Below are 113,794 nucleotides of genomic sequence, written 5' to 3' on the forward strand. Positions count from 1 at the left end.
GCCATTGATGCTGTATAGCGGCGCCCCGGCGGCGACGGCCATGCCTTCGCGCGCGGCCAGTTCCGTCACCACGCCGGCACGCGGCGCGACCAGCACCTGGCGCGCCAGCACGCGGCCGCCCGCCTCCACCTGTTGCACCTGCTGTTCGCTCATGCCCGCCAGGCGCATGCGCTGGCGCGCAGCATCCAGCAGCCCCGGCGCAGCGCCAGCCTGCATGCGGCGCACGGCCAGGAATTCTTCCTGCGCCGCCACCCAGTCCGGCATGGTGACCTCGGCCAGCGGCTGGCCGCGCCGCACCGCCTCCAGCGGCGCGCGTACCATCACGCGTTCCACAAAACCGTTCGAGCGGGACTGGACAACCGCCACTTCCCGCTCGTCAAAAGCCACGTTGCCGACCGCCGACACGGCCAGCGGCAACGGGGCGCTGGAAACCAGCGCCGTGCGTACGCCAAGGTTTTGCTGCACGCGCGGGCTGATGCTGACCGTGCCGGCGTCGCCGCCCTCGTCGGCGTAAACCGGCACCAGGGCCATGTCCATATACGGCGACTTGCCCGGCTTGTCGAATTTCTGTCCAGGCACCATTGGATCGTGCCAGTACAAGGGCTTGCGGCCCACCACAACTGGAGCCTGTGCCGGCGCCGCCTGTCGCTTGCCCAACTGGTAGCCGCCGATGGCACCCACGGCGCCCAGCGCGCCTGCCGCCACAATGGCGGCGATCATTGCGTTCTTCTTCATGGGTGGCCTTTCGCCGGCTGGATGTACGTCAGTTGCGCCCAGGTGCGCGCATTGTCGCGTTCGAGCTGCAATGCCTGCAGGCGCTGCTCGCTCTCCGAGCGGCGCGCCGCCATTACCTCCACCAGGCCAGCCTTGCCCCCACGGTAGGCGGCAAGGACCGCCTCCGTGCGCGCACTCGCCAACGGCAGTACCTCCTTCTCGTAGCGCGCGATGCGCTCGCGGCCAGTCTGCCAGTCGGCCAACTGGCTGCGTATCTCCGCCACGTGTTCGCGCAGCGCTTCGTCGCGCTCGGCCTGCGCCTGCCCAGCCATCGACAGCCGGGCCGACAGCTCGCGCTCCTGGCGTTGGTCGCGATCCCACTGCAGCGGTACCGACACGCCAAACGACACCATGCCCGGATAGCCGGGCCCGCGCTGCTGCAGCGCCACTTCAACGGTCCAGTCGGCACTGCGGTTGGCGCGCGCCAGTCCCGCTTCCGCCTGCGCCAGTTCGGCCTGGCGCGTCAGCACCGCCACCTGCGGGTGATGCTCGAGCGTCGCTTCCAGGTTCGCCGGATCAAGGGCAATGCTGCCGGTATCGACGCTGCCATCGAGCGCCACGTCCACCGGCTCGCCGGTCCAGCGCGCGAGCATGATGGCGGCATTGCGCGCCTGCTGCCCCAGCTCCGTTGCACGATCCTCCAGCACCAGCAAGGCCGCGCGCGCATCGAGCAGGCCGGACTGGGTGCCGCGGCCGCCACGATAAGCCGCTTCCGCCGCCGCGATTTCGTCGCGCGCCAGGGCGGCTTGCCGGGCCAGTTCCGCTTTCATGCGCTCGAGATGGTAGCGGTCGAGCCAGGCGATCGCGGTATCGCGCTGGATGTTCGCCGCCAGCGCCTCGGCCGCGGCCTTGCTGCGCGCCGCTTCGCTCTCGAAGCGGGCAGCCCGCCAGCGGCGCTTGTCGCGGCTGGTCAGCTCCTGCATGACGCCAATGCGGCGCATGGTCATCGAATCCGCGCCGATGCGGTAGCGATCCGCACCGCTGACGGGAAGGTTGTCGACGCCGGCTTTCAGCACCGGGTCGGGCAATTGCGCCGCTGCGACAGCCATGTCGCGTGCAGCATCGGCAGCATGGCCTTGCGCCGCCAGTTGGCGCGAACGCTCAACGGCGCGTTGCTGCGCCTGCGCCAGCGTCAGCGCAGGAGCCTCGGCGGCGAACGCCAGGGCGCAGCCAAACGCAAGGCAGCGCCAGATAAATGGGGAAAACATGAAACCTCCAGAGTGCAAAGGAAACCACGCGCAGGCCACGCAGGCAGGCGCGAGACGTCATCAGGCAATCTGGAAGGTCAATGTCGGAAGCAGCAATGCTCTATGGAGTGAGGCGGAGATAGACTGCGCGTCATATCTGGCGGCGCGGCAGCCCCTTCGCTGGACTCGAGGGCCCAAGCGTCGGCAACCACGGTCCCTGCCAGGTCGGCAGCGATGAATGGCAGCACGGGCGGCAAATCGGGCTTGTCCAGCGATTGCTTGGCGGCCAGGTTGCTCGCCTTCGCCTTGCACAGGCTGGGCTGCGCCGGGTCCATGCCGGCGCACTGGGCGCCGGTGGCGACCGGGTTTCCGGCGGTCGGACAGGCATAGGACGCCACGGCAAGCTGCATGAACAGCATGCTGAACAGCGCCACCACAGCGGCCACGATCCTGGAAGTCCGGCGGAATTTCATGGGGGCGATAATAGACCGTTTCTCTCAATCGATCAATGACTTCACCATTATTCTGCCGTCCGTCGCCCGCGGAAGCGCTGGTGCATGGGCGGATTGGCAGCGCTGCCATTTAATTACGCAGCGCGATTTTTCTTTTTCAAATCATCGCCTTAACGCGCAGCCCCGGTGCTTGTTAACAGGCTTTTCCACAGAAAGCGTTAACAAGTTCGTTCAGGAGCGGCGCTTCCGGGCGCGCGCCGAAGCGGCGGTGCCTGGCGCAGGCCCGGTCGACTCGCGCACCACGAACTCGCTCGGGAATTCGATGCGCTGGCGGCGCCCGGATTCGCCGCGGATGCGGCGCACCAGCTCCTGCACAGTGGCCTGTGCCATGGCTTCAAACGGATGCCGCAAGGTGGTCAGCGGCGGCTGCATCATCGATGCGGCGGGAATATCGTCGAAACCGATGATCGATATGTCTTCGGGAATCCGCAGGCCCTTTTCGCGGATGGCGTTCATCGCCCCCTGCGCCATCGCATCGTTGGCAGCGAAGATGGCAGTCGGCGGTTCGGCCAGTTCCAGCAACCGCCTGCCGCCTTCCAGCCCCGACTGCTCGTTGAAATCGCCTGGGTAGACCAGGGCCGGATCGGTCTTGATGTCGGCATCGGCCAACGCTGCGAGATAGCCGCGCTCACGCACATCGCTCTGTCCCGTGTATGAACTGCCGCGTATGAAGCCGATACGGCGGTGGCCCAGTTCAAGCAGGTGCGTTACCGCATCGTGCGCACCGTTGACGTTATCGCCGCGTACCACCGGCAAGCTGGTCTCATGCCGGAAATAGTTCACCAGGATGATAGGGCTGGCACTCTTCTCCAGCGTTTCCAGGTAATCGTCGGTCATGCGCGGCAGCACATAGACCAGGCCATCCCACAGGCCATGCAGCAACTGGCTGACGCGCTTGCCTTTGCCGCCCCCCATGTCGCCCAGCGAGTTATAAATGAAAAGATCCATGTCGAACTTGCGCACTTCCTCGCTGAGCGCCGTCACGAAGCAATTGACGACTGCCGACGACAAGTCGTTCACGACCACGCCAATGACATTGGTTTTCCCGCCCTTCATCATGCGCGCCAGGGCATTGGGCGTGTAGCCGAGCTGCCTTGCTGCCGCCTGCACCTTGGCCCTGGTTTCGTCCGAGGCATAACCATCGCCACTCAGTGCGCGCGAAGCAGTCATCACCGATACGCCGGCAACCTTGGCCACATCGGCCAGCGTCACACCCGCTTTTTTCATTTTCACCTGCCGTCCGTTAACGTTATCCGTATTGTAGCGAGAGATGTAGCAGGTAAGGCAACTTTATGCTAGCGTTACCAATTCTCAACGAGACAAGCTGATCCCATGACTTCAAAACGTTTGCTTGTTAGCCTCGCGCTGCTGCTGGCGCTCCCCGCCGCCATGGCGGAGCCACCCACCGCTAACGGCGAACGCCTGCAAGTACGCTGGGAACTGCAGGACGGAGGCAAAGGCGGCCGGCTTGAAGTCAGGAACCTGGACCACCATCCCCTGCCGGCGCAAGGCTGGGCGCTCTACTTCAACTGCATCGAATGCGCCGTGGCAGGGCCGCTGGCTGGCCAGTTGGCGATCGACGCACTGGATGGCACCCTGTACCGCCTGCGCCCGCAACCGGGCTTTCGCGGCCTCGCGCCGGGACAGTCGCTGAACGCGGTCTACCGCGCTCCCAGCGCCGACGCCAAGGCCTACCGCGCCCCTTCCGGCCTGTACCTGGTCTATGAGGCGGCGCCGGACAAGGCGCAAGCCGTTGCCGATTACCGCATGCTTCCGCTGCCGCGCCCGGACCAGCTGGGAACAGGCCAGGCGGTAACAGCCCAGGACCTGTACCAGCGCAACGCGGGAACCGATGTGCTGCCTGCCGGCGCCCTGCCGCCAGTCTTTCCCACTCCGCTGCACCTGCAGCAAGGTGCCGGCACGCTGCACCTGGCGGCGGCGCCCGCCCTCGTGGTCGCCGACGGACTCGCACCGGAAACCGCCCTTGCCGCCAGCCTGCTCAAGCAATACTGGCCCGCCGGCGCAGGCGCGCCATCCGGCGCCACCTTGCGGCTCTCAGTCGGCGCCGTCGCCGGCCAGTCGTCGCCGGAGGCCTATACCCTGGCCGTAACGTCCGATGGCATTGCCATCACCGGCAACAGCGCCGCCGGGGTGGCGCACGGCCTGCAATCGCTGCGCGACCTGTTGCCGCTGCCCGGCGCCGGCCGGCAGCAAGCAGTAGAGCTGCCGCTGCTGGCGGTGACCGACGCTCCGCGCTTCGGCTATCGTGGCCTGATGCTGGACGTCAGCCGCAATTTCCAGCCCCGGCAAACCGTCTTCCGCCTGCTCGACCTGATGGCGCGCTTCAAGCTCAACGCCTTCCACTTCCATCTGACGGACGACGAGGGCTGGCGCCTTGAAATCGCCGGCCTGCCGGAACTGACCGGCATCGGCGCGGTGCGTGGTCACAGCGCAAAACCTGGCGTGCGCCTGCAACCCGACTACGGTTCCGGCCCCAGCGCCAGCGATCCGCACGGCAGCGGCTACTACTCGCGCGCCGACTACATCGAGATCCTGCGCTATGCGGCAGCCCGTCACATCGAGGTCATCCCGGAAATTGAAATGCCCGGCCATGCGCGCGCCGCAGTCAAGGCCATGGAGGCGCGCTATCGGCGCATGAAGGCCGCCGGCCAGGCCGGTGCCGGCAAATACCTGCTGAACGACCTGGACGACCGTTCGCAATACAAATCAGCACAGAACTTCCATGACAACGTGATCAATCCGGGCCTGGAGTCCAGCTATGCCTTCATCGAGCACGTGGTGGGCCAGGTCGCAGCCATGCACCGCGAAGCAGGCGTCCCCTTGCGCACCCTGCACGTCGGCGGCGACGAACTCGCGGCGGGCGCCTGGGAAAAATCCCCTGCCAGCCGCAGCCTGATGACACGCCACAAAATGCAGGCCACCGCCGACCTGTGGGATTACTTCTACGACCGGGTCGACGCCATCGTGCGGCGGCAAGGCGTGGCGACCGCGGGGTGGGAAGAACTGGGCACGCGCAAGTTGATACCGAACCCGCATTTCGCCCAGCGCGGTTTCCGGCTGCACGTCTGGAACAACGTCGGCGCCGCGGCCGACCTGGGCTACCGGCTCGCCAATGCCGGCTACGACGTGATTCTCGCGCCCGCCACCAGGCAGTACCTGGACATGAGCCACAATCTCAATCCCGACGAGCCGGGCGTGAACTGGGCCGCCTATATCGAGCTCGATGACGTCTACAACTTCATCCCGCTCGACAAGAGCTTGAGCGACGCCGGCAGGCAGCGCATCCGCGGCCTGGAAGCTGCGCTGTGGACCGAAACCATCCGTGATCCCGCACTGATCGACTACCTGCTGGTGCCGCGCCTGCTGGCCATGGCCGAACGCGCCTGGGCCGCCGATCCTGCATGGGCCACCGAATCCGATTCCGCCCGGACCTCCGCCTTGCACCGCGCCGAATGGTCCCGCTTCGTCAATGCACTGGGCCAGCGCGTGCTGCCGCGCCTCGACCTGGAGCCTGCCCCGCTTGGGCCCGTCCATTACCGCATCGCACCGCCCGGGCTGTCGAGGGATGGCGGCATGGTCCACGCCAATCACGCCCTGCCCGGCCTGGCGCTGCGCTACACCAGCGACGGCACCGAACCGCATGCCGCCAGCCCGCTGGTAGCGGGGCCCATCGCCGATCGCGGCCTGATCCAGGTGGCCGCCTTCGACCGCAACGGCAGGCGCGGCGCCGTATCGCGCATCGACAATCCCTGATCGTTTCGTGCGCCGCGTGACGCGCAGGCCGAATTGCCGTATCCTCCCGGAGCAGTATTGCCTTAAATACAACATTGTGGAATTATTTATTCCGGGAGACTACATGAAGAGCATATTGGGCGCCCTGGCGCTGGCATTTTGCGCAGCGCAGGTTTCGGCAAACGCCAACACGATTTACCTGACCCGCCACGCCGAGAAATCGGCCACCGGCACCGACCCTGTGCTGACCGCGGAAGGCCAGGTCCGCGCCACCAACATCGCCGCCACGCTGAAGGACGCCCAGGTCAGGCACATCTACTCGACGGCATACCAGCGCACGCAGCAGACTGCGCAACCCCTGGCCGCCTACCTGAACCTGCCGGTCACCACGTACGATGGCGGCCAACTGGCGACGTTCGCGCAGCAATTGCGCGCCTTGCCCGACAACGCGCTGGTAGTCGGCCATTCCGACACCACGCCCGAGCTGATCCGGCAACTGGGCGGCGATCCGGGCAGCGCCATCGCGGAAACGGAGTTCGACCGCCTGTACCAGATGACGTTTGGCGCGGACGGATCGGTCACCACCACCCTGCTGCATTCGATGCCAAGCACCCTGAACCTGCCTTGCGCCAGCGTGACGCTGAACCAGTCCAACCTGTCCGCCACGGCCGGCAACTGGCTGTACTTCAGCATCAACGTGCCGGAATGCGCGAATACCCTGAACGTGAACATGAGCGGCGGCAGCGGCGACGGCGACCTGTACGTCCGCTTTGGCGCGCAGCCGACTGCCAACGATTATGCTTGCCGCCCCTACAAGACCGGCAATGCCGAATCCTGCGCGCTGGCCAACCCGCAAGCCGGGACCTGGTACGTTGGCATCCGCTCCTACGCCACTTTCAGCGGCGTCTCGCTGAACGCCAGCGCGGTCCAGTAAGCACGCGGTCAGGCGCGCTGCAAGGCCTGATCCCGGATCTCGGACAGGTATTTGCGCAGCACATTCAAATCCACCGGCTTGACCAGGTAATGCTGCATGCCGGCGTCGGATGCGTGGCGGCGCGCCTCGTCGTGTCCCCAGCCGGTCATGGCGATGAAGACAATGTCTTCGCCGCCTTCCATCTCATGGATGCGCCGCGCCGCTTCATGGCCCTGCATGTCGGGCAGGCCGATATCCATCAGAATGGCATGAGGACGAAATCGTCCAGCCAGGGCGATCGCGGCCTGCCCGTCGTTGGCTTTGGCGACCGTGCAGCCCTCCATTTCCAGCATCACCTGCAGCATGTCCGCGCCATCTTCATTGTCGTCCACAACCATGATACGCAGCGAGTCATCGGAATGCGCCGAGGATGGTCCCGTAGCAGAGCGCTCCTTGCTGCGGCGCTCAGGCACCACGATCGGCATGCGCAGTACGAACTCGCACCCCTTGCCGACGCCCGCGCTGGCGACCGAGACGCTGCCACCATGCATGTTCGTGAAGCGCTGGGTCAGGCTAAGCCCGATCCCCAGGCCGCCGAGTGAATGCGAGCGCCCAGCCCGTCCCTGGACGAACAGGTCGAAGATGCGCGAGCACGCCTCCGGTTCAAGCCCGGCGCCATGGTCACGCACAGTGAACACGATATCCTTGTCGTCCACGTCGGCGTACAGGTGGATGGTCGAGCGTGGCGGCGAGAACTTGGCGGCGTTGCCCAGCACATTGGCCAGGCTTTGCACCAGGCGCGCACGGTCGCCGAACAACAGCACGCTGCCCGCCGGCTGGCGCAGGTCCAGCGTATGGCCCGCCGCGTCGATCTGCTGGCGGCAAATTTCCACCGCATGTTGCAGCACTGTCGCCAGGCTGACGCGCTCGCGTTGCAGTGCAACTTTGTCGTTGGTGATGCGGGCCACGTCGAGCAGGTCGTCCACCAGGCGCGTCAGGTGGCGCACCTGTCGTTCAACCACCTGGCTGATGCTGCGCACTTTGGGATCGGTGCCCGGTATGGTATTCAGCACATCCATCGCCGTGCGGATCGGCGCCAGCGGATTGCGCAACTCATGGCCAAGGATAGCCAGGAATTCATCCTTGCGGCGGTCGACCTCGCGCATTTCATACTGGCGGCGGCGGGCACGCCCAGCCGAGAGCGCCGCGCTCACCAGCGTTGCCCTGCGCACCGGGCGCTCCAGCAGCGTAACGTTGCCGACTTGCTCAAAGATCCTCTGCACTCCAGGCGAATCGAGCCCCTCCTTGCTCAATACCAGCACCGGCAAGTCGGACCAGGCCGGCTGGACAGCGAGGAAGCCCGTGATCTCGCGCAGGAATGCATCGTTGAAGGCCTCTTCGACCACGAACAAGCCTGCCGCCCCCTGCTGCAGTTCTTTCACCACATCGCCCAGTTCAGTGCAAATATGGCAGGCCAGGCGCGCCTGGCCCAGCACCTGGCCGATCAGGCGAGCATCCTTGCCGACCGGGGCAAATATGACGATACGATGCTCCAGCTCACTCATGCCCTGCTTCCTTCTTCCCGTTGGATATGCTCACGGGCACCCCGGTCAGGATGCCGCGGAAGCCTTTCAGCACGAGTCCCACTTCGATCCCCTTTTCGCCGATCGAGAAGGCGCGCAAGGTGGTTTCATGCTTGCTGCCGCGTTTCTTGAAGACCGACACGGCCTTGTGGATTGTGCCGTCGGCTTCGTAGTAGCGCAGCAGCAGCACATTATCGGCGAGGTAGCTGACGTCCACATTGGTGCCCGTCGGGCCGATCACGCCCTGTTGCACGCCGACCAGCATGGTCGCCACCCCACGCCGCCCCAGGTAGGTCAGCACTTCGCGCAATTGAATGGTGAGGAAGCGTGCTTCCGGCATCGCATTCATATAGCCATTCAAGCTATCGATCACGATCACCTTTGCCCCGTCGTCGGCAGCTTTGCAGACCGTGTGCGCAAACTGTCCCGGCGACAGTTCAGCCGGATCGATCTGGTTGACGGTCAGCAATCCCGCAGCCAGCGGCGTGCGCAAATCCATGCCGATGCCATCTGCGCGGTTCAGCAAGGTACTAAAATCCTCCTCGAAGACGAACATGGCTGCCTTCTGCCGGCGGTCCGTGACGGCCTTGACGAATTGGGCCGCAAGGCTCGACTTGCCGGTGCCAGGCGGGCCCGAAATCAGGGTGCTGGAACCCTCTTCAATTCCGCCGCCAAGCAAGGCATCAAGGGACGGCAGCCCGCTTCTCACCTGGCCCCGCTGTACCAGCTCGCGTGAGTCTGCCGCCACAATGCGCGGATAGGCAACCGCGCCGCCGGAAATGATCACGTAGTCATGTGGCCCGCGCCGGAAGTCGATGCCGCGGTACTTCAGCACACGCAGCACGCGGCGTTCGGCCCCATAGCCCGATTCAAGCTGCTGCAGCGAAATCACGCCGTGCGCGATGCTGCGCACCTGTTGGTCGCCGCCCACGGCCGCTTTGTCGTCGAGGAACAGCGCGGTGCAGGCGCGCTTGGCGAAATACTGCTTCAGCGCCAGCACATGCCGCCGATAGCGCAAGGGATTGCCAGCCAGTAGCTGCAGTTCCGACAAGGAGTCGAGTACCACCCGGGTAGGACAGAGCCGCTCAATCTGCGCCAGGATCAAACGGTTGGTCTCGCCCAGCTCGATCTCAGAGGGATGAAACACGGTATATTGTTCGTCAGGATCAAGCACGCCTTCGGCTGGGATGATTTCGTGCACGGTGATGCCGTCCATCCGGAAGCCGTGCGATTGCGCCACCGCACGCAGTTCTACTTCGTTCTCCGCCAACGTAATGTATAGCACCGTTTCGCCGCGCTGGGCTCCCTCGATCAGGAACTGCAGCGCCATCGTGGTCTTGCCCGTTCCGGGATCGCCTTCCAGCAGGTACAGGCGCTCCTTGGTCAGCCCACCGGCCAGGATGGTGTCCAGGCCAGCAATGCCGGTCGAGATGAAGGCATCCGTCTGCTTGTTCTGCGGCTGGAGCATGGCTGTCCTGCACTAAGATTGTCGATAAAACACTATAGCAGGTGTTGCCGAACGGCTCGTTTCGATTGCCCTTTATTTGCGCACGATAACTTTCCTCAATTGAATCAATTACTTGCCTGGCCGTGCGCAGCCTTGTTAACAGGGTTTTCCACAGAAACCGTTAACAACTTCCGGTCGCCGAGCAACCATGGCAGGCAGCGGCAAGGCAAGAGAATTGTTGAATTCAAATCAAAAGTGTTTGGCAAATCCTGGGCTTAATCCGCAAATATTGCCCCGGTACACTGCGATCCATTGAAAAACTCCAGGAGTGTCTTCCAATGCGATCCTCTACCGCCCTGTTAGCCCTTGCCACTGGCGCCTTCGCCATCGGCACCACCGAATTTACCCCCATGGGCTTGCTGCCCGTGATCGCCGACGGCGTCAATGTCAGCATTCCCACCGCCGGCATGCTGGTTTCGGCCTATGCTGTCGGCGTCATGGCCGGCGCGCCGGTGATGACCTTGCTGTTCAGCCGCTTCGGCAAGCGTGCCGCCCTGATGGCGCTGATGCTGATCTTCACTGTCGGCAACGTGCTGTCGGCCTTTGCGCCGAGCTATACCACCCTGCTGCTGTCGCGCCTGATCACCAGCCTCAACCATGGCGCCTTCTTCGGCATCGGCGCCGTGGTGGCCGCCAGCGTCGTGCCGAAGGAGAAACAGGCCAGCGCCATCGCGGCCATGTTCATGGGCCTGACGGTCGCCAATATCGGCGGCGTGCCGGCCGCCACCTGGATCGGCCAGCAGGTCGGCTGGCGCGTCGCCTTTGGCGGCACCGCCGTGCTGGGGCTGGTCACCATCGCCGCGCTGTGGCTGGCCTTGCCCAAAGGAGAACCCGGGACGCCGCCCGACCTGCGCCGCGAACTGAAAGTGCTGGTGCGTCCCGAAGTGCTGCTGGCGATGGGCACGACCGTGATGGGTTCCGGCGCCATGTTTGCGCTCTATACCTATGTGGCGCCAATCCTGGCCGAGATCACCCACGCCGGCCCTGGCTTCGTCGCCTTTGCCCTGGTGCTGATCGGTGTCGGTTTCACGCTCGGCAACAGCCTGGGCGGCCGCCTGGCCGACTGGTCGCTCGATGGCGCCACCAAGCTGATTCTCGCTGCACTCGCCGTCACCATGGCGGTACTGCCGCTGGTCATGCAGACCGAGGCCGGCGCTGCCATCGGCCTCGTGATCTGGGGCGCTGCGGCTTTTGGCATCGTGCCGCCCGTGCAGATGCGCGTGATGCAGGCGGCGGCGCAGGCCCCTGGCCTGGCCTCCTCCGTGAACGTCGGCGCATTTAACCTGGGTAACGCGCTTGGCGCGGCGTTGGGCGGCGTGGTGATCAGCCAGGGCCTGGGCTATGGCGCGGTACCGCTGGTTGGCGCCGCGCTGGCTGCCGGCGGCCTGGCACTGGTCTGGCTTGGCAATGCCGGCCGCCGCGATGCGTCGGCCTCCGCCGCTTCCTCGGCTTGAACCTAGCCCGGCGCCTTGAACGGCATGTCTTTCATGGGTGGGCACTTCTTGCGAGGTGCCCAGTCCCACCAGCCATGGTTCTTAACGAGTTTCATCTTCCACTGACGCTTCTGGTCCGAAGCGCAAGTTGCGGTTGCAACCAGCTCGCCATTGGGCATCCAGGTCGGCATGCCCAGGTCGACGTAGCGGAACCTTTTATCGGGGTCCGAAATGAAGTTGTAGCCAGACCAGGACATCTCGCCGTTCACGGCATATACCGTCCACGCGTCGCCATCCAGCCCGCCCCCGTGCGAAGCGGCGAGATAGGCGCGGCGGTCTTCCGAGAACAGGACACTGGTCCCGCCGTCCGTGACAGCGCCGGTCTGTTCGTTAATCAGCTTGCCGGTGAATTCGTAGGCATCTTCGACATTGACCAGGACGAAGCCTTCCTTGCGGTCGCAAAAGTAGTAGTGGACGCCGTCCATCGGCTCGTCATAGGGCGGCTCGTCCTTGAACGATTGAACGCCTGCCTTGGTGCTGACCTTCAGCAGGTGCGCCCCTTTGCGCACCACCACGCCTGCGCCAAGCTTGCTGATGCGCGCTTGATCGCTTCCCGTACGGCTCGCGCATTCCAGTTCGAGGGGAGCTGCGTGCAGCGTGGTGCCGGCAAGCGCCAGGGAAGCGAGGAAGATCGATCGGGCGAGTCTTTTCATTGGTTTATTGATTCCGGAGCTGAACGTTCACCTGCATCAGGCGCTGGACAAACTGTGCAGGATTCCTGACCGGGTGGTACAGGTTAGGCGCCTTGATCATGGCAACCAGGCCCACGAATTCCTGCTCCGTAAGCCGGTCCAGTGGCTTGCCGTAGTAGCTGAGGGCCGCCGCACCGAAGCCGCGCACCTGCCTGCCCTCCTGGGTGCCCATATAGACCAGGGCCGAATAGGCGTCCAGTTGCTGGGGCTTGCCCAGCTTGCGGTCCAGCACCAGAGCCATCACGTCGCGCCCGATATCGATCTTTTTGCAGCAATCGAAGACGCCGCGGTAAAAGCGCTGGAACGCGCCTGTGGCGCCGTCAAACTGCGCCTCTCCGAGGTACACGCTGCGTGCGAGCGAAGACGTGATGGTCGCCAGTCCCTGCCCGCCAAAGACGCTCAAGCCCGAATGACGGTAAAAGTCCGGGTCTTCGACCTGCAGCAGGATCTCCACCTGGCGCGGCGACAGCGGCACGGCGGATGCCTGCGGCAGGTTCTGGACGGCCGCTGGAAAAGCCGTCCAGGCCCAGGCTGCGGCAACGGCGAGGTAGCCGGCCAGCGCAAGCAGCAATGCCAGCAAAGCCCTTTGTGCTAGTCGTGCTAATCGTGCCAGTTTCAATGCGTGTCCCGGTTCGTCTTTCGAATGGCCGCAGACTGTAGCCGAACTCGGGACCCGAAAGTCTATCGAATAGTCACAGTGCCGGGTTTCATGGCAAATGTCGTATCATGCTGGCATATTTCAGTTCCCGCCCAACGAGTGCATCGATACGACCTGATTAGCTGCCATGACTGCGGCGTGCTGCATCGCCGGCGCCCGGTGCGCCCGCGCGAAAAAGCGCGCTGCGTGCGCTGCCGCTCGATCATGTATCGGGGCATGCATTCCGACGCCAGCCGCATGGCGGCCATCATCCTGACCGCCCTGATCGTGTATGTCATCGCCCAGTGCTTCCCGATCGTTGAACTGGAGGTGAACGGCAATGTCTCGCGCGCCACGCTGCTGGGAGCCATCGTGGTGCTGTGGCAGGGGCATATGCCGCTGGTAGCCGCGGCGGTCTTCCTGTTTACCATCCTGCTGCCGGCGGTCGAACTGCTGTCGCTGCTGCACGTCACGCTGTCGCTGGCGGGCGGCCACAAGCCAAAACTGTTCAATGTCCTGCTGTATGCCGTCCACCTGGCGCGGCGCTGGGGCATGACGGAAGTGCTGATGATCGGCATCCTCATCACCATCGTCAAGATGACCAGCCTGGCCACGGTGGTGCTGGAGCCGGGCCTGTTCGCGTTTGCAGCGCTGACGCTGATGCTCGCCATCGTGGTGTCGTTCGACCCCAAGATGCTGTGGAACCTGGGCGACGCCCTGGCGCCGCAGCCGGACGTTCCTCCGCCCGTTCCCCAGGCAGCGTTGGCATGCCACGTGTGCGGGCTGGTGTCGGCAGACAGCGGGACACGGCGGCAGGACTGCCCGCGCTGCCACGCGCGCCTGCACCACCGCCATCCGGACAGCCTGGGCCGCACCTGGGCCCTGCTGATTGCCGCCGCCATCCTGTACGTTCCTGCCAACCTGCTGCCCGTGATGTACACCCATTCCCTGTTCGGCCTGGAGGACGACACCATCATCAGCGGCGTGCTGTATTTCTGGGACAGCGGTTCGCCCGCCCTGGCCTCGATCATCTTCGTCGCCAGCATCCTGGTACCGCTGCTGAAGCTGGCCGCCCTGTCGCTGCTGGCATGGACTGCACAGCGCCGTTCGCGCTGGCGGCCGTTACAGCGCACCAGGCTTTACCGCATGGTGGAATTCGTAGGACGCTGGTCGATGCTGGACATCTTCGTCATCACCCTGACCGTGGCCCTGGTACGCTTCCAGACGCTCGCCACCATCACCGCCGGCCCCGGGGCCCTGGCGTTTTGTGCCGTCGTGGTGCTGACCATGCTGGCATCGATGCAATTCGACCCGCGCCTGATCTGGGATCCCGTCCCGCCCAATGGAGAACAACATGCCTGAACACGACGGCGCCCCAGCCAATACCGCCGGTGCTCCCCTGCCCCAGCCCCAGGTCGACAGCGCCAGCCACTGGCTGCCTTCGCTGGTATGGCTGCTGCCCCTGCTTGCGGCGCTGGTCGGTATCGGCCTGGTGGCCAAGTCCTACTTCGACGAAGGGCCGACCGTGGTGGTCAGCTTCCGCAGCGGCGAAGGACTCGAAGCCGGCAAGACCAAGGTGAAATACAAGGACGTGGACGTCGGCCAGGTGCGCGCGATTTCCCTGTCGCCGGACCTGAGCAAGGTGCTGGTCACCATCGACATGAACAAGGATGCGCGCCGCTTCACCGCGGCCGATACCCGCTTCTGGGTGGTCAAGCCGCGCATCGGCGTGAGCGGCGTCTCGGGCCTCGGCACGCTGCTGTCAGGCGCCTATATCGGAGTCGACGCCGGCAAGTCGAAGGACAGCAGCCACGAATTCACGGGCCTGGAAAAAGTGCCGCAAGTGGCGGGCGACCAGAAAGGCACGCACTACACGCTGCACGGCGAGTCGCTCGGTTCGATCGACGCCGGCTCTCCAGTCTTTTATCGCCGCATCCCGGTCGGCCAGGTGATCAGCTATGAGCTGGAAAACAACGGCCAGGGGGTTGCCATCCGGGTCTTCGTCAACGCGCCTTACGACCAGTACGTGGGCAAGAGCACGCGCTGGTGGCATGCCAGCGGCGTCGACCTGCAGCTCGACTCGGGCGGGTTCAAGCTGAATACGCAATCGGTGGCGGCCATGCTGGTTGGCGGCATCGGCTTCGAATCGGTCACCGGCCGCAAGCCCGACACCGTGGCCGCCGCGGGCACCGAATTCCCGCTCGCGGCCGACCAGGCCCGCGCGATGCGCGAGCAGGATGGCGCACCGATCACCACCGTGTTCTACTTCAACCAGTCGCTGCGCGGGCTCTCGCCCGGCGCGCCGGTGGACTTCCGCGGCATCGTGCTGGGCGAGGTGCGTTCTGTAGGCGTGGAGTTCGACCCGGTCAAGAAGGACTTCCGCATGCCCGTCACGGTGGACATGTATCCGGGCCGCCTGGGCCGCCGCTTCCAGGAGACGGTCACCGACGAGAAGGACCGCAACGCCGGCCCGCTGGTGCTCGAGCGCATGGTCAGCCACGGCTTGCGCGGCCAACTGCGCACCGGCAACCTGCTGACCGGCCAGCTGTATATTGCGCTGGACTTCTTCCCCAACGCGGCGCAGGTCAAGCTGGACATGAACGCCTACCCGGTCGAAGTGCCGACCGTGCCGAACGCGCTGGACGAACTGCAGGCGCAGATCGCCAGCATCGCGCGCAAGCTGGACAAGGTGCCGTTCGACCAGATCGGCAACAACCTGCGCGACTCCCTGAAGAGCGCCGACAACCTGTTCAGGAAGGTCGATTCTCAGCTCGTGCCGGAACTGCAGTCCACGCTGGGCGAGGCGCGCCAGACCTTCGGCGCGGCGCAGCAGGTGCTGCAGCAGGATTCGCCGGTGCAGTCCGACCTGCGTTCAGCCTTGCAGCAACTGACGCAAACCCTGCAATCGCTCAATGAACTGTCGGATTACCTGCAGCGCCATCCGGAAGCGCTGATCCGCGCCAAACCCCAGCCTGCGAAGGAGAACAAATGATGCTCTGGCAATCTCTGTCAGGCGGCGTAGTGCTTGCCTTGTCGCTGGCCGGCTGCGCAAGCCCGCCGCCGGAACGCTTCTATAGCCTCAGCAACGGCATGGCCCCTGCCGCCAGCGTGCCCAATCCGGGCTACTACATCGAGGTGCAGAATGTGACTGTGCCGCAGCAGGTGTCGCGCAGCCAGCTGGTGGTGACTTCCGGCGAAGGGCGCGTCGACCTGCTGGAGCAGGAGCGCTGGTCCTCGCCGCCGGCAGCGGAGATCGGGCAGGCCCTGTCGCTGGCCATTTCAGGCGAACTTGGCGCCATCGACGTGTTCCGCACGCCGCAGCCCGAAAAGGCCACGGTCTACCGCATCAACACCAATGTGCAGCGCTTCGAATCGGCGCCAGGTCACTATGCGCTGCTGGACGCCGTCTGGAGCGTGCGCGTGGCGGGCAGCGCGCAAGTGCTGGCCTGCCGCAGCACCGCCCGTGAAGAAGTGGGCGCCGGCTATGACGCGCTGGTGATGGGCCACCGCCGCGCGATAGCCCGGGTGGCGGCGGATATCGCGAAAGCCGTGCGCAGCCAGGCGGCCGGCAAAGGCGTTTGCCCTTGACCGTTTTCTGCGCGTGGGAAATCCTGGCTCATGAACAAACCGGGCCGTGATGTTATGCTAGCCGCATGAAAACCCTGGCTGAAGCTGTCGCACAATGGACCGAGGACGCGGAAGACTACCAGTCCCCCATTGCCAACCTGTACCTGTACCGCCGCAATGAGCCGACTCCGCCGAACGTCTGCCTAGTAGAACCCAGCATCGTGATGGTCGCGCAAGGCGCCAAGCAACTGGTCATCGGCGAGCAATGCTACCGCTACGATGCACAGCGCTTCATGGTGACCGCGCTGAACCTCCCCGGCAGCTCGCAAGTACTGGAAGCGACTCCGGAGCAGCCTTGCCTTGGCCTGGTCTACAAGCTTGACCTGCGCACCATCACCGAATTGTCCACGCACAGCAGGCTGCCCCTGGCGGCCGACGTTTCCAGCCAGGGCGTGGCGGCCATCGGCAGCCTGACGCCCGCGCTGGCGGATCCTTTCCGGCGCCTGATCGCCTTGCTGGACGAGCCGGAGTCCCTGTCGGTGCTGGCGCCGCTGGTCGAGCGCGAGATCCACTACCGGCTGCTGCTCAGCGACCAGTCCGCACGCCTGCGCCAGATTGCCTCCACCGGCAGCCAGGGTTTCCGCATTGCGCGCGCACTCGACTGGCTGCGCGTGCATTACGCCCAGCCGCTGCGCCTGGACGAACTGGCGGCACACGTGAAAATGAGCACGTCCAACCTGCACCTGCATTTCCGCCAGCTGACTGCGATGAGCCCTTTGCAGTACCAGAAATGGCTGCGCCTGAACGAAGCGCGGCGCCTGATGCTGAACGAACACCTGGATGCCGCCAGCGCCGCGTTCAGGGTCGGCTACGAAAGCCCTTCGCAGTTCAGCCGCGAGTACAGCCGCCTGTTCGGCGCCCCGCCCAAGCGCGATATCGACAGCATGCGGCGCGAAGCCGCTGCTGCCTGAAGCGCCAAAGAGGATCAGGCAAGAAATCGGTGGGATTGTGCTATCAGTAGCGAAAATCCGCTCCCTAGAATGCAAGCTTGCATTTCCACATGAGCGGAGAGTACGGAATGATCACACTGAATATCAATGGCACGACGACACGCGTTGACGTCGCCGCCGACACCCCATTGCTATGGGTGCTGCGCGACAAGCTGCAGCTGACCGGCACCAAGTACGGCTGCGGCATGGGCCTGTGCGGCGCCTGCACGGCGCACCTGGACGGCACGCCGATCCGCTCCTGCAGCACGCCCGTTTCGGCCGCTGTCGGGAAAAAAATCGTCACCATCGAAGGCGTCGACCGCGCGCGCATCGGCAAGGTGGTGCAGGAAGCCTGGAAAAAGCTGGACGTGGTGCAGTGCGGCTACTGCCAGTCCGGCCAGATCATGAGCGCTGTCGCCCTGCTGGAAGGCAATCGCAAGCCATCGAACGCTGACATCGACGCAGCCATGGCCGGCAACATCTGCCGCTGCGCCACCTACGTGCGCATCCGCGCCGCCATCCACGAAGCCGCACAGGAGCTGGCATGAACATCACGTCCCCTCGCATTGAAAATGGCAGCCGCCGCGACTTCCTGCGCAGCGCAGTGCAGGCTGCCGCCGGCCTGACGCTGGCAATCTACCTGCCCGGCACGCAAGCCGCAACCGCTGCCGCCGCAGCACCGGAATTCGAACCAAACGCCTTTGTCCGCATTGGCACGGACGGCACGGTCACCGTCATCGCCAAGCACGTTGAAATGGGCCAGGGCGCCTACACCGGCCTTGCCACGCTGGTCGCGGAAGAACTTGACGCAGCCTGGTCGCAGGTTCGCGTGGAAGGCGCGCCTGCTGACGCGCGCCGCTACAACAACCTGGCATTCGGACCGGTCCAGGGCACGGGCGGCAGTACCGCCATGGCCAACTCCTGGGAACAGATGCGCAAAGCCGGCGCCAGCGCGCGAGCCATGCTGGTATCGGCCGCCGCCGCGCAATGGAAAGTCCCTGCCGGCGAGATCCGCGTCAGCGAAGGCATCGTCAGCCACGGCGCGCGCAAGGCCGGCTTCGGCGAATTGGCGCCCGCCGCGGCACTGTTGCCGGTGCCGGCCGACGTGCCGCTGAAATCACCGGAAAACTTCAAGCTGATCGGCAAGCATGCGCCGCGCAAGGACAGCGCGGACAAGGTCAATGGCCGCGCCCAATTCACCCAGGACGTGCACCTGCCCGGCATGTTGACCGCCGTAGTCGCCCGCCCGCCGCGCTTTGGCGCCACGGTCAGGTCATTTGACGCGCGCAAGGCAAAGGCCGTCAAGGGCGTGGTCGACGTGGTGCAGATCCCGACCGGCGTGGCAGTGCTGGCGCACGATACCTGGAGCGCAAAGAAAGGCCGCGACGCGCTCAGGATCGACTGGGATGAGTCCCGTGCCTTCAAATTGGACAGCGAGGAAATTCTCGCGCAGTTCCGCGCGCTGGCGCAGCAGCCTGGCCTGGTGGCCCACAGTTCCGGCGACGCCGAGGCTGCCCTCTCCCGCCCGGGCCGCGTGCTGCGCGCCGCCTATGACTTCCCCTATCTCGCACATGCGGCGATGGAGCCCTTGAACTGCGTCGTGCGCATCGGCGAAGGAGAGTGCGAGTTGTGGTACGGCGCCCAGTTCCAGTCCATCGACCAGCCTTCGGTCGCCGCCCTGCTTGGCCTGCCGCCGGAAAAAGTGAAGATCAACATGCTCTACGCCGGCGGCAGCTTCGGCCGCCGCGCCAGCAAGGACGCGGACTACGTGCTGGAGGCGGTGCAGATCGCCAAGGCCAGCAAGTCCCGCGCACCGATCAAGATGGTCTGGATGCGCGAAGACGATATGCGAGCCGGCTACTACCGCCCTGCCTTCCACCATGCACTGGAAGCATCGCTGGGTGAAGATGGCCGCCCGACGGCCTGGCGCCACCGCCTGGTCGGCCAGTCGATCATCGCCGGCACGGCATTCGCCGGCATGATGATCAAGGACGGCGTTGATGCGGTGTCCGTCGAGGGTGCGGCCAATCTTCCGTATGGCATCCCGGCCTTGCGCGTCGAGCTGCACACGCCGACCAATATTGGCGTGCCGGTGCTCTGGTGGCGCTCGGTCGGCTCGACCCACACCGCTTACTCCACCGAGACCTTTATCGACGAACTGGCCAGCAGCGCGGGGCAGGACCCGGTTGCCTACCGCCTGGCGCTGCTCGGCAAGCATCCTCGCCACGCGGGCGTGCTGAAACTCGCCGCGGAAAAGGCCGGCTGGGGCCAGCCGCTGCCGGCCGGTGCGGCCGGTACCCGGCGCGGGCGCGGCATCGCCGTTCATGAGTCCTTCGGCAGCTTCGTTGCCGAAGTGGCTGAAGTGACAGTGAATGCCGATGGCAGCTTCAGTGTCGACCGCGTGGTGTGCGCCGTGGACTGCGGCATGGTCGTCAATCCCGACGTGGTGCGCGCGCAGGCCGAAGGCGGCGTCGGCTTCGCGCTGTCGGGGGCGCTGCATGGCGCCATCACGCTGAAGGGCGGCGTGGTGGAACAGTCCAACTTCCACGACTACGCGCCAATCCGGATCAACGAAATGCCCAAGGTGGAAGTGCACATCGTCCCCTCGGCCGAGAAGCCGACCGGCATCGGTGAACCGGGCGTGCCGCCGCTGGCGCCTGCCCTGGCGAACGCGCTTGCCGCGGCAACCGGCAAACGGGTGCGCAGCCTGCCGATCCGTACAGAGGAGCTGAAGGCCTGATGGAGAGTGTTGACCTGCAGGTGCTGGAAGCCGCCCGCCGCTGGGCGGCTGAAGGGCGGCGCTACGCATTGATCACCGTGGCGCATACCTGGGGCTCGGCGCCCCGTCCCTCCGGCTCCTGGCTGGCGATACGCGACGACGGCATGGCCATCGGTTCGGTGTCGGGTGGCTGCGTCGAAGACGACATCATCGCCCGCATGCGCGAGGGCCGCCTTGGGGACCGCCTGCCGTTCAGCCTTGACTACGGCGTCACGCAGGACGAGGCAGCGCGCTTTGGCCTGCCTTGCGGCGGCGCGCTGCAGTTGGTGGTCGAACCGCAGCCGGATGCCGCGCAGCTGGACGAACTGGCCCGGCGCCTGGAGCGCGGCGAGCTGGCCGTGCGCGAAGTGGACCTGGCGCGCGGCGCCACCAGCCTGGCTGGCGCACAGCGCGGCGACGTGTTGAGCTGGGACGGCCAGCGCCTGCGCACCGTCCATGGCCCGCAATGGCGGCTGTTCATCGTCGGCGCCGGCCAGATTTCCTATTACCTTGCCCAGATGGCGCAGGCACTGGACTACGACATCACGATATGCGAACCGCGCGACGAGTACGGCGCCGAATGGCGTGTGGCCGGCACCAGGCTGCTCACCGCCATGCCCGATGACGCCTTCCTGTCCATGCAGGCGGACTCGCGCTGCGCTGTCGTCGCGCTGACGCACGACCCGAAGCTGGACGACATGCTGCTACTGGAAGCCCTGCGTTCGCCGGCCTTCTATGTCGGCGCGGTCGGCTCCCGCACGAATGACGCCAAACGGCGCGAACGGCTGTCGCGCCACTTCGACTTTTCGCAGGAGGAACTGGCAAGGCTGCACGGGCCTATCGGCCTGCCCATCGGCAGCCATACGCCGCCCGAAATCGCCGTCGCCATCGTGGCGGAGATGACCGCCGTGCGCCACGGCGCGCCGATTGCCTTATCGAAGGTGCCAAACCAGCCCAAGCTTCTCGAACCCGCGAATTAGCCATCCGCCAGCATCGAGATGCTTCGGCTCGTTCATCGCAGAAGCAGGACGCCAGTGATGGTGGCTGTGCAAGCCCTCGCCCAGCAGGAGCAAGGCAAAGAAAATATTGTCGCGCGCCTCGCTGTCGCTGCCGGCCACCTTCTGGCCAAACAGGTGGCCGAAGGAATTGACCGACCAGGTCAACTGGTGCAGCAAGGCGACCCTTGCAGCACCAGCCCAGAAGACGCACCTGGCCATCTCGCCTTCGCCGCCAAGCAAATATCCGAAGGCTCCAGGCAGGACCAGGCCCAGGGCGACGATCGGCCAGTAGTACCTGGACAGGACGGCGATGCTGCGGTCGGCAAGGCAGTCAGGGGCATAGCGCCCCGGCTGCGACACGCGCCCGTAAATCATCCATCCCATATGCGCATGAAACCAGCCGTGCAGGCGATTCGGAATCGGGCCGCGGTCGGAATACCATGGCGAATGGGGATCGAATTGTTTGTCGGCGAAACGATGGTGGCGCCGATGATCGGCTACCCAGCGCGTGATATCGCCCTGCATCGCCCAGGTCCCGAGCACGCCCAGGCAGACCTTGATGAAGCCACTGGTCTTGAAGGCATGGTGCGTGAAGTAGCGATGCATGCCGATGGCGACGCCTACCACGGTCATGGCAAAGAAGACGGCAAAGAGCAGCAATGTCGTGGCGGTTGGCGCCAACTGCTTTTCGCTGCCAGACGCAATCGCCGCCATCAACAGCCAGGGCAGGAAGATGGACGCCAGGTTCAGCACCCGGTTACCCCAGTTCTCTCTTGCGTCTTGCGAGATATACGGATCCTTCATCGCCGATGCTCGAATTATTTTAACAACAATATACTATTATCAATCTTCCTCTACCGCAACAATGGCTCACGCGGCTGCGCGCTGCAGGTCCGGCTCGGCCTCGAACAAGGCCTCCAGCCAGCGCGCGAATACCTGCAGCTTGGGCGACGCCATGCGGCCCTGGGGATAGACCAATGAAACAGGCATCGGAGTCGGCGGCGTGTCGTGCAACACCTGCACCAGCGCGCCGCTGGCGAGGTGGCTGCGGACAAGGTAGGTAGCCGTCTGCACCAGGCCAAGCCCCTGCAGGCCGAGCGTGACATAGCCTTCCGCATCGTTTGTCGCGAGGGCGCCGGCCATATCGATCTTGCGCACGCCGCCAGCATCGTTGAAGGCCCAGTCGAAGGCACGGCCGGTACGGCCTGAGTAGTGCAGGATCGCCGTGTGCTGCGCCAGTTCCTCCAGCGATCGCGGCACGCCGCGCGCGGCGAGATAAGAAGGAGCCGCGCAGGTCACGAAGCGCATGGTGCCGATCTGGCGCCCGATCAGGGCTGAGTCCTGCAGTTCGCCCACGCGCAGGGCGCAATCGACGCCTTCACGGACCAGGTCTGTCAGCCGGTCGCTGAGCGTGAGTACCAGCTCGACGCCGGGATAGGCACGACAGAATTCCCCCAGCTGCGGCAAGACCACATTGCGCCCTACCGCGCCGCCCAGCTCGACGCGCAGCCTGCCCTGCGGCGCGGCGCCATCGCTGGTTCGATATGGCGCTTCAGCTTCGTCCACCGCCGCGAGAATCGCCAGGCAATGCCGGAAGTAGGCCGCGCCGTCGCTGGTCAGCGAAAGCGTGCGTGTGGTTCGCTGCAGCAATTGCGTGCCGAGATAGGCTTCCAGCTTCTGGATGGTTGCCGTCAGCGCGGCGCGCGGCAAGTCGAGCGTTTCAGCCGCCTTGGTGTAGCTGTTTGATTCCACGATGCGGACGAAGGTTTGCATGGCTTTCAAGCGGTCCATGGCACTCCAATTGTTCATTTAATGTGAAAAGTATAGGCTATTTGTTGGCCAATTATCTTTGCGGCCGCATCCCGCAGAATGGCTTCAGTCTTTCCACTACTGGAGTTTCAACATGAAGAACGATATTTCACGCAGCATGGTGGCCCTGCTGGCCGGCGCCAGCGGACTGATAGTCGCCAGCCTGTATTACGCACAAACCCTGGTCGGCCCTATCAGCGCAGCGACCGGACTGCCGCCCGCAGCGGCGGGCCTGATCGTGACCCTGACCCAGGCCGGCTATGCGCTTGGCCTGCTGTTCGTGGTCCCCCTTGGCGACCTGCTGGAAAACCGCAAACTGGTGTTTTGCGCCCTGCTCTTCGCAGCTGCAGCTCTCGCCGCAGCGGCCGCGAGCCACAACGCCGCGCAGTTCCTTGCCGCCTCGCTGGCCATCGGTCTCGGTTCGGTGGCCGCCCAGGTGCTGCTCCCCTTCGCCGCCCATCTGTCGCAAGAATCGACGCGAGGGCAGACTGTGGGCAAGGTGGTAAGCGGACTGCTGCTGGGGATCATGCTGGCCCGGCCTGCGGCGAGCCTCATTGCCGATCACGCCAGCTGGCGCGCAGTGTTCGCCCTTGCATCCGTGCTGGTCGCGATGCTGGCCTTCGTACTGCGCGCCCGGCTGCCGCAACGCATTCCGGACGCAACGCTTTCCTACGGCCGCCTGATTGGATCGCTGTGGCACCTTTTCCGCGACACGCCCGTGCTGCGCCGCCGCGCCGCGTATCACGCTGGCCTGTTTGGCGCCTTCAGCATGTTCTGGACGGTCGTGCCGCTGGTGCTGGAAGGCGAACGCTTCCAACTGTCACAGACAGGCATTGCCTTGTTCGCGCTGGTCGGCATGGCAGGTGCAGTGGCATCGCCTGTCGCCGGGAAGCTGGCGGACCAGGGTTATACGCTGCCGGCGACAGCTGCGGCGCTCCTGCTCGGGATTCTCGGCTTTGCGCTGCCCCTGTGGATGCCCGATTCGCGCGCCATTGCGATCGGCGTGCTGGTCATCGCCTCCATCGTGCTCGACATGGGAGTGGCGGCCAACCTTGTGCTCGGGCAGCGCGCCTTGTTTGCCCTGGGCGCCGAAGTACGCAGCCGCTTGAATGGCATCTATTTCGCGCTATTCTTCGCAGGCGGCGCCCTGGGCTCGGCGACCGGCGCCTGGGTGCTGGCAAGCCACGGCTGGCGCGCCGCCCTGTTGACGGGCATCGCCTTCCCGGCCGCTGCACTGCTTTATTGGATTTCGGAAGCGCTGGCATCGCGCGCTGCGCCACGCCAGCCCTTGGCAGCTATCATTCGAAAGCCAGGAGGATCGCAAGGCTGATGAACAACACGGCAGTGCCGCGCTGCAGGATCGCCATCCGTGGACCGGACACGATCCGTGAGCCTGCCGTGGCAGCCAGCAGCACATAGCTCAGGTGCGCGACCAGGGTACACGCAACAAAGGTCAGGCTAAGCAACAGGAAGCGCGCCAACTCTATCTCGCCCGGCGGCATAAATTGCGGGAACACTGCGGCAAAGAACAGGATCGCCTTGGGGTTGCTGCAAGCGACCAGCATGCCGCGCCGGAATACCGCGCCGCGGCTGCTGCCTTCTGGCGCGCTTGCCAGGGCCGCCGCCCCAACCTGCCCCGCATTGCGCCATTGCTTGACGCCCAGCCAGGCGAGATAAGCGGCACCGCCCAGCTTCAGGGCGGAAAAAGCCGCAGGCCAGGCCTTGAACAAGACGCCCATGCCGCCGACGGCCACGCAAGCGACCAGGAATACCCCGACGGCGTTGCCGGCGGAGCTGTACGCGGTTCGGCGTGCGCCCAAGGTCAGTGTGGTGGAAACCGCCAACAGCACGGCAGGGCCTGGGCTGAAGGTGGCGGCAAGAGCCATGGCGAGGAACGCCAGCCAAAGGGAGAAAGTCATGGTTGTCATGCCGCCAGTATCCTTCCTGCAGCCGGGATTAAAAATACCGTAAAATTAACAACATCTTTAACTCATGATTAACAATGCATGGACAAGATGCGCAGCATGGAGGTTTTTGTCCGCGTGGTGGATGCCGGCAGCTTCAGTGCCGCAGCCCGAACCCTCGACATGTCGACCGTCATGGTCAGCAAGCACATTGCCGCCCTGGAACAACTGGTCGGTGCGCGCCTGCTGCACCGGACCACGCGCAGCCAAAGCCTTAGCGAGATCGGCCAGCAATACGCCGAGCAATGCCGGCATATCCTGCAGCTGGTGCACGCGGCGGAGAGCGGCGCCCTCGCCATGCGCACGGTCCCGCGCGGTACGCTGAAGATCAGCGCGCCGGCGGCGTTCGGCAGCCGCTGCCTGGCCCCGGCCATGGCGGAATACCTGGAAACCTATCCTGAGGTCAACCTCGAGCTCGACCTCTCCAACCGTTTGTCCGACCTGGTGGAAGAAGGCCTCGATGCCGCGATCCGCATCGGCCCCTTGAAGGACTCCACCCTGGTGGCCCGGCCGCTGACGTCTTTGCAGATGATGGTCTGCGCCGCACCAGCCTACCTGGCGCGCCATGGCACGCCCCGCACGCCCGGAGAACTGTCGCAGCACCGCTGCCTGGACTTCTCCCACTGGCGCCATGATGCGCGCTGGCGTCTCGGTCAGCTCGGTACGGAAGAAAGCACCTCACCCCATTGCCGCATGCGCTCGAACAATGGCGAAGCCTTGCGCCTGGCGGCAGTCGCAGGCCTGGGCCTGGTGATGCAGGCCGACGCCGTCCTGGCCGACGAAATTGCCGCCGGCCGGCTGGTGCCTATCCTGCGCGCTTACTGGCCGACGCCACGCCCGATGCACCTGATCTATCCGCGCGACCGGCAGTCGACGCCCAAGCTGGCCAGCTTTGTGGAGTTCGTGGTGCAGCGCTTTGGCGCGGCAGCGCCCCTCAGAGAAAAGGCCAGCTAAGGATGCCTTTGGCGTGCAGTACCGGGCGCAGCACCAGGTATCCCACCGCCAAGCCGATTGCCAGCACGCTGCGCGCATCGCCCATGGCAGCGAGGAACACACCGCCAACGGTAATGGCGGCCACCAGCACCATCAGCCAGACTTCAATACTGGCGAAGAAAGGCGCAGCCCGACGCCACGTGGCCATCATCAGCTTGAATGCTTCGCGGGGAGTCTTGACTGGCTTTTGCATGAAATTCCACCAACTGTGCCAATTGCACAAAAATCGAGGCCGCAAATGAAAAATCCCCGCCGAGGCGAGGATTCTTCATTCTTTTGGAGGCGAGGGCCGGAATCGAACCGGCGTACACGGCTTTGCAGGCCGTCGCACGCTTTTAAAATCAAGCACTTACAACGCTGCTACCCTACTGGCTACCGTACTGCCTATTTAAGCGGCAATTATAGCATCCCCTTCCCATCGATACCTTGCCGCCGGGCAACCTACTTCGATCCCACCACAGTGCCACCTGCGACCGGCTTAGTCTCGGTCCTTTGCTTAACTTTGCAATAGCCCGCGATAGAACTGGTGTTCCATGAGCGATCTCCATTGCATCGAATCCGGCCCAGGTTGAACCTAACCGCCGCGCGCGCGCAAACCGCGCCACAATGTCAGCGGCACTAATGCATTCTTCCCCAGGCAAGATTTTCCGCATCTTTTCCATTGTCATCGGTAGTAGTTGATTCAGTAGCGACGCTGGGCCACGAACCCGCCAGCAGTCCTCCAACATCGCGGAACCCCGGGGCCTCTGCGTGCCCCGCGCCACATTGAATAATCGCGCGCAGCGGTCTGGTCTTTCCAGCAGTCCGCCTCGATGCATTCGAGGCCCTGCACGATACGCAAGGGACTGCCGTAGAACGGACGCTCGTCGCGCATCAGTATCGCGATGAGGCTTTCGCCAGAGCCATGGACATCGCCCCGCCCGCAGCCATGCCGGAGAACATCACCGTGCCGCCATAGCTCACGCAGATGTTCCCCGCTGAGTCGGCGCGCCGAAGAGCGCATCGAAGGTCCAATTGAACAGGAATGTGTAGCCCGGGATAACAACCATTAGCGCAAAATCGAGCTGGACCGCCTGCCATAGCGTAATCGCCATCCACCAGGCAATCAACGGAATCAGGTAGAGCATCAGGGTAAGTTGGAATCCCACAGCATGTAGCACGCGACGCCATACCGTGCGCGCCAGTTGTGCCTGGCATGCCTCCCATCGCTCGAATAACAGGTTGTAGGCCATATTCCAAGCGACTGCAATCAAGCTGATCATCAGCGACAAAGGCCCTGTATGAATGGGTGCGCCCCCCGACAGCCAAGCCAGCCCCAGACCGGATATCAGCATGCCGAGCAATTCGTAAGAAGTCGCATAGACCAGTTTCCGTTTGATACCTTGCATTTTTACTCTCGCTTTCTGTAGTCATGTGAAGGCAGCACGGTCGCTCTGCCTTGCAGCAAAGATACGTCAGTCATACTGACACTCAAAGTCAGCATCTTTCAGTTTTTCTGATAAGCTGTCGGATATGAACCTGACGAGCGATCACGTTGAACTATTGCTGGCCGTCCTCGAGCACGGCTCGTTCTCTGCCGCGGCGCGGGCGCTTCGGCGTGTCCCCTCCGCGGTCAGCATGGCAGTCGGCAACCTGGAAGCCGAATTGGGATTCGAGCTGTTCCAGCGCGGCCAGCGCGAATTGCGTCCGACGGCCGCCGCCCTGGCGCTGGTGCCCCAGGCGAAGCTGGTGCACAACCAGCTGAGGCAGTTGCGCACGCACGCCGTCGCCTTGGCGCGCGGCCTCGAAAGCACGCTGTCGATCGGAGTCGCCGCCGATCTGGACAGCAATTCCCTGATGGCGGCCATGTCCGTGCTGGCGCGACGATATCCTTTGCTTGATATAGAAGTGATGCAAGCGCCGCAGGACGAGGTGCTCGCCTTGTTGCGCCGTGGCCGCGTCGCCGTCTGCCTTGCGTACGGTGGCCCCGACGTCAAAGCGGACGAGCAATTCCTGTGGGTGGGAAGCGAATCGCTGGTGGCGACCATCTCCCCCCATCACAGCTTGGCGGGCTCAGTCTTCTTGCAGGAGTTGGTCAACGTGCGGCAAATCATTGTCGCCGCCTGTGAGCAGCCGATGACCGACAAGCGCCCTTTGCTGGCAGCGGCATATTGGCGCACCGATAGCCTGCCCCTGGCCCTGCAAATGGTCGAGTTGGGGCTTGGCTGGGGCAACTTTCCTTTGTCCCGCATCACCCGTTTGCTGGAACAAGGCCGGCTGACGCGGCTGCACTTCAAAAATACCCGCAACGAATTGCTGCTGCCGGTGCATCTGGTCTGGCGCAGCGCCACGCCGCTGGGCAAAGCGGCGCGCGAATTGATTGAACTCATGGAGCGGCCGGTTCCCGAAATGCGAGATTAATTGGCAGGCCATTTCCTCGGGAACCGGCCATGGCAGCGCATCAGATGCCTAAAATACGGATCAACAGGAAGCTTACGACCCCAAGCGCGGCGAGCGAGACCACCACCACTCCAGCAACGCGCGGACCTGCGCGCATCACGGAGCGCACATCGACGCCAAGTCCCAGCGCTGCCATCGACATGATGGTCAGGAAGTTCGCGGTATGGTGAGCCGGGGCGAGCAGCAGTTGCGGCAGCAGGTCCAGCGAGCGCATCGTCAGCATCACCAGGAAACCCACGATAAACCATGGCACCAGGTGATTCAAGCTCGGGCGGCCTTTCGCCTGGCCGAGGCCAAACAGCGACAGGACCACGCAAACCGGACCAAGCATCAGCACGCGCACCAGTTTCACCAGCGTTCCGATGTGCACGCAAGCCGGGGAAATGCAGTTGGTAGCGGCCAGCACCTGGGGCACAGCGTAGACCGTGAGTCCAGCAAAAACCCCGTATTGGACTGCAGTGAAGGATAGCAGAGACACAAAGAGCGGCAAACCGAGTACCACCACCACGCCCAGGACCGCGGTGAATGCAATGGAAGCCGCGACATCATTGCTGTCGGCATCGATGACCGGCGCCACGGCCGCGATTGCCGAATTGCCGCAGATTGAATTGCCACACGCGATCAGCAGGGCCATCTTGTTTGGCAAGCCGGCGCAGCGGCCAATCCCATAACTGGCCACGATTGCGATCACGACCACCCCCGCGATGCCGGCGATCAGCCACGGGCCGTATTCCAGCAGATTGCTGGCGCTGACTGCCGCCCCGAGCAGGACGACGGCAATCTCCAGCAGCAATTTGGCGCCAACCCGGATGCCCGCTTCGTAGCGCTGGTGGAAGCGATGCAGCGAGCGCACCGCAGTGCCGATCACGATCGCCAGCACCAGGCTTTCCAGCCAGGCGCGCCCGAAGATCCTGGCCTCCATCCATTCGGTCAGATAGGCGGCTAACGTCACCGCGCCACATAGGCCAAGGCCAGGGATGGCCGACAATACTTTATTACGCATACATACCTCCGTTCGTGACAAAAACAATGAGGCGATTGTCAGCTTTCCCATTCATTCGATCCATCTTATAATTTCTCATATTTCATTCATCTAAATTAAACAATGACCCTTGAGCAGCTCCGTGTCTTTGTTGCCGTCGCAGAGCGCCAGCACCTGACCCACGCCGCATCGGCACTGTCCTTGACGCCGTCCGCCGTCAGTTCGTCCATCAAGGCGCTGGAGGAACGCTTCGGCGTTGCGCTCTTCCATCGGGTCGGCCGCGGCATCGAAATCAGCGACGCCGGCAAGACATTCCTGGACGAGGCGAGGCGCGTTCTGGCTAGCAGCCGCGCGGCGGAATCGGTGCTTGCGGAGCTGGGTGGCTTACGGCGCGGCTCATTGACCATCCATGCCAGCCAGACCATCGCCAATTACTGGCTGCCGCCGCTGCTGGTGCGCTTCCAGGACCTGCATCCTTCCATCGAGCTCCGGGTTGATCTGGGCAATACCGAACAGGTAACTCGTGCGGTCGTGCAAGGCAGCGCCGACATTGGCTTGATCGAAGGCGCCCTGCAAGAAGAAAACCTGCAATGCCGCGTGGTGGCCGAGGACCGGATGGTCGTCGTCGTGCGGCCCGACCATCCCTGGGCATCTGGTCAGAAGCTCACGGCTGCCGTCTTGCGCACCGGGCACTGGGTCTTGCGCGAGGCCGGTTCCGGCACGCGCTCCGAATTCGAGGCCGCACTGAAAGTTATCGGTGCCCGCCGTCTCGCCTTGCGCATTGCCCTTGAATTGCCGTCGAACGAAGCCGTGCGCAGCGCAGTACTTGCCGGTCCCTATGCCGCAGCCATGTCGGAACTGGTCGCCGCGCCGTACCTGCGCGCTGGCCTGCTGGCCAGTGCGAACCTGGATCTGCCGGTACGCAGCTTCTCCCTGTTGCGGCATCCGGCCCGGCTGCGGAATCCCGCCGCCACTGCCTTCGAAGAAATCCTGCTGCAAAAGCAGGACTGGTCCGGGAAGTAATGCCTTTACCCCGGACGGCTCAGCACGCTGGTTAGAGTGCGCCTTTTCACCCATGGAAAGGCAAAGCACAATGAAGAAATTTCTGGCAGGTTTCTCCCTGATCCTGCTGTCCACGACAGCAGGAGCTGCTGAATTACCGGGCTACGGTGACGTGGTTGAGGCCCTGATGCACGGGCGAAGCGTGGCGCTGACAATGGATCTTGCGCAATGCGTCGATAATCTCGGTGCCAAGGGCCCAGACCGCCGTGCAGGGCTGGCCATCGGCAGTTTCATGCTACCCGGCTCATATCTGGCCTTTTCCGACACGCACTTTACTTTGTCCCCCATCGGCAGCCCTGCCACCGAGTTCATGCGCTACCGCCTCAACAACGATGGCAGCCTGACTCTGGACGTAACCGTCTTGGGAATGCCGGACTACCACCCGGTAAGGCAAATGAACTATCGATGCACAATTGGCGCCGGCGCCCGTTTCTGGACGGCAGATAGCCCTGCGAAGCGATGACCGAAAAAAAGCCGGGATACCTCCCGGCTTTTTTGTGCGGCAACGCGGAAATCAGAAGCTTACGCGCACGCCCACCGACATCATGTCTGCTCGGACCTTGCCACCAAAGTGCTTCTTGTACGATGCCTTGCCGAAGTAATCATACTCCGCCAGCAGCGCGACATTCTTGGTCAGGTTATAGGAAGCGCCGACGCCAACCATTGGAGAGAGGCGAGTCGATTTCTCCTTGGTAATGCTGGTCTCCTTGGCCGGCTGTGGCTGACCTTCCGCAACCTCTGCCACCGGCTCGCTGATCCCCAGCACGGTGGTGTTGTGGCGGGTGACAGCGGCGCCGCCTTTGGCAAACACGGCGAAGTCGGCGCTCAGCGGCATGCGTGCGGTAGCGGCCGCATAGATAGCCGTATTATCCATCGTCAGCGAGCCATCGTTCGACTTCAGGAACTCGGCTTTGCCGAAGCTGACCACGCCTGCTTCAACACCCCAGTTCTGGTCCAGCTGGTAGCCACCGTGCAGGTTGAATGCACGATGCTTTTGCACGGTCTTGACGGAGTTGATAGACAACTGCTGGTGAGCATTGCCGATCGAACCGCCGATGTAGGCGTGGCCGGACTCATCATTCGTATCGGCGGCGTGGGCCAGGGAAGCGAGCGTGCCGACGGCACCGATCATTACAGCGATAACTTGTTTCTTCATGTTTAATCTCTTTGCGGTTTATTCGAGAAATGGATACTGCGGAAGCGCGTCTGCTTGAATGGCGACTTCGGGGAGAAGTGTATCCATCAGGAATCACGGCCGAGCACCCCCTGCACATTTCTAGGACGATGTTACGTCTAGGTTATTTTTAACTACGCCAATCCCGAAATTTCATGGGCATCGGGTCAGCCGCGGTGCGACTGCTGGCCTGGATATGGCTCGCCGATGTTTCGCTTGGGTGCAGGGCCGACGCCAAGGTCCGTACTGGCGTCGGCCAGGGAGCTTGCGCATCTGGCCGCCATGCGACCGCGCCAAGCTCGGATTGCGGCACTGCCGGCGCATTGTCATGCAAGTGCTGGGCAATCGCGCCCAGGTCGACCTGGTGTACCTCGGCCGGCGCCTGTGCCACCGTCGCGCCGGGTGTGGCGCTGTCGGGCGCCGTTGTCGAAGGCGGACGCATAAAGGCCGCAAATGGGGGGCCGTCGGTCGCAACCTGCTCGTGGTAAAAGGCGTGGCGTGCGAGCGGTGCAGGGCGCGTCGGCGCAGCTTGCGGCACTGCATCGGCACTGTTCGTTGCCGTTCCCGCCCGCGGCGCCTGCAGGCGGTCGGCATGGTTCCGATCAGCCGCTTCCAGCGCCCGGGTCACCAAGTCCGCTTGCTGCGCCGCCGCTGCCTTCTGCTGCACCTCGCGTTCACACGCATCGGCGTAGGCTTCCTCACGCCAAGCCTCTATCGCCGCAGCATCATATGCTAGCCGCTCGGCATTTTTCTGTTCGATCATCGCAGGCGCAGCGTCATTCATTTCTTGTACAAACGCGCCCAGTACGCCAAACATCGCGTCCGGCGGCTCTTCGCGCCTGCCCGGTTGCAGCGCTGCTGTCTCGGAGGCAATACACCACTGCTGTTGGGCAAGCCAATCCTGCAAGATATCGCGGCGCTTCGGAGCATTCAGTATCGCGCATTCCAGAGCACCGGCCACTTTTTGCCGCAACAGCAGCCGCGCCTCATTCGCAGTTGGCCTGACATCAAAGTCCACCGTCAACATGCCTAGGCGGGCCGCCAGTTCATCCACGTTGGCAGCATCGAATTCAGCCAGCACCCGCGGCGTCAACATGCGCTCCGACTCCAAGTTCTGGATGGTGGCAAAAACGCGCTGGCCAGATTCCCAAGACGCTTCCATCAGCAGCCTGATCGCTTCCACATCGGCCACATCGGGCCGCGGCAGGCTGGGCCCCGGCGCCAGCGGAGCCGGCCTGCGCGCAATCATCCCAGCGGGCTGAGGCGGTGGCGCTGCGCGCAGGCGCTTTGCCGCGAGCCAGCCCTCGATCCGCGCCGAATAAGGTGGTCTTCGACCGACTTCATCGTGACGCCGCAGAAGGCGGTTGCCAAAATCGGCACGGCTGGCGTCACCGAGTCTGCGGCTGTTGATCAGTTTGACAGCCACGATCTCCTGGTGCTCCGGGTGCATTTGAGCGACCAGCCGGTCCAGCAGGCTGCCCATGCGCGCAGCGGCGTTGTCCAGTTCCCGCCTGACGTCCCGATCCTTGTCCTTGAGTTCCTTCACGGCACTGTACAAGATGGGAGGCGCAAGGTCGTCGGCCGATAGGACGTCGCGCTCGCGCAGTGTTGCGATGGCGTCCGCCCGCGACAACACGTTCTCGGCCGATGGCTTGACATATTCTTGTGTCAGCTGGACAGCATAGCGCGCCGCCAATCGGCTCAGCTGTTTCCGGAACTCCGGCGCATCCGACAATTCGCGCAGACGCACCAATAGTGCGGTGTAGCCGGAGCGCAATGGCGCGTCTCCTTCACTATCGAGCACATCGAGAATGCCTTGCGCGGCTTGCGCTGAACTCACGCGGGCCGCCAGTTGGCCCAACAAGCGTGGCATCCCCTCGTAAAACGTGCCCGGGGCAACATTCTGCAAATACCCCAACAAATCCCCGGGCAGAACCTCGTTCCGCGCCATAGCTCGGCCCAGTGCATCGAAGATTCGGCCCGTCGCGTAGGAACCGCGTACCGTTTCGAGCAATCGGCTACGCTCCAGTATCTCCAGCAAGGCGCCGCCTTCCATACGCGCCAGACGGTCCAGGTAAAGCAACAGTGATCGCGGCATATCTTCCACGCCGCGCAGTGAACTGACCTGGCCTGCGGTCAGAGCGCGCATCGACCGTGCCAATCGCAGCGCATCCTTAACCCGGTCGCGCTGCAACTTGGCCGCATTTGATGCCGCACGGCTGGGTGCAGTGAAACGATCCATGAACTCAGCCAAATTCGTACTTGTGCCATCCGGGGATCGCCCCACCTCAAGGGCAGACAGCCTGGCCAACATTTCATCATCCAACGTCAGCACATCCACTACGGGGCCGTCATCCTTTCCGATTTCGACCGCATACGTGGACTGATTTCTGGCCAAATGCCTCGCGAGTCCATCACGAAGAGCTTCCTCGCCTGAGAATGCCACAGCACCCAGATTGGGGTCGAAGAGAAGATATTGCCGCTTTCCTCCCGCGCCGTCACGGCCCATCAGTGCCATCACATGCGTTCCCGTCATTAACAGGACGGCGGTAGATCCTGCTCCCACGCCCATATCTTCGACTACCTGGTCCAACGCCACCGCGCGCCCTTGAAATTCGCCGAATTCCACCGCACTAAACACTGTCTCGAGCGCCAATCTGAACCCGGAAAATTCAATATCCTGAATGGTTACAGCGAAGTTACGCTCAGTTCTTGCGGCAATGGCATGCGACAATGCTAGGACACCGCTTTCCTGACTTTCCTTGTAAGCCATTGCAAACATGGTTGATGTCGGCAAACAATTGCCCTGATCAAAGCCAGCAGAGCGCATGAATTGCGCTTGACACATACCAAACTCGCCGCGGGCGGGATCTGCCGCTCCTTCCAAAGCGAGGGTTTTGCGCCACTTTCCATACCTCCTCTCGACTCGTTTGGCAGTCCGATCAACTCGGTCCTGCAATAAGGCGGTCATGACGCCGATTTGACGCGCGTCATCCATACTCACGGCGAGGCGCGCCAGATCCCCAGTGGAGAGAGTCGCCAGCCACTCATCTTCCGCCCCATCCCATCTAAGACGCTCGGCAGGCTTTCCCGTACCCAATACGCCAAGCCAATACTCTCGCACTTCCTCTGGCGAAGCATTGGCGCTCTTCTGGAGTTCCCTATTGTCCCGGAAGTATCGCTGTGTAGAGTCATACAGCTCTGCCTGGGCGTAATCCAGATAGGGATTGCGTTCCAATAAGCTAATCCACTGCCGCATGAATGAACGGTCCCGGAGCCCGGCTTCGTCCAGCGTGTGGCCATCGAAATTCTCAAGATAATACTGTTGCAACCGTCTCACCGCCTCAGCCCTGCGTCTTAGCGCATCTCCCACTGCTTCTAAGGGTCGGTAGATTGCTTCGGTGGGCACTGCCCAGGCAATCGCATCTGCAGTCACTTGCGCAGCAGCACTCTGGTCGGCGGCCAAAACCCAGTCGCGCAGCTCTCGACGGCTCAGTTGCCTGTCACTGTCGTTAGCTTCGCTGACCGCACGCCGGTAGGCGTACGCTTCTTGTAATGCGCTCAGGTTCTCACCAATAGTCTCCCATCGGACCCTCCCCTGAGGTTCAGGCGTGATAACGGCGTCGCTGGTCCCGGCTTGCTGGGATAGCAGAATAAAGAGCGGTTCTCCCTCCGCTTGCCGCGCATCGTTCGGCACGCCGGCGTCCGCATCGCCTACCCTGCGATAAGAAGCGTAGCGCCAGCCAGGCGCTATCGTGTCGGAAATCGAACCGATTCCAGGACCGATGTTTGCAGTCGCCAAAGCCTCGTGGTTGACGAAATCTGCTACACGCTTCAGCCGGACCGCCGTGTATTCGGCCTCGTCAGGCGCTGGTCCAATTTGCAGCGTCAGCCGTGCGACGCCCTCATCCGGTTCGCCAAGCTGCCATTTCTCCACAGGACTGTCTTCCGCCAACAGCAAGGGGGCGACTGCGTCGAACGCCTCCGGCAGCTGGCGCGGGTCGATGCTGAAACGGATTTCCTCACCGAGATTGCCAACTCGCCCACCGCCGCGCGTCACCGTCAGGATCATTCCCGGCACGGCTTCGTCGAAACGGAAGCCGGCCGGCTCCTCCTTATAACCGCGGCGCGCCACGTCAAAACTCTGCACCTGGTTCTGCAAACGGAACTCGCTTTCTCGCAGAGTACGCATCTCCTTTTGCAACATGGACGACCGATCAGACAAGGATCGACTGGAAGCTTGCTGATCCGCGCGCTGCGCGAGAGGCCCGCTGGCGTCTGGCGGCCAAGCCGGCGGTGGGGTGTTGGGCGAATTCGATACTGAGCTAGGCATGGCGTGGTTTCTTGAGGCTCCGTATTTGTTAGTGCGGCCTGAGCGCCGTCCGGTTCGCGGCATGCCAACCTGCAGGCAGCGTCATAAACGCCGAACCAATTCCCACCGCCTTGGCACTTAGCGGGCATGAACCCCGATCGCAATACTCGATGCAACCGCGCGGCGGTCTGCCTTTCGCGCGCCGCCACGCAAGGAAACAACGTTTGAACGCCACGCCCCCATCCTGGAGCGACGCCAAGGCCCTCGGCAAAGAACTGCTGCCAAAGGGGGGCCGTGCCGAAGTCACCGCCGCCGCCATCCTGCTCGCCATCGTGCTGGCCATGCTGCTGCCGCTGCCCGCCTGGCTGCTGGATATTCTGATCGCCCTGAACATGTGCGCGGCCTGCCTGATGATCGTGCTGGTCATGCAGATCAAGGATTCGCTCGGCCTGAGCACTTTCCCCGCCCTGCTCCTGGTCACCACCCTGTTTCGCGTCTCGCTCAGCATCGCCAGTACCCGCCTGATCCTCCTCGAAGCGGAGGCCGGCCACATCATCGAGGCTTTCGGCGAGGTCGTGGTGGGCGGCAACTTGGTGGTCGGCCTGGTCGTCTTCCTGATTTTGACCGTGGTGCAATTCCTGGTGATTACCAAGGGCGCCGAGCGGGTGGCCGAAGTGGGCGCCCGTTTCACGCTTGACGCCCTGCCCGGCAAGCAGCTGGCGATCGACATGGAGTTCAAGGATGGCTCGCTGACCGCGAAGGAGGCACAGGCCAAGCGCTTGCAGCTGGGCCAGGAAAGCCAGTTCTTCGGCGCCATGGACGGCGCCATGAAGTTCGTCAAGGGCGACGCCATTGCCGGTATCGTCATCCTGCTCACCAATATGGTGGGAGGCCTTGCCATCGGCATGCTGCAACGAGGCATGTCCGGCGCTGACGCCATGCACCTGTATTCCATCCTGACCATCGGCGACGGTCTGGTGGCGCAGATCCCGGCCCTGCTGCTCTCGCTGGCGGCCGGCCTGCTGGTGACGCGCGTGGCCGGCGGCGAAGAAGGCGGACGCAACGTTGGTAAGGAAATTACCGCCCAATTGATGGCGCAGCCCAAGGCCTGGGTCATTGCCGGCTGTGCCATGCTGGTGTTTGGCATGCTGCCCGGCATGCCTAGCATGGTGTTCGCCGTGCTGGCGGGCAGCGCGCTCGCGCTTGGCCTGGGCATGATCTACCGCAAGCAGAAGCGCGCCCGAGACGATGCGGCCAGAGCAGCCGCCGAAGTGCCCGAGTTGCGCGAATTCCAGGTGCTGCGTCACTTCGTCGTGCGGACCGGGGCGCAAGTTGACCCGCTCATGGCGGCAAACGTGCTCAACCAAGCCCGCCTGGCACGCAATTCACTGGTGCTGCGCTACGGCCTGGTGCCGCCACCGGTGTGCGCCGACCCTGGCATCCATGTTGCCGACGCCGACTTCGAGTTCTGCCATGAAGAAGTGCGCGTCTTTGCCGGCTGGCTGCGGCAAGACATGCTGACCACCTTGTGCGCGCCGGATCAGGTACCGGCGCTGGAGCTGGCGCCCGACTGCATCGAGCCGATCGGACGCGACGGCCGCCAGCGGGTCTGGTTGACGCCGCAGCAAGCTGAGGTGCTGGAATGGGCGGCGGGCAAGCCGCAGCCATTCTGGGAATACCTGAACGGCCTGTTCACCAGCGCCCTGTTGAGGGCGGGGCCGCGCTATTTCGGCATCGAACAGGCACACAAGCTAAGCCGCTGGCTGACCGAAAAAACGCCGGAGCTGGCCAAGGAGCTCGAACGCAGTGTGCCTTTGGGCCGCCTGGCCGATGTCATGCAACGCTTGCTGGGCGAACAGGTCAGTATCCGCAATATGGATACGATCGCCGAGTCCCTGGTCGAATGGGGCCAGCGCGAGCGCGACCCGGCCGTGCTGTACGAATGCGTGCGCGGCGCGCTGGCACGGGAAATCTGCGGCGCCTACGCCAGCAAAGGTCCGTTGCACGCCCTGCTGCTGGCGCCCGAGCTGGAAGCGCTGGTGCGCTCGGCTGTGCGCCAGACTGCGTACGGCGACATGCTGGCGCTCGACGTGCGCACCAGCGAAGCCTTGACCGACGAGTTTGCCGTCCGGCTCGCGCTGCAGCCGCCGCGCCCACCGCCGGTGGTGCTGTGCGCGCCGGACCTGCGGCCACATGTGCGGCGCCTGTTGCGCGACCGTTTCAATGAACTGCCTGTCTTATCCACCCAGGAAGTGCCGCCGGAACAGCAGGTCCAGGTGCTCGATGTGGTGCCGTGTCCACCCGGCACGCAAGAAGCGGAAGACGAATTTGGAGTGTGACCATGGACGAAACCATTGAGGGCAACATCGCGGCGCCTGCCGGCCTGGAGCTGCGCGTGCTGTCCGGCTTGCATGCCGGCGCCGCCTTGCCGCTGACGGAGGAAGCCGTCGTCGTGGGCAGCGATACCGCATGCGACGTCATCCTGCTCGACCCCGACGTCGCACCGCAGCACCTGAGCTTGCGCTGGGTGGACGGCCAATGGCTGGCCGAGCCGGATTCCGGCGCCGATGTCGCCGACCTGGCAGGCCGGCCGCTGCATGCTGGCAGCGCGCTGGCGCCCGGTCTTCCGTTCCGCATCGGCCAGGCATGGCTCATGCTCAGTCCAGCCGACGCACCATGGGAAACGGCCGTGCTGCAGCCGTCCGCGCCGCCGGTGCCGGAGGCGGCAAGGCCCGGCCGGCGCTGGCCGCTGGCCCTGCCGGCCGTGACCGCGCTCGCGCTGTTGCTGCTGGTGCTGGCCTGGTGCGTGCTACGCAGTCCGTCCGCCCAGCCGCCCAGCGCGGCCGCGGCGCCAGCGGCGGCCGCGGTGCCAGCCGAAGCCGACGAGATCGCGCGCCAAACTGAACGGGTTCTGAGCGAGCGCGACTTGTCCAAACTGGTGGGCATTGTCTACGAAACCGGCCACCTGACGCTCTCGGCCGAGCTCGATGCCGACGAATCACGCCGCTTCGACAGCGCGCTGGCCAGCTTGCGGCAGCGCTTTGGTACACGGGTGCGCATCGACGTCGCCCTCACACCGCTGCAGCGCGCACTGCCCTTCGATGTGCGCGAAATCGTCACCGGCAGTGCGCCCCACATCACGCTTGCCGATGGCACCGTGATGTACGAAGGCACCAGCATGGCCGGCTACCGGCTGCAAGCGATCCGGCCCGGCAAGCTGCTGTTCGACGGCAAGCGCCAACTGGAACTGCCATGGTGAAACGGCATAGCCACTGGCGCCAGGCTGGCAACGGCCTGCTGGCCGCCGCGCAGCAGGCATTCGCCGGCGTCACCTTGGTTAGCGGCCTGGGCCGGGTACAGCGCGTGCTCGGCGCATTGGTCGAAGGCAGCGTGCCCAACGCCAGCATCGGCGAACAATGCGAACTGTTCCACCCATCGGCGCCCGGCCGCACGCGGCGCGCCGAAGTCGTCGGCTTCAATGAGCACGCCGCCTTGCTCTCGCTGCTCGATACGCTGGACGGACTGGGCCCGTCCTGGCTGATCCGGCCGCTGCGCCGCACGCACCGCGTGGCGGCCGGGCCGGATCTGCTGGGCCGGGTGCTCGACGGCTATGGCCTGCCACTTGACGGCCAGCAGCCGCCCGACGGCGACGCGCCCGGCATGGCCTGGCGCACCGTCATGGCCGAAGCGCCCGCGCCGACCGAAAGGCCGCGCATCCGCGAAGTGTTCGCCACTGGCGTGCGCAGCATCGACACCCTGCTGACCCTGGGCCGTGGCCAGCGCGTCGGCATCTTCGCGCCGCCCGGCTGCGGCAAGACCACGCTGATGGCGGCCATCGGCCGCGGCAGCGCGATCGATGTGCTGGTGCTGGCCCTGATCGGTGAGCGCGGGCGCGAAGTGCGCGAATTCACCGAGCACGAACTCGACCCAGAATTGCTGGCGCGCACCGTGATCGTGTGCGCCACGTCGGACCGTCCAGCGCTGGAGCGCGTGCGCGCGGCCTTCACCGCCACCGCCATCGCCGAAGGCATGCGCGCGCGCGGCATGAATGTGCTGCTGATGGTCGATTCGCTGACCCGCTTGGCCCGCGCCCAGCGCGAAATCGGTCTGGCGGCGGGCGAAGCGCCGGCCCGCGCCGGTTATCCGCCCTCGGTCTATGCCATGCTGCCGCGTCTGCTCGAACGGGCCGGCAACACCAGCCAGGGCGCGCTGACGGCGCTCTACACGGTACTGCTGGACGGCGAACTGAAGGCCGACCCGATCAGCGAGGAAGCCGTCTCGCTGCTCGATGGCCATATCCTGCTCTCGCGCAAGCTGGCCGAACAGGGTCACTATCCGGCGGTTGACGTCCTGCCCAGCCTGAGCCGCGTCATGTCGAATATTGTGGCGCCGGAGCAGCGCAAGGCTGCGGCTCGTTTGCGCCATGTGTTATCCAGCTACCGTGAAGTCGAACTGCTGATCCGGCTGGGCGAATACCGCAGCGGTGCCGATCCGGAGCTTGACAAGGTGGTACGCGCCCATCCGGAAGTGATCGCCTTCCTGCGCCAGGACACGCGCCAGGGTGCCACCTGGGACGCCAGCATCGAACAATTGCTGCGCCTGGCGAGCCTGTGAGCGCGCGCCGCTTTCCGCACGAGGTGGAGCCGGAGCCTCCCCCACCCAACCCCGACCTGGCCCGCGTGCAGGCCATGGAACACTTGCAGTTGCTGCGCCGCTTGGCGGCGGACGGCCTAGTCGGGCAGGCCCGGCAAGCGCTGGCGGCCGCCGAAACCGCACTGCTGGCACGGCAGCAAGCCCTGGCGCAGGCGGCCGACACGCTGCAGCTGCGGCGCGCAGCGCAGACGGCGGCCGCAGCTGCGCAGCCGCTCTCCATCGCTGCGCTGCAGTGCTGGCGGCAAGAGGAAGCGGCGCTGCTGGCCGGCCTGGCGCGGCGGCGCGATGCCGTGCACGCCCAGCACGCCGCCATCGACCAGGCGCGGCGCGAGCTGCAACTGGCACAACAGCAACGCCGGCAGTTGGAGGCTCGCCGCGAGAAGTTCACGCAACTGCTCGAACAGCTGCGTACGGCGGACTAACGGACTGGAACGAGAGTGGCGCGAGCGAAGCACGCGCGGATGCCTTGCAGGACAAGGCGCAAAGCGCAGCAGTTGCATGCTGTCGCGAGTATTGGCTACAGCACGCGGCGGCGCCTCCGATTCGCGCGCTGCGACCAACTAAGACCGAACGCTATGGAACCGGTCCGATAGATGGCCAAACGCTCAAGGCGGTCGAGATACCCATGCTCTAATTTTCTGCTGGTGCCCGTGGGGCGCCGCTCCTCTGGAAAAAGGCAGCAATGAATCCAACGCCTGACAGCAAACAACAACAGCAAATGCTGGCCTACCTTGGCCAACTCTCCCGCACCGCCACCAGCTCGTCCAGCCCGCTGCGCCGCTTCCTGTGGCGCTTCGAACGCTCACAGGACCAGCAGGACGACATCATCCAGCAAGCCCTGCTCGAGGCGCTACGCTGCAGCCATCACGACCTGCGCGGCGCGTCGGTGCAGACCTGGTTCTTCGGCGTGCTGGCCAACGTGGCGCGCCATCATGTGGCGCGCCAAGTGCGGCAGTCGGAACGTACCGAAAGCCTGGACATGTGGCAGGACGGCAGCGAGCGTAGCGCAACGCCCGACGACAGCACCCCCTCGCCCGAGGAAGTGACACATTTCCGTCAGCTGGCCAGGCGCCTGGAGGAAGCCACGCGCGAACTACCGCCGCGGCTGCGCCACACGCTGGAACTGGTGTGCCTGGACGAATGCAGCTATATCCAGGCTGCCGAACAGCTGCTTGTACCGATCGGTACCATCCGTTCTCGCGTCAATCGTGCCCGCATGCTGCTGCGCCGTCAGATGGAGTTCGGGGCACAGCAAGCCTGGAGCGAGTAATTCGGTCCTAAACTGCGCGGCAGCGGGCCGTGCCGCCGCGCCAGGTGCCTAAGATGCAGCGCTTATGGACATCAAACGCCCCACCACCACCCTGTGGCCCTTCCTGCTGGCCGGCGCCCTGTGCTCTGGCCACAGCGTTTTGCTGCATCGCTTGGCCCAGCCCTCGGCAGGCAGCGTTCCGCGCGCGAGCGCGGCCGCCGAAACGGCCGCGCTATGGTCGGCCCTGTATCCCGAGGCCAGCATCGCCCCCCACAGCGGCGGCGCCGACGCACGCGACTCCGGTGAGCTGCAGGCGCAGGCGCGCGCCTTGCGTTGCACGGTCCTGCTGTCGCGGCGCCCCAGCTTGGCCGCGGTGCAGGCGCGCAACGCCATCTCCGGCACGCAGCTGCCGGCGCTGCAATGAACGGCTGTCAACCGCGCCCCGCAGGACGGCACGCCTGCTGGGCCCTATTGTTGACCGCGTTGGCGCTGCTTGGCGCATTGGCCCATGCAGTCGCCGGCAACGCCGCCCTGCTGCACTGGGATCATCGCCTTTCGCATTGGTGCGCAAAGCACGCCACCGGTTGGCTGACCCACACCATGCACCTGATCAGCCTGCTGCACAGCGTGGCCGGGATTCTGGTCCTGGCTACGCTGCTGGCCTACTGCATGATCCGGGCGCGCGCCCGCCTTTGGCTGCTGATCCTGGCATGCGGCCTGCCAGGGCTGATGCTCCTGAACCTGTTGCTCAAGCAGGTCGTGGCGCGCCCCCGGCCGCTGTTCGACACGCTGCAGTCTGGTCAGCTCGCCACCGGCTTCAGCTTCCCAAGCGGGCACACCGCCCTCGCCACCATGCTGTACGCCCTGGGCGCCGCCTGGCTCCTGTCGCGCACCCGCGGCCAATGGCGCCGCGCGGCGATCGTACTGCTGGCCGCGCCGCCGGTGGTGCTGGTAGCAGCCAGCCGCGTCTACCTGGGCGCCCATTATCCCTCCGATGTACTGGCGGCAATGGCCGAAGGCCTGGGCTGGTTAGCAGCCTGTCTGCTGGCTGCGAACGCCCTGCACGGCCGGCGCGTGCCACCGCTGCTTGGCGCCGCGCCGCCGGCACGCCGGCACACCACGCTCGGCTTGCGCCTGCGCGCGCTGCCTGCGCCCCGCCTGGCACGCCGCTGGCTGGCACTGCTGAACAGCGACAGTGCGCTGCGCGACCTGCTGCACGCGCAACCGGCGCTGGCGCACAAGCCTTGCCTGCCCTGGTTCAGCCTGCGCTTGAGCCGCCCGCGACGGGTGGCGGCCCTGTGCAGCCACTACCGCTTCGTCCTGCAGCGAGGCTGGGGTGGTCAGCTGGCGGCGGCGGCGCGCCAGCCGCTGGAACTGGCGCACCTGCCCGGTCGCGGCGGCGCAACCTTTTGCGTCAAGCTGGGCGCCGCTGCGCCGCTGGCACCCCACGGAGAACAGCTGCTCTACCTGTATCGGGACGCGCAACCTTTGTACGCTATGGCCTTCTGCTTCGTACCCGACGATGGCCGCATCGAACTGGGGATCGGGGGGGTGCTGGATGCATGCGGCGAAAGCGCGCCGCTACTGGCGCATGAGCTGCATGGACTGCATCCCAGGGATTTGCTGTTGCGCCTGCTGCGCCAGCTCGGGCACGCCCTGGGTTGCAGCCGCCTGCTGCTGGTCAGCGACAGCAACCGCCCGCGGCGCTGGCGGGTTCCACACCGCCGCTGCGACCGGCTATGGCTGGCACTGGGCGCCGAACGGCGCCCAGACGGCGACTTCAGCCTTCCCTGCCTGACGTTAGCGCTGCATGGAACGCCAGACGGCACGCTCACGCAGTGCGGCCAGGATTTACTGCAGGCCGCCAGCCGCGCCGTGTTGGCCCGGCTCGGCCCGAACGCTAGCCGCGACGTGCGGTGACGCTCATTCGCCTTCGACCAGCCGGCGTAAATGCGGATCGCGCACCGTCAACACCTCCAGCACGCCAAGCGCGCGCAGCGCCGGTACGGCGGCCACAATGTCCTGCTCGGCAATCGCGCGATCGGCGGGCGCCGCATCCGCATCGAGCCAGGTCCTGGCACTGACAATAAACGCGCCGACCGTGCCTTTGCGCACGATGACGCCCTCGAAATCGCGCTCGTTCAAATGATCGGGCAGCATGTCTTTTGCTTGCATATGGGAGATCTCCGAAGTGATAGGAGCCATTACTGTAACCACCCGGCGCCCCCAGCGCTACGCCGCTGGCGCCAATTGCTAGCTCATTTCCGCCAATCATGACGAGCTTCTCCTTGCTTGGCGCCGACGCCGGGTCTGACACCGATCAACCGCCACTATTTGCCGTGGCGCACCGCCAACGCGAGCGCCGCTGGCACCGCCATGCACGCGGACAGCTGGTGGGTGCCGCCAGCGGCCCGCTGGCGGTGGAGGCTGGCGGCGGCCATTGGCTGGTGCCAGCCAACTGCGCGGTCTGGATACCGCCCGGAATAGCGCACGCGGTGCGTGCGCGGGACGCGGCCTGGAGTTTGTATGTGGCGCCCTCAGCTTGCGCCGCGCTGCCGCGCGAAACGCGCATCCTGGCCGTTTCTGGCCTGCTGCGCGAAGCGCTGGCGCGCGCCATGTGCTGGCGCGGCAACGTGCCCGATGCGGCCCAGGCGCGCCTGGGGGCCGTCATCATCGACGAAATCAGCGCCCCTCCAGCCGCGCCCGGCGGCCTGTCCATGCCGCGCGAACCGCGCCTGCTGAAGATTGCGCAGGCGTTGGCGGAAGATCCGGCCGATCCGCGCCGCATCGGAGAATGGGCGGCCTGGGCCGCCATCACGCCGCGCACGCTGACGCGCCGCTTCGTGGCCGAAACTGGGTTCAGTTTCAGTGCCTGGCGCCAGCGCGCCAGGCTGCTGCGCGCACTGGAGATGCTGGCGGCGCGCCAGTCCGTGACCGCCGTGGCGCTGGACCTTGGCTACGACAATGTCAGCGCCTTTATCGCCCTGTTCCGGCGCGTGTATGGCACGACGCCGGGGCAATATGCCGCCTTGGCGGCGATTGCCTGAGGGGCGCGCTCAGGCCGCCTGTTGCCGCTGCAGTTTGAGATAGTCCTCTTCCACCAGCACCGCCCGGCGTGCCTTGATCAATTCCGCCGTCACCTCCCGCTGCGACGCCAAATCGTTGGAGCGCGCGCGCACCGCCACCAATTGCGTGGGATTGTGATAGCCCGCCTCATGCAGGATCTCGTCGACCAGTTTCACCTTGCCGCCACGGCTCTTCAACGGCTGGGCCGGGGCTTCCATTTCAGTCATGGCATTGACGAAGGCAGTGGTGACCTTGCGTTCAAACTCGGTATCGCGCAAGCCCTGCTGTTCCAGGTACTGCGAATGATCGTCGAACACGTACAGCTTGCCGGTGGTGCGGTCGGCGGCGCCGGCCCAGGCCTGGCCGGCCGGCAAGTCCGCCTGGGCCGTCGCCTCGTCGAACACGAACTGCCATTTGCCCTCGGCGCGCTCGGGCATACGTTCCAGCAGGTTGCGGAAGGTCCGACTCTTCAGCAAACGCTTGCACACGCTCTCGAAGGCTCGCGGGGCGGCGCCGTCCGGCAGCTCGAAGCGTTCGCGCAACGCATCCAGGCGCCGGCCGGCGCGCAAGGTCGCGCTTGGCCTGGCCGGTGGCTGCCGCTGCGCCTGCTGCAACTGCTGCCATTGCGTGACGGTCGGGCGTTCGGCAAGGCGCTGTTCCAACACAACGGTGTCCGCAGTCGGTGGCAAGCGGTGGCGGTTCAGCATTTTGTCGATATGGTAGGAATCCAGTTGCGCATCGTTCGCCGCCACCGGCACGCGCGGGTCCGCCGCCCCCCGCCTGAAGTCGGCGTACGTCACCCGTTCCGGCACGTCCTTGCCCATTTCGAACAGAATGCGGTCGGCCAGGAACGATGGGCTGCCGGTGTCGGTGGGCACGACAGGCCGAGCGTTCACGGTCTGGTCCGGCAAATTGGGGTCTTTTCCCAACAACAGGGCGTGGATCAGTTCGTGCACCACCGCGTTCTCCTTGGTATAAGTCGGCACGTCATTCGCGGCCGTGTAGGCGTGCACCATCGTCGCCGGGATATCGATTGCGCGCGCTTGATGATCGGTTCTCGGATTAATCGCGTGCGTAGTTTGAACACGGCCGCCGAAATGGATTTTCCATAAGCGCCGGTCTACGCGGCGGCCATGGGCGTCAAAGTGATTCATGATGCGACGGAAAGTTTCGCTGCGGTCGTATAGTTGCTCCATGAACTGCCTGAAGCCTTGCATGCCGCTGCCGGGCTGGCCCGGCAGCTCCCAGCTCGTCATGCAGTTCCCGAGGTCGAACACAGCGAAATTCCGCTCGAACAAAGTGTTGAAATTCTGCCGGCTGCGGTCGTTGGCGGGTTTTAATAGCTCCTTCACGGCGACCACTGTCTCCCTGTTCGCGACCCGTGTGCCGTCGCTGGTCTTTTTCCGGCCGGAATGGCCCGGCAGGGGCATCCCGCCCGCCAGTTGCTGGTCGTTGCGGTAGCCGCGTGACGTCGGGTCCTGGTGGATCAGCTTGCCATTCTTGACCGGGTGTTCGGTCTGCCAGTCCAGCTCCTGATAGGCGCCGCCACGGTTTTTCACCGGCACCACCCGGTCCTCGTTCTCGATCAGGATCACTTCGTGTCCCTTCCAGGTCACACCGCGTTCGCCACTGCGCACACGCGCGGCTAGCGGCCGCAAGTCGCGCGGCACGTTCCCGTCGCGCACCTTGAAGTTGATGGTGCTGGCGATATGCGCCTCCGGCAGCAGGTCGCCTGGCGTCGGCGCCTTGAATTTAAATGGCACGTCGTCAATCCGCGGGACATCCTGCACGCCGAGCTTGCCCGTAATGCGCTTGAAATCGGACAAGGCTTGCCCCATCCCAGGCTTGAGCAGCTTCAGGCTGAGGCTGCGCAAGTCGCCGGCCGAGCCTTCGAGCAGATTTAGAAAGCCCATCAGCATCTCGATCTTGTCTCCATGCTGCCAGCCTTGGTAAATGCCCCATATCCCACCGACGATCGGAATACTGCCCAATTCGACGTTCAACATGGTTATTAACTGCTTGTGGTACTCGCTTTCAGCCTTATACGGCTCGGCCACGCTACGCATTTCCAGCTCAATGTCGACGTCGCGCATCGGCGCCCCGCGCAGACGCAGGTTTTCCTTGGCCTTGGCGCGCACCCAGGGATCGCTCAGCAAGCGTTCGTTGTATGCCGTGACGGCTGGCTGCAAAAAGTCAATGGGCTTGACAAATCGTGTACCGATCCACATTTTACTGCCGTCAAGCAGCGGCTGGTCGACGCACTGCATGAACTTCTCCAGCAAGCCGGTATTCCTGGCATACTCCGGATCCAGGCGGAACTCTTCTTGCAGTATCTTGAGGGCGGCGGCCTGGCGGTCGAAGCGCGGCGGATCACTCAGGGCTGCATACAGTCGTTCGGTGCCATACTCCACCACAGCGAAAGCCTTTTCCATCGGCGTATCGCCCACCACCACTTCGCTCAACAGGCCAGCTTGCTTAACCTTGGCTGCGAAGTCATAGACGACGTGCTTTGCGCGTACCCCAAATCCCGGTTCCTCGGAGCGCTCACACATGGCGCGCAAGCCGTTCAGCACCGCTTGGATGGCTTTGCGCTGCCTCTCAGCGGGTTGCTGGTCCCACCTCGCGCCTCCCCGGTTGTACCTGGCAGCTACGCTCGTCACCCAGGATTCCGGGTCCAGGGCGCTATTCGAGTTGCGCTCCTCGGGCGGATACGACAAGATGTGGCCTTGCGCCATCGCCAGGATCGCGTCGTAGCGCGCCTTCAGCTCCGCCGTGCTCATCACTTCAACGCCACTCGCGGCGGCCATGTGCTCCGAGAATTGCAGGCGCGGGTGCAAGGGAAAACTGCTGTTGTCGGCGGCCCACTGCTGCTCAGCTTCCACGTAAGCGCGCGCCAGTTCCTGGTTCGAGGCGAATGGGCCCGGTACCGGCTGGTCCCGATAGCGGGCCATACGGATCAGGGTACTGGCTACGGACTGCCGCGCCGTGCCGATTTCGAATTGCGTGCTTTCGCCCACGTCCGCGAACTTCGCCTCCAGCAGTTCGCGCTGGCGCGCCGCTGACAAAGCACGGAAGCCGGTGTCGATCGACACCCTGGGCGATTGCAGTACCTGGTCGAAAGTCTTGTTGTACGCGTCCGCGATCGCAAAGCCAGTGAAATATGGCGACGGCGCCGAAATATTGCGCGGCGATGCCAGCAACTGTTCCAGCGCATGCAAAACGACGTATTCTGTGCGCAGGTCGTCCAGCAGGCGCGTGCGCAATTGTTCGGAGCGCGGCATCGCGGCTTCGGCATCGGGACCGGGATTGCGCAACTGATGGTACAGTACGGCGGCTTCGTCCAGCCGCTCCTCATCCTCAAGCAGCGTGATGTCGAAAGTTCGCGTGAACTCTTCCGGCACCTCCTCGCCATAATGCTGAAACACACCGTGCAGCGCATGATAGGCGTTGACGCTCTGGTTGGCTTTGCTGTAGTCGACCCAGCCGCGCAGCGAACGGGCCAACGCACTGACGTAACGGCTGTCCTCCTGCACTTCCTCCGCCAGGTAGGCCGGCGTGGTGGTTTGCGGAATGGGGGTGGCAGCGGCGGCATTGCCCTGCAAAGTGACGGTGCGGATCAAGGTATCGAGCACGAAGTCCACCGCGCCCGCAGCGCTGCCAACTGCAGCCAGCATTGCCCCGGTACTCGTGTCCATGGGCTCCACATCCTGATTCTGGGGCATGGCAGGCGTCATCGCACCGGCCCCCTGCTGCGCGGCGGAGGGCACCGGTGGCGCGTCCTGCGCCGGCGGATCGAATTGTTTCGGCATCTGCTTTTGCAAACATCCGGCATATGCGGCGCTGTCCGAACCAGTCGCCCCCAGCAAGATCGCGGCAGTCTGGCCGGCGTCGCGGGCCGGATGCCGCGTACCGACGGGAACCGTCGCGTCGAACGCATTACGCAGCGCATTGAAGTTCTTCATGGCCTCTTTACTTGCCAGATCGGCCGCAGCCTGTTCGCGCCGCGAATTCGTACCGATTGCGCGCCTGCCCAGTTGGTCTCGACATAGCCTCTTGGCGGCCTCACTCGGGGCCACGTCGCAGATTTGCTCGTGCGCCCGCTTGGAGCCTTGAATGGCCGCCTTGCCACCGCAGGAGCCTGCATGGCCGATCACCTGATTGGCAAACTGCTCCGCGTCGTCGCCGCCGTTCAAGGTCGGATAGCCCGTGATTGGACGCCTGTAGGCGTCAAGCGGGCGCTGGTACTGCGCCAGCACCTGCCCCAAATACAGGACCACTGCCTTCAGACGGATACGCTTTGGGGTGGGCAAGTGCTGGTAGATGCCCTGATCGTTCAGAAAAGCCTGATTCTCCAGTTCCGACGTCGCGCCCAGCAGTAGGCGCGCCCCATCGGTGCGCAGTTCCCCCCGATTCACTTGGCCATGTATTTCGCGCCACAGGCCCTCGCGCTGGCGTAGTTGCTCCAGATGCCGGGCCGGAACGCCCTCTTCCGCCAGGTTTTGCAGCACCACGTCGGTGAATTCGCCGAGGTCGCGCGGATAATCGTTCGGGTTGACCGTGATCCAGCTGGAGGTCGCCCTCGCCTCGCCTGTGCGCAGGCGATGCAGGGGCACCGGATCGTCCATGGGCGATCGCAGCACGTCTGGCGCGCCAATAGCAGTGGCGCCGTTGATACCACCTTCGGTTGCGGAAGCGCCACCCGGCCCGCCGGCGTCGGGCACCTTGGCGTTGGCGCGCAGGGGTGCCCCGACCATAACAGCGGCCACCTGCTTGGCAGCGTGAAGATAACTGGCGATCGAGCCGATACCCTTCACGTAATTGACGCAACTGAATGCGCCAGCAGTCCGGCCGATTACCGAGTGGTTATTCATTGCGTGCCTCGCAGTCAATGCAGAGTTGTCGGAGGCAGTATGGTAGGGGCGCTCCGGCGCGGCGGCGGCGGCGGCGGAGAATCTCGGACCAAGGGAAAGGCCGTCCGGCTAGCGCCGCTCGCGTATCCACTCGGTGGCAATGCGGCTTGCGGCGGCCACCACATCGTCGCGCATGGTAGCGTCGCGCGCGTGACGCGTGGTGTACACCGCCAGGACCACCGGGGCGCCCTCGCTCGGCCACAGGACGGCGATATCGTTGCGCGTACCGAAGGCGGCACTGGCACCGGACTTGTCCCCCACCAGCCAGCCGGGCGGTACGCCGGCGCGTATCAACGAGGCGCCGGTGACGCTGCCGGTCAATCCAGCCCGTAATTGCATGCGTTGCGGCGACGGCAACTCTTCGCCCAGGACCAACTGCTGCAGGCAGTGCGCCATCGCTTCCGGCGTCGCCGTGTCGCGCGGGCCGTCCGGGGCGGCATTCAGGTTGGGTTCCCAGCTGTCAAGCCGGAACGATTGATTGCCGATGCCATGCGCATAGGCAGTCACGGCGGCCGGACCGCCGATCAGGCGCATCAGCAGGTTGGCCGCCACATTGTCGCTGTAGCGCAGCAACGCGTCGACCAGTTCGCCCACCGTCATGCCATCGGCCAGATGATGCTGCGTGATCGGCGCATAGGCCACCATGTCCGCCGCCCCGTAATGGATGCGGCGCGCCAGCAGAGCCGGAGCATGGATGTCGCGTTCAAGGACCGCCGCCGCCAGCAGCACTTTGAAGGTGCTGCACACGGGAAAAGGCTGGTGCGCGCGATAGGTCAAGCGCGCGCCGTCCGCCGTATCGATGGCGCAGAGGCCGAGGCGGCCATCGAAGGAGCGTTCCAGGTCAGCCAGGCGATAGCGCGCACGGGGCACGCCGGCATCGTGCGCCCAGGCCGGCAAGGACAGTAGCGGCGCCAGCGCAGCAGCTCTCAGCAAGGCTCGGCGGCCGCTGTCGACGGCATGGCGCGAACTGCGGCCCGCGCCAGGGGATATTGCGGTTCGGTTCATGGCAAGCCCCTTAGCGCGTCGCCACCAGCTGCGCCATGCGCCGACGCTTGACCAGGAAAGCGTTGATCTCATGCTCCAACTTTCCGACGGTGATGTGGTCGGACGGCAGCGCCACATGGTAGACAAATGCCGCCAGGCGATCCGATACCGACAGTACCCCGCCTTCCGAGCCCTCTTCAAGGCAATTGTTCTGTAAGAGGCTCAAGGCAATCTCAGGCCGACGGTTGGACGACAGGGGGGCCAGCACGGCATACACGTACAGCCGGTGCGCGGCCGGCGCATAGCGTAGATAGATTTCGCTGCCGTCGCGCAGCCGCAATCCCGAGGAACCATCGCCATCGAGATCCCACCCAGTGATGCCGTTCTTGGCGCCCAGCGCGCGGACGCATTGCCGCACATGGAAGTCTTCGTTCATTTCTGCCATCCTTATTCCTGTTGCAATTCGCCGAAGCGGCATTACTGATAAGAAATAATAGAAGCAGAGTGCCGCGCGCCGGCCGCCCGACGCGGGATTTCGGACCGAATTACCCTGGGCGGGGCTTACAGGGCATCGTGGTGCCCCTGATCGAATTTTTCCTTCAGATAGAGCGCCAGCGACAAGTCATCCGCCAGACCCAGCTTGGTCATCGCGCTACGCTTGTGCGTGCTGACCGTCTTCTTGCTGCGGCTCAGGCGCTCGGCCACCTGGGTCACCGACAGGCCATTGGCGATGTGGCGCAGGACTTCCACTTCGGAAGCGGTCAATTGCTCATCCGCGCTAAGCGGCTGGACTTTGTCGATGCGGCCGCCGCGCACGGCAAAGAACGAATGCGGCAGGGTGGCCGCCATGCGGATCGCTTCGCCTAGCAGTTCCAGCGGCGCCGATTTGGGCACGAAGGCGTTGGCGCCGGCGCGGAAGGCCGCATACTCAATCTCGCTCGCCTTGCCGGCGGAGAAGGTCACGATGATCAAGTCGGGAAACAGGCGACGGATGCGCTTCAGGAAGTGGAAGCCGTCTGTCGTGGCCTCGGGCAGGTAGAAATCCAGCACCGCCGCGTCGCATGGTTGTTTGGCCAGCATGGCAGCAAAGGCATCTCCCGACGTTTCCTCCACTTCCACCTTGAAATCGCTCTGGCTGCGCAGGTAGGCTGCCGTCCCCAGTGCGATCACCGGATGGTCGTCCAGCACGGCGATATGCATCGTATGCATGGGGCGGGAAGAAAGCAGATATTGCCTCGTTAACATAAAGTACTCCATTAATGATTAGCGACCGCAACGCTGGCGTAGGGCTGGCTCGGTCAATTTTACTGCCGGCAAACAGTCTGCCGACACATTCGAACGTTATTCTTGCTGCACGGGCGCGATGCCCCAGCGCAGCAGGCAGTCGGCCAGCATCTGCCGCGTCATCGGCTTGGGCAGGTAATCGTCCATGCCCGCCGCCAGGCAGTTGTCGCCGTCGCTCTTCGAAGCGCTGGCGCTGACGGCGATGATCAGCGTACGCGGCAGGCCGCGCTTCGCCTCCTCGGCACGGATCGCGCGCGCCAGGCCATAACCGTCCAGCCTGGGCATCTGGCAGTCGGCCAGCACGATGCGCGGCTGCCGCTGCCGCCACTGCCGCAGCCCGTCTTCGCCATCGATGGCGCTGCGCACCACAAAGCCGAGCTTGTCCAGCTGGCGGGCCATGATGTCGCGGTTGATGTCATGGTCCTCGCATAGCAGCACGTCGGCTGCCAGTGCGATGGGGGCCGGCGCCTTGGGTTTGGGCCGTGGCCTGGCCGGCAGGCCGCCCAGCAAGCGTTCAGCCTCGCGCACAAAGTCGCTGCGGGTGAATACCGTGGTGGGTGCCTGCCCAGGGACTGCCAGTAGCCAGCCCGCGCTGCCGGCATCGCTCACCTGCAGCGTCGCCGTCGCCGCCGGCGCGCCAGCCATGCCCATCTTGCGTGTCCAGGCCTGCACCGCGCGCCGCAGCGGCGGCGAATCCAGCGCCACATGCGCGCTGCGCCCTGCCAGGCTGGGCCACGGCGGTGCCGCTTCACCCCAGGTCAGCGGCAGCATGACCAGCACCGTGGTACCGGCACCGGGGGCGCTCTCGACCACCACCGTGCCACCCATCATGTCGGCCAGTTCCTTGACAATCGATAGCCCGAGCCCAGTCCCGCTGCGGCTGGCGGCGCCCGGACGCTCTTCCTGGTGGAAGGGGGTGAACAGGCGTTGCTGGAACTCAGGCGACATACCGCAGCCGCTATCGGATACCCGCAATTGCAAGTGCGGGCGGCCGTGGCGCAGCAGGTTGCGCATTTCAACCGTCACCGCGCCGTGTGCGGTGAAGCGGATTGCGTTGCTGACTAGATTGGCCGTCACCTGGGTCAGGCGTACCGCGTCGCCCAGCACCAAGCGGTCGAAGTGGGGCATGACGGCCACCCCGAAATCGAGTTCCTTCTCGATTGCCAGTGGCCGGAACAGCACCGCGATATGGTCGGCCACCATATACATATCGAACGGCGCCTGCTCCAGGGTCAGCGCGCCAGCTTCGATTTTCGAGTAATCGAGCACATCGTTCAGTACGCGCAGCAGCAGCCGCGCCGACTGCTCTGCCACGTTCAGGTAGCGGCGCTGTTGCGGGTCGAGTCCGCTGTCCTGCAACAGGTCGATGACGCCGATCACGCCATTCATCGGGGTACGGATTTCGTGGCTCATGGTGGCCAGGAATACCGACTTGGCACGGTCCGCCGCCTCCGCCTGCTGGCGCGCGGCAATGGCATCCTTGCGCGCCAGTTCGGCCGCACGTCCGGCGGCGCGGATGCGGTGAATGGTCCAGCCCAGGCCGGCCAGCACGACCAGCACCAGGCAGGCAATCAGTAGCGCCGTGCGCCACACGCTCTGTTTGTCGTAGCCCACCGACAGCACGGTCTGGCGGCTGCCGTGCGCCAGCCGTTCCAGTTCGCCCGGCCGGTAGCGGGCGATGGCGCGATTCAGCATATCGCGCAGCACGGCATTGCCAGCAGGCAGCCCAAAACTCAGGAATTCCGCGCCGGACTGCTCTGCCGCCACTTGCAAGCGCCCTTGGTAGTACTGGCTGATCAGGTCGTTTGCAACGAACAGGTTGACATAGGCGGCGTCGGCACGCCCCGCCACAATGGCCGCCAGCGCCTCGGCCGTGCTGGCCACCGGCACGATGTCATACTCCTGCAGGCCGGGCGCAGTCTTGATGCCGCGCAGGCGCCAAGTGACTGCTGCCACCCGCCGTACGGCAGCGGTATCGTCAAGTTTGCGCACCCAGCCCCACGGTTCATGGGTATACGGTTTCGTTTCCAGGATGGCACCGTCACCGGTGCCCACCGTATAGGACGGCGTGACGTCGATCACGCCGCGCTGCAGCGCCTCGTGTGGCGCTTCGTAGCGCGAGAGCAGGATCGGTTCCAGCCGGATCCCGGCGCTCAGGCTGAATCGGCGCAGCAATTCGGCGCCCGGGCCATGCCAATTTTGTTCGTCGTCCAGGTAGTCGTATGGGCTGGTAAAACCGGGAATGCCGACTTTCAGCACCGGGTGGGCTTCCAACCAAGCGCGCTCATCGGCGCTGAAAGCCAGCGCGTGCTGGCTGGCCGTTTGCAGAGCATCGAGCCAGCGCACGCGGATATCGTTGCGCTCCTGCGTGGTCATTGCGCTCAACCCACCGGCCAGCAGTGCAATGGTGGCCTTATCGTCGTGCCGCGCCATGAAGTGCACCGAGCGGTTGGCCAGGGCCAGCTGGTGCGCCTCCAAAGTGCCCATGCCGCCGCGCTGGACTTCGGTCAGGCCGGCGAAGTAGAACCCCAGATAGGCATCGGCGCGTCCCTCGTCCACCGCCAGCACCCCTTCTCGCGGAGTAGCAACCGCCACCGCCTGCGCTTGCGGCGCGGCCTGCAGCAGGTGGTCGCGCCAGGCATCGCCTATCACGGCTACCCGCAAGCCGTCCAGCGCGGACAGCTTGTCGATGGAGGCTGCCGAGCGCGCCTGCACCACCCCTACCGGCAAGTTGGCGTAGGCAGCGGACAGCCAGAAGTCGCGCTGGCGCTGCGGAGTCCACAACATGTCGAGCAGGACATTGATCTCGCCGCTGCGCAAGGCTTGCTCGGCGGCGGCATAGCTATCGTAGTGGTGGTAGCTGGGGACGATGCGCCGGCCAGCCAGTACTGCGCGCAGAGTATCCGGCGTCAAGCCCTGGTGCATGCCGGAGGCATCGGCATAGTTCAACAGGTAATGTCCGCCGGCGTTGAACCAGCCCACGTGCAGCACCGCCGCGGCAGGCTCGGCCTGGCGCGCCGCGTGGGCGCGCCCCCCGCCCAGCAGCAAGGTGGCGCACAACAGCAGGGCAAGGGTCAAGGCGGTGGAAACGGTGCGCATGTCTGGGGCTGTGTCAAGGATGAAAATAATCATACACGATAGACACACTTTTCCGGACTGCCAACATGTCCCCAGAGCCGTCCGGCACAGGTGAATCAGTCCGATTTTTACACGGCCGCGCAAATAACTTTACGACTGAACAATATCCTGCCGCCGCAACTAGGACCAATTAACCCCCCGCCCCCCGCCCGGTCACGCACCGGGTCCTTGCTTCACGGAGCCACATCTTGAAAAATTTCATCATTCCCGCCCTGTTCTATTGCCTCAGTCAGGTAGCCAGCGCCGCGCCCGACCCCGGCCTCGGCGCCTGCTATTCTCCAGACGGACCGCTGAGCGAAGAACAGCTGCTCGGCCGATCCCGCTCGGAATGCGAGACAGCGCCGGGCGCCACCACCCAGACCTATCTGCGCTGCTTCTTCCGGGTCGACGACGACGCCCGCCGCCCCGCCACCAGCTATGCCTGGGCGCGCGAGGCCGATGGCGAGTATTACCGGGTCGAGGGCTACTGGTGGTCGGCCAGTCCCCTTCAATGGCGCAATATGTTCTATAGCGACGCCACGCAGGAAGCGCTGGCGGAAACTTGCCGCAGCACCCTGGAGCACGCCGGCATCGACCGGCCGCTGGCGATGTTTGCGGCCGCCAACAACGCGCTGTCGTTCAACCACACCATCTGGAGCAACGACGTGCCTACGCCGGCCGGTGCGATCAACAAACTCATTGCCTTCGGCGACAGCCTGTCCGATACGCAGAATATGTACAACGCTTCGCTGTGGCGGCTGCCGAACAGCCAGAGCTGGTACCTGGGACGGTTCAGCAACGAGCAAGTCTGGACGGAGTATCTGGCCCGGCACCTCGGCCTGCCTCTGTATAACTGGGCCGTCGGTGGCGCCGCCGGCGATACCGCCCACCTGGTAGTGCCGGGGCTGCTGCAGCAGGTCCGTTCGTGGCGCCAATATATGCAGGAAGCCAGCGGCTATCGCGCAGAACATACCCTGTTTACGGTCTGGATCGGCGGCAACGACTTGCTCACTTATGGCCGCAGCGTCGACCAGGTGAGCGCCAACGTCACGCAAGCGCTGGCCGAAATGGTCGACGCGGGCGCCCGGCACATCTTGCTGCTCAACCTGCCCGACGTCTCGCGCGCACCGGTCTTCAAATACCGCGGCGATGCCACCCGTATCGCCGCCCAGGTCCGCGACTACAACGCCAGACTGGCGGCACTGGTCCAACGTCTGCGCAGCCGGCATACCGACCTCAATCTCCAGTTGTATGATGCCTACGCCTTGTTCAACGACGTCTTTGCCAATCCGGCACGCTACCAGTTCGCCAACGTCACGGACTCCTGTCTGGAGATCAACCGCAGCTCCTCGCTCGATTACATGCTGCGGCAGCGCACCCGCGCCAGCTGCCGCGACCCGCACACCTTCCTGTTCTGGGATACCCTGCACCCGACCACGCAGACTCACCGCCTGCTGGCCGAACGCTTGGGGCAACAGGTGAAGGCCATGCTGCCGGGACTGCGCTGAAGACCTGCGCCGGGGTGCATCGGTCCGAGAAAGCAGCACCATGCCGGCGGCACGCCCCTGCCGGGGCTAGCATCACGCCCACCTGCCTGGCGCCCGGCGCCGAACCCTTTCCCAAGCCGAATCCGACAATGCACGATTACCCGAGCTTCCCCCACCCTATGCTGCAGCACTTGCGGCCCTGCATGCTGGACGGCGTGCTGCAATTCCCTGTCTACGCCATGCGCGGCGGCACCTCCACCGGCGCCGTGCTGTGGCAGCCCCAGCTGCCGCCGGCCGGCCCCCTGCGCGACGAACTGATCCGCCTGATCATGGGCGTTCCCTTGCACCACGATGTCCCGGGCGACCGCCAACTGACCGGCCTGGGGCGCGGCACCCCGACCAGCAACAAAGTTTTCCTGGTCGAGGTCGACGCGCACTCACGCGAGATCACCAGCACCCTGGCGCAACTGGCCCCGGGCCGCAGCGCCATCGACTGGAGCGTCAATTGCGGCAATATGTCGGCCGCCCTGCCGCTGTTCGCGCTCGACAGCGGCCTGCTGCCGGCCGGCCCCGAGAACGGCGACCTGCGCATCGCGATCCAAAACCGCAATACGGACAGTGCACTGAGCGCCCAGTTGCAGCGCGTCGGCGGCCGACTTGCGCAGGTGGCAATTCCCGGCGTGATGGGTTACCACCCTGGCGTCGACCTGCACCTGCATCACCCCGCCGGGGCCAAGACCGGCGCCCTGCTGCCCACTGGCCGCGCGCGCGACACCATTTTCGGCGTCACCGTCAGCTGTGTCGACGTGGCGGTGCCAATGGTGATCGTGGCGGCCTCCGAACTGGGCAAACGCGGCGATGAAACGCCGGCCGAACTGGACGCAGACAGCGACTTCAAAGCCCGCCTACGCGTTCTGTGGACCGAGGCCGGCCTGCGCATGCGCCTGCGCGGCGACGACGGCGCGCTGCTGAGCGCAGCCCGTCTGGCCGCCAGCGAAACCATGCCGAAGGTCTGCCTGGTGTCGGCCCCGCGCGAAGGCGGCGACATCGCGGCCCGCTACTTTACGCCGCAGCGGGCGCACGCGGCGCTGGCGGTCTCTGGCGGCTGCTGCCTGGCCGCCGCCTGTCTGGTTCCTGGGACAGTGGCCCACGCTCTGGCCCTGCCGCGCGGCGTGCCAGTCGGCGACCCTGGCCTGCATAGCGTGCACATCGAGAATCCGGCCGGTATCTTGACGACCCTACTGGATACGCGTATGGTCGACGGCCAACTTGACATCGTGCGCGCCGCCTACCGCCGCAGCGCCCAGGTTCTGATGCGAGGCCACGTGCCGCTGCCGCAGGCATCGCCCGCGCTGCTCGCGTGCTATGGCGCTTAGGCGACTGCGCGGCGCAAAGCGGCGTGCTTCATGATGCGACAGTCCGGCTCGTGAAGTTCTCGGTCGCCGCATTGCGCGACAGGCCGCCAGCGAAATCGGCTGCGGCGGACGACAGGGAAGAACATGGATGATCGTCCCTTGCAGCCAGCCGCAGCGCCCCGACCGCTTTCCGTCGTGCCGCGCAGATGCCCAAGGTATGGCGGCCAACACCGGCGTTGGCGCCAACCATGCCGCAAGGCCAGCGCCGTCAGCGGTTCTTTTCTTACGCCGGTCCGCCGGCTGGGTGCGGCAGCGCGCCCGGCCCGGCCAGGAGTCCAGGCGCTTGCGGCGTGACAATGGCGCGCTGGCCGGCCGCCCCTTCACGCGCAAAACTGCTCATTTCCTGCTTCAGCAGCCCCGTGTCCATCATGCGCAGCGACGTATGCGCCGGCGCTGTACTGGTCTCTGTCCAAGGCAGATGTTCATCCGCCCCGTGTTGGTTGCGCGGGTGCACGCGCAACACCTCGCCTTTGCTCACATCGATGATGTCCACTTGCGTCAGACCATCGACGATGAGGCGCACCTGGGACGCGATCCTGTCGCTCTTGGCTTGGCCCGAATGTCGGATCACCAAGGTGCTGCCGACGCGCATGACGTCGTCCACCTCGTTCACGCCGCTGGAGAGGATGCCTATCACCGTGCCATCTCCGACGCCACGCATGAGACACTTGCCGGTGGCGGTACGTTCGAACACGACGATGCCGTTCGACATCTTGCCCAGCACCGTAAAGCTTGCCTGCCGGTCCTCCGGAAGATCCGCCGGGCGATACACCTTATATTCGTCGCCGTAGTGCTCGGGTTGCAGCCGCACCCATCCCTTGCCCGCGCCATCCTCGATCGGAACGAATGTGTCGTGTTCATAAATCCTGGCCAGGTCGTCCGAGTAACCGCCCTTTTGCCGAACCACCGAATCCGCCATCTCCCCCTTCAGGCCCAGCAAGCGCGGCTTGCCACCGCCGGGGCGCAACGACAGGATGCGGCCATCGCCAGTCTCGATGACGAAGCCGTCGCCGCTGATCGATGCCGACTTGACCCATCCTTTGATGTCGGGCGGGCCGCTCAACGGGTCGGCGATTTCAAAGCAATCGGGCGCGCTGTCGTAGCGGGCGTCCAGCTTGTGGCTGTAAAGCTTGCCCATCGAAGGGTCGAACAGCCAAACCTTGCCGCCCATGATCCCCAGGTAATCCGGCCGCTTGCCCGGGGTGTTGCCCGCCACCAGCAGGTGGCGGCCGACGTCGTACCAGCCCGGGCTGATGCCGCCGTCCGCGCTTTGGATGCCGGCCACGCTGAGAATGCCGGCGCTCGCCTCCATGCTCAGATTGGCCAAGTCCTGCGGCAGAGTGGCCCGGTGTGCCGCGCTCCAGCTGGCATCGACGCCGAGCACCCGCCGGCTCAGATCGCCTGCGACGCGGTACAGCACCCCGTCGGCCGCACGGCCCAGCAATTCACCGGAGACGCGGTCATAGCGCCCGCCGGGCAAAGTCATACCCTGCGCGGGAATGCCCAGTACTTCGACGGTGCTACAGCCGAAACTGCCGGCCAGCGCACCCAGCGCGCCCAGCAGATTGCCCTGGTGCGCCTTGACCCAGCTTGCATCGACCAGCAGAATTCCTGCGCCATTGTGCGCGTTGCGCACCAGACTGGCCCCCGGCTCCGCCCGGCATACCAGGTAGCCGCTCTTGGCGCTGAAGCAGCCTTCCAAGGCCTGCCCGCCAGGGCCCGGATAGCCGATCACCTCCAGCTTGTCCGCCCCCTGCTCCTTCGCCAACTGCGCCAATGAGGTCAGCAAGGTCTTGGCGTGCGCTTCGATCCACCCCGCGGCGACACCGCCCAGCTCGATCTTCCTGGCCTGCGCGTCGACCTTGTACAGCGTACTGTCCGCCTTTTGCACGCACACCTTGGTGTTCGCCGGGCGGTCGATCCAGACCTGCGCGCCGCCGATGGCCAGATGGTCGCCCTGGAACGCGATCGCATCGCCCAGGCCCTTGGCGCCGGCGTCCAGCAGCCAGGTCGACTTGCTGTCGCCATTTTCCTGCAGGGTGACGCTACCGTAAGCACTCAAGGCCAAGGCGTATTTTCCACCTTTGCCCCGCATGCGGTACTGCATGTCCCAGTTGGTGCCATGGCCATCCTTGATCTGGGAGCGTGCCATATTTGGCATCACCAGGGTCTTGCTGGCCTGGCCCAGGAGCACGTCGACCGTGGTCGATTCGAACGTGAGATCGATTCCGGTCAGCTCATCCTCGCTCTTGATATAGGTCTTGAAACTGATCGGGTTGCCCCTATCGTCGAGTTTGCCGTCCATGCCGCGTATCACGGGACCCAGCCCCACGGTTTGCACGCCATGCACCATCTTCGCTCTGGCCGCCGGCATGAAGGGCAACAGCACCAGGTCGCGCTGCTCCGGCAGCGCTATGGTGTGCTTCACGCCCAGCCCTGCGTGGATTTCGAAGGTGCGGCCATCGTCAAACGGTTCCAGCGTAGCCTCCCAGCCGCCCGCGGCCGAACCGCCCATCCCGCGCCGCCCCTCCTTGTACTGCAGCATGTCGAACTTGCCGAAGGAGACGGTGTTGTGCTCCAGGTCGAGCGTACCGATCGGCACCCCGTATTGCGGAATCAACGCCCTCCCCTCCTTGTCCAGCCCATAACCGGCGTGGTGGTAGCCTGCGTTCAGGATGTCGAAGTATTCCTTGGTCTTGCTGGCGCGTTCGTTGCCTTGCTCGATCGCTTCGACCAGCCCGGCGACATACCAGCCGACGGCCGCAGCGGCCAGCCCCACGCCACCGAGCGCGCCAGCCACGGCTTCCGCACCGGCGATCTCGGCGACCACGCTCGCCACTTCGAGCCCGGTGCCCAGCAGGTCATTGGTGAGCTTGGTGCCAGCCACCATCTGCGCGTCCGGCGACTGGGCTTTGGCCAGTTCGATGGCGTCTTCGAATGCCAGCCCCCCTTTCAGCACCACGCCGGCCGCACCGAGAATGCTTGACATGTTTTCGGTTATCAACGCGACTTTTTCGAACTTCATCGCTTCATTGAGCGCTCCAGCAAAGGCGTTCAGGCGCTGCAGGCCCACCACCGAGTAATCGACCTGTTCGGCGACCTTGACAAAGGTCTCCGCTTGTAGCGACTGGCGTACGACTTCGCCCAGCTCCGCCTGCTCGCCGACCTGCACCTGCGCCTCCAGCGCTTCGTCGAGCATCGCGGCGTACGCGCCGCCCAGCGCCAGCTCTTGCGACCCGGGCGCCGGCGCACCGCCGCTCTGCGGTTGCAGCTCGCCGTCCTCGACCTTGAACTTGCTTTGGATGGCATTGGTCAGCTCGCGCGTGTAGGCCAGCGCCTGCCGCAAGGGGACAGCCCCGACTTTACAGGTGAGCAACTTGCTCGGATCGTTGCGTTTCATGAAACTGACCTGACCGCTGGCCGTGTCGTAGCTGCCCAGCATCGGCACCCATTCACTTCGCTCCAGGCCCTGCTGTTTCATCAACACGGCCAGGCCCTGCCGCAAGGCACGCGCTTGCTTGCGTGCTTCCAGCACGGCCATCGCTTGTCGCTCTTCTGCGTTAAATGAACCCATTTATCTCTCCTTGACGTGACAACGTTCAACAGCCAACGGGGCCAGGCCGCTGCCTGACAGCAGTCCGAACCGGGTTGGGAACCGGCTTCAGGCTAGCCTTTCGCTAACGAGGCAGCGCATCGACGGTGCAATTTCGGACGGAATCACGCGACCCGCACTCAGAGGCGTGCGGTGGGCGTCGCGGCGCCGAGGACGGGCAGCATGCGGATGTAGAGCAGTTGGAAGACCAGTTCGACGCAGGTCTGGGCCACGATGACGGCCGGCAGGATGGGAACGGCGCCCGGCACGGCCAGCGCCAGCGGCAACACCACCAGCGAATTACGGGTCGCCGCACTGAATGCGACGGCGCGGCCCGCGGTCGGCGCCAGGCCCAGACAGCGGCCGGCACACCAGCCCAGCAGCGGCGCCGCCAACGCGAAGGCCAGGTACACCGGCAACACCTGCAGCACCGCCGCCGCCGCGGCGCCAAGTTGCGGCAGCATAGCCACCATCATCAGCCACAGCACCAGCGCCGTGGCGGGCACCGTCAGGCTGGTCAGGCCGCCGGCGACGTGCCGGCCTGCGCGCGACGATGCGGCCCAGTATTGCAGCAAAGCTGCCAGGGTCAGCGGCAGCAGGATCATGGTGCCGAACGCGTGCAGGAATGCGGTGGGCCGTACCAAGTCCGCTTCGGCCTGGCCTAGAAACAGCCGCAGGTATAACGGCAACAGCGCCATCTGCGCCAGCAGCAACAACGGGGTTGCCGCCAACAGCAGGCGCGCGTCGGCCCGGCCAAGGTGGGAAAAGGTCACAACGTAATCGATGCAGGGCGCCAGCAGCACCAGCAGCACGCCCAGGCGCAACAAGGGCACCTGCGGCAGCCAGTGCAGCAGGAACACCACCAGGAGCGGGATGCCGACGAAATTCACCGCCAGCAAGGCGGCCAGGAAACGCCCCTGTCGCAGCGCCCGCCCCAGCTGTCCCAGCGGAACTTGCAGGAAAGTGAGCGTCAGCATCAATGCCAGGCAAGGCTCGATCGCCTGCGCCCATGCCGCACTGTGCGGCAAACAGTAGGCCCCCAGTGCGCCCAACAGCATGGCGCCGAAGTAGCAGGCGATCTGGTGGCGCTCCAGCGCCGCGCGCAATACCTGGCAAGCCGACGCGGCGCTGTCCACCGCTTCAGTCCTTCATGCAGGCGCGCACTTCGTCCAGCGTGCGCACTTGCGCCACCTGCGACAGCGCACCGGACAAGGTGGCGCGGTGCTGGTCCAGGCTGCGCGCCGCGCAGCAATCGGACAACACGGTCACCCGCAGGTCGCGGTCATGCCCCTCGCGCGCAGTCAGGTCAATGGCGTGGCACGTCGAAACGCCGGCCAGCACCAGTTGCCTGATGTTCTTGGTGCGCAGCAGTGATTCGAGCGGCGTGCCGTAAAAGGCGCTGACGCGCGGCTTGACGATCACCAGCTCGTCCGGATGCACGTCGAGTTCCTGGTGGAAGGCGGTGCCCCATCCACCCAGCTGCAGCGCACCGATCTGGTCGGCCTTGCCGAACATCGACCACGAACCGAGCGTGGTGCTCGTGCCGGCTACCAGGGCAACCTTGACGTGGCCGATGTGAAAACCCTGCGCCCGCGCCCAATGCAGCGCTTCGTTGCTGCGCGCGATCACGCCGCACGCCATGACCATTGGCGCGCAGCCGGCCATCTTGCCGTCCGGGTGCACCAGGTCGTTAATGAAATCGACTGTCAGGAATAAGGGCTTGGAATCGTTCATGAGACTGTCCTTGGGCGAGAAATGTGGCTGCGATGCTAACGCTCGGGCGCCCCGCGGCAGAGGGACCGCCTCATTTCCCGGACCAATTCCGAGAGGCGGGGTGCAATCGTCCTAGAAATTGCCCTTGGGAAGTTATTAGTGCTGAGTAGCCACATACTGCGGACCGGATCGGCAAGGCCCTTGCCGAATAATTCGATCAGACCAGGAAACTGTTCCATGAACCATAAACTGAAAATTGCCGCCTTGCTGCCCCTGTGCGCCACCCTGCTCGCCTGCGGTGGCGGCGGCACTCATGCCGGCGCTAGCACGTCCAGCCTGACCCCGGCTCCCGCCTTCAAGCCGAGCGGTTCGCAACGCCTGGCCGACGGCATCTGGTTCGGCACCAATGCCGATGGCAAGCCGGCCTTTGCGCTGCTGCACGGCCAGAACAACGATGCCGAAACCGAGTTCTATTTCGCCGACGGCGTTGGCGAGGACAATTATCTTGGCACCTATAGCGGTTTCCTCAAGCTCAACGATGGCGACATCGGCGGCGCAAGCGTCGTCGCTCCGCTCCACTTCGTGCATGCCGTCATGAGCGGCCACGCCGACGCCGCGAACACCCTGTCCGCCACCTTCGACCTGGCGGACCGCTATGTCGCCGGCGCACCATACGGCAGTTATGCGATGACTTACAGTGCCGACAACAACCGTCCCGCCAGTCTCGCGGAGGTGCGAGGCAACTACTCGCCCACGGCGCGTACACTGCCCGGCTACCAAGGCTACGACACGGCCACCACACCGCGCCTGTCGATCGACGCCCAAGGCAAGGTGATCGGCAAGTTGTTGGGCTGCAACCTGGATGGCTACATCCGGGTGCTGGATCCGTCCAAGAACATCTACCGATTTTCGGTAACGGCCAAATCGGATACGCCCGGCATGGGCTGCGTGCAGGGCGACGCTTCCGAATCGCTCGACCTGAATGGCTTCGCCGCCCTGGTCACCCTGCCCCACGACAAGGTGCGCAGCCTGATCTTCGCCGCAAGCGGCGGCAGCAACCTGCGCATGTTGGCCGGTGCGGTGCCCAAGCAGTAAGCCATGCACCTGCTGCCCCGCCGCCTGGTTCTGCGCTGCGCCGCGTGCGCGACGCTGGCAGTCTCCACTGCCCTGATCGTGCACGCCGGCGTGCTGCAATGGGCCGGGCAGCTGAGCGGCGCCCTGGCCCAGGGCCACGTCTTCCCCGGCCCGCAGCAATACTCGGCTGGCATCATTGCCATGGCCTGGCTCACCGCGCTGGAACCGGTGATGGCGCTGATGGCCTTGAATTATGGCGCAGGCCACCGCCTGCCGGCGCGCCTCCTGCCGCGCGCCGGGCTTCTGGCCGTGGCCGTGCTCGCACTAAAAGGCGACTTGTTGCGCCAGGCCTGCATGACCAGCTTGGTCGCCAGCGCGGCCGGCCTGGCCGCGCCGTGGCGCTATGGCCTGTTATGCCAAGCCGATGTCTGGCTCGCCAACGGCGCGTTGGCATTGTGCGTGGCCTGGCTGGGCCCGCGCCGCGCTCCACCAAATGAACCCAACCTGGAGCATCGATGAATCCCATTCCCCTTTCGCGGCCAGCAATCGCCATCCTGCTATTGTTGCTGGCCTACCCGCAACTGAGCCAGACCATGTACGCGCCGGTGTTGCCCGACATTGCTGCCGCCTACGGCGTCAGTGCCGGCCAGGCGCAATGGACCATGAGCTTGTACTTCGCCGCCTTTGCCCTTGGCGTCCTGTTCTGGGGCCGCATTTCCGACCTGAAGGGACGCCGCCCCGCCCTGTTCGGCGGTTTGTGCTGCTACGTCGCCGCCGCCGCCCTGGCGCTGGTGGCGCGTAGCTTTACCGTCCTGTTGCTGGCGCGCGCCTGGCTGGCGTTCGGCATCAGCGTCGGCGCCGTCGTCATGCAAACCATGGTGCGCGACAGCTACCAGGGTCCTCAGCTGACCAAAATGTTTTCCGCCGTTGTCACGGTGCTGGCCTTCTCGCCGGCCATTGGCCCCGCCTTGGGCATGCTGGTGGCCAGCCATTACGGTTATCACGGCGTGTTCGCCTGCCTAGGGCTGCTGGCCGCGCTGGCACTGCTGTGCGCCGCCTTCATGCCGGAAACCCGGCCGCGGCATCAGCCGGCCCCGGTGCCCATGCTCCGCGTCGCGCGCCATATGCTGACCGACCGCCATATCTGGATCTCGGCCGCGCTGGTGGCCGGCTTCAACCTGATCCTGTTCGGCTATTACGTGCTGGCGCCGCACACGTTCGATGAATTGGGCATGCCGCACTGGCTGTCCGGCGCCAGCGGATTGTTGCTCGGCCTGGCGGCCGTCGGCGGCGCCCGCCTCAACAAGCTGGCGCTACGGCACTACCGGCCGCGCCAGCTGATCCGCCGCGCCTGCCACGCCGGGCTGGCGGCGGCCCTGCTGCAGTTGCTCGCCCTGGCCGCCGGCGCCCGTGCGCCGCTGCCGGCGGCGTGCGCCGTGCTGGCCACGCAGGTGGTCCTGATGCTGTGCTTCGCCTGCGCCATTCCCAGCATTTTCGCCGCCTCCCTGCAGCACTACCGCGCGGTGCAAGGCAGCGCCAGCGCCATGTACGGACTGACCTATTACCTGCTGATCGCCGCCGGCCTGGCCGCACTGGGCGCCCTGTACCACGCGCAAACACTGGCCCAGCCGGTGTTCATGCTGGTGGTCAGTGCCGTCCTGATGCCGGTGGCGCATTGCTGGGCACAGGACTGAAAGCTGCCACCGCATGGTCCTGGCCCGTGGGCGCGGCGGCGCGCCGCCCGCTCGGCAGGCCGGACCGGTCCTGCTTTTCGCTTCCCGCAAGCGCAACGCGCCTCATCGTGTGCATGATCCATGCCGGCGCCCGATGTCGGTCTCGCAGCCCGTTCGAGCCCTGGCACCAAGGAGAACGCATCATGCACACACAACAAAGAACCCTGCTCGACTATCTTCTCTTATTGGGCATCGGCACAATCTGGGGCGGACAATTCCTGTTCAATGCCTTCGCCGTCGAGAGTATTCCGCCCGCCACCACCGCGGCTCTGCGCGTGTTGATTGGCGCGGCGACGCTGACCATGCTGGCCGGCTTCACACGCCGACCTACGCGCCCGTTACCTGCAGCCGGCCGCAAGGCGCCACTTTCGCCCGCACTGCTGTATGCATTGATTGCTCTGTTCGAGGCAGTGCTCCCCTTTTTCCTGATCGTTTGGGGGCAGCAGCATGTCGACAGCGGTATCACGGCGGTGATGATGGGCAGCGTGCCGATCCTGACAATGCTCCTGTCTTTATGCATAAGCAAACACAGGCGCCCCGGCTGGCCGGCGATGCTCAGCGTTCTGCTCGGTTTCGCCGGCATTATCATCCTGGTAAGCCCTGCCACCAACCACGGCAGCGGCCACTTGGTCTATGAAGGCGCCATCTTCCTGGGCTGTGCCAGCTTCGCCTTAAGCCTCAATCTCTTGGAACACCTTCCGCATGACAACCCGATCCGCTCCGTACGGACCATCTTGTGGTATGCCGCCTTGCCGCTGGCGATAGCATCGTTGCTGATCGACCATCCCTGGCAACTGACATGGACGCCGGGCGCGCTGGGCGCCGTGGCCGTGCTGGGCACGGTCGAGTCCGGGCTGGCTTACCTGATGTACGCCGCACTGGTACAACGCCGCGGCCCGGTATTCACGTCGCTGTCCAATTTCATCGTTCCCGTGGTCGGCGTGCTGCTCGGCGTGGCGCTGCGCGGCGAGCACTTCGGCCTGCGCCAGGCGAGCGCGCTGGCGCTCACGATTGCCGCGCTGGCGGTCAACGGGATGCCATCCTGGCTTAGAAAAAAGGGGATCAACCATGTCTCACCGTAAACAATTCGTCCTGCTTCCGGGCTGGAGCAACCATGGCGACCGCATGTGGCGCGACTTGATCGAACACCTTACGCCACACTACGACGTGCACACCATCGTCGTGTCCAACCAGTCCAACGCGGCCGGCATGGCCAGGGAAGTGCTGCAGCTGGCACCGCCGGAATTCACTTTGCTCGGGCACTCCCTGGGCGGGCTGGTGGCCCAGCATCTGGCCCTGATGGCGCCGCAGCGCGTGCAGCGCATGGTCCTGGTGTGCACCTATCCGGGCAATGCCCCGGAGGCGCAGCGCGAGTTCTTCCGGCACGGCATGCTCACGCCCCTGCTCAACGGCACCATCGGCCAGCATTGGCCGCAGCTCAACCAGTCCTGCGTCGATCCGCGCCGCGCCGGGGAGCGCGACCTGCTTGACGCCCTGGCCGCCTGCCAGCAGTTGCCGCGCGCCGGCCTGGTCAACCAGACCCGGGTCCTGATCAACGCCTGGGATATTTCCGCGCGCCTGACTGCACTCAGCATGCCGACATTGATCCTGTACGGGCGGCAAGACCAGTTGTTCAGCATGGAGATGCAGCGGCTGATGCTCAGCAAGCTGCGCCGGGCCGAACTCAAAGTCATCGAGAATTGCGGGCATCTGCCTGCGCTTGAGCGGCCACAGGCGACGCGCGAGGCGATCCTCTCGTGGCTGGCGCAGTCCACGCCAGGCGAAGATCGGAGGAAGGACGGGCAGCCTGCCTGAGCGCGCCCCTTGCCACGCCGGCCGGCATGCGTCCGGCGTGCGGCCAGGCATGCTGCCGGACGGCACACCACCGTGGCCGCCGCAGCGCTGTCCCGCCGTTAGTGACGGTAGCGGCGCCGCCATTCGCGGTCTTGCCAGCGCTGCTGCTCCAGCCAGTCTTGCTGCTCGCGCTCCTTACGCGCATTCACTTCCGACCCGACGCACTGGGCATATGCGTCGGTGCCGGGACGGAAACCGTATTCACTGCAAACCCGGCGCGCATCCTCCTTCTCACTGCGCGCCATCCCCTTGGCGAGACCGTCAAGTTCGGCGCACGCCGTTGCCGCAAGCCCAAGCAGGCAGAGCAGCAACAGCTTGCATAGGCGGCGGAACCTGTCCATTTTTCCGCTGAATCATAACGCTCCTTTCCCCATAAACGTGGCGCCGTCCAGCGCGGGCGGCCAACCATGCAAGTTACCGGCGGAGTGAAGCACGTGTTCAAGGCCGGCCTGCGCACGCTCTGGACCGAGGCCGGTCCGCGGATGCGATTGCGCGGCGCGTACGGTGCCCTGTTGACCGCCGCCCAACTGGGCGCCAGCGAAACCGTGCCAAAAGTGTACCTGGTGTCGGCGCCGCCCCAGGGCGGCGACCTCTCCGCCCGCTATTTCAGGCCGCAGCAGGCGCACGCCGCGCTGGCGGTCTTCGGCGCCTGCTGCCTGGCGGCGGCCTGCCTGGTGTCCGGCACGGTGGCGCATGCGCTGGCCCTGCCGCGTGGCATGCCAGCCGGCGATCCCGGCCTGCAAGGCGTGCATATCGAGAACCCGGCCGGCATGCTGACCCAAGCGTCGCCGCGCCTCAAAGCATGCTACGGTGCCTGAGCCGGCGCTTGCGGCGGCCCAGGACGCCGTGACTCAATGGTGCCGCAGCAGCGGCGGCGCGGTCAGCGGCAGCGTCGCGCCATCGCCGGTCCAGGGCAGATGCTCGTCCGGCGCATGCAGGTAGCCCAGATGCATGCGCAACAGCGCGCTCTTGCTGACGTCGATGATATCGATCGCTTTCGCGCCATCGGTGAGCAGGCGCAACTGGGCATGGATCGCCTTGATACTGTCGGTTGCGGACGTCTTGATGCCTAGGGTCGTACCGACGCGCGCGGCATCGTCCACCTCAACGGCGCCCGATGAGAGCACCCCTTGGAAGCTGCCTTCGCCAATGCCGCGCAGGGCGCACTTGCCGTTGCCACTGCGCTCGCTGCAACAGGCCGGGGGCCACCTGGCGCAGATCTCGATTCAGGGCGTGCTGGGTGCTGGACGTACAAATAGCGGCAGGCGGCCCATGGGCCGCCTGTTGTCCCGCAATCGCCGCGCTCTGAATGCGCTGCCAGACGCGGCCCGAAGCGGTCTCCAGGCCGCATCGGCGGCATTCACGTCAGACGCGGATGGTCCCGCCCGCCGCCTTCGGCAAAGCGGCCGCCAGAAACTCGGCGCTCCCGGCAACCGGCGCAGCCGTCCTGCCGGCAACGCCGTCCTGCGCGAACGTGCTCATGGCCTGCTTGAGCAGGGCCAAGCCATCGGGCGCCTGCATGAGCGTGGCCGGCGGCTTGTTACCGGCTTGCCCGTCCGCGATGGTACTGGACTTGGTGTCGAACCACTGTACCTTGCCATCGGTTTGCTGCAGGCTGATCCCGTCCTCGCAACCGAGGCGTTTGGCCAACTCGGCCAAGGCCCCGGTCAGATTGTCGGCATGCGCGGCCAGCCAGGCCGGCCCAACCTGCAGCAGTGTCGCCTCGTGATGTACCGACACCTCGAACGTCAGGTCGTCCTTGGTGGTGGCTATGTAGTTGTCCACCTTGAACATCCGCGGCAGCTTGGCCAGATCGGTTTCGGCAATGCCGCTCAGGCCCAGGACGTTGCCTACACGTACCACGTGCTGCGCCTCGATCGCCACCGGCTCGTGCCGCATGCCGCCTTCACCGGCCGCCGACACCAGCTTGTGCGCGAGCGGGTCGAACATGTAGAAATCATCGCCGTAGCCGAGGTACTGCAGCTCGGCAGCTTGCGGCGCCGCGGTCATCGCGCGATGCTCGAAGTCATACCAGGCGCACGCGCCATCTGCCATGCGCACGCGGATCGCTTCGCCAAAGCTGAAGCCGTAGTGTTGTTCCCAGCTTTGCAAGCGCTCCCGGTCGCTGTTCGAAACCGTCTTGGCCGACTTGCCGCCGCCCAAATCGATCGTGCCGACCAGCGTCTCGCCATCGATCTCCAACGGCGTCAACACTCCCGGCAGCGCCAGGTCGGCCCCCAGCGTCAAACGGCCGTCTTCCATTGCCAGCACCAGCGTGCTGCCCACCATGGTCGCGGACTTGAGTTTGCCCAGCTGTCCGAACATGCGCCCGGCGGCCGGCGGCTGCTTGAGCGCGTCGAGCGAAGCGACCTGCTTCCGCGGCACGCTGCCCAGCACCTCGCCGCGCTCAGCATCGAACAGCCAGGCCATGCCGCCGAACGTGCCCAGGTAATTGAGGCCGCCACCGCCCGGGCGGCCGGCCACAATCCACTGTTCCGCCACCACGTCGTACCAGGCGCACAGCGCTTTGCCGGCGGTATCGGTCAGGCCGGAGACGGCCAGCACGGACGCGCGCCGCTCGGGCAGGCTCTTCAGCGAGTCCGGGCCATGCTGCCGGAAGAATGCCGCGCTCAACCCGACCAACGTGCCGTCCTGGTCCAGATGGGCCGCATCGTGCTGCCAGATCCTGCCCTCGCTATCGGTGCCGGCCAACGTCCAGGACTTGCCGTCGTAGTGGCCGGACACATCGTAGGACTTGCCTATCGGCAGGCCATAAATATCGAATTGTTCGGTTCCCCGGTACGCCTTGGCTTCCGCGACCAGCTCGGCCAGCAAGGCGCCTTGCTTGTGCTTGAGGTAGTACTCAGCGCCGAGTTTCTCCTGGCTGCGCCTGATGGCCTCCGCGCTGAATGCCACCAGCGTGCCGGATCCTTGCAGAAGCTCAGGCGCGCTCGCGAACTTCATCACCAGCCCGTCCTCGCGTTCGGAGATGATGCCGCTACCGACGATGTAACGACCGCTGCGCGGCTTGCCGTCGTTCCATTGCACGGTCAATCCGGTCAGATGCTGGTCCGCGGCCAGTTGCGCCAGATCCTGCATCAGCGTGGCCGCGTGCTCCTCGACCCAGGCGGCGTCCACCAGGCGATCGACGGCCGTCGCGGTCTGCTTGGCCAGATCCACCTCCATCAACTGACCGTCCGGTTGCTGCACGCGCAGATGCGTTTCCTGCGGCTTGTCCAGCCAGACCCAGGTCGAGCCCACCTTCACCCAGTTCGGCGCCTTCCATTCCACCACATTGCCGTCGCCGCGCAGTAGCCAGTTCGACGCTTTGCCGTCGTCTTCCTCGTAGAGCCAGACTTCGCTCTTGCCGTGCAGGTCCAGCGCCGCCTGGCTGCCGTTGCCGCGCACCAGGCAATGGCCTTCCCCATCGTCGGCAACCATGGCCTGGGTCTTGCCGTCGAAATGGCCGCTGATCACATGGCTGCGGAAAGGCATGCCTGCCACGTCGAAGCTGCTCCCTCCGATATCCCGCACCAGGTCGGCCAGCGTGGCGTTCGCGTGGTACTTGAAATACTCCTTGGTGAAGCCTTGCTTGTACGCAGCCGAGTCGAGCAAGCTCAAGCGCATCAAATTTCCATCCGGCTGCTGCACCCTCAGTTCCGTAGCCGCCGGCTTGTCCACCCAGATCCGGCTCGAACCAAGCGTCACCCAGTTGCGGGACCAGCCGCTTGGATCCTGGCCGTCCGTCTCCAACTGCCAGGTCGACGGATGATCGGCATCTTCCTCATAGAACCAGACCTCGTCTTTGCCTTGCACCTTGAACACCACGTGGCTGCCATTGCCGCTGACCAGCCAGTGGCCATCCTTATCCCGGCCGACCATGGTACGGGTCTTGGCATCGTAGTGGCCGCTGGCCAGGGTGTGGCCGTGGAAGGACAGGCCGGCCACGTCGAAACTCCCGCCGCCGGCAATCTTGACCAAGTCGGCCAGCGTGTCGTTCGGGTGCGTCGTGAAAAACTTCTCGCTGAACGCGCTCAGCCTGCCGGCGCCACCGAGATCCGGGTTGGCCCCCTCATACACATACACCTGTCCCTTCGGATCGACACGCGTCAGCACCCAGCTCTTGCCATCGTAGTGGCCAGAGACCACAAACGACGCATCGGCCGAGGCGACCAGCTGCTTCAGCGGAATGTCATACACATCGAACTCGGTCGCGTCGAAGTCCTCCGCATATTTCACCAGGTCGGCCAGACTCTTGACGTCCGGTTCCTGGAAGACCTCGGCGGTGAAGCCTGCAACCACCCCCTTGGCCGTATCCAGGCCGCCGTCGGCATTGGCATTGAACCTGTCGACAAATTCATCATGCGCTCCAATAATGTAGTTCTGACCCGCGGTATAGCGGAACGTCAGCACGCTGGACTTCTGGCCGGGCGGCTGCCAATTCAGCGTCAGGCCATTCAGATTCTTCTCCTTGGCCAGCTGCGCCAAATCGTGGAACAAGGTTGGGGCGTGTTCCTTCACCCACGCATCCTCGACCACATAGTCCACCAGCTCAATGGACTTCTTCGCAACATCCAGGCGATACACCCCCTCTCCGTTGCGCAACAGGACGTTGGTATTGAGATCGTCGAGCAGCACGACCTTCGGGTGGGTATCGGGGTGTTTCGACTCGTGGCCAGGCGCCCAGACCGGGGTCAGGATGATCGAGGTATATTTGTGGTCCCAGTACGTGCCATCGTAAAACTTGACATCGAACGTTTCATCTTTGCTCGCGCTTTGCAGCACCCACGTCGAGGGTGCTTTCGGATCCTGCTCGGACAACAGGACGCGGTCGCCGTTGGGGACCAGGCTGTAGTGTCCCCCGGCACCGGCAATGCGATACTCGATATTGCCATTATCGGCAGGGATAACCAGCTGCTTGGGTGCCTTGCCCAGGGTGACCTCGAGTTGCGTGAACTGCGGTTCGTATCCATAGCCGACAACGCCCACGCCCAGCGATCGGGTATCGAAGGTGATACGCTGGTCCTTCAAGTCCCCCGAAAGATGGTCGCCCTGATGATTAGGGCAATCCTCGCCACTATGGCCCGGATCATCTCGATGGGAATGTTTGGAGAAGTCATTGAGCGTTTCGCCGGACGCCTTCAATCCGTCCAGAGCCGTGGTGAACCAGCCCACCCGCTTGCTCGTGACCGGAAGTACGAATATGTCCGGGTTGTCGATGGTCGCTGTGTGGCCGACGCCAAACGCTTCGTGCACGTCGAATGATAATTTGGGATTACTCTGCAGCCCTGGCGCCAATGCCCCCGGCTCGACTTGCTCGCCATAAATCACGTTGGCGCCGAAGCTGATCTTCGCATTCTCGCCGGACAAATCGACTTTGTCGATCACCACGCCATCGATCGGCAGCATGGCGGAATGGTCGCCGTTCCATTCATAGCCCCCTCTTTGGTAGCCTTTTTTCAACTCGTCGAAATAGACAATGGTTTGATCCTTTGTCGCGGCGGTTTCCAGGAAATTGTCGACCAGGGCGCTGATGCCGATGCCGACCCCTGCCAGCGGCACGGCCATGCCTCCCATTACGATGCCCGCCGTCTCACCGGCCACCATCGCCGCCACACCCACGCCCATGGAGACCGAATCGAGCGCCAGCGAGGTGCCTGCGCTGACGCGCTGCTCGTAGCTTTGCGCCTGCGCCAGCTCCGCAATATCCAGGGCCACACCGGTCGCGTCCAGCGCGGTCGACAGGCCTTCAAACGCCTTGCCCACTTTACCGCCGATCTTGAGCAGCCCTTCACTCAGCTTGGCAGTGGCCTCTTCCAGCTTGCCCGAGTCCTCCAGCAGTTTGCCCACCATTTCGGCCAACTTGCTCAGGTCCTTGCCCGAGCTCGCGCCAACATTGCTGACATTGGCCCACATGTGCGCCTCGATGGTTTGCGCCAGCGACCCGGCCAGCTCTTCCTGCTCGCCCCCTTCGACCTTCTCTTGACGGTGCCGCGCGTGCAGCAGATCGACGATGGTCTGTAAGGTAAACGCGGCATTCAACCCTTCCGAGCCGTCCACCCCGCCCTCGCCCTCATGGTGGGCCTGCGTGAGGTGGTCGTTTTTCATCTGGAAGTTGTCGCCCACCTTTTTCAGCAGATCCGACATGCGCTGCAGGCTGGAGCGCAGACGGGCCGCTTCTGCCGGATCGGGCAGGCTCACCTGCACTTTTTTGGTCTGATGACCCGCTGCTCCGGTATCGAGAAATTCCATCGTCGTACTGCCGTCGGTTTCTATGCGGAAGGTATTGAACAGCGGCTTGTACCGTGCTTCGGGCAGGGCGCACTGGACCATCCATTTGCGCATATTGTCCACCAGCGCGTCGCCGATGGTTTGCGCCTGCACGGCGGCATGCGCAGATTCCTGCGCGCTATCCAACACCATCGCCGCATCCTGCGGGATCGTGAAGATCTCTCCCAGCTTGGCAATGCGCTGCCCGCCTACACTGTCCTTTATCTCCATATTCAAGAGACTGGCGGCCATTGCCTCATCAATTTTGGCCGCCGCCAGCATAAGCTCCCCGTCCCGCATAGGGATCCTATATGCCTCCTGTCCCGTCGACAGCAGCATGGAGACGTCGTTAATCGCCTGTTCCGCGCTATCGAAGGAATAATTGCCGAAATTGGGGTCGAAGAATTGATAATGGCGTTGACCATGTTCGTCGATGCTGACGCCGAGCTCCATTGAGTGATTAGGGGATTCGATAAGAAAACTAGTCCGGCCCGTGGTGCTGGCGAGCTCCTTGACCACCTCGCGCACGGTGCGCATCTGAAGCCTGGCAAGAAGCCCCCACGCTACATCATCCGAACCATTCAGATGCGATAAGGCAGCTCGCGTGGCCGATTTATCGCTCGGATAGCGCGCATGCATGCCATCGAACATCTCAAGTCTGAAGCTGCGGAACAATCGGGCGGCAGCGTCCACGTCATTGTTCACCAATGCCGTGGCATAGAGGATGGAATACGCCCGGCAATATCCTTCGTTACCGCCAAAGGCGTAGAAATGAGCCGTCTGATTGAAGGCGAATTCGCCCTTCTTCCGGTCGGGGATAAGACCGCCAAAGGCGCTCCGCCAGTGTGCGTCATTCGCCCCCATTGTCGCCCATGCCTCCTGCACTTTCCTGCCCATAAGCCCGATAACGGTCCCGAAGTCTCGCGGGCGGTCAGCCAGACTGAGCCCAAGACGATACAAATCCCGACCTTGGAATGTGCGCCAGCTCGGATCGGACGGCGGCTTCGCCACGCCATCCCAGAAATCAATCAATGCGGTTGCGCTGGCGGCGGAATCAGCGCTTTGGAACTGTCTTTGCGCATCTTTGAAGAGCCGTCCCTGCGCATCACGGAAGCCGGAAACGCCCTCAACATTGTGGATTCCGTCGGCAAGCACCGCCACAGCTTTCAACTGGTCCGGATTGGCAGGGTCAACGGTGGAAAAGTTCTTGTTAAAGCAAGCGTATAGGTTGTCCAACGCCGTCTGGTACATTTGTATCGCTCTTTCGACTTGGCCCGGCGAATCCAGCAATTTTTTGGCCTTGTTGGCAACATCAAACGCTGCCCGGTACTTTTCTTCCAATTCAGATCCTGCTGCCTTATCCAGCCACTCCGACCGATCTGAATTGGTAATAGCCGGAAGATCTTTAGCATATTTTCCGATGAGCCGTTCGAATTCTTGGCGAGATCTGATGCCCGACTCGGCTTGTGCTGTGGATTCCAACGCGTGTGTCATTTGAACAATCTCCTGATAACAGTTTCGATATGAGGCAGTTTCACGCCGTAAGCGCGAATGCCGACTCAGTTACTGTTCAGCATACCGGTGTACCCGGGCGCAATCTGGATCGGGGAGATTTATCGGACGGATTTCGCGATGCGGGTCGCTGCGCCACGTGCGGGTGCGGCCCGGCAAGCTTCCGCCCTTTCCGCCGCGGGGCTGTGCCGCGGCTTAGTGACGGTGGCGGTGCCGCCACTCGCGGTCTTGCCGGCGCTGCTGGTCCAGCCAGTCTTGCTGCTCGCGGTCCTTGCGCGCATTCACTTCCGAGCCAACACATTGTGCATACGCGTCGGTGCCGGGGCGGAATCCATAGTCGCCGCAAACCCGGCGCGCATCTTCCATCTCACTGCGCGCCATCCCCTCGGCCAAACCGTCAAGTTCGGCGCACGCCGTTGCGGCCAGCCCGGCCAGGCAGACCAGCAACAGTTTGCATAGGCGGCGGGACGCGTTCATTTTCCACTGAACCATCATTCTCCTTTCCTCATCAATGTGGCGCCGTCCGACACGGACGGCAAACCATGCAAGTTACCGCTGGAGCGAACCACGATTGGCCCTGGCGGCAATTATTCGGACCGGTCCGAGCGCCGCCGTCCATCATGCCGCGCACTACGCCGCGCCAGTCTGCAACCGCCACAGCCGCGCATACAGGCCATCGCGCGCCAGCAGCTCCTCGTGGGTCCCGTCCTCGGCCACGCGGCCGTCGTCCATCACCAGGATGCGGTCGGCGTGGCGGATCGTGTTGAGCCGGTGCGCGATGCTGATCACGGTTCGGCCGGCCACGATATCGGGCAGGCGCTGCATGATGGCCGCTTCCGACTCGTAATCGAGGGCGCTGGTGGCCTCGTCCAGGATCAGGATGCGCGGATCGGTGATCAGGGCGCGTGCCAGCGCCACCCGCTGGCGCTGGCCGCCGGACAAGGCGGCGCCGCGTTCGCCCACTTCGCTGTCGTAGCCCTCGGCCAGCGCATCGGCGAAGGCATCGACCCCGGCCAGGCTGGCGGCGACAAGCACCTGCGCTTCGCTGGCGCCGGGACAGCACAGGCGGATGTTGTCGGCGATGGTGCCGGCCAGCAGCACGCTGTCCTGCGGCACGATGCTCATTTGCCGGCGCAGTTCGACCGGGTCGGCCACTGCGATGTCGGCGCCGTCCAGCAGGATCTGTCCTTGCTGCGGGGTATACAGGCGCTGCAGCAGCCGCACCAGGGTCGACTTGCCCGAGCCGGATGGCCCGGTCACGCCGACGAAGCTGCCGGGCGCGATGTCCAGCTGCAAACCTTTCAACACCTCGGCACTGTCCTCGCCATAGCGGAAGCGCACCTGGCGGAACGCCACCGCACCGGCCAGCGCCGGCAAGGCGCCGGCGCCCTCGGCCGCCGCCTCGGCCGGTTCGTCGAGGATGTCGCCGACCCGGCGCAGGGCGATTTGCGTATGCTGGAAATCCTGCCAGACCTGGGCCAGGCGCAGGATCGGCTGCACCACGTGGCCGGACCACATATTGAAGGCCACCAGCTCGCCCACGCTCATCTGCCCGGCCAGCACCGCATGCACGCCAAACCACAGCAGCAGCGCAGCGCCCAGCTTCTGCGCCAGGCCTATGCCCTGGCCGGCGGCAATGCCCAGCGCCTTGCTGGCGAACTGGCTGCGCAGGTAGGCCGCCAGGCGCTGTTCCCATTGCGCCGCCAGCCGCTCCTCCACCGCATTGGACTTGATGGTTTCGATGCCATTGACCGCCTCGACCAGGAACGCGTTGGCGTCGGCATTGCGCTCATAGGCCGCCAGCGCGCGCTGGCGCAGCAGTGGCCCGAATACCATCCACAAGACGAAACACAGCGCCAGCGAGAGCGCCAGCACGCCGGTCAGCACCGCCGAATAACACAGCATGACAGCCAGGAACACCAGCACGAACAGCAAGTCCAGCACCAGCGTCAACGCCGAGCCGGTGAGGAACTGGCGCACCGAATCCAGCTCGCGCACCCGCGCAATGATGGCGCCGGCCTGGCGTGCGCGGAAATAGCGCAGCGGCAGCGCCAGCAAGTGGCCGAACACACGTCCTTCCAGTTCGGCCGTGATCTTGCTCGACAGGTTGCCGTACAGCCAGCTGCGCAGCCAGCCATACAGGGGCTCGAAGAGCGCCAGGCCCAGCATGCCAATCAGCAGCACCTGCAAGCTGCCGGCGCTGCGGCTGACCAGTACCTTATCGACCACGTTTTCGAAGAACAGCGGCGTCACCAGGGCGATGGCCTGCAGTGCCAGCGACACCGCCAACACCCAGGCGAATTGGCGCCAGTGGCGCCGCAGCGCGGGCAGGAACCAGCGCAGACCAAATGCCGGCGTGCGCAGGGGCGCGCGGCGCTCTCCCAGCAGCAGCACGGTGCCCTCGCACCAGTCCTGCAGTTCGCCATGCGTGAGGCGCAGTTCGGCCCCGGTAGCCGGCAGCCACAGCGTGGCGCCCGCGCTGCCGTTGGCCGCCAGCAGCACGAAGCCGTCCCCGGTCAGCAGCAAGGCCGGCGCCGGCAGCGTGGCCAGGTCGCCGGCGCGATAGTTGGCCACGCTGGCGCGCAGGCCGAGCCAGTGTGCCAGGCGGCACAGCTCGGCGGCGCTGACGGCCTCGCCGGCCCGCCCCAATTGATGGGCCAGGCGTTGCGGTGCAACGGCCAGGTCGAAGCTGGCGGCGGCACGCGCCAGCGCCAGCAGGCCGGTGTCGGACGCGGCCGTGAGTGCGGTGAGCCGGTCCATCTTAGCGCTCCCGCATGGCCGTGGCCTGGTAATCGCGGATCGGACTCAGCAAATAGTCGATCACGCGCCGGCGATCGGTCTTGATCTCGGCCACCACGCTCATGCCCGGCTGCAAGTCCACCTGCTGGCCGTCCACCAGCATGCTGCCGCGCGCCAAGTGCACGCGCGCCGGGAACACATAGCCCAGCCGTTCATCCTTCACCGCGTCGCGCGACACGAACGACAGCCGCGCCTGCACCGTGCCGTAACGGGTATAGGGGAAGGCGTCGACCTTGACATCCACCGGCTGGCCGGGCACCACGAAGCCGACATCCTTGTTCAGGATATTGACGTCGGCTTCCAGGCCGCTGGCGTCCGGCACCACCACCATCAGGGTCTGGGCCGGCGTCACCACGCCGCCCACCGTGTGCACCGCCAATTGCTGCACCACGCCGTCGGCCGGGGCCCGCAGGCTCTGCAGGTCCTTGCGCTCGACCGCCTTGGCCAGTTGCTGTTCGATTTCGGCCACGGCATTGTCGGCCTGGGTCAGCTTGTCGCTGAAATCGCGCCGCATATCGGCCAGGTAAGTGCGCTTGCGGGCCAGCAGGTTGGCATGCTGGGCTTGCAGGACCTGCAGCTGGGCCTGTTGTTGCGCCTGGCGTTCTTCGAGATCGAGCTGTTCACGGCTTTTCTCAAGCAGGGCCACGTGCGACACCATGCCTTGCTGCTCCAGCGTACGTAAAGCACGCAGGCGGCTCGCCACGTTGCGATGCAGTTTGTCGAGCGCCTCCAGTTCACGCGCCGCCGCTTGCTGGCTGGCCTGGTTGACAGCGCATTCCGCTGCCAGGTCGGCCACGCGCGCTGACAAGGCTTGCCACTCGCTGGCCAAGTGGGCGCGCGCCGCCGCCACCGGCGTGGGGCCGATACCGGCCGGTGGCGCAAAAGCGGCCGTCGGGTCCTCCGCCAGCAAGGCGCGAAAACGCGCCGCTTCCAGCTGGTTGGCGACCAGTTGTTCGCGCAAGCGCAAGGTGTCGGCACCTGCCCCCAGCAGCTTGAGGTCGATCAGCGGCTGGCCGGCCGTCACGCGCTGGCCGTCGCGCACCAGGATCGCCACCACTTCGGCCTGTTCCAGCGGCTGGATCAGCTTGGAGCGTGAGGAAGCCACCACCCGGCCGCTCGCGCTGGCATGGATGTCCAGCCGGCCGAACACCGACCAGAGCAGCGCCAGCAGGAGTAGCAGCGCCAGCGCCAGGGCGCTGCGGCGCGCCCAGGGCGACGCCGGCCGCTGCAGGATTTCCAGATAGGCGGGCAGGAATTCGTAAGAGGTGTCGGGCCGGCGGTCCGGCTGACCGCGCCGGCGCCAGGCACCAAGCAGGGATTTAAATGGCATGGGAAGACTCCGATAAGAAATTTTGTTGCAGGCGCCACAGGCGGGCATAGCGGCCGTCCTGCGCCAGCAACGCAGCGTGGCTGCCGCTTTCGACGATGCGGCCGCGCTCCAGCACCACGATGCGGTCGCAGCCGGCCACGGTGGACAGGCGGTGTGCCACGGTCAGCACGGTTCGGCCCTGGGCAATGCGCGGCATGTGCTCGCGCAGCACTTGCTGCGCCTCCTCGTCCAGGGCACTGGTGGCTTCGTCGAAAATCAGCACCGACGGATCGCTCAGCAACGCGCGCGCGATCGCCAGCCGTTGCCGCTGGCCGCCCGACAGCGAACTGCCACCCTCCGCCAGCACGGTGTCGTAGCCCAGCGGCAGGCGCAGGATGAAGTCGTGCGCCCCGGCCAGGCACGCGGCCGCCATCACCGCCTCCAGCGGCGCAGCCGGCTCGCGCAGCGCGATGTTGTCGCGCACCGAACGGTGGAACAGGAAGTTTTCCTGCAACACGACGCCTATGCGCCGCCGCAATGCACCCGCCTCCAGCGCGGCCAACGGCTGGCCATCGATGAACAGGGCACCGCCCTGCGGCAGGTAAAGTTTCTGGATCAATTTGGTCAGCGTCGATTTGCCGGAGCCGGAAGGGCCGACAATGCCGACGTGCTCGCCGGCCCGCACCGTCAGCGACAGCCCATCCAGCGCCGGCGGCAAGTCCGGCCGGTAGCGGAATTCCACCGCATCGAGAGTAATGTCGCCGCGCAGGCGGCCCGGCAGGCACGCGCTGCCACCCTCCTGTTCGACTGGCAGGTTGAGCATATCGCGCAGGCGGTCGACCGCGACCCGCGTCTGCACGAACTGCTGCCACAATTCGACCAGGCGGGTCAGCGGCTGGCTGGCCTGGCCGGCCAGCATATTGAAAGCGATCAACTGGCCCACGCTCAGGCGCAACTGCAGCACTTCGTGCGCCCCAACCCACAGGATCAGCACCGCCACGACTTTTTGCACCCACTGCACCGCCTGGTTGACCAGCACTTGCCGGCTCTGCACCGCGAAGCCGCTGGCGACCTGGTCGCGCGTGGTTTCTTCCCAGCGCCGGCGCAGGCGCGGCTCCAGCGCCAGGCCCTTGATGGTTTCCACCGCGCCCAGCGACTCGGCCAGCAGGGAGGCGCTGCGCGCGCCATGGTGGAACATGGTTTCGATACGCCCTTGCAGGCCGGGCGTGGCGCGCCAGGCCAGCAGCAGGTACAGCGGCAGCGAGGCGGCCAGCAGCGCCGTCAGCAGCGGCGACAAGCTGGCCATCACCCCCAGCAGCACCAGCGTGAAGACGGCATCGACGCACAAGCCCATCGCCGCCCCGGTCAGGAACTCGCGCACGGTATCGGCCTCGCGCACGCGCGCCACGATGGCGCCGGCCTGGCGGCTGCGGAAATAGGCCAGCGGCAGGCCCAGCAAGTGGCGTACCAGCTCGCCGCCCAGGCGCGCGTCGATGCGGGCCGCCGTGTGGCCCAGCAGGTATTCGCGCAAGCCCTTGAGCAGCACTTCGGCCAATGCCGCCAGCGCCAGGCCCAGCACCATCACGTCAAGCGTGGCCAGGGCCTGGTGCACCAGCACCTTGTCCAGCACCACCTGGAAACCCAGCGCGGGCAGCAAGGCCAGCAGTTGCAGCACAAAGGAAAACAGCAATAATTCGAGCAACAGGCTCCGGTGCGCGGCAAACGCCGGCACGAACCAGCGCAAGTCGAAACGCAGTGCCGGCCCGGCCAGTTGCAGGGCCTGGCCGCTCCAGTCCTCCTTCAGGTCGGCCAGCGCCAGCTGCATCGGCTGCGCCCGGTCCGGCACTTGCACCAGCGCGCGCGCCTCGTCCATGGCGGCCAGCACAGCGAAGCCGCCGCTGCGGCGCCGGTAAGCCAATGGCAGCTGGGCTGGCCGCAGCTTGCGCCAGCCCAGGCGGCCCAAGCGCAGCCGCACCCGGTGCCGGGTGCCGTATTCGGCCAGTGCCGCGCCCAGCGGCTGGCCGGGCTGCGGGTTCGGCGCCTGCGGTTCAATGCGCGCCAGCGCCAGCAGGCTGGCGGCGCAGGCCAGCGCCGAGCCGGTGTCGTCGGCGCTGTCGGTTGGATGGGATTGCATGGTAACTCCAGTGGGGCAACGCCGAAGCGTCGTCGGTTCGCATCAAAATGCGCAGCGCCGACGGCTTGGGCCAGTGCTGCGGTGATAGCTGGATGTTACCGATAGGAAATCATTTTGGCGCACCGGGAGCGAGATCTCGGACTGGATTACCAGAACCGGACGCCGGACTTATTTGCCGCGCGGATAGGCGCTGCCGTCGGTCAGCACCAGGGTGGCGTGTTGCGATGCCTCGACGCTCAGATGATCGCTGTCCATGGCGGCAAAAATCACGGCGACGCGCGGCCGCTTGGCCGGATTGGACAGGATCGGCCAGGCCGCCGCGAGCGCCAGCAGCAGCGGCTGTTCGAGCGCATCGAGGCGCGGCCGGGTCTCCTGCGCCAGATCGGGCACGGGACCGGCGGTAATGCATGGCAGCGAAGCAGTACAGGCGCGCTGTAGCATTTTGGCGGCGTCGATCTGGGCCCGGAAAAACAGCTCGCTCCAATCGCTGGGCAAGCCCAGCGCCGCGGCCTGCGCCGCGAAACGCTCGATAATGACGCGTTCGCGCGCGAGATCTTCGATGGCCCCGCCGTGGCGCCATTTGTAGCGCGCCACGTCCGGCATCAGCGCCAGGCGCTGCTCCATCAGCTTGCGCAATTGTTCGAGCAACGCATCTTCGTAGGGCGGTGCACCGGCAGATGCCGCCTGCTGCGCCTCTGCCAAGCCCACAGCGCTGGCGGAGCCCGCGCCGGTCAGCGGACCGTCCTCCCCCGCATTAGCCGCATAGGCTGCGCCGGCATACAGCATCGCCAGCCCGGAGGCCGTCAGTAAGGTAAATCGCTTCATGGCATTCCTTTCGTTTTTAATCGCTTGGTGGGGCGCTCCCCGGGCGCGCACGCTCAACGCCGGCGGCGCGACAGCGCGGCACGCAGCACGGTTATCGGGTCGGCCTGAGGCGACAGCCCGCCGACGCTGGCGCGCAAGGCAAGCTTGCCGTGCGCAACGCTGAACGCGTCGGCCGCCAGGAAGGATCCGGAACCGGCGCTGCGCATGATCACGATCAGGCTGTTCGCCTTGCCATCGAGCCTGTCCAGCATGATTTTTTCAACGCTGCCGTCGCGCGGCAAGACCAGACCGGCCTCGTAGAACACAGTGTCGTCGCCCGGCGCAGCGCCGGCGCTCGAATACAGGCGCACGCTGTAGCTGCCGATCGAGCGCGCTTCACAGTCGCCCTCCGCCACCACTGCCGTATACTGGCGCCCCACGGCTAGTTTTCGGACAACGCGCCCGGAATCGTCCGCGCGGCAGGCAGCGTTCGACAGGGCAAGGAGCCCGGCGAAAGCCAGCAGTTTGCAGGATCGCATAGGCCTCCTTGCTAAAAGCCACCCAGCATAGACGCCTTCCGCCCAAGACAGCGCGGGTCGCTGCATTTCTCGGACCGAATCACTGCAGCACTGCCGACGGTCCGGTAAACCCGCGCGCCAGCACCGCGCCGCACTTGACGTTTTAGCATGCATGATCCACGACATCTCGCTTCAGAGGATCATCCATGCCGGAACTGCTTATCTCCACTCCCGTCCAGCACGGCGACACCGCGCCCTGCCCCAGTGTCGCGAAAGCTGGCACAATAGCGGTTGGACACTGCTCCCGGGAAACCCTTATGTCAGACGACACGCCGCTGCTCGACCTCGACGAGCTGCAGGAACTCTACGATGCTGATGCTCTGCGCAACTTGCTGACGCAAGTGCGCCAGCACCTGTCGGCCGACCTTGCCATCATCCGCGGCGAGGCGGCCACTGGCCGCCACGAGGTTTGCCGCAGCGCCACCCATCGTCTGAAAAGCATGCTCATGTTCGTGACCGGCGAGCGCCTGCGCGCCGATTTTGAACACCTGGAAGAGGCCTTGCGTCAGAACGCGATCAACGTGGCGCCGGCGCTGGAGCAACTCCAGCAGCGCCTCGGCCAGTTCGACGCCGAACTGGCAACCGCCCTCGATCACCTGGCCTGACCATTCCTCCCCGCGAGCGCAGCCGCAACGCGGCGGCGTAATCTCGTCCGGTAATTGCAGCACACGCCTGTGGGCCATCTGACCCGCCGGGATAATTCTTCACGCCAATCCCGGCACCCTGATGATAACCACAGCCTGGCGCTGCTATCGATATGAACATGAAAACGCCCGAACATGCCGTCTACAACCCCGACATGCTGCTCGACACCGTCAAATTCTGGCTCGGTTTGCGCTACGACGCCGCCCTCGCCGACCGGTTGCAGGTCACTCGCACCACCATCAGCAAAATCCGCCACCGGCACTGCCCGGTATCCTCCGAGCTGCTGCTGCGCATCCATGAGATGACCGGACTGCCGCTCCGCGAGCTGCGCTTTCTCGGGGGGGATTTTCGTTGGCACACCGGAACTTCGACCTGGACCCTCCTCCCCAGCCAAGTGACATGCCAGCTGTCGGCGCCGCTGCGCGCCTGCGCGCACAGGGCACGCCAGGGCCGGCGCTTTTAAGCCAGCGCGGTAGTTTCCCGCCCCAACTAACCCCTGCGCGCGGGGCACGTGGGCGCCCCAGTGATACACCAGGGTGACCGTCTCAGCGCCCTTGGTGATACCGGGACTGATCTGGCGGCCGGTCGACTCATAGCGTACACGCAGAGGAACCTTCTCCTGTTAGTACACCAGGGCCTCTTCCTGGACTTTGCTGCCGCAGCACGTGACCTGCCAGTTGTCCAATCCGATACGTCATTGCGCGCGCCGGGCCCGCCAGTGCCGGCGCTTTTAACGTCCCGCCCAAGCGCGCTCGGCTAGCCGACTTAGTCGTCAGTCATAAGTTATGGTGAATGTGGCCATGCTGCGAATAATACCGGGCGTAACTTTGCCCGTCGCCACATAACGCACACTGAGCGGGATCTGCACTGGCCCCTGTGGATAGTGCCAAGTGTTGGCGATTCGGCCAAGTGACCACTTGTTGCCAGGCCCGCCCAGACGCACCGGCTTGCCATCGCGCGCAATGCGCAGCTGCACACCTTTGACTTCGGAGCCGGCAGCCGGCGTTAGCAGATCGCCATCCTTTCCGTTTCCATTCGCGTCCGATAGGTAGATAGACGGTTCGGCTCCAGCGTAGCAAAGCAGCCGGACCTGGAATGGCGTTTCGCCAGCTTCGCTCCCGATGGTGCTCAGGTCCGACGCTCGCACCTCGTTCAGCCTAACCTCGCTCTGGGAAACTTGCGCTGTGCAGGTCGGACGAACAAACTTCACCTTGAATTGCCACGCTCCCGCATCGTGTTCCTTCCACATCCATTTGTCCGTGAACCGCATCACTTCGCTGGACACATCCCCCACCACCGAGGTCGCCCCAAGAGCCCATCGGGTCAGCTGAATCGAAAACGTCTTATCGAAATTCTTGCCCCCCTCATCTATGATGGTGCTCGTGTCGAACAGCAAGCCTTTGCGCTCCCGAACGATATTGCCCTCGCTGTCACGCAATATCATGCCAATGCCCGGGATTCCCGTCTTCCATGCCCAGCCCCCATCCGTTGATTCAAAAGGAATCTGATAATAGACTTGTACGCCCAGCGTGGTTTTATCACAGTGAAAGCTAAGCTTCATGGGGTAAGTTGTCGAGCTACCAAATGAGTCGTCGTCGGTACCGAAAGCTGGCAACATCAGCTTATTGAGAGGCTGCATCGGGGGACTGATAAGCGTGCACGTCGCGTGCGCGGAAAAGCTGGCGACCACGAGGCCAAGACCAACGGCAAACCTGCGCCACATGGCAGGAAGTTTCACTAAAAACATTATGGCTCTCCTGAACTGATGAATATGTCTGGGTGGATGAACGTCAGCGCGACACGCCGATGGGAAGTCAGGTAGTGGTGGGCAGCAGGCCCAGTGCAAGTGCCTGCTTTACGTGCGCTGGCGCATAATCGGGCCAGACGAGAAACGCGGCCGCGATGCAGACAGATGGCGTTGAAATGGCTTCCACGCGACACCGGAAATTTCTTCATGGCGAACCCGATGCGGCATTTGAAGCAGATTCGGTCAGCGCGCCCGGCCCTGTCGGACCTTGCTTGACACTGGATTCATCCGCCGTCCGGTGCTGCGCCACACAGACTGCACTGCTACGGGAAAATGGGCTCGCCGCTCCCGCTTGCTGCTGCAAGTGATAGTCGAAGTCGCAACGCTGTGCTGCTCCATCACCCCAATCCGCGTAAAGGTGGCCTCTATCCTCGATTCCACGCACGTACAGCTGCCCCCCCTGTCCGACAACGCCAACCTCGACACCTTGAGCGTCGCGGACAGTCGAACCGAACGGCAATGGAGCACCATCGGCGCCGGTCAATGTGAGAAGCGCGGCACGTCCGGTCACGGTACCAAAGCGCACCATCACCACCGAATTGGCACGTGGCGCCACTTGTGCGCTGGTGCTCGTAAAGTCAACATTGCTTGCCGCGCCTTTGGGATCGATTTCGACATTGTTCATGCGATATGGCGTCATGTACGGCACCACCGCATAACCTCGTCCGTCGACCTTCACACCTGGCGCATTGAAGACGCTGGCCCCTTTGGCCGACTTCGCTTCCAATACGGCGACTGTATCGCCCAGATCGTTCGCCAGCGTCACGCCGCCAGGGTGCACCACCACGCCGCCGGATACTCCGCCCGACCATTGCGAATAGCCCTGGCTGCGGCTGCCGGTGGCACGCAGCGCTGCAAATTGCGTCCGGTAAGAGACATTGGCGCCGAAATCGGCATCCTGTCCGTGCCCAGCCCGCACGCCGTAACTGAGGGCATTGTCTTCACCATAGCTTCCGCTCAGCTCGGCAAGTTGGCTGGTGCCGCCGCGATCGTGGGTGGCGCTCAGCGACATCATCGGCGCCTGTGTGCCACGGCCGAACGGCACCGACAGGCGCAGGGCAATGCGATTATCCATCTGCCCGCTCAGCATGTCGCGCTGGCGGCCGGCTGAAATGTCGTAACTGACATTGGTGCCCAACGCGGTCAGAGAGTTGTTGTAGCGCAAAGTGAAATCGGTCCCCGCCCCTGGCCGGTTCCAATAGCGGCCAGCGACACCGGACAGCGACAGCACGCCGCCGCCTTCCCCGAACTCTTGACTCAGCATCAACTGCAATTGTTCACGTGGGCGATCGATGCTCAGCGATTCCCAGCCGCGAGCCTGGTAATCGCGCACCAGCGCCGTATCGCTCAAGTTCCAATAGCCGCGCGAGGAATAGCGCAGGGCCGCCAGGCTGAAGTTGGTACCGGTCGAGGCCATGCGCTTGCTGTAACGCAGACGCAGACTCTGCCCCGTGGCCGGCGCGGTATGCGCGAACTCCGCGCGCGCCTGGGTCAGGTCGGCGGACAAAGCGCCCAGCGAAGTATTGAAGGCGGCGCCCCCCGTCACAGCCCAATAGTGCTGGGTGGCGGTCACACCGCCATAGGCGGTTACCATATTGTTCAGGCCACGCTGCAAGGTACCCTGCAACAAGGCATCGCCATTGTTCAAGCGGCCATCCCGCAAGCGCCCAGCCGATACGCTGTAACGCATGGTGCCTGGCCGCAGCAGTTGCGCGACCGAGGCAAACGGCACCACCGAGCTATGCTGGCTGCCGTCTGCCTCCGTCACCGTCACCAGCAGATTGCCGCCATAACCGGTGGCGTACAGGTCACTGATCTTGAATGGGCCGGGGGCCACGGTGGTTTCCAGCAGCGTCATGCCGTTCTGGGTCACCGTGACGCGCGCATTCGTACGCGCCACCCCCTGGATCAGCGGTGCATAGCCGCGCAGCGAATCGGGCAGCATATTGTCGTCGGTCGCCACGGTCAGGCCTCGGATGCCAATGCTATCGAACACGGCGCCATCGGTGAAGGCGTCGCCCACGCGCAGCTGGCTCTGCAGCGACGGCAGATCACGCTGAACGTAAGTGGAGATATTGTCGAAACTGCGCCGCCCCTTGTTGTCGCGCATCATCGATGAGTTATGGCGCAGGTGCCAGTCGCCGATATTCAAGCCGGCGCGCAAGCCCAGGTAGTCGCTGGTGTCGCGGCCGCTGTGGAAGGTGTTGAAATCATATGCCAGCGTAGCCGACGTTACGCCGGCATCCCACAGCTCGGGGCTGACGTAACCGCGTGGCTGTTTCAGCAACGCCGCCTGCGGCAGGTTCAACTCCAGGCGCAGTTCGCCCGTGTCGAAGTGCTCGGTGGCAGCCGGGACGAGTCGGCCCAGCGCAGCGCACTGGCCCGCCTGCGCTTGCGCCAGCTCGGCGCGGCTCCTGCTGGACAGAATAGCGTAATCGAGACCAAGGCGGCCGATCAGCGCCTTGTCAAGACAAGCACTAGCATTCGCGACACCGGGGCTGGCAACAAAGCGTACTGAAGTGCGTCCGCGCCATTCGCCGTTGACGATAAGGTCAACCAGGTAATCTCCCGGGGTCACCGGGTTGCCGCGCGCAAAGCGCGACAGGTCGACGGCACCGCCGCCACCGCCCATCAGAAATTGCTCATTGAATTGCATCGACTCCGAACTGCTTTCGGCACTGGCTGGCAGGCACAGATGGACAGAAAAAACGCCCAGCATTGCCGCACAGATGCGGCGCAACACAAGACGGTCGCGTCCGCACCCGGAGGGTGGTTGGTGATAACTCATAGTGATGATTCGTTAAGTTAAGGGGGCGCGGAGCTGCCGCGCTACTGCAAGCGGGAAATGCTGTTCAGGGCGCGGCAACGTCGCCGTTAGAGCCGCCGCCGTAGTCGTTGAGGAAGGTGTACTTGACCTTGAGCGCACCGGCTGGCGCAGCGCTCAGGTGCCCGACCGGAAATTCCTGGGTCGCACCGGGCGCCACCATACCGCCCGCCTCGCTTTCATAGCTGGCATTGCCGGCGCTCGCAGTCAGCTTGCTGAACGTAACGTGGTAAGGAGTGGGATTGGTTGCGGTCAGGACGTAGTTCCCTGACTCGGCCTTTCTCCAGGCCCAGTGCACTTTGGCCGCGGCGTCACGCGGGTCTCCCGGCAGGCCCGCGGGACGGAAAAATACTTTGATACGGCTGCGAATAGCCAGCTGCAGCATATTCTGCGGACGTTCCCCTTTTTCGGCGCGCGGCGGCACTTCCAGAACGTTGAGCCAGAATAGGGATTCCTTATCCTTCGGCAGCGCGTCATGCGTGTACATCAGGCGCAGGTGCTGTCCCTTTCGCGGATCTATGCGGGACAAGGGTGGCGTCAGAGCAAAAGGCACTTTGGCCGAGCCCGGCGTAGCGGAGGCATCGCCGTCGTCCAGCCACACTTGGGCCAGCACCGGAGTCTTGCCTTCATTACTCAGCTTAACCGTGACTTCGCGCTCGTCGGCCGGATAGATAACACGGGTGCCGGAAATGATAATGTTGGCGTTGGCCGTGCCGGCACTGATCACCATACCCACCGCCAGCAGCATCGAAAAGAAAGAAGGTCGTACTAACATATCGCGATTCCGATCTTGGTCAAATTGAAATACGTGCTGAAAAAGGCGCCGATGCCCAGCCAAGCCATCGACGCCCTGCTTACTTAATGCATCACAGGTACTGGATGGTGTAAGTCGCAGTGGAAGTCACGGCACCGGGGGTCGCCGCGCCCAGCGCAGCGTACTCGGCGAAGTACTTCAGTTCGGCCTTCTTGCCGGACACGGTAGCAGCGCTCGAACCTTGGTCCGCCGGGGTAACGGCAGCCAGATTCATGTCCTTACCGTCACTGTTCAGCAGCGCAATGCCGACGTTGGTAGCGGCGTCCTTACCCGTCAGGTTGTTTTTCAGCTTGCCGGAATTGGCATCCAGCGCACCAGGCACGAAGAGCGCGCTTACCTTGCCCGCTTGGTCGTCACACTCGGTCAGGCTCAGCGTGAATGGAACACGGCCGGCGCGCTGGCCTGCCGTAGCCAGCGACCCAGCGACAGCAGATGGCAGCGCTACAGTGAGATCGCCCTTACCAGTGTTGACCTTGCAAGATTGAGCCAGCACCTTGCCGGTGAAGGTGATGGTGCCATCCGCTGCGTGCGATACAGCCGGCACGATGGAAGCAGCGGCCAGCAGTGCGCCAACGATCAGGTTTGCTTTGGAGTGTTTCATGTAATGCCTTTCAAATGAAAGTAGATTTAAAAACCGGACCGGTTAGTCCGGCTGCGTGATGCGAGGTGCATCCTAGCGGCGCGTAGTCCGAGAGCGAAACTGCGACGCCACTTTCTAAGACGGGTTCACACCGGCGCGATGGCGACTAGGACCAGCTCACCTTCGCTCCGGAGCCCCCGTCTCAATTCGATTGCTTGCGTACCAGCTGCTGCAGCACAAGCGGCTTGCTGTCGGGTGTCGTCCACACCAGGTCCGGCCAGCGCAGCGCTTGCCCGTACAAATAACTGAACAAGGCCTGGCGCCGTTTGCGCGGCGCCGATTGTCCCAGCACGGCGGCGGCCAGCTTGTCCAGCATGCCGGCCGGCACCGAAGAATTGGCGATGTCGATCATGGCCCGCGCATGTTTGAACGGCAGCACGGCATCGCCTGCCACGGCCCCCGGGTAGCGCTGTAGCGCCCTCCCGTGTTCGACCATGGTGCGCACCGCCCCTGCCAGGCGGCTGACAATGATGAACACGGCGATCTGCTCCAACCGTCCCACTTGCCCAGCCCAGGCACTTTGCATGGCGTTCAACGTCTTGGTCGCATCGGTGGTTCCGCCCACTTCGGCCAGCACATCGAGCACGGTGCGCACCGTCGGCTTGCTGGCCAGCAGCTCGCAGTAGTGGCGCTCCACGCCAGGCAATGGCGACGTTGGCGCGGGGGGCGGCGCGGCGCGCATCGCCGGCAAGGCGCGGAAAATACTGTTCAGCGGCGCCGGATACTGCATGGCCAGCGCATGGGCCTCGGCATTAAGCCGGTTGGCCGATTCGTCGGCCATGGCCCGGGTGGCAAGGCGCAGCACCGCCCAGCGGTGCTGCGGCTGCAGGCCATCGGTCAGGTAATCCATCGCCTCGCGCCGCCCTTCGCTGAAGGCCTTGGCGAACAGGCGCGCACGGCCGCGCAGCTGATCGAACAGGTCGCGTCCCTCCAACAGACGCAGCACGGCGCACACTTCCTCCACTGACGCCTCTTCTTCGTCATGCAGGGCGTGCATGTCCACATCGAAGCGCTGCTCCAGCGCGAGCTGGGTCGCTTCCACCACTTCGCTGACCTGGAAGGTCAGTTCTTCCATGGCGTTGACCAGGCCTTGCTGCGAATACCCTCCCTGGCTCGGGCCATCCGCCTTTGCTTGCTCGCGCGGGACGTAGGTGGGGAACGCACCACGTGAAATCGCTTCTGCCATCGCTTAGCCTTTGTCTGAATGGGAGGCGCTTGGTACAGGCAAGGTAGCGTCCGCTGCCGCGTCGTGTCCCACGACGCGCGCCGTTAGAATGAACAGGCGCTCCAGCTCATCCTTCTTATCGCTGTCGGCCGAGAACAAGCGCCCCAGCAGTGGAATCTTGCTCAACACGGGAACGCGCTCCTGTCCGTTTTGCGTTTGTTCGCGGCGGTAGCCCCCGACCACCAGGGCCTGGCCCGGGTGCACCAGGGCTTGGGTGCTGATACTATTGCGCTCGGTCGTCGCACTGCTGCTACCGTCGCCTGCCGTGATCAGCCTGCCGTCCTCGATGTCCACCAGCAGATGGATGGTGGGGTCGGCTGCATCGGCAATCACGCGCGGGGTCACCTTCAGCAAGGTGCCGGCGGTCAAGCTCTTCAAGTCGGCAGTGCGCTCGCCCAGCAGCTTGACGTAAGCCGACTGGCTCATGTCCAGCACAGCATCGACATTGTCGAGCGTGAGCAGCGAGGGACGCGACACCACGCGCAGCGCGCCTTCCGATTCCAGTGCACGCATTTCCAGATTCAGCTTGCCGAGCGACCACAACACAAGATTGGCGCCACCTTGCTCAGCATCGCCGCCAGCGTGAGAAAACCGGCCCCCCATCTTTCCGCCCTGCAGCGACAGGCCGGCCGACCAATCGCGCAGCGTGCCGCGCTTGGCGTCGACGATGGTCACCAGGATTTCCACCTGCTCGACCGGCACATCCAGTGCCATGATCAAGTCCTGGTACATGGCGCGCCGTTCGGGCAGGTCGCGTACCAGCACGGCATTCAAGGGCGCATAAGCTTCGACGGTCGCAGGTACCGGCGCGGCCGGAGGCGCGCCTGGCGGCACCGGTTCGTTGCGTTGCGCCGCACGTGCCAGGGCGATCGGTCCCGGCCCGCCAAAGGGCTCGGGACGTCGCCCCGCCACCATCTGGCTGAGCAGCGTTGCCACACCCGGCTGAATCAAGAGCTGCTCGCGTACAGTGGTTTGATGATCGGCCGCAAGTGCGTATTTCAGGCGGAACAGCATGGGCTGCGGCGTCTCCTTGTTCTCGTCCTTATGCTCCAGAACGCTCTTTAGCAGGCGGACATAGTCTGGCGGACCGGCGACAATTACCGTGCTGTTGCTATCGTCACCACCTCCCCATCCGAACTTGGACTCAAACAGACCGAGGCCCTCCAAGGCCTGGCGCGCGCCCGCGCTATCAAGGCCGGCCAAACTGACACGCTCGGTCACCTGTGCATCCGCAGCCGACACATACAGCACTCCGTGATAGACGAACCACTGGAAGCGCTGCGCCGCCGCCAGGCGGTCCAGGTAGACGCTGGCCTGAGCCGCATGTGGATCGAACGGCACCGGCGCGCGGGTCAGGGCGCCATCCCGCAGACTCAGACGCAAGCCCATGGTGCGGGCAAACGCTTGCAGGCGCTCGCCCAGGGTCGATGCTTCGCCGCGATAGCTGTACAGCGTATCGTTCCAGGAAGCGGGCATGGCAGCGGAACAAGGCGTGACGGACACGCCCAGCGCCAGCAGCAGTGCCGCGCCTGCAGCCAATTGGCCCAACGGTCTCAGCATGCTCGCCCTCCTGCTGGGGCCGATGTGAGCAAAAGCAGCCAGGCGTCGATCTGGTTCAGCATCGCCTCGATTTCGTCCAGCAGGGAAGCCCTGTCCCGTGCCGGCAGGCGACGCACGAAGCGCAATGCGGCAGCCGCATGGCTATAGCTGAGGCTGGCAGCATGATGCGCGCTGGCCGGCAGCGCCATGGCACATAAACGCGCAAACAGCACATCGTCCAGTGGCTGCGCCAGCGCCAGTTCACCTGTTAGCCATGCGGAGTCCTCGTGCAGCGAAAGCTGCAGCGTGCGTCCCGGCAGCGCGATTTCAGCCGATCCGGTTTGCTCCAGACTGGCCAGGCTGGCGACAGCCGCGGCGTGCAGCGCCTCCATCTCCATGCCAGCCGTCACTGGCGTCGGCAGGCCATCCGTCATCGGATCTCCGTCATGATTTTCGAGAGCAAGCTATGGCGCCGTTGGGTGGCGACTTTGGCAGCCCACACTGCCATTTGCACTTCCTGAAAGGCCGCGACGTAAGCTTTCTGTTGCGCCGGATCGCTAGGACTGAGGTCGTTCATGGCTTTGTCAAAATTCTGCAGGGTGTTGCCGAAGCCGCTGACAAAACGGCTCAAGGGATTGTTGTAACTCATTGCGCTTCCTCCGAAATATCGCCCGCATGCCGGCCCAGTGCTGCCACGAGACTGCTCACGCTGGCGGAAAAATTGGCTGACAGTTCACTCCCGCCAGCGGTCAGTACGCATGTCCCAGACGCCACCGAGGCATCGGCCACGGACTGCCAGGCGTCACCGCTGCGCAGTTCCGCCGGCAAGCTGTCATAGTCTTGCGCATGCACTCGCAGCACCGCCTGGCTTGTGCCAGCTGCCGCACGCCATTCGCGCAACACAAGGCGCACACTGGACACCGCCGGCCAGCCTGGCGGCACTTCAAGCAACAGGCGCCGCAATGCCGTCCGCGCCAGTCGTGCCAGCATACGTCCCGCCTCCGTTTGCAACGCCGCACGCTGGCCCCGCAACTCTTCCAGCAAAGCATGCGCTTCGCGCCACACCATCTGGCTGGCTTCCTGCTTCAGCGCCAGGGCATCGTCGGCTGCCGCGGCGCGCACGGCATCCGCATCGTCGTAGGCCGCCGCGCGGATTGCCTCGGCTTCGACCTGCGCCGCGAGGCGCATTGCCTCGACCTCTTCCTGCCCTGCCGCACGCATGGATTGCAGCAGCTCCATGCCTTCCTGCCAGGTGGCGAGCTGCTCGCGCGGCAGGACCACGTCGTCCGGCGTGCGCGGCATACCGGGAGCAAGCCGCAAACGACGCACAACCGGCATCAGTAAAGCTGGATTCAACTCATCATTCATGCCTGCTTAGTGCGCTGGCCCGCGGTGCCGGTTCAGTATTTTTTTTGGCGAACCGTTCGCTGGCGGCGTGCCACTACAGCCCAAGCCCTAGGGGCGCTATGCCGAAAGGTCGCCAATGCCAGCCAACACCACACCATCCAGCCACCCTGCCCGCCGCGTCTCGTTGCGCAGCATGCCCGCCGCGCAAGCGCAGCTGGCACGCAGGCTGGCAAGCGGGTTGATCTGGAAGGCAACGCAAGGACCATGGCAATGTTTCGAGTTGCGTCGTTCCGCGTTGCCCGCGGCAGGCGCAGTTGAGGCAGGCTTTGCGCTACGCAATGCACACGGTGAATTGCAGATAGAGGAATTCACCCTGCTGCAGATTGCGAGCGGAATTGCGCTCGATCCCGCTTGGCCGGCTGCGGTAATGCATGACATGCTGCAGCTTGCCTGGGGCATGGTCGATGACGACCTGCGTCAAGCGCTCGGCGGCGACGCTACGTGCAGTACACAGCCCGTTGCCGCAGCATCCGACGACGTCCACTTGCTGCTTACCCTTTGCGGTAGCAATGGTTTTCGCCATAGCGCTGCGCTGCGCTGCCCGGCAGCCAGTGCGCTGCCATGGCTGCACTGCGACGGCTGGCAAGCCGGCGCACCGCCGGCTTGCCCCGCCGTCGATGCCCTGCCGTGCCACGGGCGGCTGTGGCTGGGCACCTCACACCTTACGGCACGCACGCTACGTACCCTGCGGCCCGGCGATGCCGTGCGCATTGCGATGCAGTACTACGGTTCAGACAACCGCGTGCGCATCAAGCTCGGCCGGCACGCGCTGATCGCTTACACGGCAAGCGACGGCACCCTCTACTTTGACTCTTGGAGAAGCGCAAGCATGGAACACGACAGCACGGAATGGGAAAGCGAAATCGATGGCGCCGACGCGCCGGTTGCTCTGGACGACTTACCGATCCGGGTCGACTTCGTCGCTGGACATGCGAACTTCACTGTCAACGAGCTGCGCAGCCTGGCGTCCGGCGCCGTCATCGAGTTGTCAATGCCGGCGCGCCCGGCAGTCGACATCGTCGCTAACGGCCGCCGCATCGGCTCCGGCGAACTGATCGAGGTTGACGGCACGCTCGCGGTCGAAATCATCAAGCTGGAAGGCGGCGCGTGAGCATTAGCAACGTCGACCCGATCGGCATCGCCCTCTTCCTGGCGGCGCTGTCGCTGCTTCCGCTATTGTTAATTTGCACCACCTGCTTTCTCAAGGTTTCAATGGTGCTGGTCATTGTGCGTAACGCCATCGGCGTGCAACAGGTGCCGCCCAGCATCGCCATCTATGGTGTGGCGCTGGCGATCAGCCTGATGGTGATGGCGCCGGTGTTTCATGACGCGGCGGCACGCTTGCCCGGGCAAGGCGGCACTGTGACTGAACGGACCGCGGGCCTGTCGCTTGGCGAGATGGCGCGCGCGGGCGAGCCGCTGCGCAGCTTCATGATCCAGCACACCGCCCCCGAAACGCGCAGCCATTTCCTGGCGTTGGCGCAGCGCCAGTGGCGCGGCACCACCCTGGCCAACGAGGCCAGCGACCGCGATTACGCCGTTGTGATTCCGGCATTCGTCATCTCGGAGCTGACAGTGGCTTTCCAGGTTGGTTTTGTGCTGTATGTGCCTTTTGTGGTGATCGACCTGCTGCTGTCGAATGTCCTGCTGGCGCTTGGCATGCAGATGGTGTCGCCGATGGTGGTGTCTTTGCCGCTGAAGATGCTGCTGTTCGTCATGGTCGACGGCTGGAGCAAGCTGGCGGAAGGATTGATGCTGTCTTACACATAGGAGAAAGGATATGGTCGAAACAATTGCGTTATTCCAGCGCGGCATGCTGCTCGTACTTTGGCTATCCGGACCGCCCCTGGCGGTGGCGGTACTGGTCGGTGTAGTGCTGTCGCTGGTGCAGACGCTGTTGTCGATTCAAGACCAGGCCTTGCCGTTTTCATTCAAATTGCTTGCCGTGGGTTTAACTCTGGCAATCAGCGGGCGCTGGATGGGACTCGAACTGTTCACGCTCACCAACCAGGCAATGCAGGCGGTGGCCAGCTTGGGCTACCACGGCTTGCCTGGCTCATAGGCGGCTCACATCGCCATTTCAACCACGCCGGCATACGCCGGCATTTAAAGGAGAACTTTATGCAACTACTCGGCGGTATCCTTGGCATTATCCCAAAAGTCATCGGCGGCGTGCTTGGCGGCGGCGCCTCGTCCGGTGCAAAAAACGCTCCTGCGCAGTCTGGCAACCCGCTTGCCAACGTCGCACACCAGGTGCTCAACGCGGTCGGTCTGAATCTTGGCAACTCGTTCTGATCAGACCGAAAGAGCGAACCGTGCATTCTTCGCCTTGCACTAACGAGGAAGCGGCATACTGTGCCGCCCCCCCTTTAACAACAGGAGAATCAAATGCCTGACATTAGCGCCCCCGGCAGCAATCCTTTCGTGGATTACGAAAAGGATTTGACCAATAGCGAATCGATCAGCTCACAGATTCAAGCTTATCAATTGGCCCGGCAACAAATGCGGTACCAAACGGAAAACGCGCGTTTGAAGAACGGCCTCGAGCAGACTACCGCTGTCTACGGCTTTCTCACTTCAATCCGACTGTAGTTTCTAAATCAACCAAGGAAAGGAAAAGTATGGCTACTCCTATCGATACCCGGCCAGTCTATATTGACCGCAGCGTCCATATCAATGAAAACCCGGGTGGCGGCATGCCATTCGGCGGCGGCATGCCGTTCGGCGGCGGCCCCTTCGGCTTCGGCGGCCCCCAGTACAACATGGGTTACGGCATTGGCAATATGCTGCGCAATTTCGGTTCCATGTTCCAGGGCATGAGCGACGGCTTCCGCGGCGGCTTCCTGGGAGGCCTGGCCCAGTATGCCATGTGCGGTACCCAGCGCATGTTGCAAATGCCGTTCTAACATCTTTTGCCAGTGCGTTTGCGCCGACGCACTGGCTTTTTTTTCAAGGATAAGCAATGTCCGAAGCAATCAAACTTGATATCACTCCGCGCTTGGCACAACAACGCGCATGCATCGCACGGCTCATGGACGACTATCCCTGCACCTTTGCCGCGCCGCAAGATGGCGGCCGCTGGAGCGAGTTCATTCAGCACGGCACCGTAGCGCAGGGCGCAGATCGCCATACCGCCGACAAAGCGTTAGGCATGCTGTCCAGTACCATCCGTACTGCCCAGCTCTCACTGAATGTACAAACCAGCCTGGTCGACATGCTGGCGCGCGCACGCGAACTGGAGATCGCCGATTTTCCCGCCGACCCGGCAGCGATGGCCCAGGCAGGACCGAACGCCGATCAGGAAGAGGCCACTGCATACGGCCAGGCGATCACCGTCTACAAGCAGTGCGTGCTGGAGGGCTTGATGGAACGCCAGGACCTGCTGCGCTTCCTGGCCGAGGCGTTCGACGAATTGCCGGCCACTACCCCGCTGAGCCGCGCATTGATCGAAACGGCCAAGATGCTGGTCATGATCGATCTGGAGGAACTGCTGCCGGAACAGGAGCTGCTGGAGGCGCCACGATGAGCGCGCCGGCCATGCTTGGGCGCGTGGCTGCGGCACGTGCCGCCACGCTTCGCGCGGCGGGTGCTGACAGCGCAGCCGCACGCGACGTCGATGTGTTTCGCCAAGCCTTGCAGGCCCCTCTGCCTGGGTCCGTGCTCAAGCCGGGCCGCACCGGCAGCGCATTGCAAGAGCTGACAGACGCATTGGGCCGGAACCGGCGTAGCCTGGCGCGACAGATCGAGCAGGTTCAAACCACACGCGACCCCGCCAGCATCGTGAAAATCACCAATGAACTGGTCGATCAAGGTGTACAGAACGACCTGATTGCCAAGGTGGTGGGCAAGACTGTGAGCGCGGTGGACCAGCTGACCAAATTGAGTTAGGCCGCCGATGTCCGCTCCCCTGCGCCGCTGGCGCGCGGCATTGCTATGCGCTTGCCTGATGCTGGCCGCATGCTCACACCCGCTCCAGCTGTATACCGGCCTGCCCGAAGGCGACGCCAACGAGATCGTCGCCGTACTGCGCGACCATGGCATCAGCGCCGACAAAAGCAGTGCCAAGCAAGGTTTCGTCGTCAGTGTCGGCGAAGCCGAACTGGCCACGGCAGTCGCCCTGCTGCACGAGCGCGGCTTGCCGCGCGACAGCTTTGCCCGGATGGGCGAGGTGTTCAAGAAGGACGGCATGATCTCCACCCCGACCGAAGAGCGCGCGCGCTATCTGTCGGTGCTGGCGGCGGAGCTGGAAAATACCCTGTCGCAAATCGACGGTGTGGTGCTGGCCCGCGTCCACCCGGTGCTGCCTGAACGCATCGTAGCGGGAGAACCGGTGCTGCCGTCCTCATGCGCCGTGTTGATCAAATTCCGTCCGGGCTGGGACCCGGTCGCCTACGAGAGCCGCATCCGGCAACTGGTACTGGCCAGCATCCCCGGACTGGCGGACGCCCCGTCCCCAGCCCACAGCGTGTCAGTGGTATTTGTCGCGGCCGAACAGGCGACGCCGTCCCCCCCACCGCCGGACGATCACCGCTTCGTATGGCTGGGCGTTTGCGGTGCCGCGCTGCTGGCGCTCGGCAGCACGGCCGTCTGGGCCTGGCGCCGCCGGCAGGTCACGAACACGGTCGAGCATGATGACGACGGCCCGATGTGATTCCGAGGCGCTTGATGCCGCCTGGCGCACGCTGTGGTTCGCGCCCTGGCGTGGGGCCGATCCCAGCTGGCGCGAGCAGGCGACGGATGGCGCGCCCTGGATCGCCCTGGAACGCCAAGGCGGGGCCTCGGAACACCTGTCCTATCGGCTGTTTTGCCTGCACTATGATTTGCCGCTGCTGGCGCCGCCCGCCGCGCCCGCCCTGCGCTCCTTGCCTGCAGCCGCGTGGCAGGCTGCACAACTGCCGGCGGTGCAACTCTTCCTGGGCATGGCCGGGTGGGCTGGCACGCCCGGTTTTACACGGAGCGGCTTGACCGAGCCCCTGGCCCATGCCGGCAGTGCGCTGGAGTGGCGCACCGCATTGCGGCTGGCGCGCGTGCGGCCGCTGGCGCCGCTGGAACCGGATCTCGCGCCACCGGCTGACGCCGCGGCCCTGATGCACATTGGCGGGCAGCAGCTACAGCAGGCCTGCGAAGCCTTGGCGCCTGGCCTTTGGCAACGCCTGCGCCTGCGCCTGCCATGCGGCGTCAGCGCCGGCCAGACGCCGCGAGCGGCGCCGGCCGCGATCGACGTCGCCACCGCGCGCCATATCGTCCGCGCCTGGCATTGCGCAACGACTCTCCCTGTCACCGTTGAGGAACACAAGCTTGAAACAGAATAGATCATTCGTTTGGCGCACAGCGCTGCAAACGGACGCCGAAGCGATCGCTGCCATCTATAACGAAACCGTAAACGGCGGCGGACATTCGCCGACCTTGAACAAGAGCAATGCGGCCAACGTCGGCCATTTGTTGCGTGAATCGCGCCGCAACGGCTGGCTGAATTGGGTGATTGAGCACGATGGCCAGCCTGTCGCCTGGGCCTTGCTGCGCGCCATCGTCTGGGGCCGGGAAGTCTGCCACCGTACCGGCGACCTGTCGATCTATGTGCGGCACGACATGCAGGGACAATCCTTGCCGATGAAGATGATCGCCGAAGTCTACCGCGAAGCGCCGCGCCATGGCTACGAAGCCGTTTCTTGCTGGATCCTCGGCGGCAACCGCAAAAGCCTGATGGTCGCCCGCGCATTCCGCATGAGTTTATGGGGCTGCCTGCCGCGTGCAGCCTGCTATGGCGACCGCGTTGACGACGTGATGATCTATGGCGTACGCTTCGACGATCCAGAATGGCGTGCCTACATGGAACGGCGCATCGCGCGGGCCGAGCGGCGCGCAGGCGCCGTTTAACCCCACATGGCTGCCGCGCCGCTGCCGAACTTTCTGCTGCCGGTCAGCTGCCTGGCGCTGGCCATGCCGCGCATGCTGGGCTGCGCCCTGGTGCTGCCGGCGCTGGGACGGCAGCATATGGCCGGGCTCGAACGCAGCGCCTTCTGCCTGGCGCTCTCGCTGCCGCAGGCGCAACTGCTGTGGCCTTTGCTGCAGCATCAGCCGCTGACTTTTTTGCAGGGCGGCGCGCTGGCCCTGAAGGAAGTGCTACTGGGCGTGTTGCTAGGCTGCCTGCTCGCCGTACCGTTCTGGGCCATGCGCGCAGCCGGTACGCTGATCGACAACCAGCGCGGCACCAATGCGGCGCAACAGATCAACCCATCCCTGCAGGCCGATTCTTCGATCCTCGGCGAGCTGTGCGAACGGGCTTTGCTGGTCTATCTGATTGAAACAGGCCTGTTCCTGCGCCTGTTTGATGTGATGGCCGACAGTTACCAGCTGTGGCCGGCCCTCACGCTGGCGCCGCTGCATGCGCCGGCCGCGCATCAAGCAATGCTGGCGGCATTGACGCGCTTGATGGCCGACGCCATGTTGTACAGCGCACCGGTATTGCTGGTGACCATGCTGGCCGAATATGTGCTGGCGATCGGCAGCAGCGTGCTGCAGGGGCTGGATGTCTACCAGGTCGCCATGCCGGTCAAAGCCATGCTGGCGCTGTGGATGCTGATGATGTGCTTCCCGGCCCTGCTGCCCTTTATCGCCACCCACGCCGGCGAATGGTGGGGCGACGCCGTGCTGCAGGCCCTGCGCCCATGAGCGACAAAACCCACCCGCCCAGCGAACAGCGCAAGCGCCACGCACGCGAGCATGGCGAATTCGGCTTGAGCCAGGAACTGTCCAAGCTGCTGCTGTGGACCATCGGGACCGAGGCCGTGCTGGCCGCCGAGCCGGCATGGCGCACCCTGCTGCAGAACGATATGCTGCAGGCGCTGGCCGCCATTGCGCGCCCCGGCCGGGTGCCGCTCGACAGTGCCTGGTCCGCCTTCAGCGCCGCCGTACTGATCATGCTGTGCATGGCCGGCGTCGCGGCCCTAGTATCCGCGCTTTCCGTTCTATCGCAGACCGGTTTCAATATCGCACCCAAAGCGCTGGAGAAAGGCACGCAGCGCTTCGACATCGGCAGCAACCTGAAACAGCTGGTGGCGCCGAAGAAATTCCTGATGGCGCTGCTGGGGCCACTCAAGATGAGCGTGCTGCTCGCGACCGGCTACGGCTGCCTGCGCGACCAGTTGCCCGGCCTGGCCCAGTTGTACGTACTGACGCCGCAACAAGGCTGGCTGGCGGCAATGGCGGCCATGCGTACCGTCACTCACCATTGCCTGGGTGTGTTGCTGGTGCTGGTGCTGGCCGACCTGGCCCTGCAGCGTTATATGAACTACCGCAGCATGATGATGGATATCAGCGAGGTCAAGCGCGATCATAAAGAATCCGAGGGCGACCCGCATACCAAGGGCCAGCGCAAGGGGATTGCCAAACAGAACGTGATGGAAGAGCGGCGCAGCCCGCGCGCACCGGAGGCCGACGCCGTGGTGGTCAACCCCGAGCACATTGCGGTGGCGCTGGCCTACAGCGCCGAGCGCGACGGCTTGCCGCGCATCGTCGACAAGGGGCGCGACGGGGAAGCCGACCAGCTGCGCGCGCTGGCGCGCCAGCGACACGTCCCCATCATCAAATACCCCGGCTTGGCGCGCCAGCTGTACGCCACCGGCCGGGTGGGCAGCCACATTCCATCGCACACCTTGCGCGCTGTGGCCTTGCTGTACCGCGCCATCCAGGAACTGGAAGGCATGGCGGTCGACGAGCTGCACGAGATTGATGAGGAAATCGGCCACGCCATGCTGGCCGGCCCAGTGCCACCGCCGCCTCAGTCCTCGTCCACGTAGCGGGCGGCAATGCCGCGGAACTGGTCCTGGATCGCCAAGAAGGCGTCCAGCACGTCAGGGTCGAAGTGCCTGCCACGTCCCTCGCTCATGATGGCGACCGACTGCTCGTGGGAGAAAGCTGGTTTGTAGATCCGCTTGCTGATCAGCGCGTCATAGACGTCCGCCACCGCCATCAGGCGCGCCGAGACCGGAATCGCGTCGCCGCGCAAGCCTTGCGGGTAGCCCGTGCCATCCCATTTCTCCTGGTGGCCGTACGCAATCTCGCGGGCAAACAGCAGAAAGCCGTTGCTGCTGCCGAGATACTCTTCCACCGCCTGCACGGCATCGCGGCCGTAATCGGTATGTTTCTTCATGATCTCGAATTCATCCTCGGTCAGCTTGCCGGGTTTGAGCAGGATCTGGTCCGGCACGCCCACCTTGCCGATGTCATGCAGCGGCGCCGACTTGTAAAGCAGCTCGATGTTTTCCGCCGTCAGCACGCGGCGGAATCGCGGGTGCTCGCGCAGCGCATTGGCCAGCGCCGCCACATAGTGCTGGGTGCGCCTAATATGGTTGCCTGTTTCGTTGTCGCGCGTCTCGGCCAGGCAGGCCATGGCGAAGATCACGCCGTCGCGCATCTTTTCCACCTCCTGCGTGCGCGCTGCCACCTGCTCTTCCAGCCAATCGTTGTGGCGCTGCAGGGTACGGCGCGCCTGGCGCACCATCAGCTCCTTGCCCACCCGCGCCAGCACGATGGCCGGAGAAATCGGCTTGGTGATGTAATCAACCGCGCCCGCCCGGATGCCACGTTGCTCTTCTTCCGCCTCGCTCTTGGCGGTCAGGAAAATCACCGGAATCTCGGCCGTCAGCGGATTGGCCTTGATGCGCGACAGGACGGCGTAGCCATCCATCTCGGGCATCATGACATCGAGCAGAATCAAGGCCGGCAGCGGCGGAATTTCCAGTGCACGCAAGCCACGCGCCCCGCTATTGGCCAGCGTGACACGATACTGGTCCTTGAGCAGGTTGTTCAGCAGCGACAAATTGCTGGTGTTGTCTTCAATTACCAGGATGGCGGGCTTCGCCGCCACGAGCGTCGGGTTGCGCATCTTCTTCTCCAGTTAAACGAAGGCAGGCTTGCCGGCGACTGTCGGCAGCACCTTTCAGGTAGCGAAGCCGGAGTAACTACATAATTGCAAGTACGTTAATCCCCGTAAAGTTTCAGTATAGATTGTTAATTCGGGAAAAAACCATGCGTTGCAAAAAAAGATATACGGAATGCTCTCCCGTTGTCGAACTGCCTTGAGACAGGCAGGCACTCACTGTCATGGACCGAGACCTTCCCCTGGCCGCCCCGGTGTGCCACAGCCTGCTGACCAGCCTAAGGCTGGGCCAGCCCAGTCATGACTGCTATCGATGTGGCGAGCTGATTTTGTCGGCCTTGAGCGGCGGCCGGCTATGTGTCGCATTTGCGGAAAAGAAGATGACGCTGGCCGACGCGCAGCGGCTGATGCAGCGCCAGTTCGAGGCGCCAGAGCGGCATGGCGAAGCCCAGCTGGTGCTGGACCGCCTTGGCCGGTTCGGTTTGATTGTGCGCCTCACCGCCGACGGGGGCAGCGATGAAGCGCGCCTGCGCGCCACCCTCCGGCCTGCTTTGCGCCTGTTGGCCGGGTGAGGGCTGCAGACGCCCGGCAGTCAGGCGGGGCAGTCTGTGCCCTGTTCGGGCAGTTCGGAACGGTCCTGGCCGACAACCCGCGCGTACGTTTCGCGCGTCATGACGTGACCAGGTTGCCACACCGCCAGTTCATCGCCCTCATCGGTGAGCGACGTGGTGCGGATTGGGTCGAGGTAAATAGTCAAGCGATTCGCCCTCCTTCAGGTTGAAACAGTGGTCGCCCAGTGCACGCACAGCAAGGCTGCGGCGAACAGGCAATCCATCAATAGCATGCCGGCCACCATGCGCCTGTCATGCTGGTTCTCGTTTGTTTTGCTCATAACATTCTCCTTTCGGGCCCGCCTTTGGCGCGCCGACCGAAGACTATATGCCGTGCCCGGCATTGCCTGGCGGCCCCGCAAGAATTCCCGGACCAATCCCGGACAGCAAAGCCGGTCTGCCCGCTTGACCTGCATAAATCGTTACCCATTGGTAATTCAGTCCGACATTTGGCAACGTCCAGCGCGTCGCACGGCCACAGGCATACGATGGTTGCGCTTCTACTTCAAAAGGAGGTCAATGTGTTTATCGGATTTATCCCATTCATTTTCTTATGCGCAGCAACCGTGCTGTCGCTGCGCCCGAACGCGCGCACTGTGGCGCAGTGCATGTGGCTGCTGTCGATCCTGATGATCGTCATCTGGGGCGTCTACCATGGCAGCCATCATATGCCGCTATTCCGCACGCTCAGCTCGTGGTAAGGAGCCATCATGAAACTGAACCGTTTAATTGACTCGCTGACCCTAATGGGCGTGTGCCTGGTGCTGCTCATCGCTTTTTACTTTCAACTTTTCATGGATGAACTGCCCTGCTCGCTTTGCAATCTGGAGCGCGCCGGCTTCCTGTTGTTTGGCGGCGGACTGCTGCTCAATGTCAGGCAGGAGGAAGCAAGCAATGCCAACTATGTCCTAGCCGCGCTCGGAGCCCTGGTCGGCAGCGTCATTTCCTTGATGCATATGTTCGTCAAAGTCCTGCCTGGCACGCCACCGACCGGCACCACCTTCCTCGGCTTGCACATGTACACCGCCAGCTATCTCGCCCTGACCGCAGCCGTTCTGTATTGCGTTTGCATGCTGGCGCTCGCGCCCAGGCTGGGCAAGCGGACAGTGGCTTGCAGCGCATCCTGGACTCGCGTCGCGTCGACGCTGTTTGCGGTGCTGGTATTTGCCAACCTGGTATCCGCCTTCCTGGAGATTGGCTTTCATCCGTTCAAACCTGGCGGCCAGCAGCATTACCTGATGCTCTATGACGGCGATGTCATGAAGCCTTGACGAGGCCCACGGCCTCACTATCCGAAGCGCCAGCCACGCCTGGCGCTTCTTTTTTAATCCAATGGAGTGTTCAATGACCGACCACAACAGCGCGGCCCCCAAAGGCCGCCGGCAATTTGTCAAAGGCATGGGCGCCGTCGTCGGCGTGGCCGCAGCCAGTCCCTTGCTGGGCTTTGCCGCACAAACGGCGCAGGCTAACGACGATGTCGCGCTCGCGGCCGGGCCACGCCCGCTTGTCGCCTATCCCCAGAAACGGCCCCTGCTGCGCGTCACCACCCGTCCGCCGCACCTGGAGACGCCGTTCGAAGTCTTCAATCATGGCCCGATCACGCCAAATGACGCCTTCTACGTGCGTTACCACCTGGCCAATATTCCGCTCGCGGTCGACCCGCAAACCTACCGCCTGCAGATCAAGGGCAAGGTGAAGACGCCGCTCAGCCTTTCGCTGAACCAGCTGAAAGACCTCGGTGCGCACGCGGAAGTGATCGCGGTCAACCAATGCTCCGGCAACGGCCGCGGCTATCTTTCGCCACGCGTGGCGGGCGCACAGCTCGGCAACGGCGCCATGGGCAACGCGCGCTGGGTCGGCATCCCGCTCAAGACCGTGCTGGAAAAGGCGGGCCTGCAAGGCCGCGCCCGGCAAGTGGTCTTTAACGGACTGGATCAGCCGGTCCTGCCAAGCACGCCGGACTTCAGAAAAGCGCTCGATATCGACGTGGCGCTGCAGGAGGACGTGATGCTGGCCTGGGGCATGAACGGGGAAGACTTGCCATTCCTGAACGGCTATCCGCTCAAACTGATCGTGCCAGGCTATTTCGGCACCTATTGGGTCAAGCACTTGTCCGATATCGAAGTCATCGATACCGCGTTCGGCGGTCACGATGCCGCCTTCATGACTGAAGCTTACCGCCTGCCCGACAATGACTGCCATTGCGTCACCCCGGGCGCTCCCGCCGGGCACACCAAGCCGATCGGCCGGCTGCCGGTGCGCAGCTTCATCACCAGCCTCGCTTCCGGCGCCGTGCTGCCAGCCGGACGCCCCGTGGAACTGAAAGGGATTGCCTTCGACGACGGCAGTGGGCTGAAGACAGTGGAAGTGTCGACCGACGGCGGGCGCAGCTGGCGGGCTGCAAGCCTCGGCCAGAACCTTGGCCGCTACTCCTTCCGCGAGTGGCGCTTGGCCGTCAGCTTCGGCGCCCTCAAGGGCCCTGCGGTACTGATGGTACGCGCCAGCAACCGGCGCGGCGAAGTACAGCCCATGCAGGTCGACTGGAATCCCGGCGGTTACCGCCGCCACGCGATCGAGTCCTACCATATCACTCTTGCCTGATGAGGAATTCAATGAAGTTCAGCCACGCTTTCGGTGCCCTGGCCCTGCTGGCCAGCACCACCTTCGCCATGGCCGCGCCGCACGCCATCACCTTGCCGCCTGAGACGGCCAAGCTGAAGCCATCGGCCTTGCCCGGCTATCAGATCGCGCTGCAAAAATGCGCCACCTGCCATTCCGCCGATTACATGGAATACCAGGCGCCGCATATGACGCTGGCGCAATGGACCAAGGAGGCGGCCAAGATGCGCGACCTGTTCGGCGCGCCGCTCAGCGAAGACGATGTGCGCCAGGTCGGCGCCTACCTCGCCGTGACGTACGGCAGCGCCAAGGAAAGCGAACTTCCGGCCGCACTGCGCAGCGCGGCGCCGGTCCGCCCCGGCACGCCGGACGCCGGTGCCGGTAATGCCAAGGCGCCGGACGTGAAAGCCCTGCTCGCGGCAAATGCCTGCCTTAGCTGCCACGCCATCGACGCCAAGGTCGTAGGCCCAGCCTACAAAGACATCGCCAGGAAATACCGCGGCGATGCTTCCGCCCTGGACAAGGCTAGCGCGAGCATTCAAGGCGGCAGTGCCGGAAAATGGGGCCCGGTCGCAATGCCGCCGTTCGGCCAGTTGAAACCAGAGGAAGCGCGCGCCCTGGCTGCTTTCGTACTAAAGCAATGAGGTAAAGCGGGAGGTGCCCGGCGTGCGCCGGGCAGTGCAGATGCCGCGGGCGACGCAGCCTAAAGGCTCGCGTCGAAGCCAGCCATCAATGCCGGTGCCCGGGACCTGGGCAGATAAACGAAATTCCGATTGAACGCCTGGCCGGCCAATTGCGCATCATCCATATCCCTGTTCCATTGCAGCGAATACAGCTGTCCGGCAATGTACGGATCGGCCACGGCGCACAGCATGCGGCGTAAATCGGAAATTGTGCACGTGCGCCACCAATCCGCGCCACGGCCATGCAAACGGAATGGCTCGTCATATGGCCAGGCGTTGGCGCGCCGCGCCATTTCGTGGCGCCCGAAACGGCATATGCCCAGGGCGAACATCGTCGCGACAGGCCCATAGCGAAGACGTTGCAGCGCTTTGCGATAAGCGTGTACACGGGCGCGCCGCACAGCTGGAGCCTCGTCATAAACCTTGAATATTTCCTGCATCAGCCTCGCGTTCTGAACCGCCGCGGCGGAAGACGGGCGCGCGAAACAGTGTTGGTAATGTTCCAGAAAAGCCGTCAGGCAGTGTTCGTATGCCGCCAAGCTGTCCCCGTCGCCGGGTGAATCGCGCAAGTTGGACAACAAGTTGTCCATCGACCTGCACAGGCGGTTCACGACCCGCCGCGCATCGGTGGTCTTATCGTCCAGCCAAGCCGCCGTGTTGCCGTCATCGGGCCAGTTCCATTCAAACAGCGCCCTGGCATCACGCCGGCCATGCTCGTAATGCTCGTGTGTCAAGATCGATTTCATGACACGCTTTTCCATACTGTTTTCGCCAACCGGCATTGATCCCTCGTTAGAATTGAATTAGGCCCGTTTGGGCAACGAGCCATCCTAAAAGACCCGCGCACGCAGGACGCACCCGGCTAACTAGAATCAGACCAATTCACGGAAGGTGTGACTGGAAACGCAAGGATACGGAAGGCCAACTAGGGTTTACAGTCGTGCGCCCTGCGAAGTCGCGATCGCTCGCCATTCGCCGTTCGTGACTCGGTAGAGGGTAATTGACCCGTTCTTCACATCACCCTTGTCATCAAACTCAGTGGTTCCTGTAATGCCCTTGTAATGAATTTTGCGCAGGGCCGGCAGAAACTTTACAGGATCCGTCGAGTTAGCCTGCTTCATGGCCTCGACCAGGATCATGACCGCATCGTAGCTGTAAGGCGCGTATGCCTGCATCTCGCCGTACTTCTCGGTAAATGCCGAATTGAGCGCCGCGTAACCAGGCATACTCTCTTTTGGCATACCAATCGAAGAGGCCATGTGCCCTTCCGCGTCGGGACCTGCAAGCTTTGTAAAAATGGATGATTGCATGCCATCCGCTCCAAGCAACTTCGCCTTAATTCCCAGTCTGGCCATTTGCTTTACCATGAGACCAGCCTGCGAATCCATACCGCCGTAGTAAATAAGATCCGGATTCAAACCCTTAATTTTCGTGAGAATTGCCGTAAAATCAGATGCCGTGTAGGTGGTGTACTCGCGACCGATGACCTTCCCCCCACGCTGCGCAAATACTTTGGCAAATCGGTCCGCCTGTCCTTGCCCCGCTGCCGTTCGATCATCGATCACGGCCACTTTTCTGGCGCCTAATTTATCGTAGGCGAAATTGCCGAGAACTGAGCCTTGCTGGTCGTCATTGGCGATATTTCGGAATGCCGTATTCAACCCTTGATGGGTATAAACAGGGCTGGTCGACCCTGGTGAGATTTGCGGAATACCTGCGGCAGCGTAAATCCTCGAGGCGGGAATGGTCGTTCCGGAGTTATAGTGACCGATTACAGCAACGACCTTCTGGTCCACCAACCGATTTGCCACTTGCGTGGCGACGCGCGGATCCGATTGATCGTCTTCCACGACCATTTCGAACCGAACCTTCTCGCCCCCAATCACAGGCTGTTGGGCGTTGATCCGGTCGAGTGCCAAGCGCGCACCTGACTGAATATCTTTTCCCAGGTGCGAAATTGGCCCAGTCATTGGCGCGGCAAGTCCGATCTTGAGCAGGACTTCGCCAGCTGTCGCCATTGCAGGGAGACCGCTCGCAAAAATCGCGGTGCAGATCATTGCTCGAATTACTTTCATATGTCAGTCCTACGGAAACTAAGTTGAGATCTAATCCCACAGCGAGGCAGCTCCGACTGTGGCCCGAGCGTGGCTGCGCGCGACGCATCGCCTATGAGTGAAGAATGACAACTGGAGGGTTCGGGTAAATTAGTCCGACTATTTGACGTCGACCGCCGTGAATGAAATTAGCGGCGCGGCCAGGTTGTCATTATCTCGCCCCCGGTTCCCCGGCTGGTGGTGCCGGCCATGCCTTTGCCGGAGCCGACATCCAGTGCAAATCCAGACCAATTCACGCTTGTTATTCGGCGTAGTCCGAAACTTGCCCCCGCCTAGCCCAGGGGGAGACCAGCACCGTTATGCTCCTGCCCTCAGAATTGATTGCATACGGTGTAGCCTTTGAAGGAGGAATTTCAGATCCGCCAATACGTCGAGGCGTTGGGCATCAGATACCGGATCGCCGGCCTCACGCTCGATGCGGATGGCGGCGCCGGCTTGCGACTGGGTGACGGCAGTGAAATCCATCTGCGGTTCAGGCGCGCCACCAACCGGCTCTACATCCATGCCGTGCTGGCGCCGCTGCCGGCAAGGCCCATACCCGGACTGGCCCTGAAGCTGTTGAAGATGAACTGTCTGGAAGCGGGCAGCGGCGGCGGCGTGCTGTCCGTCTCCGCATTTCAGCGCGCTTTCGTCTATCACGTGTCGCTGCCGGCCGCCTGCATCGACAGCGAGCGCCTTGAGCGCGAAATCGAAGCATTCCTGTCCAAACGCGCGCGCGCCGCGCAATGCCTGGACGCCTGAACGGAAACCAATATGTGGCCCTTTGGAACCAACCAAACCTCGGCGGCGGAGCATCTCGGCCATACCCATTGCACAGCCGGCGCCTACTCTGAACAAGAGCTCTCCAATCTCTTCGACAGCACTTTCATTCCCGCGTTGAGACTGATCCAGGACGCCGGCGCTAGCCAGTCCACCAGCCACGATACCGGCGGTCCCGGCTTACACAATGCCACGCCCACGCCCAGCGCCGACCCGTTGGGTGGCGCCAGCGGCAGCCAGCCGAAAGCAAAGAAGGAACGGCGCGGAGAACACGTCGTGTATCACGTCAACCCTGACAACTACCCGCAAGTGATGGAGGAATTCAGGGACCTCGTGCTGGAAGGCCTGAAGGAAGAAGGCAAGTCTAGCGAACAGATCGCAGCGTTACGCCGCCAGCACGACATGTGGACAGCCCTGCACGCCGAGGCGCGCAGCGGACAGCTAAGATCGAGAAAGGCACAAAAGCTGCTGTTGGGCTCGACCAAGCGCAATACCCGTTTTGTCAAGGAAGGCGAGCAATACACCGAACTGCCGGATCCCACACATCTTGGCGCGAAGGCTGCCGTAGTCGGCTATCTGCGCTTGTCGCAGCCCCGCCTCCCGCCGCCTGAGGCCAGCCAGCAATTGGCGACTGGTTATCCTTCGGTCTTGAACGAAGCGGGCGACTTTGCGGTGAATTTGGCGACGCAGACTGCGCAGTTCGCCCTCGACGAATTCCAGGCGGCGCGGGAAGCTGCCTTGTTCGGCAATTGCGAAGACCGCGACAATCGCGAGTCCTGCGTTGGCGTCTTCAGTAAAATGGAAAACCGTACGGTGAACGCCCGCGGCCAGAAGATCCGCGACGATGCGCTGAAAGGCGCCCTAAACCATACCAGCTGGCTCGGACAACTGTTCCAGACCCCGATGAATATCACCATCGTGCATCTGACGCGAAATGCAACCGCGATGGCGACGCAGATGCTGGGCAGCCAGAGCACGAAGATCAAGGGTTTCAGTGACTATCTTACGCAGAAAATGCCGCATCAGTTTCCCGCGCAGCCGGTGGGCAACGCGACTGAGCCGGCCGCCAGCACGACCGAGCCGGCTGGCAGCGCGACGACCACGGAGGGCGGTCCCGCCACCACACTGCTTGACAGCATGGTTACCTTGGCCGGGAGCGCGCTCACGGCTACGCGGACGACACTGTCGAATGGCGCCTCGGCGGCGGCCAATGGCGCCGGCTCGGTGCTGAACGGAATGGCCAACATGTTTACGCTGCCCGGCGCGGACGCCAGCACCTTGACCACGCGGCCGCCGTCGAACACGACGGCCAGCCCAGCCGCCGGTCCCTCGGATACGGTCTACCTGCGGCTGCTGTCGAGCATCCTCGACGGCTGGATCGACTATGGCAAGGCCAGGGCCCAACGCGACAAGCCGCTGGCGCTGTTGCAGGGCGTGTTCCAGCACCATGGCCGCAACCTGCCGAAAGCCTTTGAAACCGGCTTCAACGTGACCCTGCTGGAAGACGAGGGCTGGTTCGACGAAGCCGCCCTCCTCCACCACAAGCTGCAAAACCAGGCTGCGGACGACGCCGAAGACACCGTTCCGCCGTCCCTTGCCTACCTGCAGCAGCGCTTCCAGAATGCACTACGAGCGGAGTCGCAAAGCAAGCAAGCCCACGCCAATCTGATGCGCCCATCCGCCGCTGCCGCCGGCGCCCCGCAATTCGACGGTTTTTCGATCCGCAACGCTTTCAACCAGACCTTCGATGAGGTGCTGGCCATGCCTGACCTGTGGCGCGATCCAGTGCATGCCAACGTCGGCATCGACAAGAAGCGCGAAATGCTGAAAGCCAGATTCGCCGAACTGGGGGAGAGTACACAGTACAAGATCGGCACTGCGCAGCAGTCGCTGGCCAGCACCCTCATCCGCATCGCCAAATACCGGGGGCAGCCTGTCCCCGCCGACTTTGAGAATGATGAAGCATTGCTGCTTGCCTTGAAGGAGGTGGAAGATGCCTGGGTGGCTGACCGCTCTACCTTCCCAATCCACCCGCGCCTGCTGTTCTCGATGCACTTGGCCAATGCCAGCGGAGTCGACATCATGAGCACCGCCCAGCGTTTCGAACAGTTCCGGTCGATCTTGCAACGCGGCTTCGAGGGAGCATCGCAGCATCCGCAGCGCGACTACAGGACCTTCGCCTGGATGGTCGATGTCGGCAAGAAATGGAATGATGGCCAAACTTGGTGGATGTTCCGCAACGACAGCATCAGGCGCCAGGCGCTCGCCGCCTGCTTCGAAGCCTTGCGCGCAGAAACCGGCCATCGCCGGCCACCGGAGGGGACGGGCCACGAACGGATCTGGCAGGTGGCCCAGTGGGCGAAGCAGAACAATTTGCTGGGCGAAGTGCTGCTGGGCGACACGACGAACGAAAAGCTGGCCGCTGCGCTGCAGTATGGCAGCGAGCGCCTGCAGGCCGCGATAGGGGGACCGCCTAAATTCGACCGGGAAACAGCAGCATTCGAAATCCTCAAACGCTATGGATTGAGCGATGAAGAGGCGTTACGCCTCGTGCCCGCTTTCATGGAGCGCCTCGGTGCGCCGGACTTCGTGGGAACTATGCTGCGGCTCAACCCGGGTCGCGTCATTAAACCGTACACGGAATTGTTGCACGCTGAACTGCTATTCAATGACGGCCTGCCGAACGATCCCCGGGTGCGCGCCGTGGCGCTCGAAAACCTACGGGTGCAGGGGGTCGTGCCGACCGAAGAGAAGGTGACGGCGGAAATCAATCGCATCGTGCCGGGCTTGAACACCGACCTCGAGAGCACACGTTCCCGGTCGCGGATGCTGGACAGAACCCTCGTCTTTATTCCCTTTGTCGGTAGTGTCCGCGAAGTCTATTCAGGCTGGTCGGACGGCGACCGCAGCCGGCTGGTGCTGGGCCTGCTGTCCGGCGCGATGGAAGGGGTCAACCTGCGCCAACTGAACATGATGCGGGTAGCAATGAATCAACGGCAGGGCCTGCAGGATTTCGTCAAGATCGCCAACAAGCTGGACCTGACATCCCCAGTGACGGTGAGCGACTTGCCGGCCGACCCGCTCGAAGTCGTCGGCGGCCCGCCCGCCGTCGCGGCCAGTGTTGCTGCCCGGGACGGCAATGTCCCGCCGGCTTTCCGCAGACTGGCGCAGCGGGTGCGCAACGGCGAACGCGGCGTGCTTTGGCAAGGGCACGAGCTGGTGATGTTGACTAATGAAGAAGACCGCGTCGTGCCGGTCAGGAACATTGGCGGCGCCTACCAAGAGATCGACTGGCAAACCGGCCACGCGGTGGGCACCGGACGCATCATCCATTACGACTCCGCCACGCAAAAATTCCATTCCGACTTGCAGCTGAATGGCGGCGTGCGGCCGACCGTTGAGGTGCCGGTCGACTATCACGGCACCCCCATCGCGGAACGCCAAACGGTGGTCGATGTCATGCGCTCGCTTGCACCCGCCACCGATGCCAGCGTGCGCGATATCGACGCCATCTTGAATCGCCGCTTTACTTTCCAGGAACAGAACAATGCCCTGCGCGAATGGGCCAGCGAAGGGATCAACGGCATGCAG

At 64.2% G+C, this 113,794-nt stretch carries 101 protein-coding genes (2 of these 101 cut by a window edge); 53 read left to right on the forward strand and 48 right to left on the reverse strand.

All coding sequences use genetic code 11. The annotated features are described in order from the left end of the window. From ACN9M3_RS20130 to ACN9M3_RS20145, 4 genes are all read right to left on the reverse strand, one after another. Positions 1–735, reverse strand: the 5' end (the start) of a protein-coding gene (locus tag ACN9M3_RS20130; RefSeq protein WP_426318441.1) for an efflux RND transporter periplasmic adaptor subunit. Its footprint begins 747 nt before the window's first position; 735 of the gene's 1,482 nt are visible here — the first part of the coding sequence; its start codon is at positions 733–735; its stop codon lies beyond the left edge, outside the window. Beyond that, positions 732–1,982 (reverse strand): TolC family protein, encoded by a 1,251-nt coding sequence (locus ACN9M3_RS20135; RefSeq protein WP_426318442.1) that lies wholly within the window; start codon positions 1,980–1,982, stop codon positions 732–734. The genes ACN9M3_RS20130 and ACN9M3_RS20135 overlap by 4 nt, the downstream gene beginning before the upstream one ends. A gap of 77 nt (positions 1,983–2,059) precedes the next feature. Then, positions 2,060–2,434: a hypothetical protein gene (locus tag ACN9M3_RS20140; RefSeq protein ID WP_426162300.1), complete on the reverse strand. Its 375-nt coding sequence runs from the start codon at positions 2,432–2,434 to the stop codon at positions 2,060–2,062. 210 nt (positions 2,435–2,644) lie between these two features. Next, on the reverse strand, positions 2,645–3,700 hold the full coding sequence (locus ACN9M3_RS20145; protein ID WP_426318443.1) for a LacI family DNA-binding transcriptional regulator: 1,056 nt from the start codon (positions 3,698–3,700) through the stop codon (positions 2,645–2,647). 105 nt (positions 3,701–3,805) lie between these two features. Here ACN9M3_RS20145 and ACN9M3_RS20150 point away from each other — a divergent pair, with 105 nt between their 5' ends. Both ACN9M3_RS20150 and ACN9M3_RS20155 read left to right on the forward strand, forming a co-directional pair. After that, complete coding sequence (locus ACN9M3_RS20150; protein WP_426318444.1) at positions 3,806–6,247, forward strand: family 20 glycosylhydrolase; 2,442 nt, start codon at positions 3,806–3,808, stop codon at positions 6,245–6,247. Positions 6,248–6,350: 103 nt separating this feature from the next. Then, positions 6,351–7,160 carry a pre-peptidase C-terminal domain-containing protein gene (locus ACN9M3_RS20155; protein ID WP_426318445.1) on the forward strand — a complete coding sequence of 270 codons (810 nt, stop codon included), beginning with the start codon at positions 6,351–6,353 and terminating at the stop codon, positions 7,158–7,160. Positions 7,161–7,168: 8 nt separating this feature from the next. On the opposite strand, the gene ACN9M3_RS20160 is transcribed toward ACN9M3_RS20155, so the two are convergent. Both ACN9M3_RS20160 and ACN9M3_RS20165 read right to left on the reverse strand, forming a co-directional pair. Continuing rightward, positions 7,169–8,704, reverse strand: a complete 1,536-nt coding sequence (locus ACN9M3_RS20160; RefSeq protein ID WP_426318446.1) for a hybrid sensor histidine kinase/response regulator — start codon at positions 8,702–8,704, stop codon at positions 7,169–7,171. Then, on the reverse strand, positions 8,697–10,190 hold the full coding sequence (locus ACN9M3_RS20165) for an ATPase domain-containing protein (protein WP_426162305.1): 1,494 nt from the start codon (positions 10,188–10,190) through the stop codon (positions 8,697–8,699). Before ACN9M3_RS20165 ends, ACN9M3_RS20160 begins: the two co-directional genes overlap by 8 nt. Positions 10,191–10,507: 317 nt before the next feature. Between ACN9M3_RS20165 and ACN9M3_RS20170 the strand changes: the two genes are divergently transcribed. Further along, a complete protein-coding gene (locus ACN9M3_RS20170) occupies positions 10,508–11,683 on the forward strand; it encodes an MFS transporter (protein WP_426318447.1) in 1,176 nt (391 codons plus the stop codon). 2 nt (positions 11,684–11,685) lie between these two features. Here ACN9M3_RS20170 and ACN9M3_RS20175 read toward each other — a convergent pair whose 3' ends face one another. Both ACN9M3_RS20175 and ACN9M3_RS20180 read right to left on the reverse strand, forming a co-directional pair. Continuing rightward, complete coding sequence (locus ACN9M3_RS20175; protein ID WP_426318448.1) at positions 11,686–12,375, reverse strand: hypothetical protein; 690 nt, start codon at positions 12,373–12,375, stop codon at positions 11,686–11,688. Between the two features lie 4 nt (positions 12,376–12,379). Continuing rightward, positions 12,380–12,994 (reverse strand): transglycosylase domain-containing protein, encoded by a 615-nt coding sequence (locus tag ACN9M3_RS20180; RefSeq protein ID WP_426318449.1) that lies wholly within the window; start codon positions 12,992–12,994, stop codon positions 12,380–12,382. A gap of 177 nt (positions 12,995–13,171) precedes the next feature. Here ACN9M3_RS20180 and ACN9M3_RS20185 point away from each other — a divergent pair, with 177 nt between their 5' ends. The 7 genes from ACN9M3_RS20185 (at position 13,172) to ACN9M3_RS20215 (ending at position 21,345) form a co-directional block, all read left to right on the forward strand. Further along, positions 13,172–14,413: a paraquat-inducible protein A gene (locus ACN9M3_RS20185; protein WP_426318450.1), complete on the forward strand. Its 1,242-nt coding sequence runs from the start codon at positions 13,172–13,174 to the stop codon at positions 14,411–14,413. Further along, complete coding sequence (locus ACN9M3_RS20190; RefSeq protein ID WP_426318451.1) at positions 14,406–16,043, forward strand: intermembrane transport protein PqiB; 1,638 nt, start codon at positions 14,406–14,408, stop codon at positions 16,041–16,043. The genes ACN9M3_RS20185 and ACN9M3_RS20190 overlap by 8 nt, the downstream gene beginning before the upstream one ends. After that, positions 16,040–16,639, forward strand: coding sequence for a PqiC family protein (locus ACN9M3_RS20195; protein ID WP_426318452.1), 600 nt, complete (start codon positions 16,040–16,042; stop codon positions 16,637–16,639). Before ACN9M3_RS20190 ends, ACN9M3_RS20195 begins: the two co-directional genes overlap by 4 nt. A 65-nt stretch (positions 16,640–16,704) precedes the next feature. Continuing rightward, a complete protein-coding gene (locus ACN9M3_RS20200) occupies positions 16,705–17,589 on the forward strand; it encodes an AraC family transcriptional regulator N-terminal domain-containing protein (protein ID WP_426318453.1) in 885 nt (294 codons plus the stop codon). 107 nt (positions 17,590–17,696) lie between these two features. Beyond that, complete coding sequence (locus ACN9M3_RS20205; RefSeq protein ID WP_426162314.1) at positions 17,697–18,155, forward strand: (2Fe-2S)-binding protein; 459 nt, start codon at positions 17,697–17,699, stop codon at positions 18,153–18,155. Further along, complete coding sequence (locus ACN9M3_RS20210; RefSeq protein ID WP_426318454.1) at positions 18,152–20,347, forward strand: molybdopterin cofactor-binding domain-containing protein; 2,196 nt, start codon at positions 18,152–18,154, stop codon at positions 20,345–20,347. The genes ACN9M3_RS20205 and ACN9M3_RS20210 overlap by 4 nt, the downstream gene beginning before the upstream one ends. Further along, positions 20,347–21,345, forward strand: coding sequence for an XdhC family protein (locus ACN9M3_RS20215; RefSeq protein ID WP_426318455.1), 999 nt, complete (start codon positions 20,347–20,349; stop codon positions 21,343–21,345). The genes ACN9M3_RS20210 and ACN9M3_RS20215 overlap by 1 nt, the downstream gene beginning before the upstream one ends. Here ACN9M3_RS20215 and ACN9M3_RS20220 read toward each other — a convergent pair. Both ACN9M3_RS20220 and ACN9M3_RS20225 read right to left on the reverse strand, forming a co-directional pair. Continuing rightward, positions 21,298–22,167: an acyl-CoA desaturase gene (locus ACN9M3_RS20220; protein WP_426162317.1), complete on the reverse strand. Its 870-nt coding sequence runs from the start codon at positions 22,165–22,167 to the stop codon at positions 21,298–21,300. The genes ACN9M3_RS20215 and ACN9M3_RS20220 overlap by 48 nt on opposite strands. A 66-nt stretch (positions 22,168–22,233) precedes the next feature. Beyond that, entirely contained in the window at positions 22,234–23,154 is a 921-nt protein-coding gene (locus tag ACN9M3_RS20225; RefSeq protein ID WP_426162318.1) for a LysR family transcriptional regulator, read from the reverse strand. A 112-nt stretch (positions 23,155–23,266) separates the two neighbouring features. On the opposite strand from ACN9M3_RS20225, the gene ACN9M3_RS20230 reads away from it, so the two are divergent. Continuing rightward, positions 23,267–24,502 carry an MFS transporter gene (locus ACN9M3_RS20230; protein WP_426318456.1) on the forward strand — a complete coding sequence of 412 codons (1,236 nt, stop codon included), beginning with the start codon at positions 23,267–23,269 and terminating at the stop codon, positions 24,500–24,502. Here the strand turns inward: ACN9M3_RS20230 and ACN9M3_RS20235 are convergent. Then, positions 24,471–25,100, reverse strand: coding sequence for a LysE family translocator (locus ACN9M3_RS20235; RefSeq protein WP_426162320.1), 630 nt, complete (start codon positions 25,098–25,100; stop codon positions 24,471–24,473). The genes ACN9M3_RS20230 and ACN9M3_RS20235 overlap by 32 nt on opposite strands. Positions 25,101–25,178: 78 nt before the next feature. Here ACN9M3_RS20235 and ACN9M3_RS20240 point away from each other — a divergent pair, with 78 nt between their 5' ends. Then, on the forward strand, positions 25,179–26,090 hold the full coding sequence (locus ACN9M3_RS20240; RefSeq protein ID WP_426162322.1) for a LysR family transcriptional regulator: 912 nt from the start codon (positions 25,179–25,181) through the stop codon (positions 26,088–26,090). Here the strand turns inward: ACN9M3_RS20240 and ACN9M3_RS20245 are convergent. Next, a complete protein-coding gene (locus ACN9M3_RS20245) occupies positions 26,071–26,322 on the reverse strand; it encodes a hypothetical protein (RefSeq protein WP_426162323.1) in 252 nt (83 codons plus the stop codon). The genes ACN9M3_RS20240 and ACN9M3_RS20245 overlap by 20 nt on opposite strands. Before the next feature lie 766 nt (positions 26,323–27,088). Further along, positions 27,089–27,517 carry a PACE efflux transporter gene (locus ACN9M3_RS20250; RefSeq protein ID WP_426162324.1) on the reverse strand — a complete coding sequence of 143 codons (429 nt, stop codon included), beginning with the start codon at positions 27,515–27,517 and terminating at the stop codon, positions 27,089–27,091. Between the two features lie 124 nt (positions 27,518–27,641). Here ACN9M3_RS20250 and ACN9M3_RS20255 point away from each other — a divergent pair, with 124 nt between their 5' ends. After that, positions 27,642–28,529, forward strand: a complete 888-nt coding sequence (locus ACN9M3_RS20255; protein ID WP_426318457.1) for a LysR family transcriptional regulator — start codon at positions 27,642–27,644, stop codon at positions 28,527–28,529. Positions 28,530–28,569: 40 nt separating this feature from the next. Here the strand turns inward: ACN9M3_RS20255 and ACN9M3_RS20260 are convergent, their stop codons facing one another. Beyond that, on the reverse strand, positions 28,570–29,571 hold the full coding sequence (locus ACN9M3_RS20260) for a YeiH family protein (protein ID WP_426162326.1): 1,002 nt from the start codon (positions 29,569–29,571) through the stop codon (positions 28,570–28,572). 102 nt (positions 29,572–29,673) lie between these two features. Here ACN9M3_RS20260 and ACN9M3_RS20265 point away from each other — a divergent pair, with 102 nt between their 5' ends. Together ACN9M3_RS20265 and ACN9M3_RS20270 are read left to right on the forward strand one after the other, a co-directional pair. Next, complete coding sequence (locus ACN9M3_RS20265; protein WP_426162327.1) at positions 29,674–30,573, forward strand: LysR substrate-binding domain-containing protein; 900 nt, start codon at positions 29,674–29,676, stop codon at positions 30,571–30,573. Between the two features lie 70 nt (positions 30,574–30,643). Further along, a complete protein-coding gene (locus ACN9M3_RS20270) occupies positions 30,644–31,075 on the forward strand; it encodes a VirK family protein (RefSeq protein WP_426318458.1) in 432 nt (143 codons plus the stop codon). 51 nt (positions 31,076–31,126) lie between these two features. On the opposite strand, the gene ACN9M3_RS20275 is transcribed toward ACN9M3_RS20270, so the two are convergent. Together ACN9M3_RS20275 and ACN9M3_RS20280 are read right to left on the reverse strand one after the other, a co-directional pair. Then, complete coding sequence (locus ACN9M3_RS20275; RefSeq protein ID WP_426318459.1) at positions 31,127–31,768, reverse strand: outer membrane beta-barrel protein; 642 nt, start codon at positions 31,766–31,768, stop codon at positions 31,127–31,129. Positions 31,769–31,916: 148 nt separating this feature from the next. Further along, positions 31,917–36,182, reverse strand: a complete 4,266-nt coding sequence (locus tag ACN9M3_RS20280; RefSeq protein ID WP_426318460.1) for a hypothetical protein — start codon at positions 36,180–36,182, stop codon at positions 31,917–31,919. A gap of 140 nt (positions 36,183–36,322) precedes the next feature. Here ACN9M3_RS20280 and sctV point away from each other — a divergent pair, with 140 nt between their 5' ends. The 7 genes from sctV to ACN9M3_RS20315 all read left to right on the forward strand — a co-directional run bounded on the left by sctV (position 36,323) and on the right by ACN9M3_RS20315 (position 43,920). After that, positions 36,323–38,437: a type III secretion system export apparatus subunit SctV gene (gene sctV, locus ACN9M3_RS20285; RefSeq protein WP_426162333.1), complete on the forward strand. Its 2,115-nt coding sequence runs from the start codon at positions 36,323–36,325 to the stop codon at positions 38,435–38,437. Positions 38,438–38,439: 2 nt separating this feature from the next. Next, the gene (locus ACN9M3_RS20290; protein ID WP_426318461.1) at positions 38,440–39,357 is read left to right on the forward strand and encodes an FHA domain-containing protein; all 918 of its coding nucleotides are present in this window, start codon (positions 38,440–38,442) and stop codon (positions 39,355–39,357) included. After that, positions 39,351–40,712 carry a FliI/YscN family ATPase gene (locus ACN9M3_RS20295; RefSeq protein ID WP_426162335.1) on the forward strand — a complete coding sequence of 454 codons (1,362 nt, stop codon included), beginning with the start codon at positions 39,351–39,353 and terminating at the stop codon, positions 40,710–40,712. The genes ACN9M3_RS20290 and ACN9M3_RS20295 overlap by 7 nt, the downstream gene beginning before the upstream one ends. Before the next feature lie 74 nt (positions 40,713–40,786). Continuing rightward, positions 40,787–41,173 (forward strand): hypothetical protein, encoded by a 387-nt coding sequence (locus ACN9M3_RS20300; RefSeq protein ID WP_426162336.1) that lies wholly within the window; start codon positions 40,787–40,789, stop codon positions 41,171–41,173. A gap of 260 nt (positions 41,174–41,433) precedes the next feature. Then, the gene (locus ACN9M3_RS20305; protein ID WP_426162337.1) at positions 41,434–42,021 is read left to right on the forward strand and encodes an RNA polymerase sigma factor; all 588 of its coding nucleotides are present in this window, start codon (positions 41,434–41,436) and stop codon (positions 42,019–42,021) included. A 64-nt stretch (positions 42,022–42,085) separates the two neighbouring features. Further along, on the forward strand, positions 42,086–42,424 hold the full coding sequence (locus ACN9M3_RS20310) for a hypothetical protein (RefSeq protein ID WP_426162338.1): 339 nt from the start codon (positions 42,086–42,088) through the stop codon (positions 42,422–42,424). Continuing rightward, the gene (locus ACN9M3_RS20315; protein ID WP_426318462.1) at positions 42,421–43,920 is read left to right on the forward strand and encodes a DUF535 family protein; all 1,500 of its coding nucleotides are present in this window, start codon (positions 42,421–42,423) and stop codon (positions 43,918–43,920) included. Before ACN9M3_RS20310 ends, ACN9M3_RS20315 begins: the two co-directional genes overlap by 4 nt. A 3-nt stretch (positions 43,921–43,923) precedes the next feature. Here the strand turns inward: ACN9M3_RS20315 and ACN9M3_RS20320 are convergent, their stop codons facing one another. Next, a complete protein-coding gene (locus ACN9M3_RS20320; RefSeq protein ID WP_426162340.1) occupies positions 43,924–44,175 on the reverse strand; it encodes a hypothetical protein in 252 nt (83 codons plus the stop codon). Positions 44,176–44,273: 98 nt separating this feature from the next. Here ACN9M3_RS20320 and ACN9M3_RS20325 point away from each other — a divergent pair, with 98 nt between their 5' ends. Further along, the gene (locus tag ACN9M3_RS20325; RefSeq protein WP_426318463.1) at positions 44,274–45,047 is read left to right on the forward strand and encodes an AraC family transcriptional regulator; all 774 of its coding nucleotides are present in this window, start codon (positions 44,274–44,276) and stop codon (positions 45,045–45,047) included. Positions 45,048–45,056: 9 nt separating this feature from the next. On the opposite strand, the gene ACN9M3_RS20330 is transcribed toward ACN9M3_RS20325, so the two are convergent. From ACN9M3_RS20330 to ACN9M3_RS20350, 5 genes are all read right to left on the reverse strand, one after another. After that, positions 45,057–49,937: a hypothetical protein gene (locus ACN9M3_RS20330; RefSeq protein ID WP_426318464.1), complete on the reverse strand. Its 4,881-nt coding sequence runs from the start codon at positions 49,935–49,937 to the stop codon at positions 45,057–45,059. Positions 49,938–50,045: 108 nt separating this feature from the next. Beyond that, positions 50,046–50,981: a class A beta-lactamase gene (gene bla / locus ACN9M3_RS20335; RefSeq protein ID WP_426162343.1), complete on the reverse strand. Its 936-nt coding sequence runs from the start codon at positions 50,979–50,981 to the stop codon at positions 50,046–50,048. Between the two features lie 10 nt (positions 50,982–50,991). Beyond that, the gene (locus ACN9M3_RS20340) at positions 50,992–51,396 is read right to left on the reverse strand and encodes a type III secretion system chaperone (RefSeq protein ID WP_426318465.1); all 405 of its coding nucleotides are present in this window, start codon (positions 51,394–51,396) and stop codon (positions 50,992–50,994) included. A gap of 125 nt (positions 51,397–51,521) precedes the next feature. Continuing rightward, a complete protein-coding gene (locus ACN9M3_RS20345) occupies positions 51,522–52,205 on the reverse strand; it encodes a response regulator (RefSeq protein WP_426162346.1) in 684 nt (227 codons plus the stop codon). Positions 52,206–52,301: 96 nt separating this feature from the next. Beyond that, positions 52,302–55,343 (reverse strand): ATP-binding protein, encoded by a 3,042-nt coding sequence (locus ACN9M3_RS20350; RefSeq protein WP_426318466.1) that lies wholly within the window; start codon positions 55,341–55,343, stop codon positions 52,302–52,304. Between the two features lie 227 nt (positions 55,344–55,570). Here ACN9M3_RS20350 and ACN9M3_RS20355 point away from each other — a divergent pair, with 227 nt between their 5' ends. Together ACN9M3_RS20355 and ACN9M3_RS20360 are read left to right on the forward strand one after the other, a co-directional pair. Further along, on the forward strand, positions 55,571–56,869 hold the full coding sequence (locus ACN9M3_RS20355; RefSeq protein WP_426162349.1) for an SGNH/GDSL hydrolase family protein: 1,299 nt from the start codon (positions 55,571–55,573) through the stop codon (positions 56,867–56,869). A gap of 128 nt (positions 56,870–56,997) precedes the next feature. Then, positions 56,998–58,224 (forward strand): PrpF domain-containing protein, encoded by a 1,227-nt coding sequence (locus ACN9M3_RS20360; RefSeq protein WP_426162350.1) that lies wholly within the window; start codon positions 56,998–57,000, stop codon positions 58,222–58,224. Positions 58,225–58,252: 28 nt separating this feature from the next. Here ACN9M3_RS20360 and ACN9M3_RS20365 read toward each other — a convergent pair whose 3' ends face one another. From ACN9M3_RS20365 to ACN9M3_RS20380, 4 genes are all read right to left on the reverse strand, one after another. Next, positions 58,253–58,453 carry a hypothetical protein gene (locus ACN9M3_RS20365; RefSeq protein WP_426318467.1) on the reverse strand — a complete coding sequence of 67 codons (201 nt, stop codon included), beginning with the start codon at positions 58,451–58,453 and terminating at the stop codon, positions 58,253–58,255. Between the two features lie 33 nt (positions 58,454–58,486). Further along, positions 58,487–61,837 carry a TcdA/TcdB pore-forming domain-containing protein gene (locus ACN9M3_RS20370; protein WP_426318468.1) on the reverse strand — a complete coding sequence of 1,117 codons (3,351 nt, stop codon included), beginning with the start codon at positions 61,835–61,837 and terminating at the stop codon, positions 58,487–58,489. 158 nt (positions 61,838–61,995) lie between these two features. Further along, the gene (locus ACN9M3_RS20375) at positions 61,996–62,913 is read right to left on the reverse strand and encodes an arsenic resistance protein (RefSeq protein WP_426323813.1); all 918 of its coding nucleotides are present in this window, start codon (positions 62,911–62,913) and stop codon (positions 61,996–61,998) included. A gap of 82 nt (positions 62,914–62,995) precedes the next feature. Then, positions 62,996–63,589: a cysteine hydrolase family protein gene (locus ACN9M3_RS20380; RefSeq protein ID WP_426318469.1), complete on the reverse strand. Its 594-nt coding sequence runs from the start codon at positions 63,587–63,589 to the stop codon at positions 62,996–62,998. A 216-nt stretch (positions 63,590–63,805) separates the two neighbouring features. On the opposite strand from ACN9M3_RS20380, the gene ACN9M3_RS20385 reads away from it, so the two are divergent. The 5 genes from ACN9M3_RS20385 to ACN9M3_RS20405 all read left to right on the forward strand — a co-directional run bounded on the left by ACN9M3_RS20385 (position 63,806) and on the right by ACN9M3_RS20405 (position 68,190). After that, complete coding sequence (locus ACN9M3_RS20385; protein ID WP_426162353.1) at positions 63,806–64,663, forward strand: hypothetical protein; 858 nt, start codon at positions 63,806–63,808, stop codon at positions 64,661–64,663. Between the two features lie 3 nt (positions 64,664–64,666). After that, positions 64,667–65,161, forward strand: coding sequence for a hypothetical protein (locus ACN9M3_RS20390; RefSeq protein WP_426162354.1), 495 nt, complete (start codon positions 64,667–64,669; stop codon positions 65,159–65,161). After that, a complete protein-coding gene (locus ACN9M3_RS20395; protein ID WP_426318470.1) occupies positions 65,158–66,336 on the forward strand; it encodes an MFS transporter in 1,179 nt (392 codons plus the stop codon). The genes ACN9M3_RS20390 and ACN9M3_RS20395 overlap by 4 nt, the downstream gene beginning before the upstream one ends. Before the next feature lie 182 nt (positions 66,337–66,518). Continuing rightward, the gene (locus tag ACN9M3_RS20400) at positions 66,519–67,457 is read left to right on the forward strand and encodes a DMT family transporter (RefSeq protein WP_426162357.1); all 939 of its coding nucleotides are present in this window, start codon (positions 66,519–66,521) and stop codon (positions 67,455–67,457) included. Further along, complete coding sequence (locus ACN9M3_RS20405) at positions 67,444–68,190, forward strand: alpha/beta fold hydrolase (protein WP_426162358.1); 747 nt, start codon at positions 67,444–67,446, stop codon at positions 68,188–68,190. Before ACN9M3_RS20400 ends, ACN9M3_RS20405 begins: the two co-directional genes overlap by 14 nt. A 98-nt stretch (positions 68,191–68,288) precedes the next feature. Here the strand turns inward: ACN9M3_RS20405 and ACN9M3_RS20410 are convergent, their stop codons facing one another. Next, positions 68,289–68,570, reverse strand: coding sequence for a hypothetical protein (locus tag ACN9M3_RS20410; RefSeq protein ID WP_426318471.1), 282 nt, complete (start codon positions 68,568–68,570; stop codon positions 68,289–68,291). A 66-nt stretch (positions 68,571–68,636) separates the two neighbouring features. On the opposite strand from ACN9M3_RS20410, the gene ACN9M3_RS20415 reads away from it, so the two are divergent. Further along, entirely contained in the window at positions 68,637–69,047 is a 411-nt protein-coding gene (locus ACN9M3_RS20415) for a hypothetical protein (RefSeq protein ID WP_426162360.1), read from the forward strand. 33 nt (positions 69,048–69,080) lie between these two features. On the opposite strand, the gene ACN9M3_RS20420 is transcribed toward ACN9M3_RS20415, so the two are convergent. The 8 genes from ACN9M3_RS20420 to ACN9M3_RS20455 all read right to left on the reverse strand — a co-directional run bounded on the left by ACN9M3_RS20420 (position 69,081) and on the right by ACN9M3_RS20455 (position 83,596). Then, complete coding sequence (locus ACN9M3_RS20420) at positions 69,081–69,332, reverse strand: hypothetical protein (RefSeq protein ID WP_426162361.1); 252 nt, start codon at positions 69,330–69,332, stop codon at positions 69,081–69,083. A gap of 262 nt (positions 69,333–69,594) precedes the next feature. Beyond that, the gene (locus tag ACN9M3_RS20425; RefSeq protein ID WP_426318472.1) at positions 69,595–75,993 is read right to left on the reverse strand and encodes a TcdA/TcdB pore-forming domain-containing protein; all 6,399 of its coding nucleotides are present in this window, start codon (positions 75,991–75,993) and stop codon (positions 69,595–69,597) included. Between the two features lie 213 nt (positions 75,994–76,206). After that, a complete protein-coding gene (locus ACN9M3_RS20430) occupies positions 76,207–76,506 on the reverse strand; it encodes a hypothetical protein (RefSeq protein ID WP_426162363.1) in 300 nt (99 codons plus the stop codon). A 135-nt stretch (positions 76,507–76,641) separates the two neighbouring features. Then, complete coding sequence (locus ACN9M3_RS20435) at positions 76,642–78,771, reverse strand: type I secretion system permease/ATPase (protein WP_426318473.1); 2,130 nt, start codon at positions 78,769–78,771, stop codon at positions 76,642–76,644. Position 78,772: 1 nt separating this feature from the next. Continuing rightward, positions 78,773–80,140, reverse strand: coding sequence for an HlyD family type I secretion periplasmic adaptor subunit (locus tag ACN9M3_RS20440; RefSeq protein WP_426318474.1), 1,368 nt, complete (start codon positions 80,138–80,140; stop codon positions 78,773–78,775). Continuing rightward, complete coding sequence (locus tag ACN9M3_RS20445) at positions 80,130–82,253, reverse strand: peptidase domain-containing ABC transporter (protein WP_426162366.1); 2,124 nt, start codon at positions 82,251–82,253, stop codon at positions 80,130–80,132. The genes ACN9M3_RS20440 and ACN9M3_RS20445 overlap by 11 nt, the downstream gene beginning before the upstream one ends. A 168-nt stretch (positions 82,254–82,421) precedes the next feature. Beyond that, complete coding sequence (aroQ, locus tag ACN9M3_RS20450; RefSeq protein WP_426162367.1) at positions 82,422–83,078, reverse strand: gamma subclass chorismate mutase AroQ; 657 nt, start codon at positions 83,076–83,078, stop codon at positions 82,422–82,424. 53 nt (positions 83,079–83,131) lie between these two features. After that, the gene (locus tag ACN9M3_RS20455) at positions 83,132–83,596 is read right to left on the reverse strand and encodes a PliI family lysozyme inhibitor of I-type lysozyme (protein ID WP_426318475.1); all 465 of its coding nucleotides are present in this window, start codon (positions 83,594–83,596) and stop codon (positions 83,132–83,134) included. Positions 83,597–83,892: 296 nt separating this feature from the next. Between ACN9M3_RS20455 and ACN9M3_RS20460 the strand changes: the two genes are divergently transcribed. Next, the gene (locus tag ACN9M3_RS20460; RefSeq protein ID WP_426162369.1) at positions 83,893–84,240 is read left to right on the forward strand and encodes a hypothetical protein; all 348 of its coding nucleotides are present in this window, start codon (positions 83,893–83,895) and stop codon (positions 84,238–84,240) included. Between the two features lie 158 nt (positions 84,241–84,398). Then, the gene (locus tag ACN9M3_RS20465; protein WP_426162370.1) at positions 84,399–84,743 is read left to right on the forward strand and encodes a helix-turn-helix domain-containing protein; all 345 of its coding nucleotides are present in this window, start codon (positions 84,399–84,401) and stop codon (positions 84,741–84,743) included. Between the two features lie 309 nt (positions 84,744–85,052). Here the strand turns inward: ACN9M3_RS20465 and ACN9M3_RS20470 are convergent, their stop codons facing one another. From ACN9M3_RS20470 to ACN9M3_RS20510, 9 genes are all read right to left on the reverse strand, one after another. Continuing rightward, on the reverse strand, positions 85,053–86,027 hold the full coding sequence (locus ACN9M3_RS20470; RefSeq protein WP_426162372.1) for a fimbrial protein: 975 nt from the start codon (positions 86,025–86,027) through the stop codon (positions 85,053–85,055). 205 nt (positions 86,028–86,232) lie between these two features. Beyond that, complete coding sequence (locus tag ACN9M3_RS20475; protein ID WP_426318476.1) at positions 86,233–88,743, reverse strand: fimbria/pilus outer membrane usher protein; 2,511 nt, start codon at positions 88,741–88,743, stop codon at positions 86,233–86,235. A 196-nt stretch (positions 88,744–88,939) separates the two neighbouring features. Continuing rightward, the gene (locus ACN9M3_RS20480; protein ID WP_426318477.1) at positions 88,940–89,686 is read right to left on the reverse strand and encodes a fimbria/pilus periplasmic chaperone; all 747 of its coding nucleotides are present in this window, start codon (positions 89,684–89,686) and stop codon (positions 88,940–88,942) included. 91 nt (positions 89,687–89,777) lie between these two features. Then, positions 89,778–90,326, reverse strand: a complete 549-nt coding sequence (locus ACN9M3_RS20485; RefSeq protein WP_426318478.1) for a fimbrial protein — start codon at positions 90,324–90,326, stop codon at positions 89,778–89,780. Between the two features lie 181 nt (positions 90,327–90,507). Then, positions 90,508–91,551, reverse strand: coding sequence for a hypothetical protein (locus ACN9M3_RS20490; RefSeq protein WP_426162377.1), 1,044 nt, complete (start codon positions 91,549–91,551; stop codon positions 90,508–90,510). Positions 91,552–91,554: 3 nt separating this feature from the next. Then, a complete protein-coding gene (gene sctC / locus ACN9M3_RS20495; RefSeq protein WP_426318479.1) occupies positions 91,555–93,150 on the reverse strand; it encodes a type III secretion system outer membrane ring subunit SctC in 1,596 nt (531 codons plus the stop codon). Continuing rightward, a complete protein-coding gene (locus ACN9M3_RS20500) occupies positions 93,144–93,563 on the reverse strand; it encodes a hypothetical protein (protein ID WP_426162379.1) in 420 nt (139 codons plus the stop codon). The genes sctC and ACN9M3_RS20500 overlap by 7 nt, the downstream gene beginning before the upstream one ends. Continuing rightward, positions 93,560–93,778, reverse strand: coding sequence for a hypothetical protein (locus ACN9M3_RS20505; RefSeq protein WP_426162380.1), 219 nt, complete (start codon positions 93,776–93,778; stop codon positions 93,560–93,562). Before ACN9M3_RS20505 ends, ACN9M3_RS20500 begins: the two co-directional genes overlap by 4 nt. After that, positions 93,775–94,497, reverse strand: coding sequence for an HrpE/YscL family type III secretion apparatus protein (locus tag ACN9M3_RS20510; protein ID WP_426162381.1), 723 nt, complete (start codon positions 94,495–94,497; stop codon positions 93,775–93,777). Before ACN9M3_RS20510 ends, ACN9M3_RS20505 begins: the two co-directional genes overlap by 4 nt. 115 nt (positions 94,498–94,612) lie before the next feature. Between ACN9M3_RS20510 and sctQ the strand changes: the two genes are divergently transcribed. The 13 genes from sctQ (at position 94,613) to ACN9M3_RS20575 (ending at position 102,335) form a co-directional block, all read left to right on the forward strand. Then, on the forward strand, positions 94,613–95,647 hold the full coding sequence (gene sctQ / locus ACN9M3_RS20515) for a type III secretion system cytoplasmic ring protein SctQ (protein ID WP_426318480.1): 1,035 nt from the start codon (positions 94,613–94,615) through the stop codon (positions 95,645–95,647). Beyond that, positions 95,644–96,306, forward strand: a complete 663-nt coding sequence (sctR, locus tag ACN9M3_RS20520; RefSeq protein WP_426318481.1) for a type III secretion system export apparatus subunit SctR — start codon at positions 95,644–95,646, stop codon at positions 96,304–96,306. Before sctQ ends, sctR begins: the two co-directional genes overlap by 4 nt. Positions 96,307–96,316: 10 nt before the next feature. After that, entirely contained in the window at positions 96,317–96,598 is a 282-nt protein-coding gene (gene sctS, locus ACN9M3_RS20525; protein ID WP_426162385.1) for a type III secretion system export apparatus subunit SctS, read from the forward strand. 59 nt (positions 96,599–96,657) lie between these two features. Continuing rightward, positions 96,658–96,831: a hypothetical protein gene (locus ACN9M3_RS20530; RefSeq protein WP_426318482.1), complete on the forward strand. Its 174-nt coding sequence runs from the start codon at positions 96,658–96,660 to the stop codon at positions 96,829–96,831. A 93-nt stretch (positions 96,832–96,924) separates the two neighbouring features. Then, positions 96,925–97,128 carry a hypothetical protein gene (locus tag ACN9M3_RS20535; protein WP_426162388.1) on the forward strand — a complete coding sequence of 68 codons (204 nt, stop codon included), beginning with the start codon at positions 96,925–96,927 and terminating at the stop codon, positions 97,126–97,128. A 29-nt stretch (positions 97,129–97,157) separates the two neighbouring features. Further along, positions 97,158–97,442: a hypothetical protein gene (locus ACN9M3_RS20540; RefSeq protein ID WP_426162390.1), complete on the forward strand. Its 285-nt coding sequence runs from the start codon at positions 97,158–97,160 to the stop codon at positions 97,440–97,442. 56 nt (positions 97,443–97,498) lie between these two features. Continuing rightward, entirely contained in the window at positions 97,499–98,062 is a 564-nt protein-coding gene (locus ACN9M3_RS20545) for a hypothetical protein (RefSeq protein WP_426318483.1), read from the forward strand. After that, positions 98,059–98,424 (forward strand): EscI/YscI/HrpB family type III secretion system inner rod protein, encoded by a 366-nt coding sequence (locus ACN9M3_RS20550; RefSeq protein WP_426318484.1) that lies wholly within the window; start codon positions 98,059–98,061, stop codon positions 98,422–98,424. Before ACN9M3_RS20545 ends, ACN9M3_RS20550 begins: the two co-directional genes overlap by 4 nt. 7 nt (positions 98,425–98,431) lie before the next feature. Beyond that, positions 98,432–99,187: a type III secretion system inner membrane ring lipoprotein SctJ gene (gene sctJ / locus ACN9M3_RS20555; RefSeq protein ID WP_426318485.1), complete on the forward strand. Its 756-nt coding sequence runs from the start codon at positions 98,432–98,434 to the stop codon at positions 99,185–99,187. After that, entirely contained in the window at positions 99,165–99,848 is a 684-nt protein-coding gene (locus ACN9M3_RS20560; protein WP_426318486.1) for a hypothetical protein, read from the forward strand. The genes sctJ and ACN9M3_RS20560 overlap by 23 nt, the downstream gene beginning before the upstream one ends. Further along, entirely contained in the window at positions 99,835–100,413 is a 579-nt protein-coding gene (locus tag ACN9M3_RS20565; RefSeq protein ID WP_426162397.1) for a GNAT family N-acetyltransferase, read from the forward strand. Before ACN9M3_RS20560 ends, ACN9M3_RS20565 begins: the two co-directional genes overlap by 14 nt. Positions 100,414–100,419: 6 nt before the next feature. Then, the gene (sctT, locus tag ACN9M3_RS20570; RefSeq protein ID WP_426162398.1) at positions 100,420–101,208 is read left to right on the forward strand and encodes a type III secretion system export apparatus subunit SctT; all 789 of its coding nucleotides are present in this window, start codon (positions 100,420–100,422) and stop codon (positions 101,206–101,208) included. After that, positions 101,205–102,335 carry an EscU/YscU/HrcU family type III secretion system export apparatus switch protein gene (locus tag ACN9M3_RS20575; protein ID WP_426318487.1) on the forward strand — a complete coding sequence of 377 codons (1,131 nt, stop codon included), beginning with the start codon at positions 101,205–101,207 and terminating at the stop codon, positions 102,333–102,335. Before sctT ends, ACN9M3_RS20575 begins: the two co-directional genes overlap by 4 nt. On the opposite strand, the gene ACN9M3_RS20580 is transcribed toward ACN9M3_RS20575, so the two are convergent. Then, the gene (locus ACN9M3_RS20580; protein ID WP_426318488.1) at positions 102,317–103,423 is read right to left on the reverse strand and encodes an HD-GYP domain-containing protein; all 1,107 of its coding nucleotides are present in this window, start codon (positions 103,421–103,423) and stop codon (positions 102,317–102,319) included. The genes ACN9M3_RS20575 and ACN9M3_RS20580 overlap by 19 nt on opposite strands. A 218-nt stretch (positions 103,424–103,641) precedes the next feature. On the opposite strand from ACN9M3_RS20580, the gene ACN9M3_RS20585 reads away from it, so the two are divergent. Then, positions 103,642–103,989: a hypothetical protein gene (locus ACN9M3_RS20585; protein WP_426162401.1), complete on the forward strand. Its 348-nt coding sequence runs from the start codon at positions 103,642–103,644 to the stop codon at positions 103,987–103,989. Positions 103,990–104,009: 20 nt separating this feature from the next. Here the strand turns inward: ACN9M3_RS20585 and ACN9M3_RS20590 are convergent, their stop codons facing one another. After that, positions 104,010–104,174, reverse strand: a complete 165-nt coding sequence (locus ACN9M3_RS20590; RefSeq protein WP_426162402.1) for a hypothetical protein — start codon at positions 104,172–104,174, stop codon at positions 104,010–104,012. A gap of 375 nt (positions 104,175–104,549) precedes the next feature. Between ACN9M3_RS20590 and ACN9M3_RS20595 the strand changes: the two genes are divergently transcribed. The 4 genes from ACN9M3_RS20595 to ACN9M3_RS20610 all read left to right on the forward strand — a co-directional run bounded on the left by ACN9M3_RS20595 (position 104,550) and on the right by ACN9M3_RS20610 (position 107,291). Further along, positions 104,550–104,729: a hypothetical protein gene (locus ACN9M3_RS20595; protein WP_426162403.1), complete on the forward strand. Its 180-nt coding sequence runs from the start codon at positions 104,550–104,552 to the stop codon at positions 104,727–104,729. Positions 104,730–104,738: 9 nt separating this feature from the next. Continuing rightward, positions 104,739–105,299: a disulfide bond formation protein B gene (locus tag ACN9M3_RS20600; protein ID WP_426162405.1), complete on the forward strand. Its 561-nt coding sequence runs from the start codon at positions 104,739–104,741 to the stop codon at positions 105,297–105,299. Positions 105,300–105,372: 73 nt separating this feature from the next. Further along, a complete protein-coding gene (locus tag ACN9M3_RS20605) occupies positions 105,373–106,629 on the forward strand; it encodes a molybdopterin-dependent oxidoreductase (RefSeq protein WP_426162406.1) in 1,257 nt (418 codons plus the stop codon). Between the two features lie 11 nt (positions 106,630–106,640). Continuing rightward, complete coding sequence (locus ACN9M3_RS20610) at positions 106,641–107,291, forward strand: c-type cytochrome (RefSeq protein WP_426162407.1); 651 nt, start codon at positions 106,641–106,643, stop codon at positions 107,289–107,291. 59 nt (positions 107,292–107,350) lie between these two features. Here the strand turns inward: ACN9M3_RS20610 and ACN9M3_RS20615 are convergent, their stop codons facing one another. Then, positions 107,351–108,076 (reverse strand): hypothetical protein, encoded by a 726-nt coding sequence (locus tag ACN9M3_RS20615; RefSeq protein ID WP_426162408.1) that lies wholly within the window; start codon positions 108,074–108,076, stop codon positions 107,351–107,353. 186 nt (positions 108,077–108,262) lie between these two features. Then, a complete protein-coding gene (locus ACN9M3_RS20620; RefSeq protein ID WP_426162410.1) occupies positions 108,263–109,405 on the reverse strand; it encodes a branched-chain amino acid ABC transporter substrate-binding protein in 1,143 nt (380 codons plus the stop codon). 378 nt (positions 109,406–109,783) lie between these two features. Here ACN9M3_RS20620 and ACN9M3_RS20625 point away from each other — a divergent pair, with 378 nt between their 5' ends. Both ACN9M3_RS20625 and ACN9M3_RS20630 read left to right on the forward strand, forming a co-directional pair. After that, positions 109,784–110,185, forward strand: coding sequence for a CesT family type III secretion system chaperone (locus ACN9M3_RS20625; protein ID WP_426162412.1), 402 nt, complete (start codon positions 109,784–109,786; stop codon positions 110,183–110,185). Between the two features lie 12 nt (positions 110,186–110,197). Continuing rightward, positions 110,198–113,794, forward strand: partial view of a hypothetical protein gene (locus ACN9M3_RS20630; RefSeq protein WP_426318489.1) — the 5' portion only. It continues 1,176 nt past the right edge of the window; 3,597 of the gene's 4,773 nt are visible here — the first part of the coding sequence; it begins with the start codon at positions 110,198–110,200; the stop codon falls past the right edge of the window.

The organism is Pseudoduganella sp. R-43 (assembly GCF_049913255.1).
In the GTDB taxonomy this organism is placed as follows: Bacteria; Pseudomonadota; Gammaproteobacteria; order Burkholderiales; family Burkholderiaceae_D; genus Rugamonas.

Coding starts and splice junctions, on each gene's coding strand:
- ACN9M3_RS20135 (WP_426318442.1), bottom strand. CDS start 1,982: ATGTTTTCCCCATTTATCTGGCGCTGCCTTGCGTTTGGCTGCGCCCTG.
- ACN9M3_RS20140 (WP_426162300.1), bottom strand. CDS start 2,434: ATGAAATTCCGCCGGACTTCCAGGATCGTGGCCGCTGTGGTGGCGCTG.
- ACN9M3_RS20145 (WP_426318443.1), bottom strand. CDS start 3,700: ATGAAAAAAGCGGGTGTGACGCTGGCCGATGTGGCCAAGGTTGCCGGC.
- ACN9M3_RS20150 (WP_426318444.1), top strand. CDS start 3,806: ATGACTTCAAAACGTTTGCTTGTTAGCCTCGCGCTGCTGCTGGCGCTC.
- ACN9M3_RS20155 (WP_426318445.1), top strand. CDS start 6,351: ATGAAGAGCATATTGGGCGCCCTGGCGCTGGCATTTTGCGCAGCGCAG.
- ACN9M3_RS20160 (WP_426318446.1), bottom strand. CDS start 8,704: ATGAGTGAGCTGGAGCATCGTATCGTCATATTTGCCCCGGTCGGCAAG.
- ACN9M3_RS20165 (WP_426162305.1), bottom strand. CDS start 10,190: ATGCTCCAGCCGCAGAACAAGCAGACGGATGCCTTCATCTCGACCGGC.
- ACN9M3_RS20170 (WP_426318447.1), top strand. CDS start 10,508: ATGCGATCCTCTACCGCCCTGTTAGCCCTTGCCACTGGCGCCTTCGCC.
- ACN9M3_RS20175 (WP_426318448.1), bottom strand. CDS start 12,375: ATGAAAAGACTCGCCCGATCGATCTTCCTCGCTTCCCTGGCGCTTGCC.
- ACN9M3_RS20190 (WP_426318451.1), top strand. CDS start 14,406: ATGCCTGAACACGACGGCGCCCCAGCCAATACCGCCGGTGCTCCCCTG.
- ACN9M3_RS20195 (WP_426318452.1), top strand. CDS start 16,040: ATGATGCTCTGGCAATCTCTGTCAGGCGGCGTAGTGCTTGCCTTGTCG.
- ACN9M3_RS20200 (WP_426318453.1), top strand. CDS start 16,705: ATGAAAACCCTGGCTGAAGCTGTCGCACAATGGACCGAGGACGCGGAA.
- ACN9M3_RS20205 (WP_426162314.1), top strand. CDS start 17,697: ATGATCACACTGAATATCAATGGCACGACGACACGCGTTGACGTCGCC.
- ACN9M3_RS20210 (WP_426318454.1), top strand. CDS start 18,152: ATGAACATCACGTCCCCTCGCATTGAAAATGGCAGCCGCCGCGACTTC.
- ACN9M3_RS20215 (WP_426318455.1), top strand. CDS start 20,347: ATGGAGAGTGTTGACCTGCAGGTGCTGGAAGCCGCCCGCCGCTGGGCG.
- ACN9M3_RS20220 (WP_426162317.1), bottom strand. CDS start 22,167: ATGAAGGATCCGTATATCTCGCAAGACGCAAGAGAGAACTGGGGTAAC.
- ACN9M3_RS20225 (WP_426162318.1), bottom strand. CDS start 23,154: ATGGACCGCTTGAAAGCCATGCAAACCTTCGTCCGCATCGTGGAATCA.
- ACN9M3_RS20230 (WP_426318456.1), top strand. CDS start 23,267: ATGAAGAACGATATTTCACGCAGCATGGTGGCCCTGCTGGCCGGCGCC.
- ACN9M3_RS20235 (WP_426162320.1), bottom strand. CDS start 25,100: ATGACAACCATGACTTTCTCCCTTTGGCTGGCGTTCCTCGCCATGGCT.
- ACN9M3_RS20240 (WP_426162322.1), top strand. CDS start 25,179: ATGGACAAGATGCGCAGCATGGAGGTTTTTGTCCGCGTGGTGGATGCC.
- ACN9M3_RS20245 (WP_426162323.1), bottom strand. CDS start 26,322: ATGCAAAAGCCAGTCAAGACTCCCCGCGAAGCATTCAAGCTGATGATG.
- ACN9M3_RS20250 (WP_426162324.1), bottom strand. CDS start 27,517: ATGCAAGGTATCAAACGGAAACTGGTCTATGCGACTTCTTACGAATTG.
- ACN9M3_RS20255 (WP_426318457.1), top strand. CDS start 27,642: ATGAACCTGACGAGCGATCACGTTGAACTATTGCTGGCCGTCCTCGAG.
- ACN9M3_RS20260 (WP_426162326.1), bottom strand. CDS start 29,571: ATGCGTAATAAAGTATTGTCGGCCATCCCTGGCCTTGGCCTATGTGGC.
- ACN9M3_RS20265 (WP_426162327.1), top strand. CDS start 29,674: ATGACCCTTGAGCAGCTCCGTGTCTTTGTTGCCGTCGCAGAGCGCCAG.
- ACN9M3_RS20270 (WP_426318458.1), top strand. CDS start 30,644: ATGAAGAAATTTCTGGCAGGTTTCTCCCTGATCCTGCTGTCCACGACA.
- ACN9M3_RS20275 (WP_426318459.1), bottom strand. CDS start 31,768: ATGAAGAAACAAGTTATCGCTGTAATGATCGGTGCCGTCGGCACGCTC.
- ACN9M3_RS20280 (WP_426318460.1), bottom strand. CDS start 36,182: ATGCCGCGAACCGGACGGCGCTCAGGCCGCACTAACAAATACGGAGCC.
- ACN9M3_RS20290 (WP_426318461.1), top strand. CDS start 38,440: ATGGACGAAACCATTGAGGGCAACATCGCGGCGCCTGCCGGCCTGGAG.
- ACN9M3_RS20295 (WP_426162335.1), top strand. CDS start 39,351: ATGGTGAAACGGCATAGCCACTGGCGCCAGGCTGGCAACGGCCTGCTG.
- ACN9M3_RS20300 (WP_426162336.1), top strand. CDS start 40,787: ATGGAACACTTGCAGTTGCTGCGCCGCTTGGCGGCGGACGGCCTAGTC.
- ACN9M3_RS20305 (WP_426162337.1), top strand. CDS start 41,434: ATGAATCCAACGCCTGACAGCAAACAACAACAGCAAATGCTGGCCTAC.
- ACN9M3_RS20310 (WP_426162338.1), top strand. CDS start 42,086: ATGGACATCAAACGCCCCACCACCACCCTGTGGCCCTTCCTGCTGGCC.
- ACN9M3_RS20315 (WP_426318462.1), top strand. CDS start 42,421: ATGAACGGCTGTCAACCGCGCCCCGCAGGACGGCACGCCTGCTGGGCC.
- ACN9M3_RS20320 (WP_426162340.1), bottom strand. CDS start 44,175: ATGCAAGCAAAAGACATGCTGCCCGATCATTTGAACGAGCGCGATTTC.
- ACN9M3_RS20325 (WP_426318463.1), top strand. CDS start 44,274: ATGACGAGCTTCTCCTTGCTTGGCGCCGACGCCGGGTCTGACACCGAT.
- ACN9M3_RS20330 (WP_426318464.1), bottom strand. CDS start 49,937: ATGAATAACCACTCGGTAATCGGCCGGACTGCTGGCGCATTCAGTTGC.
- bla (WP_426162343.1), bottom strand. CDS start 50,981: ATGAACCGAACCGCAATATCCCCTGGCGCGGGCCGCAGTTCGCGCCAT.
- ACN9M3_RS20340 (WP_426318465.1), bottom strand. CDS start 51,396: ATGAACGAAGACTTCCATGTGCGGCAATGCGTCCGCGCGCTGGGCGCC.
- ACN9M3_RS20345 (WP_426162346.1), bottom strand. CDS start 52,205: ATGTTAACGAGGCAATATCTGCTTTCTTCCCGCCCCATGCATACGATG.
- ACN9M3_RS20350 (WP_426318466.1), bottom strand. CDS start 55,343: ATGCGCACCGTTTCCACCGCCTTGACCCTTGCCCTGCTGTTGTGCGCC.
- ACN9M3_RS20360 (WP_426162350.1), top strand. CDS start 56,998: ATGCACGATTACCCGAGCTTCCCCCACCCTATGCTGCAGCACTTGCGG.
- ACN9M3_RS20365 (WP_426318467.1), bottom strand. CDS start 58,453: ATGGTTGGCGCCAACGCCGGTGTTGGCCGCCATACCTTGGGCATCTGC.
- ACN9M3_RS20370 (WP_426318468.1), bottom strand. CDS start 61,837: ATGGGTTCATTTAACGCAGAAGAGCGACAAGCGATGGCCGTGCTGGAA.
- ACN9M3_RS20375 (WP_426323813.1), bottom strand. CDS start 62,913: ATGCTGTTGGGCGCACTGGGGGCCTACTGTTTGCCGCACAGTGCGGCA.
- ACN9M3_RS20380 (WP_426318469.1), bottom strand. CDS start 63,589: ATGAACGATTCCAAGCCCTTATTCCTGACAGTCGATTTCATTAACGAC.
- ACN9M3_RS20385 (WP_426162353.1), top strand. CDS start 63,806: ATGAACCATAAACTGAAAATTGCCGCCTTGCTGCCCCTGTGCGCCACC.
- ACN9M3_RS20390 (WP_426162354.1), top strand. CDS start 64,667: ATGCACCTGCTGCCCCGCCGCCTGGTTCTGCGCTGCGCCGCGTGCGCG.
- ACN9M3_RS20395 (WP_426318470.1), top strand. CDS start 65,158: ATGAATCCCATTCCCCTTTCGCGGCCAGCAATCGCCATCCTGCTATTG.
- ACN9M3_RS20400 (WP_426162357.1), top strand. CDS start 66,519: ATGCACACACAACAAAGAACCCTGCTCGACTATCTTCTCTTATTGGGC.
- ACN9M3_RS20405 (WP_426162358.1), top strand. CDS start 67,444: ATGTCTCACCGTAAACAATTCGTCCTGCTTCCGGGCTGGAGCAACCAT.
- ACN9M3_RS20410 (WP_426318471.1), bottom strand. CDS start 68,570: ATGGACAGGTTCCGCCGCCTATGCAAGCTGTTGCTGCTCTGCCTGCTT.
- ACN9M3_RS20415 (WP_426162360.1), top strand. CDS start 68,637: ATGCAAGTTACCGGCGGAGTGAAGCACGTGTTCAAGGCCGGCCTGCGC.
- ACN9M3_RS20425 (WP_426318472.1), bottom strand. CDS start 75,993: ATGACACACGCGTTGGAATCCACAGCACAAGCCGAGTCGGGCATCAGA.
- ACN9M3_RS20430 (WP_426162363.1), bottom strand. CDS start 76,506: ATGATGGTTCAGTGGAAAATGAACGCGTCCCGCCGCCTATGCAAACTG.
- ACN9M3_RS20435 (WP_426318473.1), bottom strand. CDS start 78,771: ATGGACCGGCTCACCGCACTCACGGCCGCGTCCGACACCGGCCTGCTG.
- ACN9M3_RS20440 (WP_426318474.1), bottom strand. CDS start 80,140: ATGCCATTTAAATCCCTGCTTGGTGCCTGGCGCCGGCGCGGTCAGCCG.
- ACN9M3_RS20445 (WP_426162366.1), bottom strand. CDS start 82,253: ATGCAATCCCATCCAACCGACAGCGCCGACGACACCGGCTCGGCGCTG.
- aroQ (WP_426162367.1), bottom strand. CDS start 83,078: ATGAAGCGATTTACCTTACTGACGGCCTCCGGGCTGGCGATGCTGTAT.
- ACN9M3_RS20455 (WP_426318475.1), bottom strand. CDS start 83,596: ATGCGATCCTGCAAACTGCTGGCTTTCGCCGGGCTCCTTGCCCTGTCG.
- ACN9M3_RS20460 (WP_426162369.1), top strand. CDS start 83,893: ATGTCAGACGACACGCCGCTGCTCGACCTCGACGAGCTGCAGGAACTC.
- ACN9M3_RS20465 (WP_426162370.1), top strand. CDS start 84,399: ATGAAAACGCCCGAACATGCCGTCTACAACCCCGACATGCTGCTCGAC.
- ACN9M3_RS20470 (WP_426162372.1), bottom strand. CDS start 86,027: ATGTTTTTAGTGAAACTTCCTGCCATGTGGCGCAGGTTTGCCGTTGGT.
- ACN9M3_RS20475 (WP_426318476.1), bottom strand. CDS start 88,743: ATGCAATTCAATGAGCAATTTCTGATGGGCGGTGGCGGCGGTGCCGTC.
- ACN9M3_RS20480 (WP_426318477.1), bottom strand. CDS start 89,686: ATGTTAGTACGACCTTCTTTCTTTTCGATGCTGCTGGCGGTGGGTATG.
- ACN9M3_RS20485 (WP_426318478.1), bottom strand. CDS start 90,326: ATGAAACACTCCAAAGCAAACCTGATCGTTGGCGCACTGCTGGCCGCT.
- ACN9M3_RS20490 (WP_426162377.1), bottom strand. CDS start 91,551: ATGGCAGAAGCGATTTCACGTGGTGCGTTCCCCACCTACGTCCCGCGC.
- sctC (WP_426318479.1), bottom strand. CDS start 93,150: ATGCTGAGACCGTTGGGCCAATTGGCTGCAGGCGCGGCACTGCTGCTG.
- ACN9M3_RS20500 (WP_426162379.1), bottom strand. CDS start 93,563: ATGACGGATGGCCTGCCGACGCCAGTGACGGCTGGCATGGAGATGGAG.
- ACN9M3_RS20505 (WP_426162380.1), bottom strand. CDS start 93,778: ATGAGTTACAACAATCCCTTGAGCCGTTTTGTCAGCGGCTTCGGCAAC.
- ACN9M3_RS20510 (WP_426162381.1), bottom strand. CDS start 94,497: ATGAATGATGAGTTGAATCCAGCTTTACTGATGCCGGTTGTGCGTCGT.
- sctQ (WP_426318480.1), top strand. CDS start 94,613: ATGCCAGCCAACACCACACCATCCAGCCACCCTGCCCGCCGCGTCTCG.
- sctS (WP_426162385.1), top strand. CDS start 96,317: ATGGTCGAAACAATTGCGTTATTCCAGCGCGGCATGCTGCTCGTACTT.
- ACN9M3_RS20530 (WP_426318482.1), top strand. CDS start 96,658: ATGCAACTACTCGGCGGTATCCTTGGCATTATCCCAAAAGTCATCGGC.
- ACN9M3_RS20535 (WP_426162388.1), top strand. CDS start 96,925: ATGCCTGACATTAGCGCCCCCGGCAGCAATCCTTTCGTGGATTACGAA.
- ACN9M3_RS20540 (WP_426162390.1), top strand. CDS start 97,158: ATGGCTACTCCTATCGATACCCGGCCAGTCTATATTGACCGCAGCGTC.
- ACN9M3_RS20545 (WP_426318483.1), top strand. CDS start 97,499: ATGTCCGAAGCAATCAAACTTGATATCACTCCGCGCTTGGCACAACAA.
- ACN9M3_RS20550 (WP_426318484.1), top strand. CDS start 98,059: ATGAGCGCGCCGGCCATGCTTGGGCGCGTGGCTGCGGCACGTGCCGCC.
- sctJ (WP_426318485.1), top strand. CDS start 98,432: ATGTCCGCTCCCCTGCGCCGCTGGCGCGCGGCATTGCTATGCGCTTGC.
- ACN9M3_RS20560 (WP_426318486.1), top strand. CDS start 99,165: ATGATGACGACGGCCCGATGTGATTCCGAGGCGCTTGATGCCGCCTGG.
- sctT (WP_426162398.1), top strand. CDS start 100,420: ATGGCTGCCGCGCCGCTGCCGAACTTTCTGCTGCCGGTCAGCTGCCTG.
- ACN9M3_RS20575 (WP_426318487.1), top strand. CDS start 101,205: ATGAGCGACAAAACCCACCCGCCCAGCGAACAGCGCAAGCGCCACGCA.
- ACN9M3_RS20580 (WP_426318488.1), bottom strand. CDS start 103,423: ATGCGCAACCCGACGCTCGTGGCGGCGAAGCCCGCCATCCTGGTAATT.
- ACN9M3_RS20585 (WP_426162401.1), top strand. CDS start 103,642: ATGGACCGAGACCTTCCCCTGGCCGCCCCGGTGTGCCACAGCCTGCTG.
- ACN9M3_RS20600 (WP_426162405.1), top strand. CDS start 104,739: ATGAAACTGAACCGTTTAATTGACTCGCTGACCCTAATGGGCGTGTGC.
- ACN9M3_RS20605 (WP_426162406.1), top strand. CDS start 105,373: ATGACCGACCACAACAGCGCGGCCCCCAAAGGCCGCCGGCAATTTGTC.
- ACN9M3_RS20610 (WP_426162407.1), top strand. CDS start 106,641: ATGAAGTTCAGCCACGCTTTCGGTGCCCTGGCCCTGCTGGCCAGCACC.
- ACN9M3_RS20615 (WP_426162408.1), bottom strand. CDS start 108,076: ATGAAATCGATCTTGACACACGAGCATTACGAGCATGGCCGGCGTGAT.
- ACN9M3_RS20620 (WP_426162410.1), bottom strand. CDS start 109,405: ATGAAAGTAATTCGAGCAATGATCTGCACCGCGATTTTTGCGAGCGGT.